The sequence below is a fragment of the Sutcliffiella horikoshii genome (genome assembly GCF_020524325.1).
Taxonomy (GTDB): Bacteria; Bacillota; Bacilli; order Bacillales; family Bacillaceae_I; genus Sutcliffiella_A; species Sutcliffiella_A horikoshii_D.
Map to the genome: position 1 here is coordinate 1 of NZ_JAIVKY010000007.1, position 115,343 is coordinate 115,343.

A 115,343-nucleotide genomic window follows, 5' to 3' on the forward strand; every position below is an offset into this window, starting at 1 on the left:
TTAAAAGAAAAAGAAGTAGAATCGGCTTCTCTTCTTAGAGTTGCACAAAAACAAAACAAAAACACCTAGAAGAGTGGGGGCCTTGACAGTTTCGTTCATATCAGGAGGCTCAAGCACCGTCCCGCGGAAAGCGAACACCTGGAGCGAAAGGCAACAGGGAGTTTAACATACGACATAACATTTGATTGTAATAGAATCTTAAGGATAAACTATACATATTGTGTAACTAAGCGTTCTTGGAGGTTTATACTTATGAAGGAAACAAAACATATTACAGAAGGTGCGGCATTGCTCGGTATCTATGTCCTGCTTCTTCTCATGACACTCTTCATTCCTTTTATAGGGCTCATCACCTTTCTCGCCCTTGTTGTCCCATTTGTCGTCTATACAGCAAGAAACGGGTGGAAATCAGGAATTTGGCTAGTGGTAGTTGCCGGAGTGCTTAGTGTTCTGATTGGATCACCGGTAGCCCTTGCCCTAAGCATACCAGCTAGTACCGCCGGAGTGGTCATCGGACATCTTGTCCAGAAGAATACTAGCCGTTACGCCATTTTAGGCGCTGCTACAGGAGTATTTTTACTTAACTATATATTGGCGTATGTGGTGGCAATTGTCCTATTTGATATTGATTTTATAGAAGTAATGCAAGAGATGATCAGGGAGTCCATACAGGCATCAGAAGCAATAGCTACCTCGCTTGGTCAAGAAAATGCAAAAGAAGCGGTGGCGATATTAGAAGAGTCGCTAGGCTATACAAGTTATCTACTACCGACCATGTTGGTATTAACCTCTTTTGTACATGCCTACTTCTCGCAGCTCATCACTTTCTTTATCATAAAAAGGTTAAAAATGAAGATCAGTCCTTTCCCTCCATTCAGGGAGTTGGTGCTACCAAAGAGCTTGTTGTGGTATTACTTAATTGTCCTTATCTTATCGCTTATGGCACCAGAAGAAGGGACAACTTTATTTATGGTAGTCCTTAACCTTTCCTTCATATTAATGCTATTAATGACGGTCCAAGGATTCTCATTTATCTTCTATTTCTGTCATATAAAAAAGATCTCCAAAGCCATTCCGATTACGCTTGTCATTTTATCCTTCCTAATCACTCCTTTGGTCTATATAATAAGAATGATAGGAATAATAGATATCGGTTTTCAACTTAGAGAGAGAATACAGGGAAAGAATCAAGGAAAATAATGAGCTAAACTATTAATTAGGAGCTGAACATACATGCCTAATTATTTTGAAAAACTGAATCTGCGTTATCCCGTTTATTTATTGTTTGTCATCGCACTGATTCAACTTGGGATAATTGTGTTTTTCCAATGGCAAATAGGGATTGTCAGCTTTCTGCTCCTAGGCTTGGTTGTATATCTTTACATCAAAGTGGAACAAAAGGCTAAAAAAGAAATGGAAACGTACATTTCCACGCTTTCCTACCGGTTAAAAAAGGTCGGAGAAGAAGCGTTAATGGAAATGCCAATCGGTATTATGCTATATAATGATGATTATCAAATCGAATGGACGAATCCTTTTCTCGCTTCCTGTTTTCATGAAGAAACACTGGTGGGCAGGTCGTTATATGACGTAGGAGAAAACTTGATTCCACTATTGAAACAGGATATTGAAACAGAAACGATTCCCCTGCACGATAGGAAATATAAAGTGGTCATTAAGAAAGCAGAGCGCCTTATCTACTTTTTTGACATTACCGAACAGACGCATATTGAGAAGTTATATGAAGACGAGCGCACGGTTCTCGGCATTATTTTCTTAGACAATTATGATGAAGTGACACAGGGGATGGATGATCAAACGAAAAGCGCCATTAACAGCCAGGTGACCTCCATTATTAATAAATGGTCCACAGAAAACGGCGTATTCTTGAAAAGAACATCGATGGAACGTTTTATTGTCGTGTTAAATGAACATATCCTTGTACAATTGGAAAAGAACAAGTTTTCCATACTGGATGAAGTTCGTGAACAGACATCCAAACAGAGCATGCCCCTTACATTAAGTGTTGGTATTGGTACAGGAGTTCCTTCTCTTCCTGAGCTAGGTCACCTTGCCCAATCAAGCCTGGACCTTGCATTGGGTCGTGGAGGCGACCAGGTAGCCATCAAGCAAACGAATGGAAAGGTACGCTTCTATGGAGGAAAAACTAATCCGATGGAGAAACGGACACGTGTACGTGCACGCGTTATCTCTCACGCATTGAAGGAACTGATTCACGAAAGTGACAAAGTGATCATCATGGGGCATCGATACCCGGACATGGACGCACTTGGAGCGGCCATCGGGATTGCAAAAGTAGCGGAACTCAACCATAAAGATGCATATATAGTTTTAAATAATCAGGAAATAGATGCAGGCATTCACCGCCTGTTGGAAGAATTAAAAGGCCATAATGAGCTGTGGGAAAAATTCATCTCACCGGAAGATGCCTTTGAGATAGCGACAGGCGATACGTTGCTGGTTGTGGTCGATACACATAAGCCTTCCCTAGTGATTGAGGAAAAGCTGTTAAATAAAATCGATAATGTGGTCGTGATCGATCATCACAGACGTGGAGAGGACTTTATTGAGGATCCGTTGCTTGTTTATATGGAACCTTATGCTTCCTCAACTGCAGAGCTTGTCACAGAGCTCCTGCAATACCAGCCAAAACGAATCAAAATCACAATGCTTGAAGCGACCGCCCTGTTAGCTGGTATAATAGTAGATACGAAAAGCTTCACGGTCCGTACTGGGTCCCGTACATTTGATGCAGCATCCTATCTGCGTTCACAAGGGGCTGATACCATTCTTGTGCAAAAGCTATTAAAAGAAAACTTAGACCGCTTTGTGAAACGCGCCAAATTGATAGAGAGTGCTTATCTGTTTCAAGAAGGCATCGTTATTGCCAAAGGAGTCCCGGAAGAATCCTTTGATCAGGTGATGATTGCACAGGCTGCAGACACGCTGCTTGCGATGAGCGACATCAATACTTCTTTTGTCATTGCGCACCGAAACGGCGAGCAGGTGAGCATCAGTGCAAGATCGCTCGGGGATGTCAACGTACAGGTTGTCATGGAGAAACTTGGCGGCGGCGGACACCTAACAAATGCAGCCACACAGATGAATACGACCATTGATGAAGCAGAAGAACAATTGAAACAAGCAATAACTGAGTACTTAGAAGGAGGTTCCAAGGAATGAGGGTAATATTTTTAAAAGATGTAAAAGGTAAAGGCAAAAAAGGCGAAGTGAAAAACGTGGCAGATGGTTATGCCCATAATTTTCTACTAAAACAAGGGTTGGCGATGGAAGCTTCAAATGGTAACCTTAAATCATTGGAAGCTCAAAAGAACAAAGAAGCTAAAGAAGCGGAACAAGAGGTAGAAAACGCGAAGAAGTTAAAAGAGACGTTGGAAAAGCTTACGCTTGAGTTCCAAACTAAAGCAGGTGAAGGCGGCCGTTTATTTGGCAGCATCACAACGAAACAAATAGCAGAAGAGCTTCAAAAGAAGCATAAAATAAAGATTGATAAGCGTAAAATGGAGCTAAATGATGCCATCCGCGCTTTAGGTTATACAAATGTACCTGTAAAGTTGCATACAGATGTTACAGCCACCTTGAAGGTTCATGTAACAGAACAAAAGTAAGAAAAATGCTCGGCAATTGCCGAGTTTTCTTTATGAGAGCTCTTTTCTAGTCGGCATTTGGACTTTTTACCGTCTTTCTACTCTAGATATTAGCCCGGCCTTTATATCGATTAACTAGAAAAGAGCACGACAGCAACAATTAATACGGTTATTACAAAAATACGTAAGAGCAATCAATTTTTAAGAAAATTCATTTTTGAGGAATCGCTTTCTGGGAGGAGGAACAGGGATGAGTGATATTTTTGAAGATAGAATACCACCGCAAAATATAGAAGCGGAACAGGCGGTCATCGGGGCTATTTTCTTAGAACCGTCCGCATTGACATTGGCGTCTGAGCTTGTCATGCCAGATGATTTTTACCGCGCTGCCCATCAAAAGATATATGACTGCATGCTGAATCTTTCCGACCGGGGCGAACCGGTCGATCTGGTTACAGTCACATCCGAGCTTGCAAACTTGAAGCTTTTAGAAGAAGTTGGAGGGGTATCTTACCTGAGTGATATAGCAGGGTCGGTGCCAACTGCAGCAAATATAGAGTACTATGCAAAGATTGTAGAAGAGAAGTCCATTCTTCGCCGCCTGATTCGTACCGCAACTAACATCGCCCAAGAAGGTTACAGCAGGGAAGATGAAGTAGCAGGATTATTGAACGAAGCGGAAAAGCAAATTCTTGAAGTTTCACAACGTAAAAATTCCGGTGTGTTCCAAAACATCAAAGACGTGCTGGTTAAAACCTATGATAACATCGAAACTCTGCACAACCGTAAAGGGGAAGTGACGGGGATTGAGACAGGCTTTACCGAATTGGACAAAATGACGGCAGGATTCCAGCGAAACGATTTAATTATTATCGCTGCACGTCCTTCTGTTGGTAAAACGGCATTCGCTTTAAATATCGCACAAAACGTTGCAACAAAGGCTCGTGAGAATGTCGCCATCTTCAGTCTGGAGATGGGAGCAGAGCAGCTTGTAATGAGGATGCTTTGTGCAGAAGGAAACATCAATGCACAAAATCTTAGGACAGGCCAATTGACCGCAGAGGATTGGAGCAAGCTGACGATGGCAATGGGAAGCTTGTCCAATGCGGGTATCTATATCGATGATACGCCAGGTATCCGTGTCAGCGAAATCCGTTCCAAATGCCGACGTCTAAGACAAGAGAGCGGCCTTGGAATGATTCTTATTGACTACCTGCAATTGATTCAAGGTAGTGGTCGCGGCGGCGGAGAGAACCGTCAGCAGGAAGTTTCCGAGATTTCCCGTTCCCTAAAAGCATTGGCAAGGGAATTGGAAGTCCCTGTTATCGCACTTTCTCAGCTGTCCCGTGGCGTAGAGCAACGTCAAGACAAGCGTCCGATGATGTCGGATATACGTGAATCCGGAAGTATCGAGCAGGATGCCGATATCGTAGGTTTCTTATATCGTGATGACTATTACGATAAAGAAAGTGAAAACAAGAACATCATCGAAATCATCCTGGCAAAACAGCGTAATGGTCCTGTTGGAACAGTTTCTTTGGCTTTCGTAAAAGAATATAATAAATTTGTTAACTTGGAGCGGCGATTTGATGATGAATCTGTCCCTCCAGGGGCATAATAAAAGGCATCTACGTCATGTAGGTGCCTTTTTAAACTTTATGGGCCATATATTTAAGCAATCCGCCTTATTTACGAACAAATATAATATTAAATTTATGCAACGTTCGTGTTTTGGTTGACTTTCTAGTGAGCAGCTGATAAACTTACTTTTGTTGAAAAATGATTTGAAAAAAGTTACATATTTAGTGGAGGTGTACGCTCTATGGCATCAGTAGTCGTAGTAGGAACACAATGGGGAGACGAAGGAAAAGGAAAAATTACCGATTTTCTTTCTGAGAATGCAGAGCTTATTGCACGTTACCAAGGCGGTAACAATGCAGGACACACAATTAAATTTAACGGTGAAACTTATAAATTACACTTAATACCTTCTGGAATTTTCTATAATGACAAGACTTGTGTTATCGGGAACGGAATGGTTGTAGATCCTAAAGCATTAATCCAAGAATTAAAATATCTACATGACCGCGGAGTTAGCACAGACAATCTGCGCATTTCAGACCGTGCACACGTGATTCTTCCTTACCACTTGAAGCTTGACGAAGTGGAAGAAGAGCGCAAAGGCGCAAACAAGATCGGTACAACGAAAAAAGGAATCGGACCAGCTTACATGGATAAAGCTGCTCGTGTTGGTATTCGTATTGCTGACTTGCTTGACCGCGAACTTTTTGAAGCAAAGCTTGCACACAACTTAGCGGAGAAAAACCGTTTATTAGAAAGAATGTATGAAACGGAAGGCTTCAAGCTAGAAGATATCCTTGATGAGTACTACGAGTACGGGCAGCAATTTGCAAAGTACGTAACGGATACTTCTGTTGTGTTAAACGATGCGCTTGATGATGGCCGTCGCGTTCTTTTTGAAGGCGCACAAGGGGTTATGCTTGATATCGACCAAGGAACATACCCATTCGTAACATCTTCCAATCCTGTTGCGGGTGGAGTTACAATCGGTTCTGGCGTTGGTCCTTCAAAAATTGACCATGTGGTAGGAGTTGCAAAAGCTTACACTACTCGTGTTGGGGACGGTCCTTTCCCTACAGAATTAGACAACGAAATTGGTCATCAAATCCGTGAAGTGGGAAGAGAGTATGGTACAACAACTGGACGCCCTCGCCGTGTAGGTTGGTTTGACAGTGTAGTTGTACGTCACGCTCGCCGCGTAAGTGGAATGACAGACCTTTCCTTGAACTCCATCGACGTTTTAACTGGTATTGAAACGCTGAAAATTTGCGTAGCTTACAAATACAAAGGCGAAGTGATGGAAGCATTCCCAGCGAGTTTGAAAGTACTTGCTGAATGTGAACCAGTATACGAAGAAATGCCCGGCTGGAAAGAAGACATTACAGGCGTAAGAAGCTTAAGTGAACTTCCAGAGAACGCTCGTCACTACATTGAGCGCGTATCTCAGTTAACAGGCATTCCATTGTCCATCTTCTCTGTTGGGCCAGATCGCTCTCAGACGAATGTGGTACGCAGTGTGTATGCGAAGTAATATTTAAAGTGTTAGGTTAGCCTCTTCTCCTTGGTTTAGGATGAAGGGGCTTTATTATGGTGAGGTGGTTGTAGGTGATGTTGAGCCTAATGACTTCTTTGCTCCATGGAGATTGCTTAATGAAGACACTTTTATTTGGGAAATTAGTGGCAAAGTGTCTTCAGTGAGTGCATGAAGACACTTATGATAAAAAAATTCCCACCAAAGTGTCATCATAACTCAGATGAAGACACTTTCAAGGTGATTTTCTGCTTCAAAGTGTCTTCATTACACTCAGTAAGTCCCCTTTCTGTTTTTTTACCGATTGGGTTTTAGTAAGTTTTAGAGAAGTTAATATTTTTTCAAAAAAAGTTATTGCAATATTTATTGATAGTATGATATTATTAAAAACGTCGTCAAAAGAGATTCAAAGTTACATAAGGCGAAGTTGTACTTAGGTGCCATTAGCTCAGTCGGTAGAGCATCTGACTTTTAATCAGAGGGTCGAAGGTTCGAGTCCTTCATGGCACACCATTTTCTTTCAAAAGTAAGGCCCATTGGTCAAGCGGTTAAGACACCGCCCTTTCACGGCGGTAACACGGGTTCGAATCCCGTATGGGTCACCATTTTTTTTCTTTTAACTTAGGTCCCGTGGTGTAGCGGTTAACATGCCTGCCTGTCACGCAGGAGATCGCCGGTTCGATCCCGGTCGGGACCGCCATTTACATATTCAAGTTTTGTTAGGCTCGGTAGCTCAGTTGGTAGAGCAATGGACTGAAAATCCATGTGTCGGCGGTTCGATTCCGTCCCGAGCCATCTCAAAGCAGCACGTTCATTCATTGATGAACGTGCTGTTTTTTTGTATATAAAGTTTTTGCTGGGTTTTTACTTTATAAAGTTTCTATAAGCCCGAAGCCCAGCTCAACCAGTCCGCTCGGTCAAATAGAAGCGTTCTATACGCCCGAAGCCCAGCTCAAATAGGTAGAATGATCAAATTAGCAGCACTATTAAGCTCGGAGCGGTACTGAACCTCCACCGATTGATTAACAAAAACAACAAAAAACCCCATCAAAACGCCTCTACCACCAAAACCCAACCGCACCCTGTTACCCCTCTGTAACAAAACAGGGTAATTTCCCCTCTACTTCCAACCAATACGTCAAAACTATGTAAAATTACCCATGTTTTATACCTAATTAAGGAAAAATCCCTATAAATCGCCTAAATATGACAACAATAATACAGTTTTATTACATCTTTTGTTCTAGTATTCTATTTGTTTGTAAACCTATGGTATGGTAAAAGAGTCGAAAAATTTAAATGGGTATCATTAGTCCTAAGTCGAGGAAGCTAGTTTACCTAAATAAAACTGTTTAAAGAACGGGAAGAAATCAGGGGGAAAGAAAGACCATGATGAACCGATTAAAGCGTATATATAGTACATACACCGAAAAACAAAATAGTAAACATAAATCTCCAAAAAATCGCCTTTCTACTTTTACAAAAAGAGTAATGGTGACGACTATTGCTGCTTCTACTATTACACTTGGCGCAGTTGCTGTTCATGCTAGTGAGAATTCACTGCTTGGTACGGTATACCACGTGTATTTGAATGGTGAGCGTGTTGGTGCAGTCGATAACAAGGAACAGTTAGACAAAGCGTTAGAGGCTAAAGTGGAATCTGTTCAGAAAGATCATAAAGAATTAGAACTTACAGTAGGAGAGCAAGTATCAGTTGTGCCTGAGAAAGTTTTCCGACCTTCTGCAAAGAACAAAGAGACGATTGACACGGTAATTAAGCAGGTTGAAGTGAAGGCCAGCGCTTCTGCATTATCAATCGAAGGAGAAGAAGTAGTACTCCTGAAAAACAAAGAAGAAGCGGAAAAGGTTATGGAGATTTTAAAGTTAGACTTTGTTTCTGAAGAAGACCTAAAAGCTTTTGAAGAAAGACAAAAGAACCAAGAGGCTAAACTTCCTGAGCTGAAAGTAAATGAGTCTCGAGTTTTAGACGTATCTGTTGCGGAAAAAGTTTCGTATAGTGATAAAGATGTAGACCCTAAAAATGTTCTTTCTGTAAAAGAAGCAGTGGAATTAATTAAAAAAGGCAAAAAGCAAGCAGATAAGTATGAAGTACAAGCGGGAGACTCCCTAGGAGATATCGCTGAGAAACATGACCTATCTTCAGAAGAACTTTTGGAAATGAATCCTGACATCGCGATGGACACTCTACTGAAGGTTGGTAAAGTGTTAAATGTTTCAGCGAAAAAACCTTACTTGAATATTGTTGTAAAACAAGAAGTTTCTAAAAATGAAGAAGTTCCTTATGAACAGGAAGTTGTGGAAGATAAAGAGCTTCCTAAGGGAGAAACAAAAGTAAAGCAACAGGGTGAGTATGGAGAGAAAAACGTTCGCACCATCACTACGAAAGAAAATGGTATGACCATCAAGACAGAAGTAACTCATGAAGAAACGTTGAAAGAACCTGTTAATCATATTGTTGTTAAAGGAACGAAAGTGATTCCTTCTCGTGGTAGCGGATCTCTTGCGTGGCCAGCAGTTGGCGGTTATATTTCCAGCAAAATGGGTCACCGTTGGGGTAAGATGCATAAAGGAATCGACATCGCTCGTCCAAGCGACCGTACAATTAAGGCAGCGGACAATGGAGTTGTTGAATCTGCTGGTTGGGACGGCGGTTATGGAAACAAAGTTGTCATCAATCACCAAAACGGGATGAAGACAACATATGCCCATCTTGATTCTATTAGCGTTTCCGTAGGACAAACTGTTTCTCGCGGCAGCAAGATTGGTGTCATGGGAACAACAGGACAATCAACAGGCGTTCATTTACATTTTGAAGTGTATCAAGATGGCAAGTTAAAAGATCCAATGCAGTATTTAAATAACTAAACACATACATGAAACCTCTAGCAAATGAAAAGTGAGCTAGAGGTTTTTATGTTTCGAAACACTTTTAGGAGCTTTCTCTTAATAGATGCGCTCCCCCGCTCTACATGGTAAAGTAAGTAGTAGAGTGTCTTGATTATAATTACGGTTAAACGCCGTTTTTTTCTAGCAAGATGGCAACAATCTTTGGAAAAGAGCCATACTAACGGATAAGAGTAGATAGATGCTGAGAAGGAGCGAAACCATATGGAAAAGAAAATACTTGTAGTAGACGATGAAAAACCGATTGCAGATATATTGAAATTTAACCTTCAAAAAGAAGGGTACGAAGTGTATTGCGCCTATGACGGCGAAGAGGCGGTCAATAAGGTGGAGGAGGTGCGCCCTGATCTCATCCTTTTAGATATTATGTTGCCTCAGCGAGACGGTATGGAAGTGTGCAGGGAAGTACGTAAGAAGTATGAAATGCCAATCATCATGCTGACTGCCAAGGATTCGGAGATAGATAAAGTGCTTGGTTTAGAACTAGGTGCAGATGACTATGTAACAAAGCCTTTCAGCACGCGTGAACTGATTGCGAGGGTAAAAGCCAATTTGCGACGTCATCAACAGAAAGCGGCAGATACGGAAGAGCCTTCTGAGATTACGATAGGTTCGCTTGTTATCCACCCAGATGCATACATGGTAACCAAAAGAGGAGATATGATCGAACTTACTCACCGTGAATTCGAATTGTTGCATTATCTTGCCAAGCATATCGGTCAGGTAATGACACGTGAGCACCTCCTGCAGACGGTATGGGGTTATGATTATTATGGGGATGTACGAACAGTTGATGTTACGGTTCGTCGCCTTCGTGAGAAAATTGAAGACAACCCAAGTCATCCGACATGGATTGTAACAAGAAGAGGAGTTGGCTATTACCTGCGACAAACTGAGCAGGAATAATTTACATGAAAAAGGTAGGTTTTTTTCGGTCCATTCATCTTAAATTTGTGTTGATTTATGTATTGCTTATCCTTATTGCGATTCAAATAATCGGAGTCTATTTTGTCAGTAAGCTCGAAACTCAGCTGACGAACAATTTTAACGAATCATTAGAAGAAAGAATTCATTTACTCGCTTATAGCATTGAGCAGGAAATAAAAAAACAACGTGATGATACTACACCAACCATTGAAGAAGATATCCGGACGGTGTTACAGGATGTCACGATGGAAGATATAGAAGAAATTCGCATAACCAATAACCAAAGCAAGGTCCTTGGAACGTCCAATCCTTACAAACAGTCAAGTGTAGGGAAAAGGACGACAGAATTGCTGGTTAAACGAGCGTTGGTAGTAGGACAGATGTCGAGGAAGACCGTCATCGAAAAGCAAACCCAGAATCGTCTCAGGCTAATTGCAGCACCTGTTAAATCGAACAATCAAGATATCATTGGCGCTATTTACTTGGAAGCATCCATGGAAAAGGTCTATGCCCAAATGCGTCAGATCAACAGCATCTTTGCAACTGGGACCACCATATCACTTGCGGTCACAGCGGTGCTTGGTGTGTTGCTTGCCCAAACCATTACAAGGCCGATGTCAGATATGAGAAAACAAGCGCTTGAAATGGCAAGAGGTAACTTTTCGAGGAAAGTAAATATTTATGGAAATGATGAAATAGGTCAGTTGGCCCTATCCTTTAATAACCTTACGAAAAAGCTTCAAGAAGCACAGGCGACTACGGAAGGCGAGAGAAGGAAATTGAGCTCTGTCTTATCCCATATGACGGATGGTGTTCTTGCGACAGATAGAAAAGGCAGGATAATTCTAATCAATGAGCCTGCCCTTGGAATGTTGAACGTTTCACGTGAAACAGTACTGAATAAACCTGTTGTAGAAGTGCTTGGGATTGAAGAAACACATTCCTTTGATCAACTTGTATCGGAACAAGAGTCCCTAATTTTGGACTTTAGTACCGAAAAAGAGCCATACATCTTGCGTGCAAGTAACTCGATCATTCAAAAGGAAACGGGATTCATCAATGGTCTAATTACTGTTTTACACGATATTACCGAGCAAGAGAAAATAGATCTTGAACGCAGAGAGTTTGTTGCAAATGTGTCGCATGAGCTCAGAACGCCATTAACCACGATGAGAAGCTATTTAGAAGCATTGGCAGACGGTGCATGGCAGGATGACGAGATTGCTCCAAGGTTTTTAGATGTTACACAAACCGAAACGGAGCGAATGATTCGTTTAGTAAATGATCTGTTGCAGCTATCCAAAATGGATTCAAGAGATTATAACTTTTATAAAAATGGCGTCGATTTTGTTGAGTTTTTCAGTAAAATCATTGACCGTTTTGAAATGTCAAAATCTCAAAAAGTGGACTTTGTCAGAAGTATGCCGGATCAAGAGATCTTTGTCTCCATTGACACAGATAAAATAACGCAGGTGTTAGATAACATTATCTCCAATGCGTTGAAGTATTCTCCTGAAGGTGGCACAGTCACGTTTACTGTGGATATTGAAGAAGCTGCTAATCAAATTTTGGTAAGTATCAGTGACCAAGGGGTAGGAATACCAAAATCGGATATTAATAAAATATTTGAACGGTTTTACCGAGTGGATAAAGCAAGAACAAGAATGCTTGGAGGGACCGGTCTGGGTCTTGCTATAGCAAAAGAAATGATTCAAGCACATGATGGAGACATTTGGGCTTCCAGTGTGGAAGGGAAAGGCACAACTATTTACTTTACACTTCCAATTTCCGAGGAAGAGCAAGAAGGTGACTGGGAATGAAATATGAAAATATTAAATCGCTTGTATTAACCATTCTTGTCCTGACAAGCTTGATTCTTACCTGGAATTTATGGACCTATCAGCCGGATTTTGATTATATAGATGAAGGCGATAGCACCATTAGTGAAGTGGAGATTAATGAAAAGCAAGAAATTGGCCAGCTCATTCAACCTAGCAAACTGTTATACCATTTTGATGGTGTCCATCATGGAACAGAGGAACTCGAAGATCTTAATTTATTTATGGAAGAGTTGGAAAGATGGAGCCTTTTTGATATTAAAATATCTAATTACTTAGAGGAAGATTTCTATTCTTTTATGCATGGTAGCGGAAAAATGGAGGTTGTTTTTCCGACTAACATCCCTTTACAGACCTTTAGATATATAACAGGTTTTAGCGATAGTGGGGAAATCCCTAATATTTCCTTCAATCGAATACTGATTGATTTTTCCAGAGAAACGTTTGGAAGTGAGCCAATCATTTATTTGGTTCAATATGAAGAAAAGAAAGTATACCAAGCAAAGGTTCGTAATCTTTCTACCAATGATTTATCTCGAACGTTTTATCAAACGGCAAAAATCTTACCAACATTTATTTATGAAGAAGTTGATGAAAATAGGTATGTGTTCTTTCCAGAACAGGCGCCAAAAGTTCGCACTGGGTACTATTATGCTAAGCAGTTGAATCCGGAAGAATTTAAGAATGCCTTATTCAGCAACCCTAGTATCGTGACTCGAGATCAAGTTACAGATGGGATAGTATTCCGGGATGATTCCAGTCTGATGAGTGTATCCCGTCCCTATAACAATTTACACTATGTTAATCCAGGGAATACAGGACCTGGTAACTCCATGGACTTTAATGTGATTGAACGGGGAATTGAGTTCGTGAATGAACATAGCGGTTGGACAGGACAACCGGAGCGATTTAAACTTGATAATTGGACGAGCAGCACAAATGAGCACAATGTTGTCTACAGGATGTTCATTGGAGATTACCCAATCTTTTATTTTGCTGAAAAAGGTGTGGCGGATATCTCCCAGTCATGGAAGAATAACGAGATTTATGAATACGTGAGGCCTGTTTTTGAATTTTTGTCTTGGAAATCAATCGGGACAAGCATTCCATCAGGAAGAGAAGTTCAGCAGGAACTCGCCAACTTCAGTGACCTTCGAAATATTCAGGACATACGAGTAGGATATGAATTGAAGAGAGAATCGGATGTATACATCATTGATCCAATCTGGGTGTACAAGGAAAACAATGCATGGAACAAATTAAATTTCACCGGTAGCGATGATTTAGAAGGAGGGATGTAGAATGGATTGGAGGAGAACCAAAACCATTTTCATCATTACCTTTCTGATCCTAAATGTATTCCTTGTTTTTCAAATCCTTGAAAAAAGGAAGAACAATCAGCTGGAAATCTTGGCAGAAGCTTCGATGGAAGAGCAGTTCAAAGTAGATGAAATATCGTATGGCCAACTGCCAAAGGCACCGGACAAAGCAAGTTATATAAGTGGAAACAGCTATGTATTTACAGAAGAGGATACAAAGAAGTTAACGGAAAAAGGGCAGAGGGTAGAAATTGCAGAAGATATCAACCTTATTGCAACATGGGAAGAGCCAATTCCTTTACCTGAAATGAATATGATCACTAGATTAGAAACCATCTTTAAAGAAGAATTATTATTTGGGGAGAAATATGAATTCTGGGGATTCAATCCACAAAACAGGAGCCTTGTTTTCTTTCAACAATATGATGGAAAAAATATTTATAGCAATGACAGTGCGATGGTGGTAGCGTATCTCAACGAGTTGAACGAGTTAATATCTTATGAACAAACCTATATTGTGGATACGGAAAAGATGGATGTAGAACAGGACGTCATTTCAGTTCTAGATGCTCTATATAATCTGTATAACACAGGGGATTTAAAGCCGGGGAGCGAAGTTGGAAACGTCCAGCTTGGATATTACACACTTGTAGACTATACAAATTCCCATGTGCTAATCCCGACTTGGCATATAGTCGTCAATGAAGAAGAGGATTTTTACGTTAACGCCTTTGAAGGATCTGTGATAAAAAAAGATAAACGAACAACATTGGAGTGAGTGACATGAGCCTGCATTTTAGCGTGCTTGCAAGCGGCAGCACAGGAAATGCAATTTATGTCGCAACAGAGGAGCATTCTTTACTAATAGATGCTGGTTTGAGCGGCAAAAAAATGCAAGAACTGTTTGACGGGATAGGCAAAAAAATAGAAGACCTATCGGGAATTTTGGTAACACATGAGCATAGCGATCACATTAAGGGGCTTGGTGTGCTTGCGAGAAAGTACAAGCTTCCGATCTATGCCAACGAAAAGACCTGGAAGGCGATGGATGGCCTAGTTGGAGTCATCCCGACCGAACAAAAGTTCAATTTTGAAATCGAACAGGTGAAAACATTCGGTGGACTGGATGTTCAGTCATTTGGCGTTTCTCACGATGCAGCAGAGCCGATGTTCTATTCCTTCCATGATGGCGATAAAAAAGTCGTGGTCATCACCGACACAGGATACGTCAGCGACAGAATGAAAGGCATCATTTCCAACGCCGACGCCTATGTCTTTGAAAGCAATCACGACGTACAGATGTTGCAGATGGGACACTATCCATGGAGCATCAAACGCCGTATTTTAAGTGATGTCGGCCACGTATCCAATGAGGATGCAGCCCTTGCCATGGCAGATGTCATGGGTGACAAAACGAAGCGTATTTATTTGGCGCATTTAAGTAAAGATAATAACATGAAAGATCTCGCGAGGATGTCTGTCCAGCAAACACTTGCCACAAGAGGAGTTATGGTGGGAGAACAAGTAGAGCTGTATGACACAGACCCTAACAAACCAACCGCGCTTGCTTTCGTGTAAAAATCTTAGGCTTATAGCGCCTTTCTTTTTGCCTTTTTTACACGATGCAGCGTGTGTATTGGTTGTGACGTGAAAAGAAAGGAAGGACAACATGGGATATTACGACAAACAAGATCCATTTGATCACTCAAAACAAAAAGGAAACAGGGGGAAATATTTTCTCCCTGGAATTGTAGCATTTTCGCTTGGTGTATTACTACTGGTTGTGGCGTTCCCTGGGCTAACTGGACGCGTGATGCCAGATGGAAGCGAGCGTCAGGCCGTAGAGCAACGCGAGCAGCTGCCAGAACAGCCTGAATCCGGCGGAACGGCAGCGGAAATCCGCAATGTCTCCGTCAACGTAACGTCAGGTGTTACTGAAGCGGTAGATAATGTTGCAGAAGCAGTTGTTGGTGTCATTAACCTGCAAAACGCCTCTTTCTGGAACGACACGGAAGCTGAAACAGACGAGGAAGGCGAAGCAGGAACAGGCTCTGGAGTCATCTATAAAAAAGAAAATGGTAAAGCTTATGTAGTAACGAACTACCATGTTATCGAAGGTGCAACCCAGGTGGAACTTAGCTTGATAGATGGGACAAGGGTGCCGGCAGAGGTGCTTGGAGAAGATCCGCTCACAGACCTTGCTGTGTTGTCCATGGAAGATGAAATGGTTACAAAGGTTGCGGACTTTGGCGACTCTGACAGCGTCCGAACAGGAGAGCCTGTCATTGCCATCGGAAACCCTCTAGGTTTGCAATTTTCCGGCTCCGTTACACAAGGAATCATCTCTGGAACTGACCGAAGCATTCCGGTGGATGTGAACAGGGACGGCACACCAGATTGGCATGCAGATGTTATGCAGACGGATGCGGCCATCAACCCTGGGAACAGCGGAGGAGCTCTAATTAATATTCAAGGAAAAGTTATCGGCATCAACTCGATGAAAATTGCCCAGTCTGCAGTAGAAGGAATCGGGTTGGCCATTCCGGTGAACTCAGCAATTCCAATTATTAAAGATTTGGAGCAATATGGTCAGGTGAAACGTCCATATTTCGGTGTCAGCATCGGCTCTTTATCGGATGTATCCAGTTATCATTGGCAACAGACGTTGAAGCTTCCGAAAGATGTTAGTGCAGGCGTATATATCACAGGTGTAGCACCAGGTTCACCTGCTGCTAGCGCAGGTTTGCAGGAATATGATGTGATCGTGGAGCTGGACGGGGAACAAGTTCGTGATGTTATCGAGTTGCGTAAACATCTCTACAATGAAAAGCAAGTCGGCGATAAGATGGAGGTAACATTTTATAGAGGCAAGGAACAGAAAACAGCGACAGTCGATTTGACTGAAGACACCACCGGCGAATAGCAGAAATGGGGAGGGATAAAAGAAATCTCTCCTCTTTTTGTTTCCACACATGTGGATAAATGGTATCCTAGTGAAGTTAATGAAGGAATGGAAAGGATTGTGGATAAAATGAAATGCTGTTTGGAGCATATTGAATTAGCAATGGAAATGTACATAGATGAGCACGAAGAAGCACCGATATTAGAGATGTTACCGGAAGAAGAGAAGTTATCAACAACCTGTGAATTTTGTAAAGAATCTGCAATATATATGGTGGGGAACTGATATTCGCCTACTAAATGTGGATAGAAATTGTTGATATGTGGATAACTTTTGTGGATAAACTGTTTGCAAGGTGGTATGACATGTGAATATCTCAATAATCACAATTGGAAAACTAAAAGAGAAGTATTTGAAACAAGGAATAAATGAGTACTTGAAACGTTTAAGTGCCTACGCAAAAATAGAAATTGTGGAGCTTCCGGACGAAAAAGCACCAGAGCAACTAAGCGACGCCGAAATGGAACAAGTGAAAAATAAAGAAGGCGAACGGATCCTCGGCAAGATTTCCGATGACACGCATGTAATTGCCTTGGCGATTGAAGGAAAGCAGCGTTCTTCTGAAGAATTGGCGAAAGAAATGGACAAGCTTGCGACATATGGGAAGAGTAAAGTGGCGTTTGTTATTGGCGGGTCGCTTGGATTGAGCGGGGACGTGATGAAGAGAGCAAATGATACCCTGTCTTTTTCGAAGATGACGTTTCCGCATCAATTGATGAAGTTGATATTGTTGGAACAGGTTTATCGGGGATTTAGGATAAATCGGGGTGAACCGTACCATAAGTAAATGAGTTTTTTCTAAGGAAAACAACCATTCTAGTTCCAATTGATATATAGGCAGTTATAATAAACACAATCATTAAGCCTTATAAACGCTTACACAATAATAAAGGTAAAATTTTTTACCTATTGATAAAATGAAAATTTCTAATTAGGAGGTATATAGTGATGAAAGCTGCAAAATTTTATAAAGCAAAAGACTTTAGAATGGAAGAGGTTTCTGCCCCTGCAGTAAAACCAGGACATGCCGTTGTGAACGTGGAATGGATCGGTATTTGTGGTAGTGATATCCATGAGTATGTTGCAGGACCATTAAACGCAGTACCTGGAACAATTATGGGACACGAATTCTCTGGTGTTGTAGCAGAAGTGGGAGAAGGCGTTACAAATGTTAAAATGGGCGACCGTGTAGCTTGTATTAACTTAGATGTTTGTGGAGAGTGCAAATATTGTAAAGCTGGGCAACGTAATTTATGTGCAAAAATGGGCATAGATGGTTATGGTTTACTAGGATTCACTGCTGACGGGGCATTCGCTGAACAAGTATTACTTGAAGCGGAAAACTGTATAAAAATTCCTGATACCTTATCTCTAGAGCATGCAGCTATGGTAGAACCTGGGGCCGTAACATTACATGCTGTTAACAAATCAAGATTAACGGAAGGAAAAACTGCGGCAGTATTCGGTGCAGGTCCTATTGGACTTTTACTGGTTATCATGGCAAAGGCGAAAAAAGCTAGCCAAATTATCGTTATAGATGTAGCAGAAGACCGTTTGGAAATGGCAAAAAAATTAGGTGCAACAACCGTGATTAACCCAATGAAGGAAAACACGGTTGAAAGCATCAAAGAATTAACAGACGGAGGAGTAGACGTTGCATTTGAAGCCGCTGGTGTACAACCTACATTCTCTGCTGCAACGAAATGTTTGGCTAAAAATGGAGAATTGATGATTGTCGCGTTATATGAGAAAGAAGTCAGCTTATTTCCATTAGACTTAACAATGGGCGAAGCAATTATTTCTAACTCATTTTGCTACTCAGAAGAATTTCCAGAAGTGATTGATATTTATGCAAGTAACATCGTAGATTTAGATTTATTAATCACGAAAAAAATTCTGTTAGATGATTTAGTGGAAGAAGGTTTTGAAACAAACCTTAATGATAAAACACACATTAAAATTTTGGTTACACCAAAACAAAGCAATCTATAAAAACGAAGGGCATATGCTCTTCGTTTTTTTGTGTGTCCTGTCAAGGTGTAGGCTCTAGAATACAAATCTCAATGGGGCAAAGTCCATACTGCCAGTGATTTTACAAGGTAAATAAGGCGGACAAATGGATCGAACGTCTGAGTGAACAACCGTATATAGTTGCATCACAGGAACAGTACCATTTAAAGAGGTTGATTATTAGAGAAAATATTTAACAAGTTTAGAGATTCAAATTGTAGATAAGTTCCTTGCTACCCCCATATTATATTTTTGTTTGCTCGTACTCTATTAGTATGAATACAAAGAATATGAGGGGATTAATATGAAAAAATTATCTAAAGGGGCATTCGCCATGGTGCTAGCGGGTGCTGTTACGTTTTCTGTCACTAATGCCCTATTAGCTGAATACATAGCAGGAGATCATGCTTTAAACATATTAGGGAACCAAGTAAAAGCGGATGTAACTAGTGAAAAAACAGAGAAAAAACAACCTCCGGCAACGAAAGGAAAAGAAGAGCAAAACAAGGAAAAGCCTGCCGATACTACTGCTGCTCCCCAACCGGCTTCAGATAATAATGTGGCCGTAGTAGCCACTCAAAAAGAAACAAAAAAAACCACGGTGGAAGTTGCGGAAAAACCCGCTAAAAAGGATGTAACTACTAGCACTTCCGATTCAGCTGGGACAAGTACGAAAGCTCCAACGACGCCTCCACCTGTACCAGCTAAACCCCCTGTACCAGCTAAACCAGCCGAACCAGCTAAACCGGTTGAAACGACGAAACCCAAGACGCCAGGCAATAGTCAAAACAATGCAACCAAACCGATAACCAACAATGGGCAAGACGTTTCACAAGCTGCAAAAGAAAAGGCTGAGAGACGTCAGGAGGATAAAGAAAGTAAAGGAAAGGGACAATAGTGCTGTCAACGAGGGTCACCAAAACAAAAGGTGATCTTTTTTTATAGATAAAAAAACAGGTTTTCCCAAAAAGAGAAAGACCTGTTCAAAGGTGCGATTATTTAGTTTCCTCTACCTTCACAATAGAGGTTTCTTTCGTTACATTTCCTTTTCGTTTTAGTTTATTCCAGCCCACTGTTCCACCTTTTATAGCAGAGAGAATGGATTTTATGACTACATAAGTCATAAGCTGTTTATACAAAATTCGTTGTATAAACAATGATGTAAGTGGTCTAGGACTTTCTTTCTCTAATCGGAACGCATATAGAGCAGCAAAGAAATCCATTAAATAGAAAAGAATAAATCCGATGGCTGCTTTTTCAGCGTGGGGGGTGAAAAGTGCCATGATAAGTAAAACATCTGCAATAGGTGATATGATTTGATAAAAATATTGGAATAGCCACATGTTAGGAAGAGCGACATATCCCAATGAGTTATTTTTTTTATCGAACAAAGCCCCACGGTGTTTCCATAAACATTGTAGGGTACCATAAACCCATCGGTACCGTTGTTTTGCCAAACTTTTAATATCTTCCGGTACTTCTGTAAAGGCATAAGCCTTTTCTTCAAATTCGACCTTCTTCCCATTACGTAGAAGAGAAAGCGTGATATCGGTATCTTCAGCAAGTGTATCTTCTTTAAAATATCCTGCTTCTTCGACTGCTTTCTTTCTCCATGCACCAATTGCACCAGGTACAACTGTAATGCAATTGAGAGTTGCAAAAGCCCTTCTCTCTAGGTTGAAGCCTGTCACATATTCAATATGCTGCCAGTTTGTAAGGAGGTTCCCCTTATTGCCGACTTTGACATTACCTGAAACTGCTGCAACATTTTCATTTTTAAAATGGTTAACCAATAAGGAAATAGCATTTTCAGCTATCAGTGTATCAGCATCAAGAGAAACGATAATTTCTCCTTTGGCTTCTTTAATACCGAGATTGACAGCGGAAGATTTCCCCCCATTCCTTTTCTTGATCAGCCGGACGAGCGGGTGATTTGAATATGAATCATGAACCACAACCGCAGTATTATCCTTAGACCCATCGTCGACAATGAGTATCTCAAAAGCAGGGTAATCACTTGATAAAATAGAGTTCACTGTTTTGCCTATTACTTTTTCCTCGTTATAGGCAGCAATAACAACACTCACAAAAGGTGTGAACTCCGGGTCTACCTGGGTCTCTTTGCCCTGTTTTACCTGTTTTCTGGAAAGGTAAACTAATACAATCAACCGCAAGACACCTAAAAGGATAGCTGAGTAAAAAAGAAAAGTTAATCCAAAGGTCCAGCCTTGAATAACCTTAAATACAGCTTGGACATAGACTAGGTAAGGGCTGTCCGGATCAGCAGGAGGCATAATTTCACTATCACTTTTTCCAATTAGACCACCGGTGGTTGTAAAGGTGTATCCTCTATTTTTTAGTTCTTCAATGAGAGTCGGCAGGGCTTCCACAGTGATGGACCGATCACCGCCTGCATCGTGAAGCAAAATGACATTTCCTTCTTTCAGCTGTTTCAATGTTTGATTCACAAGTTCTTCTTCCGATGTATTATACCAATCGCCAGAGTCAATTGTTTCACCTACCATGGTATAGCCCATATCCTGTGCCGTCATTATTGGCAACTGCTCGTTTCTTGAACTTAGTATCGTATCCGATATATATGGAGGCCGGAAGAGGGTCATCGAATGTCCTGTTATTCCTTGAACTAAACGCTGAGTTGCATTTAATTCCATTCTTAAACGAGAAGGTGTAATGGTTGTAACATCAGGGTGAGTAAAAGTATGATTACCGATTTCATGTCCCTCATCATACATTCTTTTTACTAGCTGAGGATGCATCATTGCATTCTTCCCTAATATAAAGAAGGTTCCTTTGACGTTATACTCTTCCAAAATGTCCAATATTTCAGTTGTATATGCTGGATCTGGACCGTCGTCAAAGGAAAGAACCACTTCTTTCTTTTTAGATTTTCCGTATCGGGTCACCTCAATGGATTGTGGTAATTGGACATAGATTTCAGCTTGTATCATCCCGTTGGAATCCAATTGAATCGTTCTTTTACCTTCTTCAGGTTTAGATGTAACTTTTAGAATATCGCCTTCTCCTGTATGGAGATCTGGATTAGAAATTTCAAAAGTGCTCAGGGCCTTTTGCGGATTAAGGATTTCCTTTGGTGCATTCAAATAATTCCAGATTGAGGGATCTTCTGAACCAAGGCGCCAAAGTGCTATTCCCTTTGCTCCGCTATCGCTCGCGAGATTCATTTGATTAAATAATGTAGCAGCGTCCAAAAACCAAACAGTATGATCTTTCCCTTTTCGTTTGTAACGTAAATAAGGATTGCCAGCTTCCTTACTCCAATTGATTGTAAGGTCCGTATCCCTGCCTAATTTCATGATATCCTCGAATGTCATCTCTGTTGCTGGCTTATTCGAGTTTTCTTCCCAGTCATAACCGTAAGTCCCTAAGCCGGCAATCATTTTTTCAGAAGGAATATCCGGTTGATTCAAGTTTTCCTTAACCCAATCTGTTTGGGCCACAGGGCCAGATTGGCTCATCGCGTAATGCTGGTCGTAGAGCATGACGATCACACGATCAGCGCTTTTTGCTAGAGAGGCGTAATCATAGCTACTGTCATTCGGCGGGACGTCCAATGTGACCATAAGACCATGAGGGTGGAATGCTTTATAGACCTTATCCATGAATTGAGTGAAACGGTCTTTGTCCTTTGAATTGATATTTTCAAAGTCAATATTAATTCCGTCGAAGCCGTTTTTTTTGACATATTCCAGCATTTCTTTAATGAAACGTTCCTCCGTACCAGGAGTAGTGAATAATCGGTGGAGCACCTTGTCATTCCAATTATTGTCTATAAAATTATTTACTAATGGCAGAATTTTAATATTATGTCTTTTTGCTTCTCTAACAATTATATGGTCCGTATCGGATTTCAGGGTAAGGTCAGGCGTAATTTGCAGCCACTCCGGGACCAGTGTTGTAATGGAATCTTTATTCTTTCTGAAAGAAGCTTTGCTGTTTTCGTCCCAATTGACATAAAACCCATACACTTCTTGTTCTTTCGAAATTTGTGCTTTGTTTAACCCAGTGTTTTTCGTAGAAAGATTTGTGTTTTGTATCAGTGAAGCAAGCTCTTTTTCACTGAAGGGCTTATTAATCGGCTCTATGTCGCTAGTTGCTTCGCTTTTATTCAATTGTAGCTCAGGAAACGTTGAATTCGTATTTAGGCTTTCTATAAAAAAGGTGGATACTACAACAATTAATATAGTGAAACCGACGCTCATTCTTATAAAAATTTTCCAGCGACTTTTGGCAGGATCAAGAAAAACAGAATCTGGGTTTAGCTCCTTTTCTTTCAATCCTAAGTTGTAAAACCAGTGAAAGAAGAAATAGCAGACAAGCCCAACAAATCCTCCAAAGACTCCTGCTACAAGGGATTGGGAAGTCAATATTTTATTTTTCAGCATGGAAACGAACCAATAATCTTCCAATGAACCAAAATCCGTTAAAGGTAAATCGGATACATTAGGAATAAAAACGGTAATCAACGTTCCGAGGAATAGGGCGATGATATTAAGACGGAACAAGAGTGAAAAAGCAAGCAATAATGGAATTCTTATACTATCTAAAGGTAGAAATGCCAGAAAAAAACCAAGTGTACTCGCTACCGCTCCGGCATTCCCACGGACAGGTGCGAACAATGATCTGACAATCCACCAAAAAACACGATTCACTAAGACTCCCCCTCTAGATGTAGTGTCAAAAATATTTATATATTATAGAAGAATTATTTTATAGTTATAAAAAATAAGCAGATTTTTTCTCTTAGAAAAAATGACTAACAAAATAAATTTAGGTAAGTCTACCAAGATTCTGGGGGTAAGTTTAAAAAGTTTTCCACCACATGATTTAGTACGTGTCCCTAAATGCTTGCTTCTTAAAAATGAACAGGGACGGTTATCTGCTGCAAAGAGTAGCAAAACCGTCCCTGTGTGTCTAAACTTTAGTGTAAATCATCGATCACAAGTAACAACAACGAATTCGCCTGTTCTCATTGAAATCATTTGAGCTGGCGGGCCGCTTACTCTTGTTTCACAGTAGACATCAAGTGTGGTTAGGCCGCAAAAAATTCTAACATACTGGTTTCCTCTTAAGTTGACGTCTGGTAATCTTCTCGTCGGCGCTCCAAAAATAGGCAAACAAAACACGACACCAATCTCTCCTGGTCTTAAAATTTCTTCACTTGCTAGGGATGTTCTACTTCTGCCTTCTGCATCGACGATGGTAATTAAATGTGTGCCGATGTGAGGGATATTGCAGATATTCCCCAAGCCATGTCTGATAGACTTTAGGATACTTTCCTCCATTTTTTAACACCCTTTATTTTCATAGATTCATAGATATCATATTCAGTTTGATAGAATCTGACAGGGCGTGTAGATCTTTTTTAAAAAATGGCCGGTGGTGTACTGCTACCAAACAGAGAACCCATGATATTGATACATATAAGATTAAAGCAGAGGAATGATTATCCTCTGCTCATCTAATGTATAAATTATAGTTTAGTTCTTCATGTGTAACTTACCCAACATCTTGCAAGGGAACTACTTTAATTAAGAAGGTTTATGTTTCATGAATTCGTTTTGCTTAAAAAGCTCGTTTAAAGTTTTCTGAGTAGCCATGCCATTAACGGACACCGTCCCATCAGGGTAAAGTCTAATTTCCATTTTGTTAGGAATGGAGGTGAGTTGGTCTTTTAGGTGCTGGTAAGCGTTTGTAAGAAAATGATATCGTTGGTTGGAAGAGCCAACCCAAGGCCTGCTTAAATCAAGGTTGTCTTTTTCAAAAGGTCCGTCAATTAATAGATCTGTAGCTTCTATAAGCTGTCTAGCATCCGTTCTCATTGCCAGGTCTTCAAGGTGGTAGCCGGAAAACGTCATTACCGTAAGATCGAGTTCCTTTACTCTTGCTGCCAGTGTTCCTAGGGCTTTGGCTTGGTCAAATGGCTCTCCACCTAGAAAAGTCACACCCTCTATGTTGTTGGCTTCTTTACTATTTGAGATTTCATGAAGCAGGGTATCAACGGAAACTATTTTTCCATTCTCCTTATTCCATGTCCACGGGATTCCGCAGCCTTCACAGCGAATCGAGCATCCCTGTACCCATAGGCAGAAACGCTTTCCTGGACCTTCAACGGTTGTATGTGGGAGGTAACGATGGATGTATAATTCCATTAATAATCGATGACCCTTCCTTGTGTCTTTGGCTGCTCAGGACTAGAAACAGATTGATTCTCCATATCGAAAGTAATCCTATTTTCAAGCTTCATCCGTACATGTGGTTTGATTTGGAGCTTATCGATAAAGTGGTCAAGAGATTGGAAACCGCCAGCTTCGTTGCGAGCAGCCACGACTTTTTGGGCAAAGATAGCTCCAATTCCTTGGATGCTTGCAATTTCTTTTTCTGTTGCAGTATTAATGTTTATACGCTCAGTAGAAGCCACATTATGTGAGATGGTTTTCGTAGGGAATGAAGGAGTTGTTTCTTGAATGCCGTACTCTTTTGAAACCTCGCTGCGAATTCTAGAAAACTCTTTTTCCCTTAGCCCTGAATCTAACCATGTCTCTAATCGAATTAGGTACTCCGATCTTGCTTTAATAGCGTGGAAGATTGAAATGACCCACAAGGTTAGTAGAGTAGAATAAATCACATCTTCCATCCAATGCCCGTCTGGTACACTATCAGGTGCAACCATTGCCCCAATGAATGGAATAGTGTAAATGAAAGCTGCTAGAATCCATTTCCATTGTTTCATGCGAATGCCAATATAATAGAATGCAATAAAGTTTGTAAATCCAAATGGCACTAAAGTCCAAAGTATCCAAATAGAATTACCTAACTCCCACTTTCTCCCTTTGTTTGTTATCGATGCCATTTTTACTTCTCCTTTAACTCTTGTTTACTTTTCATCTCTATGTGGATTTCTGTTTCAAGATATTCTACCGTATAGTTGGAGTCCACTGTTTGAGCTTCTAACAGTTCCTCTAGAAGACTTATGTATTCAAGGCATTCATTACCCTTTATACCTAGTGTTTCTGCGTGAATAATACCTTCTTCCGTAATTTTAATTTGGATCTTTTTCTGACTCACAGTTTTTCCTCCATCAGTTTGATGTGACTTGATAGGTTAGAAGGATAGATCGGTCTTCTTGGACTTGCTCAGACTCTAGTAAAAGCCCCTTTGACTCTGCCTGCTCCCTTAAACGTTGATATGTTTCCTGTTGAATCAAATATTTGTATTCAGTATGGAGGTTTTCAATGAATTCAAGTGCATCTTCCGTACTGACATCCTTATCAAAAACTGCCTCAAATTGACCTTGTTCATTTTTCTGAAATACAATTTTAATTTCACCTATAATTGCTTCGTAGTTTTCTTGAGTCAACTCTTGTGCATGGCACCCATATTGTTCAATTGCTTTTTGCAGGAGATGCTGCTTTTTCATAACTGTCTTTACGCTATATGTTTCTCCTTCTTTCCTATAGTCCGTTATCATCTCACCAATCGAGGTTGCGACTGTAATACCAATAGGAATTAGTAGTAATTCAATGCTCATTTGGTTCCGACTCCTTCTATACAAAAATTAAAAGTCAATTGTACGACCACCTCTTGATGAAAGAACACCTGCTTCGCACTCTTCCATATTAGACTTATATTCCCTTCTATCCTCGCGTGGAGTTGCAGCTACAGCACGGACATTCGCCCAGTCACGTATACGCTTAATTTGCTCCTGTTGTGTTACTGAAAGAGGAATTAACTGACTACAGACTTTTTCAAAATCTTTCATGGTGACACTGCGGTTTTCATAAAAGGCATCAAATAATCCATCGATAACTACCTGTTCAATTTCTGCTCCAACAAATCCTTCTGTTATTTGGGCCAGGGTATTCAGGTTATAATCAGATATTTGGAATGTTCCCTTTATCTCTTCATTTTGCAACCTTTTATGAAGATGCACTTTAAAAATTTCTACACGTTCTCTGTGGGTGGGGAGATCAACGAAGAATATCTCATCAAATCTACCTTTGCGAAGCATTTCAGGAGGAAGAGCTGATATGTTATTTGCAGTCGCAATAACAAAAACCGGCTTTTCTTTTTCCTGCATCCATGTGAGAAAGTGTCCAAATATGCGGGAGGTCGTTCCACTATCCCCATTAGTATTAAGACCACTAAAGCCCTTTTCAATTTCATCAATCCAAAGTATGGCCGGGGCAATTGCTTCAGCAGTTTGAAGGGCTTTACGCATATTTTCTTCACTACTTCCAACTAAACCGCTAAAAATTTTACCAATATCCAGCCTTAAAAGGGGAAGTTGCCACATTTCACTGATTGCTTTACTTATTAAGCTTTTTCCACAGCCAGGAACTCCTGTCAAAAGAACACCTTTTGGAGCGGGTAGTCCATACTCTCTTGCAGACTCAAGCCATGATTTATCTCTTTTTCTAAGCCATCGCTTCAAATTTTCAAGCCCCCCGACATCCTCCATCTTCAATTTACTAGGAATAAATTCCAGTATTCCAGTTTTCTTTATAATTTGTTCTTTTTCTTCCAAAATGACCTCCACATCTTTCACTGATAGTTTCCCATCCTCCACCATCGCTCTTGCGAAAGCATTTTCGGCTTCAGCCAGTGTCAGTCCGAGTGCGGCATTTACAAGTACTTCTCTTCCTTGTTCATCAAGATTCATTTCAATGCGTCCATGCTCTTGGTTTACTAGTATCATTTCATTCAAGCTTTGACGTATTTCTTTAGCAGAAGGCAACTGAAAGTCCACTATTGTAATGTCCTTTTCTAACTCTACTGGTAACCTTAAGACTGGAGAAATAAATACGACATTCTTGGGATTGGCACTTTGCTTCAGGCTAGAAATTACATCTCTTAGCTTCCTGATAATTTGAAAGTCTGGTAATCTTCCATCTTCTCCAAAGTAAACATGAAAATCATGGAGCACAAAGATTGCCGGTTTCTCGTATTTTTCTATATAATCCAAAGCTTGAATGGGTGCTTTTGTATCTTTTTTTGTAATGCCTTCTCCTGTCAAACCGTTTGTTACTGTCCAGGTAATCACCTCTCGTGGAGTTTTTATCCACTCGGCATTTGTGGCAATCGACCTTATCATTTCAAGGGCCCGATCCTCTTCCCAAGTTGAAATATATAAAAACGGAAATCTCGCTCTAAATAGATTCCCCATTAGTATTTTTTTTTCTATTAACGCGTCCACAAATTCATCCCCTTAATAGGTAGCATGTTTTTACTATCATTGTACAACAACTGTGACATAAAGCGACAAATATGAGAAAAAAATCCTCGAGATCGGAAATCTAAGCATAAAGATCAGAGTAGAAAAATTTTGTGCATAAAAATTTTTTCCTTAGGGTATTTCCCCATTAAAAAGGGGGGACAGCCATGGCTTTCGATTATGACTTAGATTTTGAGAAGATAGATTTTCGTAAGAATCCTGAACTGTATAGGGTTGGCAGGGGAGAACAGGGTGTCTTACTGGTGGAACCTTATAAAAGTGAAATCCTGCAGCATTGGCGCTTTAAGACTCCGGAAATTGCAAAGGAGTCATCAGAGAAAATCTATCAGATGTTTCTTGATTATAAGGAAAACGAGGATTTTGTCGGCATGGATATGGCAAGAAAATTTCTGCAGATGGGCTATACGCGAGCCCGCCGGTACACCAATTATAAAGGTGGGAAGAAATATGATGAGAAAGGAGAGGTAAATGAAAGGCAGATTGATCCTGTGAAAGCTGAATCAGCGGCTATCTTTAAGGAAAAATGGAAGCTTGCCAGGGAGGATAAGGATTATCTGAAGCGGAAGAAGAATCATCAGAAAGAATATGGGTAAAGGGATAGTAGCAATCCCGGACAGGGAAGAGTTTTTGCTCATATGCTTTTAAAAAAGAAAGCGAGTGAGTCTATTTAATAAGACTTTACTCGCTTTCAATATCCATTATTATTTATTTTGGTTGTAAAACTAGCATCTTAGCTTCCTCACGATACTCATCACTCATAGATGTCTGATGGTATTTGCCTTCCGTCCAATCAACCATTTGATCATGGTACCAAGGGCTCATTACATGTCCAGACTGACCTGGACCGACGACATTATAGCTCTCTAATGGGTTTTTCATGTCCACAATTGTTCTCCAGGCGGCGCCGTGGTTTACTTTTCCTGTTTCACTGTTCCAGCCGGCAGCTCCCACTGTCACCCTACTTCCTCTCATTGGAATAGACCCTTTTCTATTGAAAAGAAGGTGTAAAGGATTCACGGCTGACAATGGGTGAGAGAACTCGGCTGCATGCACTTCTCCCCACTTCCAATCAGCTGGATTTTCACCTTGGAAATCACTCGCTCGGTTAACGGCATTTGTGAGAGATTCCTGTAGAACGTTCTGTAAACCACCTTTTTCACTAATCCAGATACCTTCCTCTCCTTGATAAGCTTTCCGTATCAGTTGATCTACCACGTTGCCTTTTCCTGCAAAGAGCTTTAGTACGTCTTCATTAATCTGATCATGAAACAAAAAGTTAGAAATCTCTTCCATCCAAAAGTGGAAGAGTAAGGGGGCAGCTGAATCGGTACTGTCTGTAAAATCCCAACTTTCAAATGTCTCTAATGCTTCTCTATCAATCCCTCGAAGATTAGATACATCTGTATTTTTTAATAGGATTGGGACAAACTCTTCTGCTTGGAGATTGTAATGGTCGAATTGAAGCTTCATCATATCATCTACGTTTAATTTCTCTTTTGATTCTAAAACGTCTTGAATTCTTTGCTGTCGATAGGGTTGAGCCCAAATATTGGATATGTGGTATGGATACTCCTCTCCTGCCACTTTATAATTTGCTGTTGCGATATAACCTTCTGTGGGGTTTACAACGGTTGGAAGCTCATCCCATGGAATATATCCTTCCCATTCATATTCATCTGTCCAACCTGGTACCGGAAGTAAGCTATCTCCTTTCTTTCGAATAGGGATAAGTCCATTCGCGCGGTACGCAATCGTGCCATCTGTAGAAGCAAAGACGAAATTCTGAGCTGGTGTATGAAAGTATGTTAAGGCTTCTTTAAACTCCTCCCAGTTTGCTGCTTTGCTGAACTTCAATACAGCTTCGAGCTCCGTGGAAGGTTCTAGTGCCGTCCATTTCATGGCAAGTGCGGTATCCGCTTCTTCGTAATGTGCGAACTCAGACATGATTGGGCCGTGTCTAGTTTCTACCACCTCATAATCTAATGGTTTCTCGTCTTTAATAAAAATCTTTTCCTCTATTATTTCAGCAGTCTCCCATTTATCGTTATACAGGAACTCATGTTTGTTATCAGGGTTGCGCTTTTCTATGTAAAGATCCTGTACGTCAGGTCCAACGTTCGTCACACCCCAAGAAATGGTTTCATTTCGGCCAAGTATAATACCAGGAATCCCTGCAAAAATAACACCACTAACGTTAACCTCCGGGGATTTCAGGTGTGTTTCATACCATATTGCAGGAGTTGCCAACCCAAGATGCGGGTCATCCGCTAGTAACGGAAAACCAGATTCAGATTTTTCCCCGCTTACTACCCAATTATTACTTCCGTTAAATTCGTGGGGGATAACGGCTCCTGAAAAGCTTTTTCCAATATCAATCGTAGAGTCTTTTACAGCTTGAATAATGGCAAGATCATCTTCTGGATAGCTTGGAAAAAGTTCTAAGGCCTTTTCCTCCGGGAAGTTTTGAATTAGATGATGACGAAACGCCTGTCCTTCCCAATGCCCTCCAAGGTCAAAGGCCATGTATTTTCCAATCGTAATGGAATCCAAGTCAGTCCACTCTTCGGGTTCATACCCCATGATTGTAAATTCAATAGGAAGGGTATTGGCTGTTTTAGCCTGTTTCATATATTGATTTACTCCTTCAGCATAGGAAGTTAATGCGTTCCTTGCTTCTTCAGAATAAAGATCGAGCGACTTTTCTGCAGCCCTTCTTAATCCTAACGTTCTAAAAAACTTATCCCGGTCAAGCGCTTGTTTTCCTACAACCTCACTTAGCATACCGGATGCTTGTCTTCTACTTAAATCCATTTGGAAAATGCGATCTTGTGCTGTTACATAGCCTTGTGCGAAAAAAAGATCATGCTGATTTTTTGCTTCAATATGAGGAGTACCTGCCTCATCTCGGTAGACACTTACAACATCTGTTAGTCCAGTTACTTCAATCGTTCCTTCTGTTTGCGGTACGCTCTTATTTATTAGCCAGAACAAGTAACCAACTGCAACCATCGCAAGAAATAGAATAGCCAATGCTACCGATACAGTGACCTGCCATCGTCTTTTTCTAGGCCATAATCGAAACCCTTTCTTTATAACAACCTCCACACCATAACGCCCCCTTATAATGACAACGCTTACAACTACCCAAATATTATTTTTATATTTATGAATAGTCAGAATTATTATACCACGGTAAGCAGGATCCTAGGTACATTAGGAGGTGTATTCTGTTATTAGTCAGAAAATATGAATAATTTTTCTCATCTCTCTAGTCTATAAGATTCATCTTTCGAAACCCGAAAGGAATTTAGCGAGGAATATAGAAATCCTCTATTGCAACTACATAAAAGCATGGAGGGATGTAGAATGAATAAAGTTTGGAAAATTTTAAGTTCAACAGCTTTGGCAGCTTCTTTATTGGCTGTACCGACCATGGGTTCAGCTGATCCAGGGCCGAGTCCGCAGCAGGGAGAAACCCTGCCCATTAACGGCTATATTAATTACGAGGAGCTTGGACGTAAATTAGAGCAGATTCAACAAACAAGCCAGGGAAAAGTAAACGTGGAAACTGCCGGCTATACAAATCAAGGACGTGGCATTTATAAGGCTTCTGTAGGTCATGGCGATAAGGTAGTGCTTATTCAAAGTGAAATCCACGGGAATGAGAAAACAGGTACAGTGGCACTTCTGAACATTTTGCAAAACCTTGGTTCCAGCAACTCACCTGAAGTAAAAAGAATTTTGGAGGAGCTTACGATTGTAGTTATTCCTATGCTGAACGTGGATGGTTCCGAATTGAGCCGCCGTGGAAATGAGATGGAATGGGCAGAGGTTGTGGCAGCATTCCCTCAGCTTGCGGAAGTCTCGCCTGCTTGGAATTACTATACGTACTCTGGAGGGGGGTGGAACTACGATCAGAACCCAGGATTTGATGTGAACCGTGACTTCAACCCTGATCTAAACTATGTTCCACAGCCGGAAGATTTTCCTGGGGCATCCAATGCCTATGGGTGGTATATTACGCCTGAAGCACAAACGGTTAGAAACGTATATAAGGACTTAAAAGCGGAGTTTGGAAATGTGGATGTATTCGTGGACCTTCATCACCAAGGATTCCCGTATATCGAAGGGACAGATGACAGGGTGACCATGTCAATCTCCGGTAAGTTCGTCACTGATCCAAACAGTCCTGGTGGTGAAAAGTATGATGCTTATGCAGATAATTATGACTACGACTTCTCACGACAATTAAACCTGGCACTCTATGATGCTCTGCAGGCAAAAGGGGAATCGGGCTTCACGAATATTTCTTTATACAATCAAGATATTGACCTCCCTGGAACGGCCCTTGGTTCCTTTGCATTAAATGGTAGCGGGACTGTTCTATTTGAAGTAAGCGGACAAACACAGAATTTCGGGCAGAAGAAAAAAGGTCAGCTGGTGAAAACAGTAGAAACTGGCCTGATGGGTATCATTAACGGTGTAGCCGATGGCTCTGTAAACGAACTAGATCCTGAAAGATATGAGAATATTCCTTTAAGTTCAAGGACTCCGGGGTTTTAATCATTCGTTAGTAAAGGGGACACTGAATCCAAACTAGCTCCTCGGTGTCTATGAAGCATCTGTTAACATAACAGATGCTTTTATTTGGCTCCAAATAACATTTTTACAAAGCTAGAGCGTTTAATGAAAAGGTAATATAATATACCGATGGAGATGAACGTGAGTATGTTAATCAATATGAATTGAAACCACATAAATATAGAAGTCTGCTGCAAGTAATACCCAATTACCACGATTAATGTTTGGTGAAGTATATATATGGTGAATGCCATTTTATTTACAGCTGTAATCCATTCAATCTTTTTGTTCATATATGTTTTGAAGTAACCAATAATTGCAAAAATCCATGCAAAGGTGGTGATGGCATTTAGCAAGGTGAATAGTATCAGCGGAGTTGTAAAGCCATTTGTAATATGCAGCCAATATAAGCATAGCACAGCACCCATGCTCACAATAGCAAGTATTAATAAGCGTGTTCGTTCTACCGCTATCATCCGCTCTATTTCCGATTCCTTTACGATGTATGCTCCGTAAAGAAAAAAAGTGAAAAAATAAAATGGGTTAAATTCCATACCTAAAAAGGTAATGTCAGTAATAAAAATAGGGACAATTAACAAATACAGAAACCACGAATGGGTAGAAGGGGTCACCATTCTCTTCTTATGCTGAATAAATCGGAAAACAGCGATGCTTACTAACGAGAACACAACTAAAAATAGTATGAACCACATGTGGGCTGGAGTAAATGTGCCAGTAAATCCGTCAATTTGTGAAAGGTCAAAAGTGAAAAATGTAGGATAATACTCCCAATAACTTGTATTAGCTGGAATGATTCCTTTACTTAAGGATGCATAATATCCTTGCGGGGGTACAATCACTAAAACAGCAAAAATAAAGGGGATGAGCAATCGTTTAAGTCGATCGCGAATGAAGGCTCTATTGCTCCTGGACAGAAGGATAAAGTACGTACCTACACCAGAAACCAAGAAAAGAATTGGCATCCGCCATTGTGACAAAAAAATAGCAAACAGTTGTAATATCATGCTTTCATCATCTTTAATGTAGAATGGATAATAATCATAAATCCTTGCAGAATGAAACGGGATTAACAACATTATAGCTATAACTCTTATCACATCTATATAGTGTTTCCTCATTAAATTACCCTCGCTCGCAACTAATTTTCAAACAATTTGCACAAACGTATTATACATGAATTAATTGGAGAGGAATACACAAATATATATAATATTTAGTTCTTTTGTACTATTAGTTTCTCTTTCCTCTACTTTAGGATGGTATACTGATGCTAGAGGGATTTCAATTTAATATCTCTATAAAAAACATGGTATTGGTAGCTTGCTAAAGGCGTTTATTGTAAGAGTTAGAGAGAGAAAAGTATGGTGCAAATGTAAAATAATTCATAATGATATAGTATAGTAGAGTGTGAAAGACGTTTTTAATGAAATCCATCTGAAGCGATGTTTCAACGGATAAAAGGGATGTGTCGAGTTGTTATCTTTATTAAGTGATTTATTCATAAATCTTTGTGTACTAGTTGCTTTAATTTTTATCTATTTGCAATTAAGATGGAAAATAAAGTTAGAGGAAAAATCTAGCATTAGCTCGATTATTATTGATGGGTTTGCGGGAGGAATATTAGGTTATATTTTAATGAATTTTTCTATACAGGTAACATCTGAAACAATTGTAGATTTACGCTTCATCCCAGTCATGTTGATAATATTGTTTATTGGAATACCGCATGCGATAATAAGCGCATTTTTGATTATACTCAGCAGATTTATTTTTGGTGTAACTGTTTCCGCGGTGGCAGCAATGATCTTAATGGTAATTTTAATTATAGGTTTTATCTTCATTAATAGAATATATAAGAAATATAAGTTTGACCCGAATTCATATAAACATAGCCTATTTATGATCATTTTCTCAAATATCGTATTTTGTATTATTATTTCATTTCTTGTTGAAGATATGGAACTGTTGAAAAGTCTGATACCTTCTTATTGGATTATCTCTATAATAGGTGGCCTTACTTCTGTTTTCTTTGTTGAGTATATAAGGAAAACACAATACCTTTTAATGAAATATGAAAAAGAATCAACAACAGATTTTCTTACTGGTTTAAATAATGTACGTCAATTCGATGCTATTTGGAATTCGCTCACAAGTAATGCTACTTCTAAAAATGAAAGGTTATCGTTGTTAATCATTGACATTGACCATTTTAAACAGGTCAATGACACATTCGGGCATCCGATCGGTGATATGATTTTAATAGAGTTAGGAAAGATCTTAAAAAGTAGTACTCGTTCTTTTGATGTTGTGTCACGAAATGGGGGAGAAGAGTTTTCCGTTATTTTACCTGATTGTCCACATCATCTAGCGAAAGAAATAGCAGAGCGTATAAGGAAGGCAGTAGAAATACATAACTTTCACGTATCACCAAAGGAAACAGTTAAGTTAACTATTTCAATAGGAGTTGCCACCTATCCAGAAACAGTGAGTGATACTAATCAAATTGTGGATATGGCAGATGAGTGTTTATACAAGGCAAAACGTTCAGGTAGGAATAGAGTCTGTGCAAATTATGATGGAGAATAAGGTGGCCGGAGAACAGGGGGAGTGCTGGTGGAGCCTTATAAAAATTAAATCTTGCAGTATTGGCGATTCAAGACCCCTGAAATCGCAGAGGAGTCATCCAGCAACTATCTTTAAGGAAACATGGAAGCTTGCCAGAGAGGATAAGTATTATCTAAAGGGAAAAAAAGAACACCAGGAGAAGTATGGGTAAAAGATTGAGGGACAAATTCGTTTCCGTCTGCGCATAAAAGCGTAAGTCGGGTCGACGAATTTCTCCCTTTTTGTTACTAATAAATAAAAAAATCTTCGTAATCGACAGTTGAATACAAATTATGACAAAAAAACTATTGGATTATAAGTCTTATTTACTAGTATAATATACCTATTAATAAACTGATACTTACGTACTTCGGAATAAATCTAACCATTGTAAAAGCATCTTTGTCAACATTCCGTTCTCAAGGTTAATCTAATAACACTTTAGAGGAGGAAGAAAATTGAAAAAGATAATTGTATCGTTAGTAATGTTATGCTTGCTTTTTAGTGTGGTAGGATCGCCGGTTTTCGCATCAGAATCAAACACGAAGAAGGCTCTAGAGTTGATTGAAAAGACAAATCAAGAGATTGATATTAAGATTGAAAAGGCTGTAACAAAAGCAGACAAGCTTCATTCTGACTTTCTTCAGGAATTGAGAGTTATTGAAGAAGGAAAAGAATTGGTAAAGTTAAAGAATGAACAAAATAAAGTGATTCAGGAATTAAAAGAAGCTTCACAAGCTGAAAAAAATGATGAGAAAAAAATAGAGAAGCTTAATGAGAAAAACGCAAAATTAGAAGAGAATATGAAAAAAGAACTTGCAAAAATTGATGCTAAACTTCAAGCTATCGAAGCAGATATGAATGAAATTAGGGTATCCCTTTTAACTGCTGATGATAAAGATAAGAAAAAACTAAAAGAAAAAATGGATAAGTTAAAAGAAAAGCTAACTAAAAAAGATCAAATGTTTCAAGAAAATACGGAAAAGTACACAAAAGAGTTAGACAAGGTTATCACAGATGTTTTTGATGAAACATTGGAGATGTCTTCAAAGACAATCGGAAAAGCTGCTGAATTGGGAGTAGAAGCGGAATGTAGTTGGAAATTAGTTCGTTTTGCAGATCAGTGGGTATGGATTGATCCGATCAAAATAGTGGGATGGTAGGGCTTAGCTTTAATTAACAATATATAGTAAAGTTAATAAAAGCGAGTTCTAGTATAGGACTCGCTTTTTATTAGGCGTAAAGGTGGGATTTAGATGGAGTTCTTTAAGGTTGGTTTGAAGGGGTCTGCTATTGAAAAAGCTATGTTTAATTACACCGAGTTTAGCCTGTTATCCAGAGGTGATGGAGTAGAAATATTTCTTCAAACGATTGAAGAAGGGAAGTTTTTTTACTTATACCCCAGTGATAATCCGGAAGCTATAGAATTTTATTTTATTGTTTCAGGTCAAGTGTTGTGTGAGCAGGAGGATAAACAATTAAATTTAGGGCCAGAGGAATACTTTACCGCAAGAGGATTAAAAGAACCTATCTATTTTTCAACCCTTTCAAAAGTTACTTTACTCTGTGTAGTTACAGAACAAACTTTTTTTCAAATAAGTGAAGAAGTTTCATCTTTATTTAAAATAATTAAGCAAGTGGAAGAGAAGGATAGATATACATATAACCATAGTGATCGAGTAGCTAGATATTCAATAAAAGTAGCGAAGAAATTAAAATTAAGAAAAGAAAGGTTGGAGAATTTAAGGGTTGCTTCTAGCCTCCATGATATAGGAAAAATCCATGTACCCATAGAAGTATTAAATAAACCAAGTAGTTTAACAGATGAAGAATTTGCGATAATAAAAAAACACCCTATAGATGGCGCAAATATGATTAGAGATACCTATTATTCAGAACTTGCGCCCATCATAGAGCAACACCACGAACGACTTAATGGAACAGGGTATCCTTATGGGTTAAAAGGTGAAGAAATATCAATTGAAGCCCAAATCATTGCGGTTTGTGATACATATGATGCGATGACAGAGGACCGAGCCTACAGAAAAGCTTATACCGCAGAATACGCTTTGGATGAGTTGAAACGATTAGTAGACACGCATTATGATAGAAATATAGTAGAAGCATTTGAGAGAGTATTGTTGGAAGAAGGGGCATTATAGTGTCCCCTCCCCCCCGTTCAACCCCTTTAGGAGGAAATCATGGATATTTTCGACATTGCAAAGCTTGCGAGCGTCTCGAGAAAAACGGTTCAGCGAGTGTTAAATGATTCGCCCCAGGTAAAGAAAGAAACGCGTGAGCGTATTCTTACTATTATGGCGGAGCATAATTATCATCCTAACGTCTCTGCTAGGCGCTTAACAAAAAAGAAAACGAAGACCCTCGGTTTATTTATCATTCAGGACCCAGAGAAAAATAATATATACGCAGATGACCTCTTTTACAGTACGGTCATCAGCAGTATGATCAGCTCCTGTTCGTATCGTGGTTATAATGTACTTGTAACCACCTCAACGCTTGACGACAGTGCTCCTATTCTGAAGCTCTACAGGGAGAAAAGCATTGATGCTGGGATGATTATCAGTTGGTCATGCGTACAAAAAATTGTAGATGAAATCAGGGAAGCAGGATTCTTAGTAGGTGTATTTGATCAAAATAATATTGCCCCAAACCAGCAGCATGTGCCTATTCCTATGCTGTTAAATAAAGAATCTGCCCTTCTTGCGACGGAATACCTGATTGAGCTTGGTCACCAAGAAATCGGAATCATCACTGGAGAACTGGAAAATCGTGCTGCTATGGAACGGCTTCAAGGATATCAAGAGGCTCTTCAACAGGCCGGGCTTAAAGTTGGCCCTGTATTTGAAGGAAGCTTTGTTGAGAAGTCAGGCTATGAAGCGATTTCAGATTGGATTGAAAAAGGAACGCTTCCAAAAGCTGTCGTCTGCTCCAATGATTTGATTGCTATCGGTGCATTAAAGGCCTTAGGGGAACATGAAATTTCAGTTCCAAAGCAGATCTCTTTAATCGGTTTTGATAATGTTCGACTGACCGAATATACAAATCCCTCTCTGACTACCATGCATTTACCTAGAATGGAAATGGCGGAATATTTGGTGGAGCAATTGATTAGTCAGGTTGAGCTTGGATACCCTGCACCGGAACGATTTTTCAAAGCCTCACTGGTGGAACGTCATTCCTGCGCACCAACTGTATCAAAGTGAAAAGCACTTTTTAACTAAATCCAACACCATCAAAAGCATTCATTATTGTAAAAAAATGTTGTAATAAATAATGAATGCTTTTATAGTTATATACAAATGTCCCACGTAGGACAAAAAACAAAAGGGAGACAATTTTATTTTTCAGGTCAATGTTTATAAGTATTTTGAAAGCGCTAACACAACCAGTTGTGTCAGAAGTCATGAGATTAGTCTTGTCACGGGAAGATTTTCAAAGGGGAAGAAAAATAGACAGGAGATGTGTAACTATTGAGCAAATCAAATGCTAAGAGAATGAAAATGCTGAGTATTATTTTAGTGATGAATATGCTGTTAATCAATTTAGGGGTTCTAAATAGTCAAGCTGAAGGGGTAAATCCTACTTCCCAAGTCATTACTTCGATGGCTGCAGTTGGTGCTACAACCATTCAAGTAGGGATGGATGGGGGCGTCGGTTTTCAGTTCCCGAATTTTAATAATGGGGCATCATTTCATGAGGTGAAGAATGATATTGCTCTATTTGTTAAGGAAGGGAGTAATGACTGGGTTTCTATTGACAATAATGCTGATAGCGGATGGATTTATGATGTGAATTTTGGAAACTGGTGGGAAGGTCCGGGTGGCTATTGGTTTAATCCGGTAGAAGAAACGACCAAAGTAAAAGTAGCATCCAAAACAAATACGAATATTTTTGTTGAGTATACGTTAAATGTAACGCCAGCAAATTCTCAAGTTATCACGGCCATGGCTCCTGCGGGTCCGACATTATTTGATGTTTCTCCATCTGGTGGTACCGGATTTGAATTTCCACGATTTAATAACGGTGGTGCAACTTTTAAGGACGTAAAGGATGATGTTGCACTTTTCGTGCAGCAAGGTGATGAGTGGGTTTCTATTGACAATAATGCTGCGAGTGGCTGGATTTATGACAATAATTTTGGAAACTGGTGGGAAGGTCCGGGTGGCTACTGGTTTAATCCGGTAGAAGAAACGACGGTTGTCAAAGTAGCATCCAAAACAAACCCTGATGTATATGTGGAGTATACGTTAAAGGTTACTCTGCCGGTGAGAAATTCCCATGTCATTACAAATTATGACAGGAGAGCTACTTTCGAAGCGGATGATAATGGGGCAATTGGCATGCCTATCCCGAGGATTGATGGTGGTTACGCTACAAAAAGTGAGATTGATAACTTCGTTTATGAAGTGAAGGTAGATGGTGAGTGGATCAATATTTTAGATTCAAATTTTAGATATTCATCTAATGGCTACAACAGAAGCTCGTCTGCCAATCAATGGGGATACTGGACCGATTACATCTTTGGACTTTGGTTCCAACCTATTCAAGAGGACATGGACCTTCGGATAGGTTATCCTTTGAATGGTGAAAAGGGTGGGGACATTGGAAATAATTATGTGGAATATAAGTTTATTGGTAACCCTGATGCCTTCCGTCCGGATGAAGTAGTATTAGATGATATTCAAATTGGGACGTCTACAGATTCAGAAATTGCAGGCTGGGAATTAGTCTTTAATGATGAGTTTGAAGGGACGGAATTGGATACTAGCAAATGGAACTATGAAACTGGTTACTATCTGAATGATGACCCAGGCACATGGGGCTGGGGGAATAATGAACTTCAGCATTACACGGATAGTGAAGACAATGTTTTTGTAGAAGGTGGAAACTTAAATATTAAGGCACTTGATGATCCTGCTACATTCCCTCAAGATCCAGAGCGTGTAGCACCATATTCTTCAGGAAAAATTACGACACAAGACAAGTTTACTTTTAGATATGGAAGAATTGATTTCAGCGCGAAGCTTCCTGCAGTTTCTGGAGCTTGGCCTGCACTTTGGATGATGCCAAATGATGATGTGTACGGAAGTTGGGCATCTTCAGGTGAAATAGATGTAATGGAAGCAAGAGGGCGTGTTCCTGAATCCACAAGCGGCGCAATCCACTTTGGTGGAGAATGGCCTTCCAATCAGTATCTTTCTGGTGAACAAACCTTTGAGGATGGAGGAAGAATCGATACAGACTTCCATGTTTATAGTGTCATTTGGGAGGAAGATACCATCAGTTGGTATGTGGATGGTAAATTCTTTTACAAAGTCACTAAAGAGCAGTGGTTCTCTGCAGCGGTCAGAGACAATCCGCTTGCACCTTTTGATCAAGACTTTTACGTAATAATGAACCTTGCACTTGGTGGCTGGTTTGATGGTGGAAGAGAACCATCTATAGAAGATTTCCCAATTACGATGCAAGTAGATTATGTTCGTGTATATGAGGAAGAAGGGCGCGAGGAAGAAGAACCGGTTATTGTCCCTGTAACGGGAGTGAAAATGAACAAAAGCGAAGTGACACTAACAGCAGAAGGTCAAAAAACTACACTTACAGCTGCGGTTACTCCTTCCAATGCTACAAACAAGAAGGTAACATGGTCATCAAGTGATCCAAGTGTAGCGACTGTAAGTGCAACGGGTGTTGTAACGGCACTTAAAAATGGGACAACCACCATTACTGTAACGACAGATGATGGCAATATGGTGGATACCTCTACAGTTACGGTGGATATCATTCCACAATTAACTCTAGATCAAATCTTCCCATTAAAAAATGGGTCATTCAGTCAAGAGCTTACGAACTGGTCTGCTTGGAGCTGGAAAAATGAAAGCTTTATCGATGAGATCCAAGTCGTAGATGGAAAAGCAAAAATTACTGTTCCACAGTTTGATGCAAGTGGTACTGGCGCGGAAAAATGGGCGGTACAATTCAAACAAACAGAACTTCAGCTTTTAGAGAACAAGGAATATCTAGTTTCTTTTGATGCTAGTTCTAGTGTCGATCGTGAAATGGAATTGGTCGTTCAAAATAATGCTTATAATAGAGTTTTTGAAAAGACTATTTCGTTAACGGAAGAAAGGAAACGATATACCTATTCCTTTAAAGCAACCGCAGAAGAGCTAGTGGAACTGAATTTCTTATTAGGTAAATACGCAGATTATGACCAACATGAAGTGACAATTGATAATGTCGTCCTAGAAGTGAAAAACCCGCCTACTAGTAAAATTAAAAACTATACGTTTAATGAAGGCAGCACTTCATGGGAGTTGTGGTCGGATGTTGGAGCAACTTCAAAGATTACTAATGAAAAGAAAGAAATTACGATTCCATCATTGGGAAATGAATTCTGGAGCATCCAATTTAGTCAACTTGGTCTTCCATTAGAAAATTCCAAGTCATATAGACTAGTATTCGATATGTCATCTACCATTGATAGAAAGATAGATGCCATATTAGAAAGTGCAAGCTATGACAAATATTTATGGGAAACAGTGGAGATAAACGAAGAGTTAAATACCTATGCAATTGAATTTACCCACGATAAGAGCTCAGACTCTGCTGCAAAGCTTGTGCTTGCATTAGGTAAAGTGGCTGGGCAAGAAGCGATAGGAGAGCATGTCGTGACGATGGATAATGTCTATCTGTACGAGATTCCTGCTATATCAGCTGAAGACCCAGAGGATCCAGAAGTTCCAGATAGAGAAGGGTACGGGGTTGGAACGATAAAAGAAGATTCCGTGGAGTTCTATGTGGGGGATGTCCCTTGGGCGATTATTAGTTACATTAAAAATGGTACGACTCAACAAAATATCATGATGAATAAAAGTGGTGAAGATGTAACGTACACATTAAATGGCGTCAAAGAGGGCGATGAAATCAGATATTGGTTTACTTATGGGTTAGAAGCTGGAGGACAAGCAGAATATCCTGAGCAAGTTTATACGCATAAACTTGAGACTGATCCAGAGCCGGAACCAGAACCAGAACCAAATCCAAAGCCAACAGCACCAACAGTTGATACAATATCAAACCTTACCAAGAAAGTAACGGGTACTGCAGAAACAGGCAATGTGGTAACCGTTCAGATTGGAGAAAAGAAGTATACGGAAACTGCCGATAATAAAGGTGATTTCAAAATAAAAATCCCTGTGCAAAAAGAGGGAACCATCATTACTATTACGTCAACTGATGCAGATGGGAATGTCAGCGACGCGGTAACAGTTGAAGTCGTGGATGAAATACCCCCTTCGGCTCCAAAAGTAGACAAAGTAGACAGCAACACTACTTCTGTGACAGGAAAAGCAGAGGCACATACTACCATCACGATTACAGTAGGCAAAGAGGTCATCGGCACCTATGAAGCAGACAAGAACGGCAATTTTGAACTTACTATTGCCAAACAAAAGAAATCTACCGACCTTATCATCACAGCAACCGATGCAGCAGGGAATATCAGTAAAGCGAAGAAAGTGAAAGTGAAGAAGTAAGGGGAGTCAAGGGGACAGGTTCATCGACCCGTTTATCCTTTAAAGGATAGATGAGATGGGCCACGGAATCTGTCCCCACAACCCAAATGAAATGGTAATATAGGTGTAATGGAGATACTGTTTGATAACGGTATCTCTTTTTTATAAAGAAGGCGGGTCGTCGTGCCTGTCCCTTCAACCCTAAAGGAGTGAGAAGATGGAAGTAATTTATTTTGCAGGCGGTTGTCTCTGGGGTGTGCAGGCTTTTATCAAAACGTTGCCTGGTGTTACGTTTACGGGAGCGGGGAGAGCGAATGGCAAAAGTCATACACTTGAGGGAGAGTACGATGGTTATGCGGAATGTGTAAAAACTGAGTTTGATCCTGATGTTGTAACTGTAACGAGATTAATTGAATATTTCTTTGAAATAATCGACCCATATAGTTTGAATCAACAAGGTGAGGATATTGGGGAGAAATATAGAACGGGAGTGTATAGTGAATACGGTAAACATTTAGAAGAAGCGAAGGCTTTTATTAATAATAGAGCTGATTGTGACCGTATTGTTGTAGAAGTACTACCACTTACAAACTATGTGAGAAGTGCAGAAGAACATCAAGATAGATTAACTAGATGTCCAGATGATTATTGTCATATTCCAAAAGAGTTATTGAGTAAATATAAGAAGAGCTGAAGGGGGAGGTCTGTCAGCCCGTTTACATGTTTAAGCACAGACGGGTCGAGGAACCTGTCTATTCTACTCTAATATTGCATCTATTCTAAAGCAATATTCGGAAGGGAATTTATCAATCTCGCGGGAAATCTCTGCCCGTAAGCTATTTCTACCTTTAATAATGATTTCATTTTTCTTGATTTGTATTTTACCTAAACTATATGGAGCATAGTACGTAGTTAACTTATCTATGGAGACAATCCCCGTTCTTTTCGTACTGATTTCGGTGAGTCTAAGCTTGTATTCCGCTTTTGTGAGAGGACTTAGTGGAACCTGATAGATGACTTCCACAAGATAATTTTTATTTTGGGTTGTGGCATACGTAAGTTCCATATCCGTTCCATTAGCGGCAATCTCACCTATAACAACCTCAATTTTATCTGTTTCTAAATGGTCAAATTTAGTTATTAGCCTTAATCCTTCACACATAGAATGAAAAACCATATTCTCTCTATCTTTTTCGTTAGCATGAAGGTATTTATTTAAATCTATTGTGGAGTACGTGTACTTGAAAAATTCATCTAGAGCAATTTCTTGTTTTGCTTGATGCATGGTTGCGCCGATACTGAAGTAAATTTCTTCATAATCTGGTAACTTCACTTCGGCATTTCTCAATAGATTACTAAATATTTCGGAGTAGATATAATCATAAGGAGATAGGGTGTTTCGTTCAAAATGATTATATATCCGAACACCTATTATTCGTTTCACCAGCGGTTTCGGATTGATTTTGCAGGAGTATATCAAGCTGTCCACCCGTTTAACATTATTCAAGTAGCTAATCTCTTTTTGTTTCTTTTCGTAATCCTTTAGATCATCGTCCGTTTCAGGAGCAGCGTTTATTATACTTTTTAAGCTAGTTAATAGTCTATCTATGTCAAAATCCACTTCTTCTTTCATCTCTATCTCAGGAGCCAACTTTATTGCCTGTTCCACCTTCGACAACCCTTGTTGGAAATCAGCTATGTTTATTTTCTTGTTATCGGAAAAATGTCCTTCAATTTCAACTTCTGCAATTATTTTATAGAGTGATTTTAATTTATATTTCTTTTTTGGCGGGGCATGGTTGATAAAGCGAATTAAAATGCATTCAAAAGTTTTACCATGAAATTCGCCAATTAGATGCTCGTTTAGAAAAGTATCCAGTAGACTTAGAGACTTATTATGCTCTTCCTTGGAATGGAAATCTTTATATTCAATCATAAAACGCATAGGCCACTCCCCTGTATTCAAAATCCTTAATAAAATTATCTTATCAATTTAACTTGTGAAACTAAACAACATTTAATTATGTAAGCAGATAGGAATGTTATGTTAGACAGATAAAGATATAATAAATAGTAAAGATGTAAACGTGGAGAATGTGATAATAAAACCGTTTGCACATTAGAGCACAGACGGGTTATGGAACCTGTCTCTTCAATCCAAAAGGAGGCAGCAGCATGTTGAGGTTTTTCAGGCGTTTAAAGTTTATTTTCACTTTTTGGAGGTTCATTCCTTTCCTTATAGATTATTTTAGATCAGGTGAAGTATCGGTGGCGAAAAAATTAGTTGGTGTGGTGCTTCTGCTCGCTTATTTGATTTTCCCTTTTGACTTCATTCCGGATTATCTTCTGTTTTTTGGTGTGTTGGATGACGTGATGGTCGTGACGTTTGTGTTGGAGCGGATTGTGAAGTTGGCGCCTGCTTCATTGAAGGAGAAGTACAAGCTTTTGGATAAATAAAAAGTATTTTTGGGGTGAGAGCTTTGAACGAAAGATTAGCTCCTTTTCTTATTATATTTGCCGCTGTCCTTTGGGGGACCACTGGCACTGCGCAGACTTTTGCACCTGAAACAGCACACCCGGTTGCCATTGGAGCTGCCCGCTTAGCGGTTGGGGGCGTTTTTTTATTGCTTCTTGTTTTTCTGACTGGCGGGTTAAGTTTGAAGAACTGGCCGGTCCAGTCGACGTTTCTTGCTGCGTTAAGCATGGCGTTGTTTCAGCCGTTGTTTTTTACTGCTGTGAATGTAACGGGTGTGGCGATTGGTACAGTGGTTGCAATAGGGAGTGCCCCGGTGTTATCGGGGTTTCTCGAATGGCTCTTTCTTAAAAGGCGTCCAAGTAGAATTTGGTGGAGTTCGACTTTTTTATCTATTTTGGGCTGTCTGATGCTTTTCCTCAATAAGGATTCTGTTGTGGTAGATCCTGTAGGGGTGTTGATGGCGTTGGGGGCAGGGCTATCGTTTGCCGTTTATGCCATAGTTAGTCGGGACTTGGTAGGTAAATTTCCGTCTCTTTCAATTGTAGCGGTTGTGTTCACGTTAAGTGCCGTTTTTTTAGCGCCGTTTTTGTTTGTATTTGATATGTCCTGGATGGCCGAAGTGCGTGGCTGGAGCATTGTTCTTTATCTTGGGGTGATGACAACAGGGGTAGCTTATTTTCTTTTTGGAAAGGGCCTTACTTTTGTTTCCTCTTCCACAGCGGTTACACTTGCTTTGGCTGAGCCCTTGACCGCGGCTTTATTTGGGGTGTTTCTGTTAGGAGAAAACTTGAATGCTACTTCATTGATTGGTATGGTTCTTTTAATGGTTGGAATTGGGTTATTAATAGGGAGATCTGAAACAAAGGGGACAGATTCGTCAGCCCGTTTGTCCTTTAAAGGGTAAACGGGTCGGCGTGCCTGTCCTTTAAAGGGTAAACGGGTCGGCGTGCCTGTCCCCGCAACCCACCTTCCACCCAAAATCGTTCCCTTCAACCCGAATTTCCTTTATAATGAAAAGGTATAAGTTTTTTACAGGATGTGGACGTTATGAATGGTTTTTTAAAGAATGCTTACCAGTCGCATCATGCACTGGAGATTATTTTTTCTTCTTTGCGTTGGTTTTTTCTTGTCCTATCAATCGTGGTCTTTGCCATTCAAAACATGGGAAATCCAGTTGAATGGAAGATTACTTTATTTGTATTGTTAGTCATTTTTGGTTTTCTATATATGGGTATATCAGATTACTATTTACATAAAACACCTGAAGGGTCAAAAATGTACGTTATGATGACAAAGGGTGGCCCGTTTTTTGATTTTGTGGCGTTTTCAGCCTTGGTACCGTTAACTGGAGGCCTAGAGAGTCCGCTTTTTCCGTTAGCTTACTTAATTATTTTACATGTGACAGTTTACTGGCGTTTTCTTGGAGGTATGACAGCAGCCGGTTGTTTTACGCTTGTCTACTCTACTATTTTTTTCATACAGGCGCAAAACGCCACTTCTGTACAAAGCATGATTGACTATTTTAGTGCCGTTTTCTTTTTACTCATGATAGGTGGACTGGGAGGCATCATTGTTTCTAGAGAACGGAGACATCATTGGGAGAATAGTTTGCTGGTGGAGGCTGCAAATCGTGATTACCTTACGAATCTAGCAAATCACCGTTCCTTTCAAGAATGCCTGCGAAATGACTTGGAAAAAGAAAAAGAGTTTTATCTTGCTCTAACGGACATTGATAAATTTAAATGTGTTAATGATCAATATGGACATGTTACGGGAGACAAAGTCCTGCAACAGATTGGAGAAATTCTCACCTCTGTGCTATCTAACAAGAATGGAAAAGCTTTCCGTTATGGGGGAGAGGAATTTGCACTCATCCTCTATTACAAAAACAAATTCGAGGTAAAAGAAATTCTTGATGAGATTAAACAAGCAGTAGCAAGCCATGTTTTCTATGATAAAGATGGGACTTTTTCTGTCACCATGAGCTTTGGTTCTGGTAAACAAAACGGAGAACGTCCAGACCTATTAGTGGAAAAGGTAGACAAGCTGCTTTATACAGCAAAAAATGGCGGGAGAAACCAGATTGTTTTGGCAGAGGTAGGGTGAAAAAGAGGTGATTGGAAGTGTGGATATTACAAAGAATATTTAAGAGCGTCATAAAAACAAATAATTTTGCATTGGTGTTAATTTCTATTATTGTTATTGCAGGAAGTGCATTGGTCATGCATCTATTAGAGCCGGCTACGTTTCCAACTGTTTTTGAGGGACTATGGTGGACGATGACGACGGTGACTACAGTTGGTTACGGGGATGTCTCTCCTGAAACTGTTTCCGGTAAGATTTTCGCCATGTTTTTATTCATCTTTGGTATTGGCCTTATTGGTGTATTGATTGGAAAAGTTGTTAATCTATTATCACTGTATAGCAAATGGAAGGAGCATGGGAAATTGACTAGTAAAAAGACCAATCATTTTATCTTTGTTGGCTGGACAGAGAAGACGGAAAGAGCGATGTCAGAAATCCTGGAAGAAAACCCGAACGCGCAGATCGTATTAATAGATTCTAAAAAAACAAACCCATGTGAGTTGGAAATTGATTACGTCCAAGGGGATGCGAGTGAGGACGCGGTATTATTAAAGGCGAACGTTCTGGAAGCTAAATCTGTGACCATTTTTTCAGATGACTTGATTGAAGATGCCTCACTTTCTGATGGAAAAACCTTGCTTGTGGCATCATCTGTAGAACGACTTTCCAAGTTACATAACAAAAACATCTACACAATTGTAGAGCTCAGAAAAGAAAAAAGTATCCCTAATTTCTCTCATGCTAATGTAGACGAATTCGTTATATCAGGTGAAACTGCATCTCGTTTGATGGCAAAAGCAACCTTGTATAATGGATCGACGCATCTTTTTAGTCAGTTGACGAGCAGAATGCATGGCGATAATATTTATGAAATTGCTGCTGATCCCGCTTGGAGCACGTATAGGCAAGCATTCCATGAAATCCTAGATAAAGGAGCCACTCTTTTATCAAACGGAAAAGATCTCGATATCAATCGAAAGTTAGATCAGAAAATTCCAAGTGACGCGAAACTCTATATCATCTGTGATAAGAATACCTATGAGTCAACGTTTAAAGCAGGATAAATAGAAAAAGCACAAAGCGACGAATAAGTTGCTTTGTGCCTTTTTTTCTTAGTACGTTAACGAACTGGCAATGATCCAGCCAATGGACAAGGAAAACATCATCAATAAGATCCCTACAGATACGCGGTCTTCATTGATTGCGTCCTTAATGCTGTAATTGATTGTAACAACTTCAGCTAGGATGTAGAAGACAATTTGCGCCACAATCCCAATAACTCCCCAGATAACCATATCCAAGAAAGAAACAGAATGTGCGATGGCAGAGCCGATGACAAATGCCAAACCAAGTAGTTTTCCTCCCATCACAAGTGCTGCCGTTGTATTTCCTTGTGAAACGAGCTTTATTTTCTCATTCCTAGAAGTTAAATCAAACAAAAATAAACCAACAAACAAAAGAACAAACGCTGTTCCTGCATATAAACCAAAAGCTGCTAAATAACTTCCCATTCACAATCACTCCTTAATCTGTTTTAACCCTACAGGCATAAAATAAGATAAATTATCGATGATTTGTTTACCTAAACGATAACCAAATGCACTTGCTTGTTCATTCACCAGGAAAGCACCAATCATCATATGGCCATTTTTCCATCCAGTTTCTGTTTGAAACGAAATCTCCGGCAAATCCACATACTCTTGATAGACCTGAACATAGTCAACGTAACTGTTGTTTGGATCTTCCTCTACCTTTTCCCCAGAAGGTGCATATATTTTGACAGAATCGCCTTCTCGTCCAAATGTAGGCTTTTCTACATATTTTTTGCCTGCTGACAGGAAAGGGGTGGGTTCTAAGTAAGTTGCCAGAAAATACTCACTAATCCACTCATGCTCCTCTTCTGTAAAAAACGCACTTTCTTGTTCATGAAGCCCCCAAATGACCGCTTGCACGGCCTTTGATTGTAAAAGGAAAGCACTTAATGGATTGACGATAGCCAGCTTCTTCAAGCGGACCAATTCTAGTAACTGCAGACCTACACTCGCACCAGTCTCCTGATCCTTATCCATAATGAGCGATTCTATTGGAAATGTCTGACGATACAGAACATCAATTTTTCTTCCCTCTTCATCAAGCAACGCTTCCCCTTTAATAATTTGCAGCTTGTGCAGGGGAACATATTGGGATGGCAGTTTACAAATATTTTTTAAATATAATACGGTTTGTTTATCCTCAAAATTTTCATCATGGGAAGTAAAAACAATGTTCGGGAACTCCTTATTACCCAAAACCTGATAGCTCTCAAAAATTGCATTTTTTACCGCTCTTCCTAAGCGTTCTTCTTCATGGGCATTGGGGTCAACCCGACCAAACTCTTTACATACTTCTCCATTGATTTGAAATAATTCTTTAATAAAAGTTGGCGTATCACTATTAATCTCCAATACTTTATATGTATCTTTCGTTTTAACCAAATCCACTCGGGATATTATGGACTCAGCCAAAATCTCCTTCATTGATAGAAATGGAATGGTTTCTTTTGGATACCCAAGTTCGAGAAGCGTTTCTTCTTCCAGTCCTCTCAGTAGCTTCGCCATCTTCGAGAAAATATGTCCAACCCTATTGGCCACAACTCGGATTTTCACTGTCTCTTCTGGTTCAATTTCATATACGGAATAGAGGGCGTACTCTTGACCGTATAAATTGCTCCAGAAGGAAGGGAACTTTGCATAATACGCTTCACGTGTTGTTTGATACACTTGCTCATTCATCTAAATCATCCTCCACTATAGGAAGAACCACTACCAAACCCTTTATTAGGCGTTGTGTTGGACTGAAAAGCGGAGCTGTTTCGATAGTTTTTATAGGATGAATCCTTTTTTAAGGAAGATTTATTGCCAAAAAAGCTTCCTCCGTGATAATAGTGGCGGTAATAGCTGGATGAATCATCATCACATTGATAAACGCCTTCTTCATTATCCCATTCATACTCATTGCAACGATCATCGAATGGCTCTGGCGGAAGGGAGCTGGATTCATCATAATCGGAACCACAACCGGTCATGCCTAATGCGAATACGGTGGCAGAGACACTTGTTAAAACTTTCTTTGTTTTTGTCATGGGGACTACTCCTTTCTTACATAATCAACTAAACTAATAGTAACAAAAATAGGAAATAATGAGGAGATAAATTTTTGTTGATATGGAGAAAGTAGCACGGGAATTTTGCTATGATGAAAGTATATGAAAATAGAGACAGGTAGGTGTACCACAGATGGAACTAATCTATTACTTACACGACAGAGGAAGCTATGACCCAATATATGAATATAAAAAAGGAAAAATAAGCGAGGATGAAATATTTGCTAGGCAGCTTTGTACTTTTTTCATAAAAGAAGGAATTCAATATAAATTAATATGTAATGAAGGGACCTTGGATGACAGCGCCGAAACCATTACAGTAGAAAAGGATGAGATAGCAAGGAACTTCTACAAGGAAAAATCATACCCTTCCGGTATACACATCGAATTCCGCGAATATAAATACCTTCAGGACATGCCGGTCCTTCATACGCAACCATTAGAAAGTCACTGGGAAGCCATCAAATTTCTGTTAAAGGATATTGTTCACCTCCCGGGAATCGGGGAATGCCATGTTGACTCAACGGAAATTGATGAAGACAGGCAATGCTATGTTTTTTATATAGGTAAGATTGTAAAAGAAACTTAGAAAAATTTACAAATTCCCTACTCTTTTACTGTAAAAAATTGCTATAATAAACCTTATATGATGTGTCACCAAAGGGGAGAAACGAATGGCTGAAATGAATGATAACCCGCTATTAAAAAGTGATGATAAACCGAAAATCAAGGTAGAAAGAAAAGAAGGGGAACCAACCGCCGCCTTTAAAGGAGCAAGTTGGGCAGCGCTTGTGGTAGGGGTTTCCGCGTACTTGATTGGACTGTTCAATGCCACAATGGAATTGAATGAGAAAGGATATTATTTTGCAGTATTGGTATTCGGCCTTTATGCAGCCGTATCCTTGCAAAAAGCAGTTCGAGATAAGGAAGAAGATATTCCTGTTTCCGGCATCTACTATGGATTAAGTTGGTTTGCCCTTGTTGTATCCATTTCCTTAATGGCAATTGGCCTCTATAATGCCGGAAGTATCATTTTAAGTGAAAAAGGATTTTACGGCATGTCATTTGTGCTCAGCTTATTTGCAGCTATCACCATTCAGAAGAATATTCGAGACACGCAAAACGCAAGAGAAAGAGATTAATAGCGGAGGCGGTACTGTAGACTTGTTGTGGAGTCAGGCAGTACCGTTTTCTTTTTTGCTCCAGATAGTTTAAAATAATCAGATAATAGGGTGTAATCTGGTGAAAAGTTAACCTGAATTATGATATGATAGAAATTAAGATGGACATAGTATGTTTCTTGGTAGCGTTATGCCTTTAGGATGCTAGAAGCAATAGCGCCTGCTCTTTTTTATAAATTTAGGGGATGTGTAATGATGAGCAACATGCAGAATAAAACAGACGTTATCTTAATTGGTGCCGGTGTCATGAGCGCAACTTTGGGTTCGTTATTAAAGGAAGTTCAACCGGATTGGGAAATTAAAGTGTTCGAAAAGCTTGCAAGTGCAGGGGAAGAAAGCTCGAACGAGTGGAACAATGCCGGGACGGGACATGCAGCATTATGCGAGCTTAACTATACGTCATTAAAAGCGGACGGAACGATGGACATCAGCAAGGCGGTAAAAGTGAACGAACAGTTCCAACTTTCACGTCAATACTGGTCCTATTTAGTCAAACAAAATCTTATCAGCAATGCAAAGGACTTTATCATGCCAATTCCACATATTAGCTTTGTGGAAGGGAAAGAAAATGTTAGGTTTTTGAAAAAACGTATGGAAGCGCTATCAGCAAATCCGCTGTTTAAAGGAATGGAATACTCCGAAGATCCGAAGAAGCTGAAAGAATGGATGCCCCTTATGATGGAAGGCCGTACCTCAAAAGAGCCGATTGCAGCAACGAAGATCGACTCTGGTACAGATGTAAATTTCGGTGCGTTGACCCGCATGTTGTTTGACCACTTAGAGAAAAACAACGTAGAAGTTCATTATGAGCATAGTGTAGAGAATCTTAAGCGTGCAAGCGACGGTTCTTGGGAGCTGAAAATTCGCAATGCTAAAACTGGTCAAGTGGAATATCACCATGCCAAGTTCGTATTCATCGGCGGGGGTGGCGGAAGTCTGCCATTATTGCAGAAAACCGGTATACCGGAGTCGAAGAATATCGGCGGATTCCCGGTTAGCGGACTGTTCCTAGTCTGCAACAATCCGGAGGTCGTGGAAAAGCATCACGCAAAAGTATACGGAAAAGCAAAGGTCGGCGCGCCGCCAATGTCTGTGCCGCATCTAGATACTAGATATATCAACAACAAAAAGAGCCTACTGTTTGGACCGTTCGCAGGATTCTCACCAAAGTTCTTGAAAACCGGCTCCAACCTGGACTTGATCGGCTCCGTAAAGCCATACAATGTCATGACCATGCTTTCTGCAGGTTTCAAAGAAATGGGTCTGACAAAGTACTTGATTCAACAAGTGATGTTATCAAATGAAAAACGCATTGATGAGCTGCGCGAGTTCATCCCGAACGCCAAAAGCGAAGATTGGGAGATTGTCGTTGCAGGTCAACGCGTTCAAGTCATAAAAGATACAGAAGCCGGCGGCAAAGGGACCCTTCAATTTGGTACGGAAGTGGTTAGTGCATCCGACGGTTCCATAGCGGCGTTGCTTGGCGCATCTCCAGGTGCTTCCACAGCCGTTCACGTCATGCTCGAAGTATTTGAAAAATGCTTCCCTGAGCACATGTTTGAATGGAAAGAGAAAATCCAAGAAATGATCCCGAGCTACGGCATATGTTTAGTCGATAACCCTGAGCTATTTGATGAGCTTTTCGCCTCCACGGCGGAAACCCTCTTTCTTAGTGAAGGGAAGGAGCAAAAGGCGCTTTCCTTTCACTAAAATAAGAATAAATGGGAAAACCTTTGATCCTTTTGGGGATTGAGGTTTTTTTGTTTTGTGGAAGGATTCCTTTAATAGCATGCCAACGTTTTACGGAGCGGAAAACTTGAGTTAGAGATTCCAACTTCTGTATGCTAGAGATATTAATGTACGAGAGGATGTTCTTTTATGAAACTGATCAGAGACCACTGGAAGGTGCAATATAAAAATCCCGGCTACCCGCATGTTCAACAAGGTTGGGTTCTTCCTCCTGATAGAATGCGTGATTACGACCCATTCATCCTGATGGCGGACGATTGGTTTAAACGCGGTACCTTCTCTGACCACCCTCATCGCGGTTTCCAGACTATCACTTATGTGATAGATGGCAGGCTTGAGCATACTGATAACCAGGGCGGGCATTCTGTTTTGCACGCAGGAGATGTCCAGTACATGAATGCGGGGAGTGGCGCCCGCCATGCAGAGGAAGCGGTCGATGAGGACGTCATCCATACGTTGCAGCTCTGGCTCAATTTGCCGAAGAGCTTGAAAAATACGGAGTCCTCTTATCAAAATGTACTTTTGGAGGATGCTCCTTTGGTGGAGTTGGATGGTGGCTCTGTACGAGTTTACTCGGGAAGTGCAGAGGGAGTGACAGGTCCGATGAATTCATTGGTTCCCATTAATATGTTTGAGCTTTATTTACGCGCGGGTGAGAGCTACTCTCTTGAATTACCGGCGAACCATAACGGCCATGTGTTTATGCTGCAAGGTGAGATGACTTTTGGTGGTGAGGGGGCTGTAACCTTGGGGAAAACCGAGGTGGGGCTGCTGACTTATGATGAGGCCACTGAAGATGGTGCGGTGGAATTGCTTGAGATCACGGCGGCAGCTCAGGAGCGGTCCCGGGTGCTTATTCAGACGGGTAAACCTATTGGGGAGCCAATTGTAGCGAGAGGCCCTTTTGTGATGAATACAGAAGATGAGATTGTGAAGGCGTTTGAGGATTTTAGGGCAGGGAGGTTTGGTGGTAGGGTGTAATTATTTAAGTAATGGAAGGCCCTCTCAAGGCCCGAAAGCGGAGCAGGAGCAGCGAAACGGTAACAGAGAGATCCTCTCAATGCCCGAACGTGGGGCAGGAGTAGCGAAACGGTAACAGAGAGCGCTTCTCAAGGCCCGAAAGCGGAGGAGGAGTAGCGAAACGGTAACAGAGAGCGCTTCTCAAGGCCCGAAAGCGGAGCAGGAGCAGCGAAACGGTAACAGAGAGCGCCTCTCAATGCCCGAACGTGGGGCAGGAGTAGCGAAATGGTAACAGAGAGCGCTTCTCAAGGCCCGAACAGCGAGCAACGGCATAGAAACGGTAATAGAGACCGCTCTCCCACCCACCGAAGCATCACCCCAGAATAAAAATAGGTAACAAAATCAAATCACTCAAAATAACTCCATCTATTACTTCCTTTATTGTTCATATGTTTATCCAGTATACGTCTTATAGTTTTAAGAGATATTATTTGCCTGCACCATTCGTGAATATTCTTTGTAGAAACAGGCTTCTCCGGAAACAACAACCGAAACTCCCCCACATGCCTCAATACAACCTCCTCCAGCGTCTCCACCCTATCACACCGCACACACCTCACCGACCGCCCCTCAACCACCACAGACAAGGAAGAACACCTCGCACACACCAATCCTTTCCCAACCTGATCATAAGAATACTCTGGTAAATTCTTAAAAGGAGAATCCACGATATGAAGGGAAGTTAGTTTCTCGGCAAGCGAGGTATGCATGTTAGTCAATTTAAAAGAAGAATCTTTCTGCAAGCCTTTCAGGTATCTGTTTATTTGGGTAGGGTGAATAAAGGGTTTATCAGGAGGTGAATGGTACAGAGTGAATTCGGAGTTGATAAAAACCACAGAAGCGATAATTGGTAAGTTAAAGCCGTAACTACTCAGTAGTTGGCGGAGCAGAGAGTTGCATCGATTCAGCTGATTCAAGGGGTTGGTGACTTCGAAATTTTTGGAGTTTGCTTTTAAGTGCAGTTGATCGGTTCGTGAATCATAGATGTAATCTCCTTCAAAGTTCTTCACTTCAAAAAGATAAGCATTCCGAGGGGTAATAATTAGCGAGTCAATTTGAAAAGTAGTGTTATTATGTTTCAGCAAGAGGTCATTTAAAATCAGGTGATTAGAGCCTTCCAACTTCTCCGTTAAGGCATCAAACATGCACTCTCCTTCATAACCTTTCTCCATATTCCACAAGTATTGCTTTTCTTTCTCAAGAAGCGTCATCCGTGCGTTCAGAGCTAAATAGAGCTGCATTTCCATTGACACAGTACGCGATTTAACTAGCATATCCCACATCCTTTTCTAAGAGTCTACTTAACTATACCAGTTCAACACAACAAATTAAAAGAATTTTCTAAAAATAAATCAAAACCCTCTTTCCTTATTTTACCCTCACCCTTTTTACCTAAATTAGATAGTCTATTAAAGCCCTTTCAGTTATGATATATGAAGTATGTTTTATTGGAGGAACGGAATGATTAAGTTAATGGCAGATTCAACTTGTGATTTATCAAATGAAGTGTTAGAGATGTATGACATCAGTCTGGCGCCATTGAGCATTAATATTGAGGGAAAAACCTATAAAGATAGAGTAGACATTCAACCTGACGAATTTTACGGAATGATGGAGGCGCTTTCGGAGTTTCCGACAACCGGAATGCCTAGTCCTGTGGAGTATTTGGCGATTATGAACGAGGCCGTTGAAAGTGGTTATAAAGAGATCCTGTGTATTTGCATGTCTAGTGGAACAAGTGGCTCCCACCAGTCGGCTGAGTTGGCGAAAGGTTACTTCTTTGAGGAAAATCCGGATTCACCTGTGAAAATCCATGTGGTAGATTCCAAGTGTATGAGTCATGGTAGCGGTTGGCTTGTGTTAAAGAGTGCGATGATGAGAGAGAGCGGCGCAACTTTTCAAGAGTTAGTTGATTTTAACGAAAGCCACAAAACCAATGTGAAACATTTTCTCTCCGTAGATGACCTTGACCATTTAATCAAAAGCGGCAGGCTGACGAATGCGAGCGCATTTCTTGGAAAGCTATTAATGTTAAAGCCAATCATGACGATGAAAAATGGTAAAGGGGCCATTGTTGCGAAAGAGAGAGGTTTAAAGCGGGTCCTCAAGCATTATGTGGAAGAGTTTATTAAGCGAAACGACCCAAAAATGATCGACTTTATCATAATCGGGTATACGTCAGATATCAAGATTGCAGAAAACCTAAAAATAAAGATAGAAAATGAAACAGATTTCACCGGGACTACCCACATTATGCAGATGGGAGTATCTGTTGGTACCCATGTTGGACTTGGAGCGCTTTCCCTGTTCTTTATGGAAAAAAAATAATCTAGAAACTAAACCACCTACCATAAAGGTGGTTTTTTCGCGTGGATTTTTATCCTTAGAGATTTTATGGTAGTGTTAGTATATCGATATAATAGTTAGAATTTTATAAAAGGGGGTTTTTCCATTGTCGTCAAAACAGAAGAACACGTACACGGATTTACAAAAGCCTACGAAGAGTAATTGGAGTGTCTTGCTTGGTGCAGCTTTTTTGATGGGGGCATCTGCAATCGGACCAGGATTTTTGACGCAGACGGCTGTATTTACTGAGCAACTATTAGCTAGTTTCGGTTTTGTTATTTTAATGTCGATTATCTTAGACATCGGGGTACAGGTGAATGTGTGGAGAATCATTGCCGTTTCTAAGAAAAGAGGGCAGGATATAGCGAACATGGTCTTGCCTGGACTGGGGTATTTCCTAGCTTTTGCGGTCGCCTTGGGCGGTCTGGCATTCAATGTCGGTAATATTGGCGGAGCGGGCCTTGGAATGAACGTAATTTTCGGTATCGATGTGCGAGTTGGAGCTGCCATCACGGCTGCCATCGCTATAGGCATTTTCTTATCCAAAGAAGCAGGAGTGGCAATGGATAAGATTGCTCGTTACTTGGGATTGATGATGGTGTTGCTCACGCTTTACGTAGCATTCCAAAGTAACCCGCCTGTTGGAGAGGCTGTTTTCCGTACGTTTGCGCCGGAGAAAATTGATGTGTTTGCGATCATTACCCTTGTTGGGGGTACGGTCGGTGGTTATATCACGTTCGCTGGTGGACATAGACTGTTGGATGCAGGAATTAGCGGTAAGGAAAATTTGCACCAAGTGACGAAGAGTTCGGTATCGGGGATTGTTATTGCATCTATCATGCGGATTTTCTTATTCCTTGCTGTGCTTGGTGTTGTTGCAACGGGCTTCAAATTAGATCCAAACAACCCGCCGGCATCTGTCTTTATGGAAGCTGCGGGAATGGTCGGTTATAAAATGTTTGGCCTTGTGCTTTGGGCTGCGGGGATCACCTCAGTTGTCGGGGCAGCTTATACGTCTGTTTCATTTTTACGGACTTTGTCGACAAAAATTGATCAGAATAACTCAAAAGTCATCATCGGATTCATTGTTGTTTCGACTATCATTTTTGCTTTTATCGGCGAGCCGGTTCTATTGTTGATCTTGGCTGGTGCGTTTAACGGACTTATATTACCTGTCGCACTTGGCACGTTATTAATTGCGGCGTATAAAAAAGAGATTGTCGGGGATTACAAACATCCGCTATGGTTGACAATCTTTGGAGCGATTGTGTTTATCGCAACAGCTTACTTGGCAGCGGTCACGTTGATTAATCAGGTGCCGAAGCTATTTTCATAAAATAGATAGAACTTGAGGAGGGGAGCCGGATTGAAAATTCAATTTTATCCTTTAGGGGATACAGGAATACAGGTTCTATTTGGGTCCGACATATCAGAAGAAACGAATCAGCTGATACGGATGTTTGCGGATTACCTTAAGCAGCAAGCTATCGAAGGCATTATAGAGTGGGTGCCGGCTTATACGACGCTCACTATTTTCTATCAACCAGATAAAATCATATATAAGGATTTGTGCAAAAAACTCGAGGATATACAGGAGTCGCTGCAAAAGGCAGACTATCCATCCGACTCTACTGTTTATGAAATCCCCGTCTTGTATGGGGGAGAAGTTGGTCCTGACCTTAATGAAGTTGCAACCCACAATGGATTAAACGAAGACGAGGTCATCTCTATCCATTCTGCCAAGCCTTATCTCATTTACATGATGGGTTTTGTCCCTGGCTTTCCTTACCTGGGTGGAATGCCATCGCAAATAGCTACCCCAAGACGTGAGAATCCGCGTGCGAAAATTGAGGCAGGTTCTGTTGGGATAGCAGGGGAACAAACAGGGGTGTATCCATTGGAAACTCCAGGTGGTTGGCAAATTATCGGGAGGACGCCCGTAAAGCTTTATGATCCGGAAAGGGAGGAGCCAATCCTTTTATCTGCCGGTTCTTATATCCGCTTTGTTCCTGTTGATCAAAAAGGATATGAAGATATAGAAGAAGCCGTTACACGTGGAGAATACAACGTGAAAAGTTATGCAAAAGGGGGAGCAAACAATGAAGACCGTTGATTTAAACAGTGATTTAGGGGAAAGCTTTGGTGCCTATACGATTGGAAATGACGAAGAAGTACTTAAATATATTTCTTCAGCTAATATCGCATGCGGTTTTCACGCTGGGGATTACAACGTTTTAATGAGCACGGTAAAAAAAGCTGCGGAGCTTGGCGTCTCCATTGGAGCTCACCCAGGTTTTCCTGACCTTGCCGGATTTGGCCGCCGGGATATGCATATGAGCAAAAAGGAAATCTTCAACCTTGTAGTCTATCAAATCGGGGCAATCCAAGCGGCTGCGACGGTTGCTGGTACATATGTGAACCATGTTAAACCCCATGGCGCTCTGTATAATCTTGCGTCCAAAGATGAAATGGTAGCTACAGCAATAGCGGAAGCAGTTCACGCGGTCGATCCTGATTTAGTTTTATTCGGCTTGGCTGGAAGTGAACTTGTTCGGGCAGGGGAAAAAGTTGGATTAAAAGTGGCACAGGAAGTTTTCGCTGACAGGACCTATCAACCAGACGGCACGCTTACTCCAAGGTCGCAAGCTAACGCGATGATTCATGATGCAAACCTTGCTGTCGAGCGTGTATTAAGGATGGTCACAGATGGGAAAGTGCGGGCGGTTAATGGAGAAGATATTTTTATCCAAGCAGATACCATCTGTGTGCACGGAGATGAGCCGGAGGCGTTGGAATTTGTGAGAAAACTTAGAGTGAAACTTGAGGAAAACAAAGTGGCGATTCAAGCTTTTAAGGCGGTGGATCATTCATGAGCCTTCCTCTTTTTCAAGTTATGAAACCCGGCTTACTTACAACTCTCCAGGATTTAGGCCGGACAGGCTATCAGGAGTTCGGGATGGTAGTTGCCGGTGCGATGGATCATTATGCTCTTCAGATCGGGAATCTTTTAGTTGGTAACGAAAAGGGAGAAGCTGCGCTCGAAGTCACCATCATGGGTCCGGAATTAAAGGCGCTAGAGGACGGAGTGATAGCCATTTGCGGTGGCAATCTATCCCCGAAAGTTAATGGCAAGCAAGCTCCTATGTGGAAAAGTTTCAAGGTGAAAAAAGGGGAGCTTATAGAGTTTGGGAGGCCAGTGGAAGGAGCCCGTGCCTATATTTGTGTGGCAGGTGGCTTAGATGTACCAGTCGTGATGGGAAGTAAGTCGACATACTTGAAGGCACAAATAGGCGGATTTCAGGGCAGGGCATTGGAAAAAGATGATGTATTATACGGAGAACCTTCGCTTGAAGCATCAACCGGTCGTTCCATCCATCCTGACGCAATCCCATCTTATAAAAAAGAGATGGAAATTAGAGTATGCCTTGGACCGCATCTCGATGCCTTTCGTGAATCTTCTGTGGAAACGTTTTTGTCTGCGACCTACGAAGTTACTCCACAATCAGATCGTATGGGATACAGATTGAAAGGACCAAAAATCGAGCATAAAACCTCTGCTGATATCATTTCAGAAGCGATTCCTTTAGGTGGAATCCAAGTGCCTGCCGATGGAAGCCCGATCCTTTTAATGGCAGACCGCCAGACGACTGGAGGATATACAAGGATTGCAACGGTCATATCCTATGACATTCCTCTTTTAGCTCAGGCTCAGCCAGGCACTTCTATCCGATTCAAGGAAGTGTCTGTGGAAGAGGCACAAAACTTGTACCAAAAAAGAGCCAAGCTTTTCAGCGTTCTCGGAAAAGTGACCTGATAAATATAATTATAAAAAAATCCTGTCTCCATAATTGGAGACAGGATTTTTTCTATAAATTAGTTTGCTTCTCTTAGAGTGTTTCCTGCACCTTTGCCAGTATTCCCGCGCTTCCAGAAGATCTGTAACGCTAGCATAATACCAAATGCGATGAATCCGAAGATATCTGTATTGGCTTCAGGATAGATTAACAATAAACCTGTAGAAACAGTAAGGATACGCTCGATCCAATGAAGTTTTCTATACCAGAAACCGATAAGGCCTGCACCGATGGAGATCATACCAACAATAGAGGTCACAAGGATCCAAGCAACTTCAGGAATGGACGTATCAATCATAAGCAACTGCGGCTGGAACACAAACATATACGGAATGATGAACGCAGCAATCGCAAGTTTAGATGCATTAATACCTGTGCGTATCGGTTCCCCTTTGGATATCCCTGTAGCAGCAAATGCGGCTAAGGCAACCGGCGGGGTGATATCGGCTACAATTCCGAAGTAGAATACAAACATGTGAGCTGCGAGAACCGGGATAGCAACTTCCAATTGGTCGTTAAGCGCTAAAATTGCAGGAAGTGCAATCGTAGACGTAATGATATAGTTTGCAGTCGTCGGTGAACCCATTCCCAAGATGATAGACGCGATCATCGTAAAGAATAGAGTCAGTAATAATAGTAACGTTGGCGTGGATGTAATGGCAGCAGCCATACTTACAAGGCTGTTTCCAAGTTTAAGTCCAAGACCAGTTTTCGTTACAACCCCAACGATAATACCGGCACATGCCGTTGCGGCTGCAACACCAAGAGCTGTACGTGCTCCATTTGTCAGAGCAAGGATAAATTTAGCTGGCGTAATTCTTGTATCTTTTCTAAATAAACTCACAATAATTGTACTTAAAATACCTAATAAAGCCGTTCTCTCAATACTGAAACCTTGGAATAATAGAACAACAATCACGATGATTGGAAGTAAGAGATGAATCTTTTTTAGTACTTCCATTTTCTTTGGAATTTCTTCCTTAGGCAAACCGAGTAACCCTTGTTTCTTTGCTTCTAAGTGGGTCATGATCCAAATTCCGGAGAAGTAGAGAATCGCAGGAATTGTTGCAGCTTTAGCAATTTCCCAATAAGGAACACCTGCAAATTCGATCATCAAGAAGGCTGCGGCGCCCATTATTGGCGGCATGATTTGTCCACCAGTGGACGAGGCTGCTTCTACTGCTCCAGCGAAGTTACGGTGATACCCTAGTCGTTTCATCAGCGGGATCGTATAAGACCCAGTCGTCACAGTGTTAGCAACAGAACTACCAGAGATGGTTCCTTGCAAAGCACTGGAGAAAATAGCAACTTTTGCAGGTCCGCCTGTACGTCTTCCTGCTAGTGAAATCGCCAAATCATTAAAATAGTTCCCAACTCCAGTTTGAACCAAGAACGCACCAAATAATAAGAATAAGAAAATATAGGTAGATGATACCTGTAACGGCGTACCTAGGATTCCATCTGTTGTAAAGAACATAGATTGAATCAATTGTTCGAGACTAAGCCCTCTATGAATAAGCATTCCCGGCATGTATGGACCGAAAAGCGCGTAAACCATAAATACGACGGCGATAATGGTAATTGGTAAGCCAATTGCACGTCTTGTTGCTTCAATAACTAAGAGGATGGCCAAGCCACCAATAACAGCTTGGGCGGAAGTGATGCTTCCAATCTGTTGAACTAACGTATCATAGTAAACAGGCCAATACCCGCATACAACAACAGTCAATCCAACTAAAATATAATCATACCAAGCAATTTTTGTTTTATTTCCACCTTTTCTGGCTGGAAATAGCAAGAATATCAAGGTCAAAGCAAAACCTAAGTGAACAGTACGTTGTAGGTATGCGGTAAGCTGACCAAATATTCCTGTATATAGTTGAAAAAGGGAAAAGGCAATCAACATAAAGAAGACAACTTTTGCTGCGTAACCGGTAAGGTTTCTTGTTTGTGCATCCGGATCGTACTTCTCAAGCAACTTTTCTTGTTCTTCAGCCGTTAATTCCAGACGGTCGTTTTTTTCACTCATGAATTTTCATTCCTTTCATATACTGCCATAATGTCAACTGTTTTACTCTTACATTATACCAGTCTCCTGGAGTAAAGTATTCGTTGAACCATACCATCTTTTCTCCATTCTCGCCCCAGGCAAGGCGGTTCTTGGAAACGGTTTTTCCGTTTCGGACATTCATGGAGGAGAATACATTATTTAAATCTCTTATATGATATTTTCCATCTTCATATACAAATTCTTCTCCCTCTTCCGCATTTGATGGCATGCCTATCCCGAATTCTTCATAAATTATTTCTGTTTGCACGATGTCGTGATCATCTCGCACCTTATACTTTTCCACCACATCTGTTAAATGGATGGAGTGGGTAAAGATGATTTGAAATGTCTCTTCTTCATCTATGGGGAGGAATGCTTGTATTTGTTCGGTGTTTTGTACATGGAAAACTAGCGCGGTTCGAAATGGGACCAAAAAAAGGCCCAATAAGAGTAATACGGTTGTAGAGGATAAAATAATAGCAATAACTTTCTTTTTCATGGTAACCCACCTAAAAATGGCTAATAGCCGCTCATAAATAAAAAAGAAGGACCGACAGCATAATGAAAATTAAGTGTCGGCCAAATTGGTCCTGTTAACTATAATTAATCTAATAGACCTTCTTCTTTAAAGTACTTCTCAGCACCAGGGTGGAAGTCGATACCAATTCCATCTGTTGCTGTTTCAAGTGTGATGAATTCACCCTTAGCGTGGGAAATTGCATCTGTATTTTCATAGATTGCTTTTGTGATTTTGTAAACTAGATCTTCAGAAAGATCTTTGGATACTGCCAACATCGCAAGTACCGCTACTGTGTTTACTTCATTGTCCATGCCGTAAGTTCCAGCTGGAATTGTATTTGCAGCATAGTAAGGGTATTTTTCTACCAACTCATCTACTTTTTCTTGAGCAATTGGGACAATGCTTACAGGGTTAGTAGCGGACAAACCGTCAACTGCACCTGTTGGAGTACCAGAAGTGATGAAAGCTGCATCGATGTTACCATCTTGGATTCCACCAGTAGACTCACCAAAGTCTAGGTTTTGAGCATCGATATCATCCATTGTCATGCCGTGGATTTCAAGGATTTGCTCTGCATTGATGTAAGTACCTGAACCAGGAGCACCTACAGAAACTTTTTTCCCTTTCAAATCTTCTACACTAGTAATTCCAGAGTCAGCAAGTGTTACAATTTGAACGGTTTCTGGATATAGAGATCCAAGTGCCAAGACATTGTCAACTGCTTTCCCTTCAAATGCGTTCGTACCTTCTACAGCATTAGCCATAACGTCTGTTTGTACGAAAGCGATTTCTGCTTCACCCTCAGCTAGAGCTACTACATTATCAGCAGAAGCATTGGAAGAAACAGCGTCCGTTTGGATACCAGTTTCATCAGTAATTACCTTAGCCATTGCGCCACCAAGCGGATAGTATGTACCACTCGTTCCACCTGTCAGCATGCTCATCAATTTCGGATCTTCACTGCCGCCTTCTCCGCTAGAATCATTATCTCCGCCGCCACATGCAGCTAAGAATAATGATAAAACTAGAACCATAGATAAGGCTAAGAAACTATTCTTTTTCATCGAACTCCCCCTAAATAATAATTTAACATCTCTTATTTTACAGATGTTACGGCGATTTATCAAATATTAACCCAGTATTTAGGGGATTTACTGTTATAATCACGGGTTATTGTACATGTGTGTGCTACTACACTTTGACTCTATCGTGATAAAATAAAGCAAATAGTAAAGAGTGGAGCGTGCGCGATTTATGAGAATTACAAATATCCTTTTTACAGGTAGATTGGTTAAGGAGTTAGAGAGGTTATTGAATGCGGAGGATAAGTTAGTGGAACGTAATCTGCGCTTTATTGCTGAGGATGATGTTTCGGTGGAGGATTTAGATTGGGCGGATGCTTATGTGGGATTTCAGCCAGTCGAGAGTTTTCACTTTGGAAGTGTTAAGTGGGTACATTCGCTCGGGGCTGGGGTCGATCGTTACATGGCGCTGAACGGCGATTGGCCGGCGGTTGTTCTTTTAACCAGAACGATTACTTCATTTGGACGAAAAATTGGGGAGTATACGCTAAGTTATATGTTGAAAGAATTACAACATCACGATACGTTTCGTAATCAGCAGAAGCGTGGAGATTGGAAAATGGTTGCCCCTCGTGCCTTGGATGAAATGAAGGTAGTCATTTTCGGCACAGGAGAGATTGGCCTAGAGCTGGCTAGAATTCTAGCGTTTTTTGGCGTGCAGGTGATTGGTGTATCCCGCAGTGGGGCAGACAAGGATCACTTTTGTAAGGTGATGTCATTGAAAGAGGTTAGTTTAACGAAGGCGGACTTTATCATAAATACTTTGCCGTTGACCAAGGAGACGAAGGGTTTGTTTGATGAGCGTTTTTTTGGTCAGATGAATCAAGCGGTGTTTATCAATGTGGGAAGAGGGGCGACCGTCGATCATGGAGCCTTGTTGAATGCATTGGAAAGTGGTGGGCTTAAAGCCGCAGTTCTAGATGTATTTGAAGAGGAACCGTTACCTGCTTGGAGTCCCTTGTGGAGCCACCCAGGCGTGACGATTACCCCGCATATTTCTGCAATAACGACGCCTGAAGAAGCGGTGGTGTGTTTTTTGGAGACGTTGGAGGCTGTGGAGAGCGGAGTGAAGTTAAGGAATCGTGTGGATGTTGGGCGGGGGTATTGAGTGGGAGGAATGAGAGCTTCTATATGCCAGAAAGCTCGAGGAAACCAGGCGTTCGGTAAAATAGAAGGCCTCTATATGCCCGAAGGCCCGAGGAAACAGAGTGTTCGGTAAAATAGGAGGCTTCTATATGCCCGAAGGCTCGAGGAAACCAAGTATTCGGTAGAATAGAAAGCTAATAGATGCCCCAACACCCGCCAAATCCATTCATAAAGTCTAATAGCCCCCCTCTTCCGCCACATAAAACCAAAAATCCAGGTTTCATTTTCCAAATAATGTGCTATTTAATAAGTAGTGCTTTTCGTCCGGTAGGGTGTAAATCGACTTACATAGGACATTCAAACTCAAATATCACAAATTAGTATAAATTACCCATCTGTACCAATGTAAAAATAAATAGTTTTCACCATTTTGGTATTTTTCTTCCATGTTATAGTAAAAGGTGTTGAGAAATAAACAAAGCCCAATCAGCCTCCACTATAGAGGCTCACTATAAAATAAATACATTCTTTATGAGGTGATGAACTTGTCTATCGCATATTACAATGCCCTGCTCAGGGAAAAGCAGCAGCATCTTCAGCGTCTCCAAGACTGTGAAGGTAAACTGAGGGGAAAACAACAGGAGTTTGCTAGTTTTAGAGCTTCTGTCACACGGCCGGAACTTTCCTCGTTCACTTGGCAGGGGACACTTGCCAACCGATTTGAAGACATCCGGACAAATGGAATGCTTCATTATTATTCAGAAATGGAGCAAAGCCAATTCAGTCAAATCTTCTCAGGTATTGAAAATAAAATTCAACAACTTCTTCGTGACATCAATTCACTTAAACAGACCATCGCTTCATTAGAGTTGCAACTAGCAGAAGAACGAGCTGCCAATCGATACAATTAAACCAATGGAGGTCTCCAAATGAGTACAGAAATAAAAATAAAGAAAAGTGAGATAGAGCAGGCCTTAGCACAAATGAAATCCTCCTCAGAAGCTCTAACATCCCCTTTTCCCTCTTCAATAGGTAGCGGCAACCGGTTAGATGTCGTTAATAAGTTAAATGAAATAAACCGCACATTAGAACAACTGACAGAAAACTATAAGGCCCTCTTGCTTCATAATGAAGAGATGACGAGACAGTCTGTAGAACAGATGGTGGAAAAGGACCAAGAGCTGTCCTCCAAAATGCTGATTCGGTAGCTAGACAAACAAAATTTTTATACGAAACAAAAACAGAAAAAGCAAGGTCCCTCTTGGGCCTCGCTTTTTGAGACTCTATGAAACCCTCTCCCGCCTAACCAACCGCTTCCTTTTCCCTCTAAACCAGTTATAAAACTCCCCGGCTTCCTCTTTTGACACACCGTTCAGTTCACTAATATGAAGTGGGTTTGCACGGTTTTGAAAATGTAGAGTGGCAATCCCGAACTTGCGTTGCAGCCAGGAATGTTCGACAGATACTTCTTGAATCCGGTTATAGTTGGTGATGAATGTTTCGTTTGTGATCCCGCCTTTTCGAATCTGGACGGTGTTTCCTTGTCGAAGGTAGCTGGTGAAAAAGTAATCCAGCACACGTGTGATCAGTGAGATAGCAAAGACAATGCCAGCAGCCCAAAGCCATTCTTTTTTGAAAAAGAAAAGACCGACAGCTGTAATGATTGTAACGTAGTACGGCACTAAGAGTTTGTACCATAGCACTTTGATTGGAAAACGTTCCATTTCCTCTTGAATCGGATAGTGAGGTAATAGTGTTTCCAGCAGTAAGTAAGCTTCGTGTTTTGGCATGAAAGGATAGAGGGAGCTTGTTTCTTGCTCCTCTGTTTTCATTTCCCCAACACTGATGAGCTTGATGGATGCAAGCCCAAGCACACGTTTTAGCAGTGATTGTTCGACCACAATGGCTTGTACTTTCTCTTTGGAAATAGTAAAGCTACTTGTGCTGCCAACCCCTTTTTTTATATAAATACGCTCAGCGTCATCGCTGATTTCGTAGTTTCCATATTTGATGGTTGTCTGCAAATAGCCGATGCCGACTGAGAGTAACATGGCCAGCACAAAAAGGATGATCAACATCCACCAATGGAGAAGCAAGTAGTCAAATGCGCCTTCAGCGGTGTCCTCGATATCGAAAAAATCGGCTAGGTTGAAATAGATGGTGGTTAGCAACGGAAAGATCGCCAAAAAGCTTAACGATGTGAAGGAGGCTTTAAATAACTCCTTTTTATTCGAGCGGAAGTGGACCGTTTTCTCGTCACCATATTCTATCTCATTTTGGTCAACTTCACCCTCTGAAGGGGCTTTATCTAACAATCTTGATAGGATTCGTTCTTTTTCAGAGACGGTCAATACCGGAAAACTTACAGCGGAACCTTCTACTGTTGTCCCTGTTTCCAAGGTCAAAGAAGTCAGGCCAAACCATTTATGGATAAAGGTTGTCTTTGAATAATGGTTCTGAATTTTGCCAAAGGAAACAGTGCGCTGTTCTTTAACGAACACTCCTTCTTTTAGCACAAAAGAATCCCCGACAACTTCATAACGGTAAAGAAACCACTTCAGTACGATGACAATCAACGTCCACGCAATACCTATCAAGAATAGGTAACGTCCCCATACGATCCACTCGGAAGTAGAATTGATTTTCAACACAAAAAGAAAGAGGAAGATGGCGATGGAATTTTTCAGTAGAGCAAAAACTTCAACGGCTATCCAAGCAGGATGGAACCTTTTGACCTCTTGTGACATCATTCTTCCTCCCTTTCTGTCAGGTCACTCTCTTTAACTTTGGCTAGGTGGGCAATCTCTGCTTTTAACCGCTTTGCCTTTTCTTCAGGGATTGCAGGTATGGTGTGTTGGGTCGTAGTGGTGCCTATTATCAGGTTGAAAAGTCCAAATTTCCTCATGATGGGACCTTGCTCTGTTCGAACAAACTCCACTTTTTCCATTGGGACCAATGTATGACTTTCATTCCACTTGCCGTTTTTCATTTGGACAAAGTCTTCATCGATCTCATAACGCCAAGTTTTTTGAAGAAAAACCGGTTCTATAAAAATAGAATAAATTGCTGATAGGATGATAATGCCAAGGAATATATAAAGGGGAATTTGGATCCAGCCATACCACTGAAAGATCTCGCTGCAGTAAAGTAAGATGCCTAAAACGATAATGGCGATACCGTGGCCAATAGTATAGGAGATACGCCAGACTTGTACAGCTTGATTTGCTATTTTCTCGCTTGGTTCTTTAATGGTTATATACATTATTTTCACGCTCCTATCCTATATACGAAACAGGCATAAAGATAGTTTCAGGAAAATAAGTTACCTGGTTAGGGAGAACCTTTAAAGGGAATAAAAAGCAAAACGGCTAAATAGGAGGAGAAAGAATGTTACTGAAGTATTTTTATGACGAAGGTTTGGCGCAAGCTTCTTACATGATTGGATGCCAAGCGTCCAAGGAAGCATTCATCATTGATCCGGCGAGGAATATCCTGCCCTACATAGATGCCTCAACAAAAGAGGGGCTTCGTATTGTGGGAGCGTTGGAAACCCATATTCACGCTGATTTTGTGGCAGGGTCAAGGGAATTAGCCAAGCGCTTAGGTGCGAAAATGTATCTCTCAGATGAAGGAGATAAGGATTGGAAATATGAAAATATAAGTGACCTTCCTCATCAATTAGTGAAGGATGGGGATGAAATAAAGCTTGGGAATATTTTGTTTCAAGTGTTGCATACGCCAGGTCATACACCGGAAAGCCTTTCTTTTTTAGTAACAGATGGCGGAGCGAAAACAGAACATCCTATGGGTATCTTTACAGGTGATTTCGTATTTGTCGGCGATGTCGGCAGACCGGATCTTTTGGAAAAATCCGCCCAAAAGAAAGGTACAGCTGATAAGGGGGCAAAAGATATGTATGCCTCTTTAGCTAAATTTAAGGATCTCCCGGATTATGTACAAGTGTGGCCAGGTCATGGGGCTGGAAGTGCTTGTGGAAAAGCTTTAGGGGCCATTCCTTCTTCCACTGTTGGCTATGAAAAACAAGTGAATTGGGCATTTCAGCATGATGATTTTGAGAGCTTTGCGTCTGAGCTGTTGGAAGGCCAGCCGGAACCTCCCAAATATTTTGGCGTCATGAAGCAAGTAAATAAAGTTGGGCCAAACTTCACTTTAGATCTACGAAGGCCAGAACGATTGGATGACATAAATGTTTTAACGAAGAAAATAAAAGAAGGCGCACAGGTCATTGATACTCGGGAAGCGGCCCTCTTTTCAAAAGAACATATTGAGGGAACAATCAACATCCCATTTAACCAGGCTTTTACTAATTGGGCTGGCTGGATTATTAACTATGAAGAACCTCTCTACTTGTTGGCTGATCCTGACAAGTTTGATGAAATACAGAGAGCGCTTCAATCCATAGGAATCGATAATCTCCACTTTTACATGGAAGTGGACCTTGCCATTCGAATGACATCCCAACTTGAATCCTATCATGATATTACACCACTAGAGGCGAAAGAATTGCTTTCGGAAGGAGCGCAAGTTATTGATGTAAGGCATGATTCAGAGTGGAAGAGTGGGCATATTGAAGGCGCAAAACATATGATGCTGGGCACCTTGCTTGATAGGCTAGATGAGGTGCCGGAAAATCGTCCGCTTATTATTCAGTGTGGTTCTGGAGTAAGGTCCGCGATTGCAACTAGTCTGTTGCAGGCAAAAGGGGTGAAGGATGTCCGTAATATGCTTGGTGGCTATGCAAGATGGCAGAAGGATATCCAATGAAATGGATGAAGGTGTAGTCAGTAAAACTGGTTGCGCCTTTTTTTACGTTTCACGTGGAACACAAATAAATTTTGAGAAAATGTTCAAAATAGTATTGACTTGAAAATGATTATCATTACAATAGTTAATGAGATTGATTATCATTTCTAATGAATTACATACATAAGGAGTGTACATAGTGAAAAAGTTTACTGTCATTTTAAGCATGATGCTAGCTTTAATGTTAGCTTTAACAGGCTGTGTGAGCAGCACGAATAACAATGGAAATAGCTCTAGTCAGAACAATGATGGGGCTGAGAACAAGGAAGAAGTTAACTTATATACAAGCCGTCACTATGAAGCGGACCAAGAGCTTTACAAGAAGTTCGAAGAAGAAACTGGCATTAAAGTGAACGTGGTAGAAGGTAAAGGCGACGAGCTAATGGAGCGCTTAAACATTGAAGGGGAAGATACAAAAGCAGATGTATTTATTACTTCAGATGCGGGTAACCTTCATCAGGCAAAAGAAGCTGAATTACTTCAAGCGGTTGAAAGTGACGTACTAGTTGAAAATATTCCAGAAAAATTACGAGATGTTGACAATCAATGGTTTGGATTAACAAAGCGTGCACGTGTTATCGTATATCATAAAGAGCGTGTAAACCCAGAAGAACTTTCCACTTATGAGGCTTTGGCTGAACCGGAATGGAAAGACCGTGTAGTTATCAGAACTTCTGAAAACATGTACAATATGTCTCTTTTAGCATCTTTCATTGACATCATGGGTAAAGACGAAGCAAAAGCATGGGCACAAGGAATTGCAGATAACATGGCTCGTGACCCTGAAGGTGGAGACCGCGACCAAGCGAAGGCTGTTGCGGCAGGAGAAGCGGATGTTGCGATCATGAATACGTACTATCTTGGAGGTATGTTAAACGGTACCGATGAAGAAGAGAAGAAAGTAGCAGAAAGCGTTGGCGTATTCTTCCCCAACCAAGAAACAACTGGTGCACACATCAACATCAGTGGTGCCGGTGTGACAAAGCATGCTAAAAATAAAGAAAATGCCGTTAAATTCATTGAGTTCTTAAGTAGCGAAGAAGCACAAGGCCAATTTGCAGAAGCAAACTCTGAATATCCGGTAAATGAGAAAGTCGAGCCTTCTGAGTTATTAAAATCTTGGGGTGAGTTTAAAGAACAAGATATCAACCTTTCTAAGTTAGGCGAAAACCAACAAGAAGCGATTCGCATCTTTAACGAGGTTGGCTGGAAATAATTAAATATGAACAAACCATGAACCGAAGCACACCAGATAGTGCTTCGGTTCTATTTATTTGGAATCTTCTGTTCCATTTGAGAATGATTTTCGTTATAATTTAGAATGGAGAAACAAAGAGGCAACGAAGGATGTGTCATCTGTGAATCGGTTTCATTGGTCAAGGGTACATCATAAAGGATGGGCGCTTGCAAGTATTCTTTTTATAACGATTATCTTAATTCCTAATTTACTAATTGGCGTGGAATTCTTTACAGAAGGAAACGACAACTGGCTTCATATACAAAAATACTTACTGAAGGACTACCTTCAAAATTCGGCCGTCATCATTATTTTTACGGCATTAGCAACTATGTTGATTGGCACAAGTCTTGCGTGGTTGATCACCATTTATCAGTTTCCGATGCGAAACTTTTTAAAATGGGCGTTGATTCTTCCATTGGCCATACCTCCATACATTGCAGCTTATACGTTTCACGGTATTTTAAATTATACCGGTGTCATACAGTCCACTTTGCGTAACTCGTTTGATATGCAAGTGAACCAGGCTTACTTCGATATTATGAGTATTCAGGGGGCTATTTTTATTTTTACGGTCACCTTGTTTCCATACGTTTATGCAATTACGAGAAGCTTTTTTCAGAACCTATCAGCTTCTGTCTTGGAAAATGCGAGATTACTAGGCGGAAATGACGTGGATACGTTCTTCCGTGTAGCCTTGCCGATTTCAAGAGCTGCAATTGTAGGAAGCGTGACCCTCGTTATTTTAGAAGTGTTGAATGATTATGGAGTTACAAGTTATTTTGGCATTCAGACAGTTAGTACAGCCATATTTCGTACCTGGTATGGAATGATGGATTTAGATTCAGCTTTGAAGCTGGCAGGTACCCTGATGGTGCTGGTAATGGTTGTCCTCATGTTTGAGAGGATTGTGAGAGGGAGAAAAAAGTTCTTTGATCCTTCCTCCAAAGTTCGCCCTATTCAGCCGAAGAAACTTACAGGAATTAAGGGTTGGGGCGTGTTTGCATACTGTTTTGGGATTTTTACGATTGCATTCATCATACCTTTGCTTCAGCTGTTACGCTGGGCATTCATGACTTATGAAAAAGTATTTAATGCAGAATTTATTACGTTGGCAAAAAATTCAGTGTTGGTAGCGTCTATTGCGTCTCTTATCATTATTTTTGTGGCGCTGATTATCTCTAATTACACAAGACTGCAGTCAGGTCTTTTGACGAAGTTCATCTCCAGGGTGACAACACTTGGATATTCCATTCCTGGAGCAGCCATCGCCATTGCAGTCATCACTATATTTATTTCATTAGATCAGTATATTGTGACGTTCCTCGCGCAATTTAACTTAAAACCGGAATTTGTGCTGCGAACGACCTTAATCATGTTGATTTTTGCTTATGTAATACGTTTCCTTGCCATTGGTTTTAATAATATTGAGGCGGGCTTCGAAAAGATAGGTAACAGGTATTCAGAAACGTCAAGGATGCTTGGTGCGTCGACATTGAGGACGTTCTTTATGGTCGACCTTCCGCTGCTGCGCGGGGCAATCGCAAGTGGGTTCATCTTAGTGTTTGTGGATATTCTAAAAGAATTACCGTTAACTCTGTTCTTACAACCTTTTAACTTTTCAACGCTTGCGACTCAAGCTTTTAAATATGCAAATGATGAACGCGTGCAGGAGGCATCCATCGCTTCCCTAATGATTATCTTGATAAGTGCGTTGTGTATCTTTATTTTTCACCGAGTACTTGATAAGGAGGCAAACTAATGTTTATCCAGATCAGAGATTTACAGTTCCAATATAAAAATACGAAAAAGAATACACTCGATCATATTCAAGTGGATATCAATCGTGGAGAGATTATTTCCATTCTTGGTAAAAGCGGCAGCGGAAAGAGTACTTTACTTCGCATTATCGCGGGACTTGAAAATCCAACATCCGGTAGCATGAAGATAAATGGGGACGTGATGTTTGATCCAAGAACCTTCATTGTGCCTGAAAAACGCGGCATTGGGGTCGTGTTCCAGGATTATGCGTTGTTCCCACATATGACAGTTGCGCAAAACATCAAGTATGGGTTGCGGAGAATGAACCGTAAGCAGAAACAGGAGCGGCTGGAGGAAATGCTAAACTTAATCAACTTGGCTGAGTACGGACAACGTTATCCGTATGAACTCAGTGGAGGACAACAGCAACGTGTAGCCTTGGCTCGTGCGTTAGCACCTGCACCGTCTTTATTGTTGCTTGATGAGCCATTCAGTAACTTGGACGCTCACTTGCAGGAAAAAATTCGTGACGAGTTAAAAGAGATCCTGAAGAAAACAGGCATCACCTCCATCTTCGTCACCCATGACTTTGCAGACGCAAAAGCCATTGCCGACCGGATTCTTTACATAGATGAGGGGCAACTGGTGAATAGAGCTTGTGACTTGGTGATGAGTTAGAGGGGTAAAGAGTTAAAGAGGGGTCTGACCCTCAGCGCTTTAATGCGCTGAAGGTCAGACCCCTTTTTTACCGTCTTAAAGCCCGAATTGACTCCGATGGAAGCTCAAACAGTAATAGAGAGGGCGTCTCAGTGCCCGAAACGCTTTCGCAGAAGGTGAAACGGTAGCAGATAGGGCGTCTCAATGCCCGAAACGCCTCCACAGAAGGTGAAACGGTAACAGAGAGGGCGTCTCAGTGCCCGAAACGCTTCCACGGAAGCTGAAACGGTAACAGAGAAGGCGTCTCAGTGCCCGAAACGCCTCCACGGAAGGTGAAACGGTAACAGAGAGGGCGTCTCAGTGCCCGAAACGCCTCCGCAGAAGGTGAAACGGTAACAGATAGGGCGTCTCAAAGCCCGAAACGCCTCCACGGAAGCTCAAACGGTAACAGAGGAGCCTTCTCAAAGCCCGAAACGCCTCCACGGAAGCTCAAACGGTAACAGACACCGCCCTATTAATTCCTCCCCTCACTTCCTCAACAACAAAAACATAAAATAAGGTGCTCCAATCAACGCGACCATGATCCCTGCTGGAATCCCGGTATCAATCAAGTTACGTCCCACGGTGTCCGCAAACAATAACAGCCAGCCGCCAATCAAGATCGCGACAGGCAGGAACAATTGGTTTCTAGGTCCTACTAACGATTTCGCGATATGAGGGGCCATCAAGCCGACAAAAGCAATACCACCTGTCACCGAGACTGCAGAAGCCGCCAAAGCTACAGCCGTCAACAGCAAAACCATGCGCTCTTTTTCAAGAGAGACCCCAACCCCAATCGCCACAGGCTCACTCATGCCAAGCAGATTTAAACGGTTGGCTTTATACAGAGCAAATGGAACCAACACAAGCAACCAAGGCAATAAAGCCAGTATAAACGGCCAATCAGTGCCCCAATTGTTACCCGCTAGCCATTTGGCGATGAAATCTACTTTTACACGTTCTGCAGAGGAAATTAAGAGAATCATCATACCTGAAAGCGCCATTGAAAACCCGACTCCGACCAATACAAGTCGTACAGGCTGAAGCCCTCCATTCCGCTGATAAGAGAACAAATAAATCAACATGGCTGTGATAAGCGCCCCAAAAAATGCAACAGCCGGTAACATATATACAAACGAACCAACGTTTATAGGAACATATAAAAAGAAAACAGAGATAGCCACACCTGCGCCAGCATTGATCCCAATAATCCCGGGGTCCGCCAAATCATTACGTGTCACCCCTTGAAGAATCGCACCAGATAATGCAAGCGCCATGCCGGCAAGTATGGTGATGACAATGCGCGGAAGCCTGATGGAAAATAAAACAAATTCCTCTTTAAAGCTTCCTTGACCCAAGATAGTCGGGATTAACCGGTCAAACGACAAAGATGCCGGTCCAATGCCAATACCAACAACAATGGTAGTCAAAATTAGTGAAGCTAAAACCGCTACAATCATACGTTGTTTTCTTATAATAGATGGATGAATCATGAGAATGCTTTCCCTCCTTTACGGACAATTACAAGGAAGAAGGGGAGACCGACCATTGCTACGATTGCAGCGACAGGTGTTTCAAAAGGAGCGTTGATGGTACGTCCTAGCGTGTCAGCAAAAAGCATGAAGGTAGCTCCAACTATCGCGGACATCGGCAGGATGAAGCGGTAATCCGTCCCCACAATGGCACGTACAATATGAGGAACCATCAGTCCGATAAAGGCCATATTTCCGACGAGTGCGACAGAGGCACCCGTCAACAAAATAATGACAACAAACAATACGGCTTTTACAAAAGCAATCTTCTGCCCCAACCCAACCGCAACTTCCTCGCTGAGACTAAGAATGGTCAGTTGTCTAGAAAGATAAAGAGCCACAAGCAAGCCAACCGTGATTAACGGAATAATCAACTGCAACTGGCCCCATGTTGTGCCAATAATCCCACCGGCTGTCCACATAGAGACATCTCTTGAAAGTTTAAAGGTAAGTGCAACCCCTTCCGCAATCGCAAAAAGAAAAGCAGAAACAGCTGCACCAGCAAGGACAATCCGAAGAGGGGAAAATCCACCTTTCCGGACTGCCCCTAAACCAAACACCATCATTGCCCCTACAGCTGCACCTATAAAACAAGCAATGGTAATGCCGTAGTAGTTAATAGATGGCAAGAATGCCAGCGTGATTGCAAGTGCAGCGTTCGCTCCAGCCGTTAACCCGAGGAGTCCTGGATCTGCAAGAGGATTCCTTGTCATCCCTTGCATAATGGCGCCAGCAACCGATAACCCAGCTCCAACAAAAATGGCAGCAACCTCACGGGGCAGCCTTATTTCACGGATGATCAGGATTTTATTTCCGCTCGTTCCTGGAGAAGTTAAGGCCAACAATACATCCCTAATGGTAGTATCAGCTGCACCAAGCACCATTGCAGCAAAAAACACCGCCACAAAGACGATTATTGCCCCAATAAATTTAATTGTAAACGGAATGCTTCGTTCCAATGCAATCTTCATTTGCCTCATCTTTTCTTTATTAGAATGGAAGTTTAATATCATGTAAAACATTGTTGATCGCAGTGAAAGGCGCGCAGACTTCCACGGGAGGAAGGGACAGGGGAGATCCCGCAACGAAGTGAGGAGGCTCCCGGACCGCCCGCGAAAAGCGAAGCGCCTGGAACGGAGATCAACTTGCTCAAACAAGAACAACTGTGTTAACAATAGAATAAGAGGGACCTTCTTATAAAAGAAGTATCCCTCCAACAAAGTCTTAGTTTCCTAAAAAGCTATCTTTAAAGAACTCCAACTGGAAATCAAGGGAGATCGGATCGTTAAAATAGAATTCTTTTGCATCCGCTTCAAAAACCTGGCCATTCTTCACAGCAGGTATATTCTTGTACGTATCTGTTTCCTGGAAGGATGTATCACCTTCAGAATTCTTACTGAAAACCACATAATCACCTGCAAACTCAGGCAGTACTTCAAAGGAAAGCGTATAATATCCAGCTTTTAAAGCTTCTTCTTTTACTCTATCAGGCATCTTCAGCTTCATTTCCTGATATAGAATCTCAGTGCCGCGTCCCCAGTTGTCGCCGAAAACGTATAGCTCTTTATCAAAGTTTTCAATAACAGAGACAGTAGTATCTTCGCCAATTTTAGCGCGGATCTCTTCTCCAGCTTCTTGAGCACGTGTCTTGAAGTCATCCACCCATTTTTGAGCTTCTTCTTCTTTGTTCAATAGTTTTCCAACTTCCACATGCTGTGTAAGATAGTCCACTTTCCCGTACGTGTACGCCACAGTTGGTGCGATTTCGCCTAATTGCTCCAGATTATTCGTGTTGGAGGCAGCAATAATTAGGTCTGGGTTTAATTCGATAATTTTTTCTAGATCTTGATCGGTAACTTCCACTGCATCTGTCAAATATTCTTCATAACGCGGATTGGCCATTGCCCAAGAATCCGTTCCCACAATATTTGTTCCAAGAGCCATAACATTTCCAGCTACAAAAGAGTTCAATACTACGACTCTTTGTGGATCTGCTGGGACTTCAATTGGACCTGTTTCTGCTTCGTATGTGATGGTATCAGAAGAGGAAGCAGTTCCTTCATTAGAACTATCAGCATTGTTATTATTGGTATTTCCGCAAGCACTAACGACCAGCAATAGCAGGAATACGAATGGAATCATTAATTTTTTCATCTTGGTTGTCTCCTTTAAGTAGGTTGTAGGTTAAGCACATAGGCTTATTTGTTCTTGGGTCTCGGCCAATCTGGGCGTCGATTTGAAATACTTCTCTTAAAACTTCCGGAGTGATTACTTCTTCGCAATTCCCTGATTTGACGATGGTTCCTTCCTTTAAAGCAATAAGATAATCGGCAAATCTGGCAGCTTGGTTTAAATCGTGCAGAACCATAATAATGGTTCGGTCTTGTTCTCTATTAAGCTTTTGCAGAAGTTCTAGCACTTCCAACTGGTGGGCCATGTCCAAGTAGGTGGTAGGTTCATCTAGGAAAATAATTTCCGTTTCCTGTGCCAAGGCCATTGCAATCCAAACGCGTTGGCGTTGACCGCCGGATAGTGCGTCAACCGAGCGGTATTTAAATTCCGTTGTTCCTGTTACCTCAAGTGCCCAGTCTATGACCTCATAATCCTTTTTAGTCAAACTTCCAAAGCCCTTTTGATAAGGGAAACGACCATAGGATACGAGCTCGCCGACTGTTAATCCACTTACACTTTCAGGGGTTTGAGGCAGAATGGCCATTTTTTTTGCCAGTGATTTTGTGTTTTCTTTGGCAATTTCTTGCCCATCTAGCAGGATAGTTCCAGATTGGTGGGAGATTATTCTAGTGATGGCTTTTAATAGCGTGGATTTTCCGCAGCCGTTAGAGCCAATAATCGTCGTAATCTGTTTATCGGGTATTTCAATGGATAAGTCTTTTATGATTAAGCGTTCACCATAGCCAATATTCAGGTCTTTTGTGTATAGGCGAACCATTATGTAACCCCCAATTTAAATTATGTTTACAATAATGATAATGATTATCAGTGTCGCTACAACTATTACTATAAGACTATCAATAATGGAAGTCAATGAGTAATTGAGAAATAATATCAATGAAATTATTATTCTTCTCTACGCTAATGCAAGAAAGAGTTTTTAGTCGTCATTCGGGTGGAAAATCATTATAATGAATAAGTCAAAAGAACTAGTCATATTTTCAGAGAGATTCTTTTTTAATAAATAGCACGATGTAATAGGGAGTTGAGTAGGTTGTTGCCAATAATATCAGTTGTAATCCCCACTTATAACCGATTAACAATGCTTTCAGAGTTGATGGAAGCCCTCGTACAGCAAACAAGGAAAGAATTTGAAGTAATCGTTGTAAATGATGGAGGCGAAAGAGTGGATAGTCTAAAAGAATACTATCCAGAGTTAGATCTCATCATCATAGATTTGACGGAGAATGTAAAGCATGTTCAAGCAAGGAATATTGGCGTTTCTTTTGCAAAAGGGGAATTTATCATGCTCATTGATGATGACGACCTGATTGTCCCCACTCATATTGAAACGATGTTAGAAAAGATAAAGGACGTTGATTTAGTCTATTCAGATGTGGAAATTGTTCAGTATGTAAAAAAGAATGGGGTTCGGGAAGCAAAATCGAGGCATCTGTTTGCATATGAACTTGATTTAGCTGCAATGCGAAAGTTTTCTACGTTTGTTCCATCGGGCTGTCTCTATAGAAGTGATCTACATGATCGAATCGGAAAGTTCGATCATGATATGAAAAATTATTGGGATTGGGACTTTTTCTTGAGGGTATCTGAAAGATTTACAGTTGCTAGGTCAGAGGTGGCGGGGGTACTTTATGATTTTTCAGAAGAAAATAGCAACCAGTCAAAGGATTTAAATAGCATGAGATTTTACTTGGATCGCTTATCGGAAAAACATAAATTAGGTGTGCTGCCGACAAAAAATTTTTGGCTGCTACTAGAAGAACCGGAAGTGAAAAAGAGGGAGGCCCCAAGCAAGATCGTTTGGAACGGAATGCCGATAGTCTCAAGGCTGCAAACATTAGGAATGCTTGAAGAGGCATAAAAAAGAGGAAAGGGAGGAATCCCTTTCCTACAATGTTATTTACCATGCATCTTAAACTCTAAAAACAATTCATTATAATAAGCAAGGTTTCTTTTTCCAAGGTTTTCATAAACCTCAAGCTTTTCTGTCAGCTCTGGTGGCGGATAGAATCGCGCGTCACCTGTAAGCTCTTCATCTAAAAGCGGCATTGCGGCCTTGTTTGGCGTGGAGTAACTTACATATTCTGTGTTTTCCGCTGCAACTTCAGCCTCTAACATAAAGTTGATAAACTGATGTGCGGCTTCCACGTTCTTGGCCGTCTTCGGGATGACCATGTTGTCAAACCATAGGTTAGATCCTTCAACAGGTACTACATATTCAAGGTCTTCGTTTTCCCACATCAATTCAGCAGCAACCCCTGACCAAACGAGTCCAATTGCTGCTTCTTCATTTTCAATCAGCATTCGGTTCTCGTCCCCGACAATGGCTTTAATGTTAGGAGTAAGTGTATCCAGCTTTTTTTTCGCTTCAAGCAGGTGGTCTTTTTCCGTATCATTTAAAGAATAGCCTAAACTGTTTAGGGCCATCCCCATCACTTCACGGGCACCGTCTATCAAAAGAATTTCATTTTTTAAATCTTCGTCCCAAAGGTCATTCCAGCTTGTGATCTCTTTTCCATCTAACATGGAAGGGTTATAGACGATCCCCACTGTTCCCCAGAAGTAAGGAACAGAGTATTTATTCTCCGGATCAAACGGAAGGTCCATAAAACGTTCGTCAATGTTCCCAAGATTCGGCAGCTTCGAATGATCTAGAGGGATTAGTAGATCTTCTTGAATCATTTTATCAATCATATATTCAGAGGGAACCGCAATATCATAAGTGGTTCCACCTTGTTCTATCTTTGTTTTCATCGCTTCGTTCGAGTCAAAGGTTTCATAGATGACCTTCACACCAGTTTCCTCTTCAAACTGCTCGACCACATCCATATTGATATAGTCGCCCCAGTTGTAAATGGTCAATGTGTTTCCGCCGGAGTATCCTTGAGCGGAATTCAATTCGCTGATTGCATACCAAAGGAATGCAGACGCTAAAACGACTGCTACAGTAAATTGTACAAGCTTCTTCATCGTCTAACCCCCATTCCTGTAGGCTTGTTGCGAACCGTGATGAAGTAGTAAACAATCACAAGGACAATGGTGAACAGGAACAGTAACGTGGAAAGCGCATTGATGTTCAGTGAGATTCCACGGCGTGCAAGGGAGTAAATTTCCACAGAAAGGGTAGTGAATCCGTTTCCTGTCACAAAGAATGTAACCGCGAAATCATCCAAGGAATAAGTCAGCGCCATAAAGAAACCGGCAAATATTCCTGGTGTGATATATGGCAGAATCACCTTTCTCATCACATCCCAGCGGCTTGCCCCCAAATCATGGGCCGCATCAATCAAGGTTGGGCTCATTTCTAATAGCTTTGGCAGTACCATCAACACGACAATCGGTACGCAAAAGGCAATATGGGATAACAGAACAGAGAACATGCCAAGCTTGATTCCTGCCATCGTAAAGAGAATAAGGAAGGAAGCACCGATAATAACGTCAGGACTAACAATTAAAACATTATTTAAAGATAATAAAGTGTTCTTTGTTTTCCGGTTTTTAAAAGAATAGATGGCGATTGCCCCCATCACCCCGATAACGGTTGAGATTAAGGCAGAAAGTAAGGCAATCAAAAGTGTGTTCAAAACAATAATTAGCAGTCGCGTATCAGCAAACAGCTCTTTGTACCAATCCAATGTGAAGCTCTCAAAGTCATACATCGTTCCTCCGCTGTTAAATGAGTAAAACACGAGGAAGAAAATTGGTAAATATAGAATCGCAAAAATTAAGACGAGAAATAACGTTGATAACGGAGATGCTTTTCTATTACCCATGTTAAATTCCTCGCTTTCTACTGCTTGTCATTTTCATGAAAAGGAACATAATGATAATTAAAAATACGGCAATAGTCGAACCCATTCCCCAGTCTTGAGTGACAAGGAAATGTTGTTCGATTGCTGTTCCAAGGGTGATGACCCTGTTACCGGCAATCAGTCTTGTTAGCATGAACAGTGATAATGCCGGGATGAAAACAATCTGACATCCGACCTTTACTCCGTCCAAGGTAAGTGGCAATGTGACTCTCCAAAACGTTGTAAGGCGTGATGCCCCTAAATCATTTGCGGCATCAATTAGTGTCGCGTTCAGTTCATTCAATGCGTTAAAGATAGGCAGAATCATAAATGGAATGAAAATATAAACAGAAACAAACACAAAACTGAAGTCTGTAAATAATATCTGCTGGGAACCTATCCCAATTACTTCTAAAAAGCTGTTGGCCATTCCGTAAGTACCGAAAATACCTAAAAAGGCATAAGCTTTCAGAAGCAGGTTGATCCAGGAAGGAACAATAAGCAATAGCAACCATAAATATTTGTGACGGGTTTTCGTTAACAATAACGCCGTCGGATAAGCAATCAAAAGGGTGATGGCCGTTATGAGGAATGCATACCAAAACGAACTCAACGTCATTTTTAAATAAACGGTAGTAAAGAATTTTTGATAGTTTTCTAGTGATAACACGCCATCTATATTAAAAAAGGAATAATAGAGAACCAGTAATATCGGCGCTATGACAAACAGCGCAATCCAAAGAGCATAAGGGATAAGATAAAGATTTTTCGTTAATCTATTTTCCATGGCTCGCTCCGGCTGTATGGGAATAGCCTTCTAGACGTCTGTCAAAATCTTCTTCCGATTCTCCAAGACGCATGACATGAATAGCCTCTGGGTCAAAATATAGTCCAATTTGATCTCCGACAGAAGCCTTCTTTGTAGAATGAACAAGCCATTCGTTGCCTTCTTGGTCATAGCTGCTTATCTCATAATGAACGCCACGGAACAGCTGGGAGTCCACTCGTACCTGCAGCTTTCCTTCTGCTGGTGTGGTGATTGCCAAATCCTCAGGTCGGATAACAATGTCCACCTTTTCGTCGTCCTTTAACCCCTTATCCACACATTCAAATTGTTTGCCGGCAAATTCCACAAGGAAATCCTTGATCATACGACCTTCTACTATATTGGACTCCCCGATAAAGTCGGCCACAAAACGGTTGATCGGCTCGTCATAAATATCTGTTGGCGTTCCACTTTGGATAATTTGTCCTTCATTAAGGACGAAGATCTCATCTGACATTGCAAGAGCTTCTTCCTGATCATGGGTAACGAAAATAAAGGTAATGCCAAGGCGTTGTTGAAGCTCTCTTAATTCATACTGCATTTCTGTACGAAGTTTCAGGTCTAGTGCAGATAGTGGTTCATCTAGCAAAATAACTTCCGGTTCATTAACGATGGCACGAGCAATAGCTACACGCTGGCGCTGCCCTCCTGACATCTCCCTGATTTCACGAGATTCAAAGCCATTAAGGTTAACGAAACTAAGGGCTTCCGTTACCTTCTTTTCAATATCAGCCTTTTTCATCTTTTTAATTTTCAGCCCAAAAGCAACATTTTCGAATACATTTAAGTGAGGAAAAAGAGCGTAATCTTGAAAGACCGTGTTCACCTGGCGTTTGTTGGCAGGTACATCATTAATTTTTTTACCGTTAAAATAAATGTCCCCCGCAGTAGCCTCGGTAAAGCCGGCAATCAGGCGAAGGATCGTCGTTTTCCCGCAACCGGATGGGCCAAGCAGGGTATAAAACTTTCCGCGTTCTATCTCAAAACTAACATTGTTAAGCACAGCAGGATCATTATCAAACTGCTTGCGTACATCTTTAAACTGAATAATTGCGTTAGTCATAGCAACCTCCCTATATATAAGATTCTATCAATTGATTACTGTAATGTAGGACCTAGCTGGTGGTTGAAGCGAAAGGCTGGCGCTTCAACCACCAGTGGTGATTAACAGAATCCAAAATGTATTTTGTAAGTATAATAATTCATGATTCGGGACAATTATACAGGAATTACCTGAAAAAACAATATAAAAAAATGCTTGTCTCACAACCAATTTATGGTCGGTAAGACAAGCATTTTTATTACCATTCTTTTGGCTCATAATTCAACTCAGCAAACAACTGGCGTTTCTCCTTTTTGCTAAGGTCGCGCCACTGTCCCATCGGCAAGTTTCCAAGCTCGATATTCATGATCCGGGTGCGCTGGAGGCGAAGGACCTCATACCCAAGCTCTGCACACATGCGTCGAATCTGACGATTTAACCCTTGAGTCAAAATAATCTTGAAATCAAATTTAGATAGTTGTTCCACTTCGCAAGGTAGTGTCTTGGTTCCTAGTATCTTCACACCTTCAGACATCTGCTTCACAAAGTCCGGAGTAATAGGTTTATCAACAGAGACGATGTACTCTTTTTCATGTCTGTTTTCCGGGCGCAAAATTTCATTGATGATGTCTCCGTCGTTTGTTAATAGAATCAGACCTTCCGATTCCTTATCAAGACGCCCGATATGGGAAAGACGCAGAGGATGATTTACCAGGTCAATGATATTTCCCTTTACTTTCTTTTCCGTGGTGCTGGTGATGCCGATTGGCTTGTTCAAAGCGATATAAACATTGTCTCTGGCAATTCGGATAAGTTGACCGTTGACCAATACCTCGTCTCCAGGGTTTACCTGACCGCCTATCTTGGCAACCTTGCCATTGATTTTTACTCTGCCTTCTTCGATCAATTTATCGGCCCCACGCCTTGAAGCAACACCAGAGTCACTTATAAATTTATTGATTCTCATTCTAGTACACGTCCTTATATGAAAAATGAACTCACTCTTATATAGGAAGAGGAGAGGAATATTCCTGTATATGTACCCTATCATACAATAAACAAAGGACCGCTTACAAATGGCGGCGGAACAAATAGAAGCGTGGAAGATGGGAGTGTTGCTTTAACGCTTTAACGGGGAGCGGGTCAGACCCCTTAAAATATTTTCATGTAATTTCTACCATTGAAAATGCTAGAAACCTAGTATTTATCTGCAAATTTTCGACAATTTTCTTTTCTAGGTATATTTATTCATGAAAATATATTCATCTTTGGAAAACATATATTGAAAAAATGGAAGTTTACGAATATAGTTATGATAGTAAGGGTTTTCACTTTACTATAAATTTATAATTTTGGGGGAATTACAAAATGAAAAAGGGTTTAATTGCAACGATCATCACTGTTCTAACAACGATGATCTTTCTAGTAGGTTGCGGTACAGACAACAACAACAGTGGTTCTGACTCTGCTTCTGGCGATGGTAGCGGTTCTGACTTAATGGTCGGAATGGTAACGGACGCTGGAACAATTGATGACAAATCTTTTAACGAAGGAACTTGGAATGGAATCCTTCAAGCTAAAGAAGACTTCGGCATTAAAGAGAAATACTTAAAGCCTGCTGGTACTACAGAAGCTGATTACATGCAAGAAATTACTAACTTATATGATGCAGACTTTAAATTTATTGTTACTCCTGGATTTAAATTTGAAACAGCGGTATTCCAAGCACAAAGCCAATATGAAGATGCAAAGTTCGTCTTAATCGACGGATCTCCACATAATGGCGATTTCAACCCTGTAGTAGGTGAAAACACAGTATCTATCTTCTTCGCAGAGCACGAAGCTGGATTCTTGGCTGGTGTTGCTACAGCTCTTGAGTTAAAAGAAGGCGAAGCTGGATTCATTGGTGGTATGGAAATTCCTCCAGTTCAAAAGTTCAACTGGGGCTTCCAACAAGGTATTGCATACGCTAACGAAAACTTAGATACAAATGTAAGCATTAAAGAAGAAAACGTAGTGTACCAAGGTACATTCGATGATGTAGCTGCAGGTCAGCAAATTGCTGGAGCAATGTTTGACCGTGGCGTAAATGTAATCTTCGCAGCAGCGGGTGGAGTTGGCGTTGGGGCAATCAACGAAGCGAAAACTCGTGTTGAAGACGGAGACGATGTATGGATGGTTGGAGTAGACGTTGACCAGTATGAACAAGGGAAAATGGATAACGGTGAATCTGTAATCCTAACTTCTGCAATGAAGAAAATCGACACAGCTGCAGCTGATATGATCAAAGCAGAAATCGATGGAGAATTCCCAGGTGGCGAAACTCTTACATTTAATGCGAAAAACGATGGTGTAGGACTTCCTGAAGAAAATCCAAACTTAAGTGATGAAACATCTACTAAAGTTGATGAGATCTTTGAACTAATCAAATCCGGTGATGTAGAAGTATCTGCTGAGCAAGGCGATTTGATCAAGTAATACGTGCAGTGCCTAGCATAATCTTCTACAGCAAACTCGTTTGCTAGATTCAGATTGATAAAGAAAAGGCGGGGTGACCCGCCTTTTTTAATGCAAATGTAAGAGGTTAGTTGTCTGTCCTCTTGGGATAAATAAACAAAAAAGGGAGAATCACTCTATGGACTATGTAGTGGAGATGCTCAATATCCGGAAAGAATTTACTGGAATAGTTGCCAATGATGATATTACACTTCGTCTGAAGCAAGGGGAAATTCACGCCCTTCTTGGAGAAAATGGTGCCGGGAAATCAACACTGATGGCTATTTTGTTCGGTATGTATCAACCGGATAGAGGATCTATAAAAATAAATGGCAAGGAAACGAAAATTGCCAACCCTAATGTCGCGACAAAACTCGGTATCGGGATGGTCCACCAACACTTCAAGCTGGTCAGTAACTTTACGGTAACAGAAAACATCATGCTTGGTTCCGAATTGCATAAAATGTATGTGCTTGATAAAAAAACGGCCAGTAAAAGAATTGAAGAATTGTCGAAAAAGTATGGCTTAAATGTGGATCCACATGCGAAAATTGAAGACATTTCCGTCGGCATGCAACAGCGTGTTGAAATTCTGAAGATGCTTTATCGTCAAGCTGACGTACTTATTTTGGACGAGCCTACCGCGGTTCTTACCCCTCAGGAAATTGAGGAACTGGGTAAGATTATGAAGAACCTTATCGCAGAAGGTAAATCGATCATTATTATCACGCACAAACTGAAAGAAATTAAGGCAATGGCGGACAGGTGTACGGTTATCAGAAGAGGAAAGACAATTGGCACGGTAAATGTTGCGGAAACGTCCAAAGAACAAATGGCTGAAATGATGGTAGGACGTGAAGTTAACTTTAAAGTCGACAAAACTGAAGCGACTCCAAGTGACGTTGTGTTAAAGATGGACAATGTTTCAGTGAAAAAGGGCAAAGACGTAGTTGCCCTTAAGAATATGTCCCTAGAACTGAAAAAAGGGGAAATCCTTGGCATTGCAGGGGTAGACGGAAACGGACAGGCTGAAATTGTGGAAAGTATTACGGGCTTGAAGCAAGCCGACTCCGGAACCATCCTTTTTGAAGGAAAAGACATTACCAAAATGCCGGTCCGTTCTAGAATTGCAAGCGGTATCGCTCATATTCCTGAAGACCGCCATAAACATGGACTTGTCTTAGATTATACAATTGAAGAAAATATGGTTTTAGAATTGTACCATAAAGAACCTTACTCCAAGCGTGGCGTGCTCAATTTTGCTGCGATTAAAAAGCATGCAGATAACATCATTAAAAGCTTTGATGTCCGTTCTGGGGAAGGCGGAAAGTCTATTGCAAGGTCCCTCTCAGGTGGTAACCAGCAAAAGGCGGTAATCGGGCGGGAGATTGAACTGGACCCGACTTTGTTAATTGCGGTTCAGCCTACTCGTGGACTGGATGTTGGTTCTATCGAGTACATCCACAAAAGACTTGTGGAACAGCGCGACAAAGGGAAAGCGGTATTGCTTGTGTCCTTGGAATTAGATGAAGTATTAAATGTTTCAGATCGCATCGCTGTTGTCAATAATGGCCAACTTGTCGGAATCGTGAATGCAAAGGAAACAAACGAGAACGAACTTGGTCTGATGATGGCAGGCGTGATGAAGGGGGAAGAAGAATGAGAAATGGCATAATCTCGTTACTTGCTGTCCTTTTCGGTTTGATTGCAGGTGCGATATTGATGGCAGTCACAGGTAATAATCCTGTGGAAGGATATAAATATTTATTTGAAGGCGGTTTGAAAAACCTGTCTAGAATGGGAAATACACTTGCAACAGCGACACCGCTAATCTTTACGGGTCTATCGGTTGCATTTGCTTTCCGTACCGGTTTATTTAATATCGGAGCCGCAGGACAAATGCTCATTGGTGGTTTTTGTGCGGTAGCTGTCGGACTGACGTTTGATTTGTCCAGACCGTTACTTTTAGTAATGATGGTCGTGGCAGGATTTATCGGAGGAGCACTTTGGGCTTTTATCCCAGGACTATTAAAAGCAAAGTTTAACGTACATGAAGTAGTATCCACCATTATGATGAACTGGATTGCCTACTGGACGGTATACTATGCGGTTCCTGCCTACTTTAAGGGCGAGTTTTTGGAAACAGAATCTAAAAAACTACCAGAATCTGCATCTTTACGTACACCAATTTTAACGGAAATGTTTGATGGGTCTTATATTAACCTTGGTTTATTTATTGCTGCCATTGCAGTGATTATCTTCTCCTTCATCATCAATAAAACCACACTAGGTTATGAGTTGAAGGCGGTTGGATTTAACCGTGATTCAGCGGAATATGCAGGTATTGCAGTTAACCGAAGTATCGTTACTTCCATGGTTATTGCCGGTGGTCTGGCTGGTCTAGGCGGAGTTGCATTCTACGCTGGAAATGCGACAAGCATTCAAATAGGTATTTTACCTACTCAAGGCTTTGATGGAATTGCTGTGGCACTTTTAGGTGCAAACACAGGTATCGGGGTATTATTGGCTGCTATTTTCTTCGGTCTTCTTTATTCAGGTCGCGGATTTATGAACGCGATGACAGAGATCCCACCAGAAATTGCGGACTCTATCATTGCAATCATCATCTATTTTGCTGCTACAAGCATCTTGATAGATCGCATGATTCGATATTTTATTAACAAAAAGAAAAATAGAAAACAACCAGCGATTGTTCAAAACACAACTGAGAAAAAGGAGGAGGTATAAGGTATGTGGACAGTGATTCAACAAATAGCACCGTACGCAATCATCTTCACTATCCCTCTTTTGATCACAGCGCTAGGAGCTTTATTTAGTGAGCGAAGTGGAGTTGTAAACATTGGTCTAGAAGGATTAATGGTAATTGGGGCATTCACTGGAGCGCTTGTTATTTTGAACATGCAGAAAATGATGCCTGGGCAACAAACAGCAATCTGGATTGGTCTGGCACTTGCTACCTTGATGGGATTATTGTTCTCCCTTCTTCATGCATTTGCAAGTATTAACCTTCACGCCAATCAGATCATCAGTGGAACAGCCATCAATATGATTGCTGCAGCTATCACGGTGTTCTTGGCTCGTAACATTACAGGTAGCGGAAACATCCAAATCAGCACATTAAAACCTTTCAATGTTCCATTTTTATCAGATATTCCAGTGATTGGCAGCTTGCTATTCACTAGAACTTACGCAACGACTTGGCTCGTTCTAGCTATTTTGCTAGTAAGTGCATTTATGCTGTATAAAACTCCATTCGGGCTGCGTCTTCGTTCATGTGGGGAGCATCCACATGCAGCAGAAGCAGCAGGAATCAGCGTAAGTAAAATGCGTTATATTGGCGTTATGATCTCAGGAGCTTTCTCTGGACTGGGTGGAGCGGTTTTCATCGTTACAACTGGTGGAGAATTTAACGGAACGGTTGCGGGACTAGGTTTCTTGGCACTTGCTTCCTTGATCTTCGGACAGTGGAAACCACTTGGAATCCTTGCGGCAACTTTGTTCTTCGGATTCGCCACTACGGTTGCGAACGTTTCACAGGTAATTCCTTCTTTAGCTGTCATTCCGCCAGTATTCTTGAAGGTATTCCCATATGTTGTAACATTAATTGCGTTAATCGTGTTCTCTAAGTCTTCTCAAGCACCAAAAGCGGTGGGAGAACCGTTTGATTCTGGGAAACGATGAGACATCAAAAACACGCTCTCTTTATGGAGGGCGTGTTTTTTTAGGCATATTATTTGTCGATTTGCATATATTCTTATCGGTTTAAACAGTATTCCCTTTATTCCGGTCAGTAAGGTACCATGTAAAATAATTGTTCCGAGAGGCTCTAGAGTTGAATTTGCTGGGTTTTCATCCCAGCTTCTTTATTATTTTAGTTATAATAAAAGAAAGAACATCCAAATGAGGAGAAAAACAATGCATACTTCCGAACAAGAAAAACTGATAAATAAAGTCGAGGAATATATAGAAAATAACCTAGAGATCCCACTTAGCCTTGAAAAGCTAGCCTCCATTTCTACTTACTCTCCTTTTCATTTTCAACGCATTTTTAAAGCGCAGGTAGGTGAAACTCCAGCTAATTATGTGAAACGCCTTAGAATGGAAAAAGCTGCCCATCTATTAATATATGAACATAGCATACCCATTACGCAAATTGCGTTCATGTGTGGCTTTACTTCTCTTTCTTACTTCACCACTTCCTTTCATACCTTTTTCCAATGCAGTCCTTCTTATTGGAGAGAAGGTGCCTATCTAGAGAGGTTTCCACGAGAATATGCTGATAATAGCAAGAAATCTAAACATCATCGCAATATGAAGCAAGAACAGCAGTTCAACAACGGATATAATAAATACCAGTGGCTCAATCTTGAAAAAGTGAAGGTCATGGAATTTCCAGTGTATACAACTGTGAAAAAGCAAAATGTCGGTCCGTACACACAAGGGATACCGGATGTTTGGGAGACTGTGTACCATTGGGGAAAGGCTCGAGATATTATTGCGGAAAACACGTTCATGTTTGGGGTGCCTAAAAATAATCCATTTATAACTCCTGCGAAAATGAGCAGATATGATTGTCATCTAGCTGTAGAAGGGTTGATGGACGATAGTCTAGTGACCTATAGTTTCAAAGGAGGAAAGCATGTAGTCTATGAGTTCGATGAGCCTGTAGATTATATTGAAAGGAATAAACTAATAGAGTGCTACTCGGAGCTATACAGCTTTTGGCTTCCTAAAAGCGGATTTAAATACTTGGATAACCCAATGGAACTTATAACCATAAAACCAAAAAAAGGTAGCTTGGAAGTAGATGTTAGAGTGAAGGCCATTGCATTAGCCATTGAGCCTAAATAAAAGTCGAATTAAAAGTAAAAGCCAAAAAGAGGAGAAAAGATAAAATGATGAATTGGTCTGAAATGGATGTTGTTGCAATACTTATAGGTGCCTTTTTGTATGCAGTTTATGGAGGAATCTATTACACGATTATGCTCGGAAAAAAGAAAGACACGCAATTCAAACAGACGGAAGGCCCGCTTAAATATGTGATGTCTATCATGATTGCATTTGTCAGCTCTTTTATTGTAGCATCTTTCGTGCAGGTAGCAGGAGCAGAAGGCATCCTGAGCGGTCTAATAGTAGGATCGTTAATAGGGATAATAATTACTCTAGTCTATTTAAAAAATACATTGTTTGGACTGGTAACAAAAAAAGCATTCTATATTGCTGTGGGTGACCATCTCATCATATTCACAATGCTAGGTATGGTTCATGGAGTCATAAATGGAATATAAGGTTAAATAAGCACTATGGCGGATTCATTTCCGGTGTAGTGCTTTTTTATTTTGTGTTGCCAATCTTTCCCTAGTACTTAACATTTATAGACCAAAAGTCCTGTGAAACAAAACTACAAAATAGTAATTGATTTATGAAACTTTATTTAATAAAATAAAAAGTAAGAAATATCTGAAAATAGAGGAAGCCTATATGAATAGAGAATTAATTTTTATCCAGGAAAGTTTGCATACTTTCAAGCCATCAGAACGAAAAGTAGCAGAATTCATTTTGGAAAAACCTGCAGACGTGATAAACATATCCATTCAAAAGCTTGCTGAAAATACTCAAGTCAGCGAAGCGACCATCATCCGACTATCCCGATCGCTTCAATGCAAGGGGTTTAAAGAGCTAAAATTAAAAATTGCCTATGACTTGGCAAAGGCGAAAGCTGAAAAAAATCTAGAAGGTTATGAGGATATACCCAGAGATGACTCGGTGTCATCGATGATTCACTCTGTTTCTCAAAACAATATTCAGGCAATCCATAACACGGTGGGAGTGTTGGATGAAGCAGAGTTAGAGAGAGCCATTGAGCTGATTTCCAAAGCAAGAATTGTTGCCGTATATGGGATTGGAGCATCCGGCCTTATTGCCATGGATTTTAAACAGAAGCTCACCCGGATTAACAGATGGTGTGAAGCGGCTTATGACAAAGACACCCAAGTAACCATTGCTGCCAATCTATCGGAAGCCGATGTTGCTTTTGGCATTTCCTATAGCGGCCATACGGAGGATATCATTGAATCGCTCAAAGTAGCAAAAGAAAACGGGGCTTGTGTCATTACACTGACAAGGTCAGGAGAAAATCCGACTTCTGCTATTGCAGATGTGAAATTAAACACCACAAGCTTAGAGAGGAATGTACGAAGTGGTGCAACGAGCTCGAGGATTGCACAGTTGAATGTCATCGATATATTGTTTTTCGGTGTAATGAAACTGAATCAAGAACGGAATATCAAAGCGTTGGATAAAACGCGTAAAGCAGTGGAGGCGTCCAAGCGGCATGTATGAAAATTATATCGATAGCTTAATTGAAAACAAGGAGCTGCCGGGAGCAGTTCTTTATGTGAAGAAGAAAAGGCAAATGCAGTGTTACAAAGCTGTCGGTAGCTTCATTGCGGCGGATGAGCAGAACTATCCCATAACGAAAAATACTTTATTTGATGTTGCCTCCTTGACCAAAGTGGTGGCGACGCTTCCTGCAAGTCTACTGTTATTGAGCACAGGAGACTTGCACCTTGAAAAGCAAGTGCAGCATTATTTGCCGGATTTCAGATATAAAAAAGTGAAGGTGGAGGACCTGCTCACTCACCGCTCCGGGTTGCCGCCAGACCTTCCGTATGTGGCAAGGGATGGGCAAAGGGATGTGATGGGGGACATTTATAAGACGGAGCTTCGGCATGATCCTGGGATATCCGTTGCTTATAGTGATCTTGGCATGATTCTATTAGGGAAAATCATTGAAAAAATTGCTGGTCAGCCACTGGATACCTTTACGAAGGAACATATTTTTACACCTTGGGGATTACATAATACAGGCTATAAACTTCCCTCAAATATGAAAGCGTTTACTGCCTCGACAGAGAAATTTGGCGCTCACTACATACAAGGAGAAGTGCATGATGAAAAAGCTTTACACCTGGGAGGAGTGAGTGGCAGTGCCGGGTTGTTTTCCACTGCCAAAGATATTGCCAAGTTCGCTGAGCACTTTTTATATCCAGATGAACAAAATGTTATTCCACCAGAGATGATGCGACTGGCAACGCTCCATAAGCAATCCAACCGTGGACTTGGATTTGAAGTATGGAACAGGGAAGGGGACCCGTTGTCATGCGGGCCAAACTGGCCTAAAGGTTCATTTGGCCATACAGGTTTCACCGGCACCAGTGTTTGGGTCGATTCACATAATGAGCTGATTGTTGCATTCCTTACCAATGCCGTTCATTACGGCAGATCTACCAAGATACGAACTATCAGGAAAACATTGCACTCGATGATTTACTCCTCCATCCAAGGGGAGACTTCATAAATATTCTTTTAAAACAAGGGGGATTCACGGTGAAAGGTAAAGGGAGAATTTGGTTATTAAGTATAATGGCGCTAATGCTAGTCGTTTCCGCAGCTTGCTCCAACCAATCTGGAGGATCAAACAGCGACAACAATGACGATGACAGCGTCACACTGACTATCGGAAGCTGGAGAACAGAGGATTCAGAGAACTACCAAAAAGTAATTGAGGCATTCAACGAAAAACACCCAGACATCAAAGTGGAATTCAAACCGTCCAAAAATACGGAGTATAACACAATCTTAAACACTTCCCTGCAAGCAGGAGAAGGCCCAGACATCATTCACCTGCGTCCATATGCCCCAGGTCGTGAATTAGCAAAAGCAGGCTATGTAGAGCCAATTGATGGCTTAAACGGATTAGATACTTTTCCTGATGAAACACTACAGGCATCAAGAGGGGAAGATGGCAAACAATACGGTGTTCCATTGAACTTAAGTACCACACAAGTATTTTACAATAAAGCTATTTTCAAAGAGCACGGGCTTGAAGAGCCAAAAACGTGGGATGAGTTTATTGCCATTAATGAAAAGTTAAAGACTGAAGGTGTTACACCACTTGCGTTCGGAACAAAAGAAGGCTGGTTGTTATCCCTTGCACACGGAATTTTTGGCCCTGCACACTGGGGTGGAAATGAATTTGTAGAAAAAATTTCAAAAGGGGAAACAGACTTTACAAGCCCTGAGTTCGTAAAATCTATTCAAGTGATGGAGGATCTTAAAGAATATTTCCCTAACAACTCAGAAGGACTTGGTATGGAAGATATTCGTACACTTTTCTTCACAGGTCAAGCAGCTATGTTTCCTCTAGGAAGCTGGGAAATCGAAGTATTGCGTGAAATGAATCCAGACTTAGAACTTGGTTTCTTCCCAATGCCATCAGCAGTTGGTGGAGAGCCAACCCTTACAACATGGGTGGATGGTTCATTCGGAATTAACGCAAACTCCGAGCATAAGGAAGAAGCAAAAAAATTCCTGGAATTCTTAACAACAGAAGAGTTTGGTAAACTTTTCACAACAAACTTTAAGATGATCAGTGCTATTCCAGGCGTTCAATCCGACAATGAATTGGTGAACGACCTTAGCAAGGCAGTAAGCGACTATTCTACTCCATACATGATGCTTGTTTACTTCGCAGGTGGGAATCCATCTTCCAAAGTAACCATTGAAACCGAACTTCAAGGAATGTATATCGGTGAACAAGACGTAGACGGAGTCGTAAAAACATTGCAAGAAAACACAGAGGCTTGGTTTGAGCCGTTTCAATAAGTAGTGATTGTTTTAAAGCTGTTGATTGGAGCAAAAGGCGTAGACTCCTGCGGGGGAGTAGCGACAATGTTGAGACCCCTGAAGCGTTGTGAGGAGGCTCAAGGTCGCCCCGCGGAAAGCGTAGCCGTTTGCGGAAATCAAAAGCGGTGTTCAAGCAATACAGCACATTAATAAGTAAGGTGGCGGAGAATATGCAAATCGAAACCAATACACCCATTGTGAAACAAAAGAAAACGAGAAACTGGAAAAGATGGGCCATCCATCTTTTCCCTATTCCCGCCCTGCTTATTTTCAGCATCTTCATCGTCTATCCACTAGTAGCGGCCTTATCATACAGCTTTTACGACTGGAATGGCATAACAAGAGGGGCATTTGTAGGCTTATCAAACTTCATCGACCTCTTTACCCTGCAACCATTCAGTAACATGTTCTGGAATGCAGCCAAAAATAATGTAGTTTATTTCGCCGTGCAGATGGTTGTTCAAAATGGAATAGCTTTCGTATTGGCATTTATTATTTACAAAAGGATCAAAGGGTCGGAATTCTTAAAGGTTGCTTATTTCCTACCTCGATTATTGTCTGTCATCGTAGTAGGTTTCCTTTGGAAGCTCATATTAAATCCAAACTTTGGTGCCCTTAACGTTATCTTAGGGGAGTTTGGTATGGAATCCCTGCAGAAAGCATGGCTTGGTGACCCTAAAACAGCACTTATAGCCATCATTTTGGTGAACTGCTGGTTTGGTATTGGATTTGCGATGTTAATATTTCTGGCAGGACTACAATCCATCCCTAAGGAGCTAGTGGAAGCTGCAAAATTGGACGGAGCAAACGGAGCGAATGTTATTACTAAAATCATTCTGCCGTTGATGGTACCTTCCATCATGATCATGACCGTTTTAACATTTATTCAATCTTTCGAGGCATTTGAACTTGTCTATGCTATGCAAGGGTCACAAGGAGAGCCTTATTACTCCACAGACTTATTGGCAGTATTCTTTTATCGTTTAGCATTTGGCGGTTCAGCAGCTGGAGACTCAACAGCAGTCGGACTTGGTTCAGCACTGGCTGTCGTACTGTTTTTGTTTATCGCAACATGCACAGCACTATTACTTAAATACATGCAGAAAAAACAAGTGGAAATGTAGGTGGGAAAAGGTGAAACAGACATTATGGACGAGACCAATATACTATATCATTGCCTTTGCATTCGCCACAATCAGCCTGTATCCCATTGTGTTAATGGTATTGTCATCCTTTAAGCCGAGTGCCGAGATATTTATGAATCCTCTTTCTTTTCCAAAGAGCTTCAGCTTGGATACTTATAGAAAGTTGTTAGAAGAAGTGCCATTTGGTACCTACTTTTTCAATAGTGTGTTTGTCAGTGTCGTATCTGTGCTTCTCATATTGGTTACCACATCATTGGCAGCATTCTATATTGCTAGATATACGTTTTGGTGGAATAATATCTTATTCTTCTTTTTCCTGATGGGGATGATGATTCCTATCAAACTTGGGATTGTGCCATTATTTATTTTAATGAAAGACCTAGGTTTATTGAATTCGCTTTGGTCCCTTATTTTCATGTATACAGCAGGAGGAATTCCATTATCCATCCTCATATTGACCGGATTCTTCCGGACGATGCCGGTGGAGTTGGAGGAAGCAGCCAGAATGGACGGCGCGAGTGATCTTAGAATCCTTTGGAGCGTCTTGATTCCATTAATAAGACCGGCATTGGGGACCGTTATGATCATCAATTTCATTTCCTCATGGAATGATTTCTTTTTCCCTCTGATTTTCATTACCGATGAAATGAAAAAAACGATTCCCGTCGGCATGCTTTCCCTGTTTGGGGAATATTCAGCGGACTGGGGGACACTTTTCGCCGGGTTGACCTTATCCTCCCTTCCAATGATCATCTTATTTTTTATCGCATCTAAGCAATTTATGGATGGGCTGACAGCTGGTGCTGTTAAATAGCCTGGAATGATATATTAAAATGTATTAAAAATATGGAAATAGTTGGTTGGCATGCAATCCTAGCCGGGGGTGTATGCCTTTTTAGGTGAGTTTTGCAGAGATGGCCTTGTTTGTAAGGGCTAACCATTGGTTTTATAGCCAAGTTTTGAATTTATACTTTTTGATTTATAATCCATTTTGCTTCATATAAACTCCATTCGACACACGAACTAACAAAAACCGACACCCTCATTCCCAGCGGGTACCCTCCTACTCCCTGTTAAGGGAAGAAGGTCCTGGTAAAATTTATCCATTTCCCCTAACTTTTACTTTCATACAGTTTGCACCACTTTTTAACGGGGTACGTAAAAAAGGTATGTCCTTTTTTACATAATCTAATTTAAGGAGTGGAGCAGCGAATTGAGTAAAAAGGTGGACCAGCAAAGCAAACATGACCAATTAGATAAGTACCGTGTTGAGGATGAAGGGAAGACCATGACGACCAACCAAGGAGTCAAGGTCTCAGAGGATGAATTCTCCTTAAAAGCAGGCGAACGCGGACCTACCTTGATGGAGGACTTTCATTTTAGAGAAAAGATGACACACTTTGACCATGAGCGCATCCCGGAGAGGATTGTCCATGCAAGGGGATTTGCAGCCCATGGCGAGTTTGAATTATATCAATCAATGGTGAAATATACAAAAGCGAAATTCTTGCAGGATACTTCTGTAAAAACGCCTGTGTTTGTGCGCTTCTCAACGGTTGCGGGGTCTCGTGGTTCAGCTGAAACGGTTCGTGATGCGCGAGGTTTTGCAACGAAATTTTATACAGAAGAGGGGAACTACGATCTTGTCGGAAACAATATCCCAGTGTTTTTCATTCAGGATGCGATAAAGTTCCCTGATCTTGTACATGCACTGAAACCTGAACCGCATAATGAAATGCCGCAAGCAGCCTCTGCCCACGACACTTTTTGGGATTTTATCGCAAATAACCAGGAGTCTGCACATATGGTCATGTGGGCGATGTCTGACCGCGCCATTCCGAGAAGTCTTCGAATGATGGAGGGCTTTGGCGTCCATACTTTCCGCTTTGTAAATGCAGAAGGAAAAGCTCATTTTGTTAAATTCCACTGGAAGCCGGTACTTGGGACGCATTCACTTGTTTGGGACGAAGCACAAAAAATTAACGGAAAAGATCCTGATTTTCATCGTCGTGATCTTTGGGAGTCGATTGAAAACGGGGACTATCCTGAATACGAATTTGGCGTACAGCTTCTTGCAGAAGAAGATGAGTTTAAGTTCGATTTTGATATTCTAGATCCAACGAAGCTTTGGCCGGAAGAAGATGTACCTGTGAAGATTATTGGAAAATTAACACTCAATCGCAATGTTGACAATGTGTTTGCCGAAACGGAACAGGCGGCATTCCACCCGGGGCATGTCATACCCGGCATTGATTTTTCCAACGACCCGTTATTACAAGGTCGTCTGTTTTCCTATACAGATACCCAGCTTATCCGATTAGGTGGGCCCAATTTCCACGAGCTTCCTATCAACAGGCCAGTATGTCCGTTCCATAATAATCAGCGTGATGGTTACGGCCGTCATACAATCAATAAGGGCCCGGTAAGCTATCATAAGAATTCATTAGCTTCTAATACCCCGAGGCCGGCAAGTGAAGCAGAAGGCGGTTATGTCCATTATCAAGAAAAGGTTGAAGGCAGAAAAGTGAGAACGAGAAGTAACAGCTTCAAGGACCATTTTTCCCAAGCAACTTTATTTTGGAACAGCATGTCAAAGCCGGAAAAAGACCATATCAAGCAGGCATTCAGCTTTGAGCTTGGAAAAGTAAAGAGCAAAGACGTGAGGCAACAGGTTGTGGACATGTTTGCCAATGTGAACATGGAACTTGCTGTGGCCGTGGCGGAAGCTGTTGGTGCTACTAAGCCGAGTGGGTCAGGGTCTTCTGTTACAAAATCATCGCCTGCACTCAGTCAGGAAAATACGGTCAAAAAGCCTGCCACACGTAAAGTGGGAGTTATTATTTCTAATGACTTCCAAGGTAAGGAAGTAGCATCTGTTCTAGAATCACTGAAAGGGCAAGGCATGCAGCCGGAACTTATCAGTGCCAAGCTTGGAATGGTGAAGGGTAGTGGCGGTGTCGAGTTAGAGGTGGACCATACGTTCCTGACATGTGATTCGGTCTTGTTTGATGCGCTTTATGTGGTGGGCGGCAAAAATGTCGACAAGAAATTTGACCGTGAAACCACCTATTTTGTGGAGGAAGCCTATGATCATTTTAAACCGATTGGCGCTACCCATGATGGTAAGCAGTGGCTGGAGAAACTAGAGATTTCTGGCGCTCCGGGTGTGGTGCTCGCTGATGAAGCAAGTCAGTTTGTGTCTAGGTTTGTCGATGCAGTTTCGGCGCATCGACATTGGAATAGGGAAGAAATTTAAAATTTATTAAAAGTAAAAAAGCAGCCTGAATTGTAAAGTTTGGGCTGCTTTTATTTTTCTTCCCCACATTCCCCAGTCCCCCATTTACACAGTGACTTCATAGTTGGTTGGAGGGTTAGCGCTTCTTCTGTAAGCTCATATTCCACATGCAACACTTTCCCTGGAAATTCTGTTCTTTTAACCATGCCCAATTGTTCAAGCTCACGAAGCTGATCGGTCAGTACTTTTCGATTAATTTCTGGAATTTCTCTTTCCAGCTCAGAAAAGCGTTTAGGACCATTTTCAAGGGCACAATATACTTGCGGTCGCCATTTACCACCGATTACAGTTAGCGCACGGTTGACGGGGAATTCTGTCGGTTCCACATTAAGCAGTCCTTTCTATTTCAAGGTCAGTTACCTTAAAGTGCGTACTTTTTTATTTATGCATTATATTTTACCCTATCATTATTAGCAAATTATTTTATTTGAGGAGGAGAAGTTTTGAGATATCCAAGAACTTTTTCACATATAGGATTATCCGTTCCAAACTTGGAACAAGCAGTTAAATTTTATACAGATGTGATGGGTTGGTACGTCATCATGGAACCAGCTGAAGTAGTGGAGGACGACTCTGCGATTGGTGTAATGTGCACAGATGTCTTTGGAAAAGGATGGGGCAAATTCCGCATTGCGCATCTGGCGACTGGAGACAAAATTGGAATTGAACTATTTGAATTTCCGCAAAATGAAAAGCCGGAAAACAACTTTGAATACTGGAAGACAGGTATTTTCCATTACTGCGTTCAAGATCCTGATGTAGAAGGACTTGTAGAGAAAATTGTTGAGCATGGTGGCAAACAACGTATGCCGATCCGTGAGTACTATCCTGGAGAAAAGCCATATCGCATGGTTTACTGTGAAGATCCATTCGGAAATTTGGTAGAAATCTACTCACATTCATACGAGCTTACTTACTCAGAAGGTGCTTACTAATATTAAACGAATTTTCTAGCTGTTAATTGGAGCATAGGACGAAGACTCCTTTGGGAGGTAGCGCTTAGAGGAGACCCCGCAGGCTTGCTGAGGAGGCTCCGCAAGCGCCCCGAGGAAAGCGAAGTCCGGTGCGCAAATTAACAGCGGTGTTTATAGAATATATATCCAATCTAGGAGGGGAAACGAAATGAAAGCATGGTTATTAAAAGAAGCAGGCAGTCTTGATCATATGGAGTGGGGAGAGATTGCAGACCCTAAAGAAGGAAACGGCGAGCTGCTAGTAAGAGTTAAAGCAGTGGCTTTGAATCCTGTTGACTACAAAGTAGCTACGAACGGCAACCCGGCTTGGAGCTATCCGCACATTGTCGGTGTGGACCTTGCAGGTGAGGTGGTATCAGTAGGCGATGGAGTGACAGGCTTTGTAGCTGGCGACCGCGTTGCTATTCACACAAACCTTGGAAAAAAAGGTGCGTTTGCTGAATTGGCAGTGGTGGATGCACGCGCAGCTGGACGTATTCCTGATGAAGTTTCTTTTGAAGATGCAGCAGCTATTTTGTGTGCTGGAATGACAGCATATGAAGCAGTGGTTCAAAAATTGAATGCTACCCATAAAAAGAACATTCTTATTCATGCAGGTGCCGGTGGAGTTGGTGGTTTTGCCATTCAACTGGCGAAAATGCAGGGGCTGAAAGTGTTCACGACTGCTTCTAAATCCAATCATGACTGGGTGAAGAATCTTGGTGCGGATGTGGCTATTGATTACAAAGAAGAAAATGTGACTGATCGCATTATGGAAGAAACAAACGGACGAGGAGCAGACTTAATTCTAAATACAGTTGGCCGCGATGTAGCAACAGAAGATTTAGAACGTCTCGCATTCTCAGGCCATCTGGCGTACATTGCAGGCGGTCCAGACCTTTCTGGTGTAAAACCATTCTCCTTGTCTCCATCGATCCATGAGGTGGCTCTGGGAGCTGCACACGCAAGCGGAGAAGATCGAGCGGTCAGCAACCTAGGCTTCATGGCAGAAGAGCTCATGAGCATGGTGAAAGATGGACGGTTGGAGTCACTTGTAACAAAGGTTCTTACGAGGGAAGAATTGGTGGAAGGATTAAAGGAGCTGCAAGGGCGTCATGTAAGAGGGAAGATTATTGTGAAGATGTAGGTTGCTTTAATTAGAACGAAAAGTCGGGATGCTGATCTCGGCTTTTTCTTTTTGCGGAATTTGTCGGATTTATGGAATCGCCCGATTACTCCTGAAAATCGCCCGTATTTTGAAATTATCGCCAGATTGCTGTCCAGAATCGCCCGTAAGTTTTTATTTTCGCCCGTAATTCCAACTTATCGCCCGATAACCGCTAAAAATCGCCCGATAAGTTTTTTCTCGCATTCAGACCGCGCTCCTCTTTAATAAGATAAAATAAAATATATTTGCCTAAATGACATATATATGTTGCATAAAGTAATATAAAATGTATAATAATAAGTATAATCCAAATTTTACAAAGAGGTGAAGGGGAATGAGTTTTTTTGGCGGATCAACAAAGGTGGAAGATGAGCGGATTGTAACTGCTCAGAACAAGATTTATCGGGAAATCTATTTTCTCGTAATGGCAATCTGTCTTATTTCCATGGGGTTTAAGTTTTACCAATACGGCTTTGGTGTCAGCTCCATTTACACAGAGCTAGCGATACTTTTTCTGCAAGGTGTCTATTACACGTCAAGGGGTGCAAGTATGGGGGTATTATCAGATGAGGTAGAAATGCATGATCGAAAGAGTAAGGTGCCAATGAAGTGGAAGACTCTTCTATGGGGTGGTGTCTTTGGTGTCATCATAGCAATATTCTTCGGATTAAACAGCGCCCTTAATTATGCCGACACGACTGCACAGGCATACTCCTATTTTTTCATGGTGTTCTTTGTTTCTTTGATAATCTATATACCGTTTTTAGTATTGTTATCAGGAAGTACGTTCCTGGCTGCGATGAATCGTAGCAAAAAGGCGGCAGAAAAAGAACTAGATGAAGACGAAATAGAGCGGTGATCAACATGAAAAACTTAAAAATGAAAATGGCGAGAGTCGAGAAAGATTTGTCTCAAGACGAACTGGCCAAAATTGTAGGGGTGTCTAGGCAAACAATTGGCCTAATCGAACTCGGAAAATACAATCCAAGCCTCAGCCTTTGTCTTTCTATATGTAAAGCCTTATCGAAAACCTTAGATCAGTTATTTTGGGAAGAGTAAAAACAAATTTCAATTGGAGATAATTCCCCCACTATGAAAATATACTTTAGTATAACTTTTTATAGGGGGGGATTTTTTTGCCTAAAATTGAAATAGATTCTGGTGTGGAGCTGTATTATGACGACCAAGGAGAGGGCACGCCTGTCATCTTTATTCATGGAGTGTGGATGAGCAGAAAATTCTTCAAGGGTCAGCTGCCCTACTTTAGCCAAGAACACCGTGCCATCACTATCGATTTAAGGGGGCATGGCGACTCTGCCCAAGTTACGGAAGGCCACACCATTTCCACCTATGCAAAAGACTTAAAAGAGTTCATTACAAGGCTAGACCTCAAGGATGTCGTGCTGGTTGGCTGGTCGATGGGAGCATTCGTAATTTGGGAATATCTTCAACAATTCGGGCAGGAGAACGTTAAAGGAACGGTCATAGTGGATGAACTTGCCTCGGACTTCAAGTGGCCTGATTTCCCTATTGGCGCCTTTGACCTGGCAACCTTGACCCACTTTATGAGAGAGGTACAGGATAACAGGGAAGAGTTCTTGAAGGGCTTTATTCCTCTCATGTTTAAAGAGGACGTTTCCCTAGAAGAGATGGGCTGGATGCTTGAGGAGACGATGAAACCAACGTCAGGAGTGGCAAGCGCCATATTATTTGATCAATCTGTGGTGGACTATCGTTCTACTTTCCCGTCGTTAACCAAACCAACTTTGCTCTGTTTTGGAAAAGCCGAGAAACTGATTCCGGTTGCTGCAGGAGAGCATCTGAAGGAAACGATAGCTAACAGTGAGCTTGTTCTCTTTGAGGAGAGCTGTCATTGTCCATTCCTTGAAGAGACGGACCTGTTTAATAGAGTAGTATCCAACTTTATAAAATCACTCTAAGAAGGGCCTGGCCAAAGTTGAAATTTTGGCTAGGCCCTACGTCTTGATGAACCAGTTTTTTTTCCTTAGAATAAAAGTATAGAAATATTCTGAAAAAAGGAGTGGGAGATATGAAGCTAACCGAAGAATTAAAGAGTTTTCCCTATCCGTTTAAAGGTGACACCTACCGTTACTCCAATAACTCAACCCTTCTGACACCTCCCAGAAGCATCGACATTACAGAGGGCTATCTAAAGGAAATCCAACTAAAAAGATCCTTACTATCAGACCACCATTCTCGTTGTTTTCAATCCTTTCCTCATACAAACAAGGCCCAGTGGGAAGCGATGGAGTTTGTCATGACAGACCTGGCTAACTATTTTCCAGAAAGTTTTTCCCTCAAAAAAGAAGGGCGAAAACACATTTTCATCAACCACATTCTTCAAGAAGAGTGTGAATTTACGATGGGGGATAGCTCCACTCTACAATATGAGCCTTTAGACTTCATTGGCAGGCATGTGCAGGAAGACTTAATCTTAATGATGCAGCGAGATGGCGATCTTTACCTCGATGCAGGCCAGCTCTGTTTTCCTGCCAATTGGTCACTGGCCTTTAACCATGGTATGAGCTTCAAAAACATTCACTTTCCGATTCCGGGATTTAAGGAAGAAGGCTTGGACGAGCGAATTTTGCAATTTCTTTTAAGACTGGAAGCAGGTAACCCATGGGGAAGGAAAAATTGGTCTCTTATGGCTGGCAATAGGCTGGATACTTCCTTAGAAACTTTTGATGTATGGGGAAAGGACAGAAAGAATGTAACGGTTGAAAATGCAGGTGAGTTCGTACATTTACGGGTAGAGGTTCAAAAGCTCTTTCGTTTGCCACGTTCAAATGCCATCCTGTTTACCATACATACACACCTGTTACCGCTTGAAAAGCTGATCGAAGTTCCTGAATGGATGCAGCAATTCTATCAAATTTTAGTAGAGCTTCCGTCTCATATTGCAGAGTATAAAGGGATTTCATTATATAAGGATAAGGTTTTGGCATATATCGAAAAGAGAAGGGAGGGCGTTCTGTGAACGATATAAAGAACGAACCGATCTTCCAACCGGGAAAACGGCACTACGTTCTTTGTGGGGATGAGGAAGGCTTAGATAGCTTGAATTCCATTAAGCAAACCTTAATAAACGAGCAGATGTCTTTTGAAGAAATACACCTGATTTCAGAGTGTTCTTCTGAGGTGGACAAAAAGCTTGGAATGCAGAAGATAGGGGCTTTTCTTTATGTTGCAGCAGAAGTTAAAATGCTGAGAAAAGTCATATATACAGCTAAAAAACTAGGATATTCCTCAGAAGAGGCTCAATACATTATTGTAGGAGAGGAAAATAAGAGGATTTTTTGTTGTAGATGCTATTTCATTTCAATAGTTAACAACACAGTGAATATAGGTGAACTCGTGAACTGTACTGCATGCAGCTTGCAGCTGGAATTATCCGATCATTATTCGCCTGTTAAAGAGGCTTATTTAGGCTATGTTGCTCAAATTTAGAAAGAAGAGGGGGATTACATTGATCTCAGAAAATAGAATAAAGGTAAGGATAGAGGCAATAGCAAGCGAGACGAAGACTATTAAGCGATTTACTTTCGTGGACGTTGATAATAATGCGTTACCTGCATTTAGCCCAGGTTCGCACATAATTTTATATTTGAACGGAAGGGGAGGGGAGCTGGAACGAAGATATTCGTTAATTGGCAGTCCGGATAGCACATATACTTACCAAATTGCAGTAAAACTTCATGAAAAATCCTCTGGAGGATCATCTTATTTACATAATAAAGCCCAAATAGGAGATGTTTTCCAAATTAGCTTCCCGAAAAACTATTTTCCTCTTAGTTTTCAAGCCCGACACCATGTTTTCATTGCTGCTGGCATCGGTATTACTCCCTTTTTATCTATGATGAGTGATTTAAAAGAACAGGGTGCTTCCTTTGAACTTCACTATTCTACAAAAACTAAAGAAGACTGTGCCTTCTATTCCTATTTAACGAAAACATACCCAGAGCAAACACATTTTTATTTCACCAAACACGAAAATCGAATAGAAACTAACATTCTAGTAGATCAGTACATTGGCACCCATATATATTTATGTGGTCCAGAAGGGTTTACTTCCTCTTTTTCACGTGCTGCTACATCTCTTGGCTATTCTCCTGCAAGCATTCATTACGAATATTTTTCTCCACCTAACATACATAAGCCTCGGCCATTCATTTTAGAGCTCACAAATGGCAGCTTTTTGTCTGTTCCTGACGAAAAGTCCACTTTGGATGTTTTATTGGAAGCAGGATACCCTGTTTCGCATTCTTGTAAGGTTGGCCGTTGTGGAACGTGTGAGCTTCCCATCCTGGAAGGGGAGGCGGAACACTATGATTCCTTCTTATCAACGAAGCAAAAAGAATCTCAAGCTTGTTTTTTACCATGTGTATCCCGAAGTAAAACGGATACTTTAAAGGTTGAATACAGTAAAAAATAGAAATAAAAATGGGATATTGTAGAAGTTTACAAATATCGTGTACAAGTATACAAAATGTATACAAACGTAGACAAATAAGTAAACTTGTATACAAACACGTAAACACGTTGATATAAAAGGATGTGTACAATAAAAGAATACAAGTAAACAATAAGTGTATACACGTATACATTTGTACACATAATCGTATACAATTTTTACACTTTCATTACTTTTCTTGAGAATGATTGAATAGTAGAGTAACTTTCTGTACGCTTAACATATACTTACTAGTTTTATTTTCTTCTACAGGAAACAAATATTGTATTGAGGAAAAGAAAGGAAGATGAAGAATGAGTTATTCAAGAATTGCAGCAGTCGACGTAGGTAATGATTCTATTAAAGCTATTTTTGGAAAATTGGATTCAGAATTAAACATTCCAAATGTTATCGCTAGAGATATTGAAGATCGCCCAGTTATCGGGATTGAAGAGTTAGACAGCAAGGATCCACTAGATGGTATCCATGTACGCGTTCACTCCCCTGCCTTAATGGACAATAACGCAATCTATCGAATTGGAAATCTGGCAACAAAGAGCAATAATGCAACAGAACTAGATCCAGGTAGCAGCAAATCCGAAGAAGACCAAACATTAGTTATGTTATTTGCTACTTTAGCTTTGGATGCAGTTAGTGCGCAAAATGAAAAAACATTCCCTCGCAATAAAAATGTAGTGGATGCAAACTACACATTAGGAACAGGTCTTCCACTAAGAGAAGTGAAAGAAGGCAAGGATGCGGGCTACCGTTCCAAACTTCTAGGTTCTGTTCATCAGGTAGAATTTTTGATTACACCTAAATACCAAGGCATCAAAGTTAATATTAAATTTGATGAAATCAAGGTTTATCCAGAGGGCTTCGCGGCTTACATTAACCTTGTATTAGATAACAACGGCAACATCATTAATAAGGACCTAATCGATAAGCGCATCCTTATTCAAGATATCGGCGGCCTTTCAACGGATATCGCAGTCATCAAAAATCGTAATGTCGATGACGACAAAGCACAAGGCTTCAATCTTGGAGTGTCTGAAGCACTTGAGCAAATTCGTGAAGAAATCCGTTCCAAGCATGGCATCGAGCTTGATAGCAGAAGAGATGTGGTAGAAATCATTACGAAAAAGAATGACCGCAACCACATCATGGTACGCGGGAGCAGAACGAGCGTTCATGATATCACGGACCGCATTCTTTTAGACTTAGCTAAAAAACAATACCGTCTGTTGAGAAATATTTGGCAGAAGAATTCCCAAACAGAGATTTGCTATTTCGTTGGCGGTGGTTCTACTGTCCTTAAAGAATATCTAAAAACACTAAATAACAATTTGGACGGCTACAACATTGACTTCTTTGAAGATGAAAAGGAAAGCATCTGGATGATGGCAAATGCCTATTACAAATTGATTGCTGACTATGTAAAGAAAACAGGCAAGGATAAAGAGCCCAAAGAACAACAAAAACCTGTGAAAGCGTAAATAAGGTGATTGGATGAAGAATTCCAGTTCAAGTCAGGGAATTCAGAGGGGACAAGCTATTTCGTTCCGTATCCCTTCTGATACGCCTGACCATCTAATTAAGCATTTACAGCGTCTAAAAGAGACCGAAAGAAGGAATTTCTCTAGTAAAATAGCGGAGTTTGTTCTCCAAGGTGTGACAAGTTCACATGCACGGGAAAAAGAGACAATCTCTATCCCACTTCCAAAATCTTTATCTAAAACCCAAAGAGATTGGCTGAAGCATCAGCATTCGGAAGCATTGCTCGGCAATATCGTCTTTCAATTGCTTTCAGATCCTGTTCGTGCAACAAGTATTCTCGCGGCCATGAACAGCAATTCCACGGATATTGACCAAGCTCTGTACCTTCAGGAGGATAAGCCATACAAATCTGATGAAGAGACAGATAAAAAAGTCAATGCTAACGTATTAAACGATGACGATTTAGACTCTTTTGACTGGGATACAGCTCTACAAGAGCAGGCGTCCACAGAAGAAGAGGAAGAATTGGATGTGGAAGATGTCGATAAGATATTGGGAGATTTTCTTTCGCATATGAATAAGTGATTAACCTAAAGGGTCGCTATGAAATTAGCGGCCTTTTTGTCTATGTTTTTTCCTCTAATAAGAATAGATTCCCTCTTAAGTGACCATAACTGATAAAAAGAAAAAAGACGGGAGCAGGAGTCTATGTACTTATTATTGGTTATTGTGGTTTGGATTTTATTTGCGTATCGGTTCATTGATTGGGCCAACTGGAGGAAACACTATCCCACAGTACTTTTTTTTATCGTTGTAAATATGACACATAATATGGTCTATTTCAACCATACATTATGGGCTTTCAGGGGTGTGACATTGGATTGGTTAAACCATACGTTTATCAATCTTGCTTTTACATTTATCATCGTACCGGCGGGGCTTTTCATCTTTTTACAGCGTTTCCCAAAGCAAAAACGCAATCAGTTCATCTATTTAGCTGTTTGGGTAGCCTTCTACACTGCATTAGAGTGGTTGTTTTCTTTAAAAGGGATGTATGTGTACGATAATGGGTGGAATAACTGGTACAACATCCTTTTAAACTTGGTTTTATTTATCATCTTAAGAATGCATGACAAAAATCCTGTGAGAGCCTTATTAGTTTCCATTGTATTGGGAATACTATTCGTATTCATGTTCCCTGTGCCATGGGAAAGTCTCAAATAATAAGAGGTGTTTAATAAGTGGTTATACGTGATGTATTGTCTGTACCAGTATTTCTACTCTTACTGTTTTCCACCTATATTATCATGTGGGTTTATATTGAAAATGAAATAAGAAAAGAGCGTCAAAAGTAGGAAGGGCCTAACCATTTAGGCTCTCAGATTGTCTACAAACTATAAACTAGTTAGGTTATCTGTTGGAAGAGTTGATCTTCGTTGCAGGAGCTTCGCTTTCCGCGGGCAGTCCGGAAGCCTCCTCGGGCTACGCCCTGCGGGGTCTTCCATGTCCTTTCCTCCCGCAGGAGTCTTCGCTCCTTCCACTCCGATCAACTGGAGAATTTTATTATTTTAAGCTTTGTCTATAGACTGAGAGCCTAACCATTTAGGCTCTTTTTCTATTCCCGGGAAATATGGTAGTATGAGGTCAATATTTGTTAGCAAATTAGTTATAGCTTGGGTAAAAAGGGTATAGAATAGAATGGTCCTAAAATCCAAAAGACATTCGAACTATATAGCAGAATAACTATTTTTGTAGCAAGAGACGATGTTACTAGATCATTTTAATTACGAAAATAATGTGAAATGATTGGTGGAGGGTAAAATGACACAGGAAAACAAATTCATTAGCAAGACGTATTTTGAAACATTTATGCTGGATGTAGAGACGAAGCATCCCGTGCAAGTGCTTGGAGAAGCATTCATGGCAGAGCAGAACAACGAGGTGTCAGATCTCTCGTTTATTCGGTATGCCCAAGGAGAAGTCTATTTTCATAGCAAAGATTACGAGAGTGCCATTTACAAATGGGAAAATGTTCACAATGAACTAGAACCATGGGCGAAGAAAAATATTGCAGATGCTTACTACGACCTTGGCATGCTAGTAGAGGCGGAAGATATTTACGCTAAAATTAATACAGATAATAAAACACTTAAGATAGAAGTGGCCCTTCAGCTATTCACGTTATACATTCAGCGCGAAAAACTGGAGAATGCCTATAAAAATATTAAAAAAGCAATTGCAATCGATCCAGATTATCCGCATGTTACACAAACGGCCCGAACTTTCTATGAAGAGCAAGAAGACAGTCAGCATGCAGTGGAGTTGGCTGTAAATGAGGCAATGAGAACCGGTTCAGAAGCTTGGTACGATTGCTTGAAAAATTATATAGAAGCTGGTTATACAAGAGATTTCACTCCAGATTATTTTCAAGAGGTCCTGTTAAGATTGCTTGAGATTAATCAACGAAAATTTGAAGAAATCACTGCAGCGTTATGGAACAGTTATGAAAATCATCCAATGTATTTAGAGTGGGTGAAGACGGCAAACCATTTATTCATGGCTTTAGACAGAGATTCGGAGGCCTCTTGGACAAAAGTAGAGGAACTGCATCAACGAACCTATTTATCTCTTATCGAGGGAGAATACTTAATTAAAGAACTGCAAGGAATTGTACCGGATCTACTTGGAAACTGGTTGAAGGTATCCAACCGATCTAAATCCCTGTTTGCTTCTGCAGCAGTAATGTCCTGGAATGAAGTGTTCCCAACAGCATTACCTGCACATGTATTAGCGGATGCCGAAAACAGAATTTTCCATTACGAGCATGATAGCATCCAGTTGAATTATACGGTCGAGTTGTTCAAGACACTAATCAATTGGGCGAAGGATAACCACCTTGAACTGGCACATCAAAAGAAATGGCTATTCTCTCACCTTAGCAATTTAAACAGAAAGAATTTAGTTGTGACAGGTACCGTTCAAAATGGGAAGACTTCCTTCATCAATTCGCTTATTGGCGAGAAGCTACTTGGAGATGAAACGGTCCCGGTATTTGTTTCATCCAACGGAGATATTGCGGAAATGAATGAGATTTCCACTGCGGGCACTTCTGCTCTAGGAGACATCAGTGAGCACCGAGCAGGGTCCTTGATCGATCTTAAATGGCCATCTCAGTTCCTAGAAGATGAGGAGTACTCCTTGATTAGCACACCGGAATTCAGTGTGGATGAGATTGAAAACAACGAAACGATGAAATATATCCCGTTATCAGACGGACTATTATATATTCTAGACGCGCAAACACCTTTTACAGAAGATGAACTGAAAGTATTGGTGAAAATTAAAGAACGTGCGCCGGAAGTTCCGGTACACTTTGTCATCAACAAAATGGATACTGCCTTCCACGAAGCAGAAGCAGCGCAGATTGTGGAAGAAGCAAAACACCGCATCAACGAGTTTTTCCCGGATGCGAGAGTATTCCCATACTCTTCCCTTCGTTCTGCAAACAAGCAGCACCAAGGGTTGGCAACATTCATGGAAGCCAATTTCAAACTGCGTGCAAAAGCAGTGGAAGAACGCCGCGCAACCAAGCTGTTACAACTGATTCGTTCTACCTTAACAGAATTGCTGGACAGCCGCATTGCGATGGAAGATAACCTGACCAACACAGTGGAGTTCAATGAAGATATTCTAAGCAGACTAAGTGGATTCATCAACCACTTGCATGATGCGGAATCAGAAAAGATTCGCAGTATCACGGAAAATTACCGTGCAGTGACGATTGAAATGAAACGAGAAGCAACGAAAACCATCCCTCGTTTGTTGAGAGAATGCTCTAGCTATGTAAAGGAAGACAGCAACTTTAAAACATTGCATCTCGAGTTGAATGAGCGCATGAATGAGACAATCCGTACCTATATGCATTCCGACCTGCTGCCTCGTTTGCGTCAAGAGCTTCAATTGTGGCTTGATACATCTAACCGTGAACTGATTGACAGCCAAGAGTACTTGCATGAAATGAGTGGCACCTTTAATGGTCTCTATAAAGAAGAGAAGATGCACTTGAACTGCGATTTCAAGGTCATGGAAGACTGGCGTCGTGACATCAACAGAATTCTAAGCAGAGTGGAAGTGGAAAAGGAAAACATCCTAAACCGCCCGAACACCACTCAATACTTGCTAAAAGGTGCAGGCCGCCTGTTTGGATCCTTGCAGCAAAGCAATCAACTGCTGTTCACTCAATATAAAAAGTATATTGAAAACGAACGCTTCACAGACGTGGCACAGTCGGTCGTGGATAAGTTCTTCCTAGAATTCGACCTGTTTGAAAAGGCGCTTAAAGCCGACATCAACATGTTCTACGAAGCACCATTCACAGAACTCAACAAAACCGTGGAAGACACAGAACATGCCATCCACAACGCCAACAAAAAACTAGAACAAATGAAAGCAAGCCCAGAACGCTACTACGACCCACTGAAACTATTCGAAGCACGCCTGCTCCAATACGAATTCATGGTCAAAGCATGCGAAGAAAACGAAATGATCTCCACGCACTAAAACAACAAAGATTAATGGAGATCAACTTTAAAGCTTGGTTACAGCAACTAAAATTCGTTAGTAAATAAAAAAAGGTAACGCAAGGGGTCTGGCACCTAAAACAATAAACTAAAGCACCACAGCCAAACAATGCAGGTGCCTGACCCCACCCGCTCTTACCAAAATTGCAAGCTAACCCATTCAACTAACCAAGCCCCGACGTGAGTGGAACTATATAAAAAACATGAAAAAGCAGGTCTAATTCGCATAATTAGACCTGCTTTTTGTCGTTAATGGCTTGAGGTCCTAATAGTCGCGCGTATGAAGACCCCAGTGACGAAGACTCACCCCCGCTGATATGAAAATCTCACTGACAAGGGTTATAATTTGAAACATTTCTTCTTGATAATATTGCACAAAAAAACTTCCCTATTGGCATTAATCAACCAATAGGGAAGTATCCAATCTCGATTATTTTTTAGATGTACTAGTTTTATCCGTAAACTTTAACAAATCAATCAGTACAGTAGAAAAAGTAGATAATCTCTCTTCTAACCTACCAGGATATTCCTGTTGAATGAACTCCAGAGTGTCATTATCAGTATGCCAAATACCGCCATGCTCCTCAGTCTGCTCATATCCATCCAGTTCCCCAATCTCCCAGTTTGTTGATTCAAAATAAGCATATGGAATTCCTACTTCTTTAAAAGGTGCATGGTCACTCCAATCACCAGTTGTACCAGTAGGGTAATCAGGGTTTAATCCTTGGTTGATGCGAAGATCTAACTTTTTCTTATCAGCAATCGCAAGGGCTTGATTACGCAAAAACCCTTCCTCCCCAAGACTACCATGAACATACATATAATCCCCGACTGCCAAGCTGTCCAAATTTATCATTCCGACTGTATTTTCAATATCTTCTGTACTCATTTGACTCACAAAGTACTTGGACCCTTGCAGCCCAACTTCCTCTGCTCCAAATGCCACAAACACGATACTATATGGCGTTGGAATATTCTTCAGTACTTCAGCCGCCTCAAGCATTACCGCGACACCAGAAGCGTTATCATCTGAACCTTTTCCTGCCGCCACTGAGTCATAGTGAGCACCAACCACTAAAACTTTCTCGCTTTTTCCCGGTTTAAATGCCACCACATTGGCAGAATCGTACGAATACCCTCTGCGTGCATAAGAAAAATCCTGAACATTCGTTTCATACCCTATCTTTTCGAATTGACCTTTAATATACTCCTTTGCCTCAGCTTCTTCCTCTGAAGCAGCTACACGTGCTCCGATCTCTTCAGACAAGTATTGTGTATGCTTGTAGGAAAGTGATCCAGTCTTATGTACCAAAGAAGCTCCATTGGCAGCTGAAACCGCAGACACTGCCACCATCCATATCATTGTTGTTATTAAAAATATCTTCTTCATATTAATGCCTCCGTACTTATAATTATTAATTACAATGAATAATTATAAGTTTAAAGATTCATAGTTTCAACAATTAATTAATCTAAATGAGCAAAATAGTCCTTAGTATCTATTTCGCCTCTATTTTACCCAAATTCGGCTTTTCTCCTCATTTGCGTTATAATACAACCACACTAAAAACCCAAAAAGATTGGATGAAAGCATGCGACAGCAACTAACACTTAAAGTGAAAAATAAATTCGCCAAACCATATAAAAATGGCTACCCGCTTATTTCGAAGCAATCCCTCATCAACGGTAATGACCTAAAAGAAGAGGGCACACTCGTAAAACTGGTAGACGAACAGAACAACTTTCTCGGCAAAGGCTACTACGGTAACCAAAACAAAGGATACGGTTGGATTGTCAGTAAAGATCTTAACGAAGAAATGGACATCCCTTTCTTCAAGCGTGCCCTTCAAAAAGCAATGAACAAACGTTCCGCCCTTATGAAATCTGAAGACACCACTGCTTTCCGCCTTTTTAATGGAGAAGGCGACGGAATTGGCGGCTTTACAATTGAGTACTTTGACGGCTACCTAGTGATCAACTGGTACAGCAAAGGTATCTACTCCTTCAGCGAGGAAATTTTGGAAGCCATTGAAGGCGTCATCGAGTACAAAGGAATTTACGAAAAGAAACGCTTCAACACAGACGGACAATATGTAGAAGACGATGATTTTGTAAAAGGGGAACGCGCACCTGCACCCCTTATTATTAAAGAAAACGGCGTCAATTTTGCCGTGCATTTAAACGATGGCGCGATGGTCGGTGTATTCCTAGACCAGCGTGAAGTAAGAAAAACCATCCGCGATAAATACGCCAGTGGGAAAACTGTTCTTAACACATTTTCCTATACAGGAGCATTTTCTGTATATGCGGCGTTAGGCGGTGCGATCAAAACGACAAGCGTAGACTTGGCCAAACGCAGCCTGCCAAAAACAACCGAACAATTTAACGTAAATAATATAGACGAAAAAACCCAATCCATTCTTGTAGAAGAGGTATTCCACTACTTCAAATATGCAAAAAAGAAAAACCTGAAATTCGATGTCGTCATCATGGATCCACCAAGCTTTGCGCGGTCTAAAAAGGTGACATTTCGAGCAGAGAAAGACTATACAAGCTTAGTATCTGATGCCATTGCCATTACCGAAAAGAACGGCCTGATTGTCGCTTCCACCAACGCCGCTACATTCGGCATGGACAAGTTCAAAGGCTTTATCGACCAAGCTTTTAAAGAAAACAAAGTGAAATACAAAATAGTAGAAGAGTTCTCCTTGCCAAGCGACTTTGCGACCATCAAGGAGTTTAAGGAAGGAAACTATTTGAAGGTATTGTTTATAAAAAGAATAGGGTAAAGAAAAGGAGTCAGCACCTTAGCTGGCTCCTTTCATCTTTGTACTGGATTCCTCTAGGAAAATCTCTTCAAGTGAAGGTTCTTCCACATTTATTCTATAAACATCGACATGTTCTTTCGTAAATGCCCTAACAATAGCCGCAATCTTCTCTTCTGAATCTACCGTAAACGACGTATATTGCTCTGCTGCAGAAATTTGTGTGGCAAAGCGCTTCAAGGTCTGGCCAACACTATTCGGGTTCTTTAAAGCAGAATGTTTTATTCTCACCTCGATGGAAGAAGTATAATGTGCACGCAACTCTTCCAATGTACCTTCATTAATGATTGCACCATCCTTCATAATCGCAATCCGCGTACAAATCTTCTCCACTTCATTCAAGTTATGAGAGGTCATGAAAATCGTTTTTCCTTCTGCTTGTAGATCCCGTATCAGCTGCTGAATGCTCAACCCTGACTCTGCATCAATACCGGATGTCGGTTCATCCAAGAAAATTAGTTCCGGATTATGAGCGATTGCCTGCGCAATCCCCAATTTCTTTTTCATCCCAAACGAAAATTTCCCAACCTTCTTTTTGGCATGCTCCAACAAACCAACCCGATCCAAGACAGCATTTGCCTCCGTGGTAGATAATTTACAATCATTTATTTTCCCGAAAAACTTAATATGGTCAATAGCAGACATGCTATCGTAAAACTGAGAATAATCAGGAAGGACTCCAATTCGGTTCTGAACCTTCTGAAGGTCAGACTCCCCCAACAACTTAAACGTACCGGAAGAGGGAAGGATGATCCCGGTAATCATATTGATAAAAGTCGATTTCCCGGCCCCGTTCCGACCGAGAAACCCATATATTTCTCCTTTTGCAACGGTAAGGTCCACCTTGTTTACAACCGTTTTTCCTCCAAAAGCCTTCGTTAAACCACCAGCCTCGATCACACTCATCAAAAGTCCCTCCTTTTAAACAACCAATAAGCAAGTAATAGCAATAAGAACGCATAGAGTCCATT

Annotated in this window: 103 protein-coding genes and 4 tRNA genes (1 of these 107 running past the window's edge); 75 read left to right on the forward strand and 32 right to left on the reverse strand. The window is 41.0% G+C overall.

The features are described from left to right. Positions 1-252: 252 nt before the first annotated feature. The 20 genes from LC091_RS09000 to LC091_RS09095 all read left to right on the forward strand — a co-directional run bounded on the left by LC091_RS09000 (position 253) and on the right by LC091_RS09095 (position 19,620). Positions 253-1,200, forward strand: a complete 948-nt coding sequence (locus LC091_RS09000) for a YybS family protein (protein WP_226681700.1) — start codon at positions 253-255, stop codon at positions 1,198-1,200. Positions 1,201-1,233: 33 nt separating this feature from the next. Next, positions 1,234-3,204, forward strand: a complete 1,971-nt coding sequence (locus LC091_RS09005) for a DHH family phosphoesterase (RefSeq protein ID WP_226681701.1) — start codon at positions 1,234-1,236, stop codon at positions 3,202-3,204. Next, on the forward strand, positions 3,201-3,650 hold the full coding sequence (gene rplI, locus LC091_RS09010) for a 50S ribosomal protein L9 (protein WP_226681702.1): 450 nt from the start codon (positions 3,201-3,203) through the stop codon (positions 3,648-3,650). The genes LC091_RS09005 and rplI overlap by 4 nt, the downstream gene beginning before the upstream one ends. A 229-nt stretch (positions 3,651-3,879) precedes the next feature. Beyond that, a complete protein-coding gene (gene dnaB / locus LC091_RS09015) occupies positions 3,880-5,247 on the forward strand; it encodes a replicative DNA helicase (RefSeq protein ID WP_010197842.1) in 1,368 nt (455 codons plus the stop codon). Positions 5,248-5,451: 204 nt separating this feature from the next. Next, a complete protein-coding gene (locus tag LC091_RS09020; RefSeq protein WP_226681703.1) occupies positions 5,452-6,741 on the forward strand; it encodes an adenylosuccinate synthase in 1,290 nt (429 codons plus the stop codon). A 437-nt stretch (positions 6,742-7,178) separates the two neighbouring features. Continuing rightward, positions 7,179-7,254, forward strand: a tRNA-Lys gene (locus LC091_RS09025). Positions 7,255-7,271: 17 nt separating this feature from the next. Continuing rightward, positions 7,272-7,346 (forward strand) — tRNA-Glu (locus LC091_RS09030). Between the two features lie 19 nt (positions 7,347-7,365). Then, positions 7,366-7,441: transfer RNA gene (locus tag LC091_RS09035), tRNA-Asp, on the forward strand. A gap of 22 nt (positions 7,442-7,463) precedes the next feature. Further along, a tRNA-Phe gene (locus LC091_RS09040) sits at positions 7,464-7,536 on the forward strand. 594 nt (positions 7,537-8,130) lie between these two features. Continuing rightward, positions 8,131-9,627, forward strand: a complete 1,497-nt coding sequence (locus LC091_RS09045; RefSeq protein WP_226681704.1) for a M23 family metallopeptidase — start codon at positions 8,131-8,133, stop codon at positions 9,625-9,627. A gap of 243 nt (positions 9,628-9,870) precedes the next feature. After that, complete coding sequence (gene yycF / locus LC091_RS09050) at positions 9,871-10,572, forward strand: response regulator YycF (RefSeq protein WP_223491683.1); 702 nt, start codon at positions 9,871-9,873, stop codon at positions 10,570-10,572. Positions 10,573-10,577: 5 nt separating this feature from the next. Further along, the gene (gene walK, locus LC091_RS09055; RefSeq protein ID WP_226681705.1) at positions 10,578-12,413 is read left to right on the forward strand and encodes a cell wall metabolism sensor histidine kinase WalK; all 1,836 of its coding nucleotides are present in this window, start codon (positions 10,578-10,580) and stop codon (positions 12,411-12,413) included. Further along, positions 12,410-13,732 (forward strand): YycH family regulatory protein, encoded by a 1,323-nt coding sequence (locus LC091_RS09060; RefSeq protein ID WP_226681706.1) that lies wholly within the window; start codon positions 12,410-12,412, stop codon positions 13,730-13,732. Before walK ends, LC091_RS09060 begins: the two co-directional genes overlap by 4 nt. A 1-nt stretch (position 13,733) precedes the next feature. After that, positions 13,734-14,528, forward strand: a complete 795-nt coding sequence (locus tag LC091_RS09065; RefSeq protein WP_226681707.1) for a two-component system regulatory protein YycI — start codon at positions 13,734-13,736, stop codon at positions 14,526-14,528. Between the two features lie 5 nt (positions 14,529-14,533). Next, entirely contained in the window at positions 14,534-15,328 is a 795-nt protein-coding gene (locus LC091_RS09070; protein WP_226681708.1) for an MBL fold metallo-hydrolase, read from the forward strand. A 91-nt stretch (positions 15,329-15,419) separates the two neighbouring features. After that, a complete protein-coding gene (locus tag LC091_RS09075) occupies positions 15,420-16,673 on the forward strand; it encodes a S1C family serine protease (RefSeq protein WP_226681709.1) in 1,254 nt (417 codons plus the stop codon). A 51-nt stretch (positions 16,674-16,724) separates the two neighbouring features. Further along, complete coding sequence (locus LC091_RS09080; RefSeq protein ID WP_319003651.1) at positions 16,725-16,937, forward strand: CxxH/CxxC protein; 213 nt, start codon at positions 16,725-16,727, stop codon at positions 16,935-16,937. A gap of 82 nt (positions 16,938-17,019) precedes the next feature. Further along, positions 17,020-17,499, forward strand: coding sequence for a 23S rRNA (pseudouridine(1915)-N(3))-methyltransferase RlmH (gene rlmH / locus LC091_RS09085; RefSeq protein WP_226681710.1), 480 nt, complete (start codon positions 17,020-17,022; stop codon positions 17,497-17,499). Between the two features lie 161 nt (positions 17,500-17,660). Further along, the gene (locus LC091_RS09090) at positions 17,661-18,704 is read left to right on the forward strand and encodes a 2,3-butanediol dehydrogenase (RefSeq protein ID WP_226681711.1); all 1,044 of its coding nucleotides are present in this window, start codon (positions 17,661-17,663) and stop codon (positions 18,702-18,704) included. 322 nt (positions 18,705-19,026) lie between these two features. Further along, entirely contained in the window at positions 19,027-19,620 is a 594-nt protein-coding gene (locus LC091_RS09095; protein WP_226681712.1) for a hypothetical protein, read from the forward strand. Positions 19,621-19,717: 97 nt separating this feature from the next. Here the strand turns inward: LC091_RS09095 and LC091_RS09100 are convergent, their stop codons facing one another. The 7 genes from LC091_RS09100 to LC091_RS09130 form a co-directional block, all read right to left on the reverse strand. Beyond that, complete coding sequence (locus LC091_RS09100) at positions 19,718-23,413, reverse strand: polysaccharide deacetylase family protein (protein WP_226681713.1); 3,696 nt, start codon at positions 23,411-23,413, stop codon at positions 19,718-19,720. Positions 23,414-23,692: 279 nt separating this feature from the next. Further along, on the reverse strand, positions 23,693-24,046 hold the full coding sequence (locus LC091_RS09105) for a hypothetical protein (RefSeq protein WP_226681714.1): 354 nt from the start codon (positions 24,044-24,046) through the stop codon (positions 23,693-23,695). A gap of 246 nt (positions 24,047-24,292) precedes the next feature. Then, positions 24,293-24,913: a 4Fe-4S single cluster domain-containing protein gene (locus LC091_RS09110; RefSeq protein WP_226681715.1), complete on the reverse strand. Its 621-nt coding sequence runs from the start codon at positions 24,911-24,913 to the stop codon at positions 24,293-24,295. Continuing rightward, positions 24,913-25,614: a ComEA family DNA-binding protein gene (locus LC091_RS09115; RefSeq protein ID WP_226681716.1), complete on the reverse strand. Its 702-nt coding sequence runs from the start codon at positions 25,612-25,614 to the stop codon at positions 24,913-24,915. Before LC091_RS09115 ends, LC091_RS09110 begins: the two co-directional genes overlap by 1 nt. Before the next feature lie 2 nt (positions 25,615-25,616). Further along, the gene (locus LC091_RS09120; protein ID WP_226681717.1) at positions 25,617-25,829 is read right to left on the reverse strand and encodes a DUF2997 domain-containing protein; all 213 of its coding nucleotides are present in this window, start codon (positions 25,827-25,829) and stop codon (positions 25,617-25,619) included. 13 nt (positions 25,830-25,842) lie between these two features. Beyond that, positions 25,843-26,292 carry a hypothetical protein gene (locus LC091_RS09125; protein ID WP_226681718.1) on the reverse strand — a complete coding sequence of 150 codons (450 nt, stop codon included), beginning with the start codon at positions 26,290-26,292 and terminating at the stop codon, positions 25,843-25,845. A 27-nt stretch (positions 26,293-26,319) separates the two neighbouring features. Further along, a complete protein-coding gene (locus LC091_RS09130) occupies positions 26,320-27,927 on the reverse strand; it encodes an AAA family ATPase (RefSeq protein WP_226681719.1) in 1,608 nt (535 codons plus the stop codon). A 215-nt stretch (positions 27,928-28,142) separates the two neighbouring features. On the opposite strand from LC091_RS09130, the gene LC091_RS09135 reads away from it, so the two are divergent. Further along, the gene (locus LC091_RS09135; RefSeq protein WP_226681720.1) at positions 28,143-28,589 is read left to right on the forward strand and encodes a DUF4385 domain-containing protein; all 447 of its coding nucleotides are present in this window, start codon (positions 28,143-28,145) and stop codon (positions 28,587-28,589) included. Between the two features lie 112 nt (positions 28,590-28,701). On the opposite strand, the gene LC091_RS09140 is transcribed toward LC091_RS09135, so the two are convergent. Further along, entirely contained in the window at positions 28,702-31,101 is a 2,400-nt protein-coding gene (locus LC091_RS09140) for a penicillin acylase family protein (RefSeq protein WP_226681721.1), read from the reverse strand. 261 nt (positions 31,102-31,362) lie between these two features. Between LC091_RS09140 and LC091_RS09145 the strand changes: the two genes are divergently transcribed. Next, a complete protein-coding gene (locus tag LC091_RS09145) occupies positions 31,363-32,559 on the forward strand; it encodes a M14 family zinc carboxypeptidase (RefSeq protein ID WP_226681722.1) in 1,197 nt (398 codons plus the stop codon). Positions 32,560-32,639: 80 nt separating this feature from the next. Here LC091_RS09145 and LC091_RS09150 read toward each other — a convergent pair whose 3' ends face one another. After that, entirely contained in the window at positions 32,640-33,716 is a 1,077-nt protein-coding gene (locus LC091_RS09150) for an acyltransferase family protein (protein WP_226681723.1), read from the reverse strand. Between the two features lie 355 nt (positions 33,717-34,071). On the opposite strand from LC091_RS09150, the gene LC091_RS09155 reads away from it, so the two are divergent. From LC091_RS09155 to LC091_RS09185, 7 genes are all read left to right on the forward strand, one after another. Continuing rightward, on the forward strand, positions 34,072-35,184 hold the full coding sequence (locus tag LC091_RS09155; RefSeq protein WP_226681724.1) for a GGDEF domain-containing protein: 1,113 nt from the start codon (positions 34,072-34,074) through the stop codon (positions 35,182-35,184). Next, positions 35,171-35,374: a hypothetical protein gene (locus LC091_RS09160; RefSeq protein ID WP_404819675.1), complete on the forward strand. Its 204-nt coding sequence runs from the start codon at positions 35,171-35,173 to the stop codon at positions 35,372-35,374. Before LC091_RS09155 ends, LC091_RS09160 begins: the two co-directional genes overlap by 14 nt. Before the next feature lie 286 nt (positions 35,375-35,660). Next, positions 35,661-36,365, forward strand: a complete 705-nt coding sequence (locus LC091_RS09165; protein WP_226681725.1) for a hypothetical protein — start codon at positions 35,661-35,663, stop codon at positions 36,363-36,365. 93 nt (positions 36,366-36,458) lie between these two features. After that, positions 36,459-37,364 carry an HD-GYP domain-containing protein gene (locus tag LC091_RS09170; protein ID WP_226681726.1) on the forward strand — a complete coding sequence of 302 codons (906 nt, stop codon included), beginning with the start codon at positions 36,459-36,461 and terminating at the stop codon, positions 37,362-37,364. 39 nt (positions 37,365-37,403) lie between these two features. Then, positions 37,404-38,426, forward strand: a complete 1,023-nt coding sequence (locus LC091_RS09175) for a LacI family DNA-binding transcriptional regulator (RefSeq protein WP_226681727.1) — start codon at positions 37,404-37,406, stop codon at positions 38,424-38,426. Between the two features lie 267 nt (positions 38,427-38,693). Beyond that, positions 38,694-42,758 (forward strand): Ig-like domain-containing protein, encoded by a 4,065-nt coding sequence (locus tag LC091_RS09180; protein ID WP_226681728.1) that lies wholly within the window; start codon positions 38,694-38,696, stop codon positions 42,756-42,758. A 196-nt stretch (positions 42,759-42,954) separates the two neighbouring features. Beyond that, a complete protein-coding gene (locus LC091_RS09185; RefSeq protein ID WP_226681729.1) occupies positions 42,955-43,431 on the forward strand; it encodes a peptide-methionine (S)-S-oxide reductase in 477 nt (158 codons plus the stop codon). A 63-nt stretch (positions 43,432-43,494) separates the two neighbouring features. Here LC091_RS09185 and LC091_RS09190 read toward each other — a convergent pair whose 3' ends face one another. Beyond that, the gene (locus LC091_RS09190; protein WP_226681730.1) at positions 43,495-44,682 is read right to left on the reverse strand and encodes a hypothetical protein; all 1,188 of its coding nucleotides are present in this window, start codon (positions 44,680-44,682) and stop codon (positions 43,495-43,497) included. A 230-nt stretch (positions 44,683-44,912) separates the two neighbouring features. On the opposite strand from LC091_RS09190, the gene LC091_RS09195 reads away from it, so the two are divergent. The 4 genes from LC091_RS09195 (at position 44,913) to LC091_RS09210 (ending at position 48,362) form a co-directional block, all read left to right on the forward strand. Next, a complete protein-coding gene (locus LC091_RS09195) occupies positions 44,913-45,194 on the forward strand; it encodes a YkvA family protein (RefSeq protein ID WP_226681731.1) in 282 nt (93 codons plus the stop codon). Between the two features lie 23 nt (positions 45,195-45,217). After that, positions 45,218-46,117 (forward strand): EamA family transporter, encoded by a 900-nt coding sequence (locus LC091_RS09200; protein ID WP_226681732.1) that lies wholly within the window; start codon positions 45,218-45,220, stop codon positions 46,115-46,117. Between the two features lie 143 nt (positions 46,118-46,260). Beyond that, on the forward strand, positions 46,261-47,319 hold the full coding sequence (locus tag LC091_RS09205) for a GGDEF domain-containing protein (RefSeq protein WP_226681733.1): 1,059 nt from the start codon (positions 46,261-46,263) through the stop codon (positions 47,317-47,319). A 17-nt stretch (positions 47,320-47,336) separates the two neighbouring features. Beyond that, positions 47,337-48,362, forward strand: coding sequence for an ion channel (locus tag LC091_RS09210; RefSeq protein WP_226681734.1), 1,026 nt, complete (start codon positions 47,337-47,339; stop codon positions 48,360-48,362). Between the two features lie 48 nt (positions 48,363-48,410). Here LC091_RS09210 and LC091_RS09215 read toward each other — a convergent pair whose 3' ends face one another. The 3 genes from LC091_RS09215 to LC091_RS09225 are packed head-to-tail and all read right to left on the reverse strand — an operon-like array spanning position 48,411 to position 50,419. After that, positions 48,411-48,809, reverse strand: a complete 399-nt coding sequence (locus LC091_RS09215) for a DUF350 domain-containing protein (protein WP_226681735.1) — start codon at positions 48,807-48,809, stop codon at positions 48,411-48,413. A gap of 6 nt (positions 48,810-48,815) precedes the next feature. After that, positions 48,816-50,069 carry a glutathionylspermidine synthase family protein gene (locus LC091_RS09220; protein ID WP_226681736.1) on the reverse strand — a complete coding sequence of 418 codons (1,254 nt, stop codon included), beginning with the start codon at positions 50,067-50,069 and terminating at the stop codon, positions 48,816-48,818. A gap of 5 nt (positions 50,070-50,074) precedes the next feature. Continuing rightward, the gene (locus LC091_RS09225) at positions 50,075-50,419 is read right to left on the reverse strand and encodes an aminotransferase yhxA (RefSeq protein WP_226681737.1); all 345 of its coding nucleotides are present in this window, start codon (positions 50,417-50,419) and stop codon (positions 50,075-50,077) included. A 154-nt stretch (positions 50,420-50,573) separates the two neighbouring features. Between LC091_RS09225 and LC091_RS09230 the strand changes: the two genes are divergently transcribed. The 4 genes from LC091_RS09230 (at position 50,574) to LC091_RS09245 (ending at position 54,351) form a co-directional block, all read left to right on the forward strand. Continuing rightward, on the forward strand, positions 50,574-51,029 hold the full coding sequence (locus LC091_RS09230; protein WP_226681738.1) for an RNA helicase: 456 nt from the start codon (positions 50,574-50,576) through the stop codon (positions 51,027-51,029). Positions 51,030-51,114: 85 nt separating this feature from the next. Further along, on the forward strand, positions 51,115-51,582 hold the full coding sequence (gene yiaA / locus LC091_RS09235; RefSeq protein WP_226681739.1) for an inner membrane protein YiaA: 468 nt from the start codon (positions 51,115-51,117) through the stop codon (positions 51,580-51,582). A 234-nt stretch (positions 51,583-51,816) separates the two neighbouring features. Beyond that, positions 51,817-53,331 (forward strand): malate:quinone oxidoreductase, encoded by a 1,515-nt coding sequence (locus LC091_RS09240; protein ID WP_226682384.1) that lies wholly within the window; start codon positions 51,817-51,819, stop codon positions 53,329-53,331. A gap of 168 nt (positions 53,332-53,499) precedes the next feature. Continuing rightward, the gene (locus LC091_RS09245; protein ID WP_226681740.1) at positions 53,500-54,351 is read left to right on the forward strand and encodes a pirin family protein; all 852 of its coding nucleotides are present in this window, start codon (positions 53,500-53,502) and stop codon (positions 54,349-54,351) included. A 386-nt stretch (positions 54,352-54,737) separates the two neighbouring features. On the opposite strand, the gene LC091_RS09250 is transcribed toward LC091_RS09245, so the two are convergent. Next, positions 54,738-55,637 carry a nuclease-related domain-containing protein gene (locus tag LC091_RS09250; RefSeq protein WP_319003662.1) on the reverse strand — a complete coding sequence of 300 codons (900 nt, stop codon included), beginning with the start codon at positions 55,635-55,637 and terminating at the stop codon, positions 54,738-54,740. Between the two features lie 214 nt (positions 55,638-55,851). On the opposite strand from LC091_RS09250, the gene LC091_RS09255 reads away from it, so the two are divergent. The 5 genes from LC091_RS09255 to LC091_RS09275 all read left to right on the forward strand — a co-directional run bounded on the left by LC091_RS09255 (position 55,852) and on the right by LC091_RS09275 (position 60,550). Continuing rightward, positions 55,852-56,718 carry a DegV family protein gene (locus LC091_RS09255; protein ID WP_226681742.1) on the forward strand — a complete coding sequence of 289 codons (867 nt, stop codon included), beginning with the start codon at positions 55,852-55,854 and terminating at the stop codon, positions 56,716-56,718. 211 nt (positions 56,719-56,929) lie between these two features. Further along, the gene (locus tag LC091_RS09260; protein WP_226682385.1) at positions 56,930-58,072 is read left to right on the forward strand and encodes an NRAMP family divalent metal transporter; all 1,143 of its coding nucleotides are present in this window, start codon (positions 56,930-56,932) and stop codon (positions 58,070-58,072) included. A 30-nt stretch (positions 58,073-58,102) separates the two neighbouring features. Continuing rightward, complete coding sequence (pxpB, locus tag LC091_RS09265) at positions 58,103-58,849, forward strand: 5-oxoprolinase subunit PxpB (RefSeq protein WP_226681743.1); 747 nt, start codon at positions 58,103-58,105, stop codon at positions 58,847-58,849. Beyond that, positions 58,836-59,609 carry a LamB/YcsF family protein gene (locus tag LC091_RS09270; RefSeq protein WP_226681744.1) on the forward strand — a complete coding sequence of 258 codons (774 nt, stop codon included), beginning with the start codon at positions 58,836-58,838 and terminating at the stop codon, positions 59,607-59,609. Before pxpB ends, LC091_RS09270 begins: the two co-directional genes overlap by 14 nt. A 20-nt stretch (positions 59,610-59,629) precedes the next feature. Beyond that, positions 59,630-60,550, forward strand: a complete 921-nt coding sequence (locus LC091_RS09275; RefSeq protein ID WP_264179277.1) for a 5-oxoprolinase subunit C family protein — start codon at positions 59,630-59,632, stop codon at positions 60,548-60,550. A 59-nt stretch (positions 60,551-60,609) separates the two neighbouring features. Here the strand turns inward: LC091_RS09275 and LC091_RS09280 are convergent, their stop codons facing one another. From LC091_RS09280 to LC091_RS09290, 3 genes are all read right to left on the reverse strand, one after another. Then, entirely contained in the window at positions 60,610-62,619 is a 2,010-nt protein-coding gene (locus LC091_RS09280) for a TRAP transporter permease (RefSeq protein ID WP_226681746.1), read from the reverse strand. Beyond that, positions 62,612-63,139 carry a DUF1850 domain-containing protein gene (locus LC091_RS09285; RefSeq protein WP_226681747.1) on the reverse strand — a complete coding sequence of 176 codons (528 nt, stop codon included), beginning with the start codon at positions 63,137-63,139 and terminating at the stop codon, positions 62,612-62,614. Before LC091_RS09285 ends, LC091_RS09280 begins: the two co-directional genes overlap by 8 nt. Before the next feature lie 104 nt (positions 63,140-63,243). Then, positions 63,244-64,224: a TAXI family TRAP transporter solute-binding subunit gene (locus tag LC091_RS09290; RefSeq protein ID WP_226681748.1), complete on the reverse strand. Its 981-nt coding sequence runs from the start codon at positions 64,222-64,224 to the stop codon at positions 63,244-63,246. A 190-nt stretch (positions 64,225-64,414) separates the two neighbouring features. Between LC091_RS09290 and LC091_RS09295 the strand changes: the two genes are divergently transcribed. The 3 genes from LC091_RS09295 (at position 64,415) to LC091_RS09305 (ending at position 66,536) form a co-directional block, all read left to right on the forward strand. Then, positions 64,415-65,350 (forward strand): D-2-hydroxyacid dehydrogenase, encoded by a 936-nt coding sequence (locus tag LC091_RS09295; protein WP_226681749.1) that lies wholly within the window; start codon positions 64,415-64,417, stop codon positions 65,348-65,350. Positions 65,351-65,867: 517 nt separating this feature from the next. Further along, entirely contained in the window at positions 65,868-66,239 is a 372-nt protein-coding gene (locus tag LC091_RS09300; protein ID WP_226681750.1) for a YwqH-like family protein, read from the forward strand. Between the two features lie 18 nt (positions 66,240-66,257). Beyond that, positions 66,258-66,536 (forward strand): YwqI/YxiC family protein, encoded by a 279-nt coding sequence (locus LC091_RS09305; protein ID WP_226681751.1) that lies wholly within the window; start codon positions 66,258-66,260, stop codon positions 66,534-66,536. A gap of 75 nt (positions 66,537-66,611) precedes the next feature. Here the strand turns inward: LC091_RS09305 and LC091_RS09310 are convergent, their stop codons facing one another. Together LC091_RS09310 and LC091_RS09315 are read right to left on the reverse strand one after the other, a co-directional pair. After that, positions 66,612-68,078 (reverse strand): PH domain-containing protein, encoded by a 1,467-nt coding sequence (locus LC091_RS09310; protein ID WP_226681752.1) that lies wholly within the window; start codon positions 68,076-68,078, stop codon positions 66,612-66,614. Next, positions 68,075-68,590, reverse strand: coding sequence for a PH domain-containing protein (locus LC091_RS09315; RefSeq protein ID WP_226681753.1), 516 nt, complete (start codon positions 68,588-68,590; stop codon positions 68,075-68,077). Before LC091_RS09315 ends, LC091_RS09310 begins: the two co-directional genes overlap by 4 nt. Before the next feature lie 125 nt (positions 68,591-68,715). Between LC091_RS09315 and LC091_RS09320 the strand changes: the two genes are divergently transcribed. From LC091_RS09320 to LC091_RS09335, 4 genes are all read left to right on the forward strand, one after another. Beyond that, positions 68,716-70,113 (forward strand): MBL fold metallo-hydrolase, encoded by a 1,398-nt coding sequence (locus LC091_RS09320; protein WP_226681754.1) that lies wholly within the window; start codon positions 68,716-68,718, stop codon positions 70,111-70,113. Between the two features lie 178 nt (positions 70,114-70,291). Continuing rightward, entirely contained in the window at positions 70,292-71,368 is a 1,077-nt protein-coding gene (locus LC091_RS09325) for a Fe(3+) ABC transporter substrate-binding protein (protein WP_226681755.1), read from the forward strand. Between the two features lie 142 nt (positions 71,369-71,510). Then, a complete protein-coding gene (locus LC091_RS09330; protein ID WP_226681756.1) occupies positions 71,511-73,151 on the forward strand; it encodes an ABC transporter permease in 1,641 nt (546 codons plus the stop codon). Further along, positions 73,151-73,828: an ABC transporter ATP-binding protein gene (locus LC091_RS09335; RefSeq protein WP_226681757.1), complete on the forward strand. Its 678-nt coding sequence runs from the start codon at positions 73,151-73,153 to the stop codon at positions 73,826-73,828. Before LC091_RS09330 ends, LC091_RS09335 begins: the two co-directional genes overlap by 1 nt. Before the next feature lie 506 nt (positions 73,829-74,334). Here LC091_RS09335 and LC091_RS09340 read toward each other — a convergent pair. The 4 genes from LC091_RS09340 to LC091_RS09355 form a co-directional block, all read right to left on the reverse strand. Beyond that, positions 74,335-75,339 (reverse strand): FecCD family ABC transporter permease, encoded by a 1,005-nt coding sequence (locus LC091_RS09340; protein ID WP_226681758.1) that lies wholly within the window; start codon positions 75,337-75,339, stop codon positions 74,335-74,337. After that, positions 75,336-76,349: a FecCD family ABC transporter permease gene (locus tag LC091_RS09345; protein ID WP_226681759.1), complete on the reverse strand. Its 1,014-nt coding sequence runs from the start codon at positions 76,347-76,349 to the stop codon at positions 75,336-75,338. The genes LC091_RS09340 and LC091_RS09345 overlap by 4 nt, the downstream gene beginning before the upstream one ends. A 253-nt stretch (positions 76,350-76,602) precedes the next feature. Further along, positions 76,603-77,532: an iron-hydroxamate ABC transporter substrate-binding protein gene (locus tag LC091_RS09350; RefSeq protein ID WP_226681760.1), complete on the reverse strand. Its 930-nt coding sequence runs from the start codon at positions 77,530-77,532 to the stop codon at positions 76,603-76,605. Continuing rightward, positions 77,483-78,328: an ABC transporter ATP-binding protein gene (locus LC091_RS09355; RefSeq protein WP_226681761.1), complete on the reverse strand. Its 846-nt coding sequence runs from the start codon at positions 78,326-78,328 to the stop codon at positions 77,483-77,485. Before LC091_RS09355 ends, LC091_RS09350 begins: the two co-directional genes overlap by 50 nt. A gap of 276 nt (positions 78,329-78,604) precedes the next feature. On the opposite strand from LC091_RS09355, the gene LC091_RS09360 reads away from it, so the two are divergent. Continuing rightward, positions 78,605-79,432, forward strand: coding sequence for a glycosyltransferase family 2 protein (locus LC091_RS09360; protein ID WP_226681762.1), 828 nt, complete (start codon positions 78,605-78,607; stop codon positions 79,430-79,432). A 35-nt stretch (positions 79,433-79,467) separates the two neighbouring features. Here LC091_RS09360 and LC091_RS09365 read toward each other — a convergent pair whose 3' ends face one another. From LC091_RS09365 to rluF, 5 genes are all read right to left on the reverse strand, one after another. Continuing rightward, entirely contained in the window at positions 79,468-80,541 is a 1,074-nt protein-coding gene (locus LC091_RS09365) for an ABC transporter substrate-binding protein (RefSeq protein ID WP_226681763.1), read from the reverse strand. Then, on the reverse strand, positions 80,538-81,344 hold the full coding sequence (locus LC091_RS09370) for an ABC transporter permease (protein ID WP_226681764.1): 807 nt from the start codon (positions 81,342-81,344) through the stop codon (positions 80,538-80,540). The genes LC091_RS09365 and LC091_RS09370 overlap by 4 nt, the downstream gene beginning before the upstream one ends. 1 nt (position 81,345) lies before the next feature. Further along, complete coding sequence (locus LC091_RS09375) at positions 81,346-82,149, reverse strand: ABC transporter permease (RefSeq protein ID WP_226681765.1); 804 nt, start codon at positions 82,147-82,149, stop codon at positions 81,346-81,348. Continuing rightward, the gene (locus LC091_RS09380) at positions 82,139-83,251 is read right to left on the reverse strand and encodes an ABC transporter ATP-binding protein (RefSeq protein ID WP_226681766.1); all 1,113 of its coding nucleotides are present in this window, start codon (positions 83,249-83,251) and stop codon (positions 82,139-82,141) included. The genes LC091_RS09375 and LC091_RS09380 overlap by 11 nt, the downstream gene beginning before the upstream one ends. Before the next feature lie 238 nt (positions 83,252-83,489). Continuing rightward, positions 83,490-84,197 carry a 23S rRNA pseudouridine(2604) synthase RluF gene (gene rluF / locus LC091_RS09385; protein ID WP_226681767.1) on the reverse strand — a complete coding sequence of 236 codons (708 nt, stop codon included), beginning with the start codon at positions 84,195-84,197 and terminating at the stop codon, positions 83,490-83,492. Positions 84,198-84,598: 401 nt separating this feature from the next. Between rluF and LC091_RS09390 the strand changes: the two genes are divergently transcribed. The 12 genes from LC091_RS09390 to LC091_RS09445 all read left to right on the forward strand — a co-directional run bounded on the left by LC091_RS09390 (position 84,599) and on the right by LC091_RS09445 (position 98,836). Beyond that, positions 84,599-85,708 carry a BMP family lipoprotein gene (locus LC091_RS09390; RefSeq protein WP_226681768.1) on the forward strand — a complete coding sequence of 370 codons (1,110 nt, stop codon included), beginning with the start codon at positions 84,599-84,601 and terminating at the stop codon, positions 85,706-85,708. 157 nt (positions 85,709-85,865) lie between these two features. Then, positions 85,866-87,389, forward strand: coding sequence for an ABC transporter ATP-binding protein (locus LC091_RS09395; RefSeq protein ID WP_226681769.1), 1,524 nt, complete (start codon positions 85,866-85,868; stop codon positions 87,387-87,389). After that, positions 87,386-88,474, forward strand: coding sequence for an ABC transporter permease (locus tag LC091_RS09400; RefSeq protein WP_226681770.1), 1,089 nt, complete (start codon positions 87,386-87,388; stop codon positions 88,472-88,474). Before LC091_RS09395 ends, LC091_RS09400 begins: the two co-directional genes overlap by 4 nt. A gap of 3 nt (positions 88,475-88,477) precedes the next feature. Further along, positions 88,478-89,428, forward strand: coding sequence for an ABC transporter permease (locus LC091_RS09405; protein ID WP_226681771.1), 951 nt, complete (start codon positions 88,478-88,480; stop codon positions 89,426-89,428). A gap of 234 nt (positions 89,429-89,662) precedes the next feature. Continuing rightward, a complete protein-coding gene (locus LC091_RS09410) occupies positions 89,663-90,598 on the forward strand; it encodes an AraC family transcriptional regulator (protein ID WP_226681772.1) in 936 nt (311 codons plus the stop codon). 44 nt (positions 90,599-90,642) lie between these two features. Beyond that, entirely contained in the window at positions 90,643-91,035 is a 393-nt protein-coding gene (locus LC091_RS09415; protein ID WP_226681773.1) for a DUF1761 domain-containing protein, read from the forward strand. A 193-nt stretch (positions 91,036-91,228) separates the two neighbouring features. Beyond that, positions 91,229-92,089, forward strand: coding sequence for a MurR/RpiR family transcriptional regulator (locus LC091_RS09420; RefSeq protein WP_226681774.1), 861 nt, complete (start codon positions 91,229-91,231; stop codon positions 92,087-92,089). Continuing rightward, the gene (locus LC091_RS09425; protein WP_226681775.1) at positions 92,082-93,107 is read left to right on the forward strand and encodes a serine hydrolase domain-containing protein; all 1,026 of its coding nucleotides are present in this window, start codon (positions 92,082-92,084) and stop codon (positions 93,105-93,107) included. Before LC091_RS09420 ends, LC091_RS09425 begins: the two co-directional genes overlap by 8 nt. A 29-nt stretch (positions 93,108-93,136) precedes the next feature. Next, the gene (locus tag LC091_RS09430) at positions 93,137-94,414 is read left to right on the forward strand and encodes an ABC transporter substrate-binding protein (protein ID WP_226681776.1); all 1,278 of its coding nucleotides are present in this window, start codon (positions 93,137-93,139) and stop codon (positions 94,412-94,414) included. 191 nt (positions 94,415-94,605) lie between these two features. Continuing rightward, positions 94,606-95,559, forward strand: coding sequence for a carbohydrate ABC transporter permease (locus LC091_RS09435; RefSeq protein WP_226681777.1), 954 nt, complete (start codon positions 94,606-94,608; stop codon positions 95,557-95,559). Between the two features lie 10 nt (positions 95,560-95,569). After that, a complete protein-coding gene (locus LC091_RS09440) occupies positions 95,570-96,394 on the forward strand; it encodes a carbohydrate ABC transporter permease (protein ID WP_226681778.1) in 825 nt (274 codons plus the stop codon). Between the two features lie 399 nt (positions 96,395-96,793). After that, positions 96,794-98,836, forward strand: coding sequence for a catalase (locus tag LC091_RS09445; RefSeq protein ID WP_226681779.1), 2,043 nt, complete (start codon positions 96,794-96,796; stop codon positions 98,834-98,836). A gap of 50 nt (positions 98,837-98,886) precedes the next feature. Here LC091_RS09445 and LC091_RS09450 read toward each other — a convergent pair whose 3' ends face one another. Further along, entirely contained in the window at positions 98,887-99,201 is a 315-nt protein-coding gene (locus LC091_RS09450) for a winged helix-turn-helix transcriptional regulator (RefSeq protein WP_226681780.1), read from the reverse strand. A gap of 117 nt (positions 99,202-99,318) precedes the next feature. Between LC091_RS09450 and LC091_RS09455 the strand changes: the two genes are divergently transcribed. From LC091_RS09455 to LC091_RS09510, 12 genes are all read left to right on the forward strand, one after another. After that, positions 99,319-99,810, forward strand: a complete 492-nt coding sequence (locus LC091_RS09455) for a lactoylglutathione lyase family protein (protein ID WP_226681781.1) — start codon at positions 99,319-99,321, stop codon at positions 99,808-99,810. 187 nt (positions 99,811-99,997) lie between these two features. Then, positions 99,998-100,975: a zinc-binding dehydrogenase gene (locus tag LC091_RS09460; protein WP_226681782.1), complete on the forward strand. Its 978-nt coding sequence runs from the start codon at positions 99,998-100,000 to the stop codon at positions 100,973-100,975. 355 nt (positions 100,976-101,330) lie between these two features. Further along, positions 101,331-101,855: a DUF6773 family protein gene (locus LC091_RS09465; protein ID WP_226681783.1), complete on the forward strand. Its 525-nt coding sequence runs from the start codon at positions 101,331-101,333 to the stop codon at positions 101,853-101,855. Positions 101,856-101,860: 5 nt separating this feature from the next. Next, positions 101,861-102,055: a helix-turn-helix transcriptional regulator gene (locus LC091_RS09470; protein ID WP_168864771.1), complete on the forward strand. Its 195-nt coding sequence runs from the start codon at positions 101,861-101,863 to the stop codon at positions 102,053-102,055. 77 nt (positions 102,056-102,132) lie between these two features. Continuing rightward, on the forward strand, positions 102,133-102,936 hold the full coding sequence (locus LC091_RS09475) for an alpha/beta fold hydrolase (RefSeq protein WP_226681784.1): 804 nt from the start codon (positions 102,133-102,135) through the stop codon (positions 102,934-102,936). A gap of 110 nt (positions 102,937-103,046) precedes the next feature. Next, positions 103,047-103,997, forward strand: a complete 951-nt coding sequence (locus tag LC091_RS09480; protein ID WP_226681785.1) for a heme-dependent oxidative N-demethylase family protein — start codon at positions 103,047-103,049, stop codon at positions 103,995-103,997. After that, positions 103,994-104,467 carry a hypothetical protein gene (locus tag LC091_RS09485; protein ID WP_226681786.1) on the forward strand — a complete coding sequence of 158 codons (474 nt, stop codon included), beginning with the start codon at positions 103,994-103,996 and terminating at the stop codon, positions 104,465-104,467. Before LC091_RS09480 ends, LC091_RS09485 begins: the two co-directional genes overlap by 4 nt. Before the next feature lie 19 nt (positions 104,468-104,486). Further along, on the forward strand, positions 104,487-105,452 hold the full coding sequence (locus LC091_RS09490) for a PDR/VanB family oxidoreductase (protein ID WP_226681787.1): 966 nt from the start codon (positions 104,487-104,489) through the stop codon (positions 105,450-105,452). A gap of 332 nt (positions 105,453-105,784) precedes the next feature. After that, positions 105,785-106,966 (forward strand): ParM/StbA family protein, encoded by a 1,182-nt coding sequence (locus LC091_RS09495; protein ID WP_226681788.1) that lies wholly within the window; start codon positions 105,785-105,787, stop codon positions 106,964-106,966. A 13-nt stretch (positions 106,967-106,979) separates the two neighbouring features. Continuing rightward, positions 106,980-107,552 carry a hypothetical protein gene (locus LC091_RS09500; protein WP_226681789.1) on the forward strand — a complete coding sequence of 191 codons (573 nt, stop codon included), beginning with the start codon at positions 106,980-106,982 and terminating at the stop codon, positions 107,550-107,552. A gap of 123 nt (positions 107,553-107,675) precedes the next feature. After that, on the forward strand, positions 107,676-108,191 hold the full coding sequence (locus LC091_RS09505; RefSeq protein ID WP_226681790.1) for a CBO0543 family protein: 516 nt from the start codon (positions 107,676-107,678) through the stop codon (positions 108,189-108,191). A 597-nt stretch (positions 108,192-108,788) separates the two neighbouring features. After that, positions 108,789-111,527 carry a GTP-binding protein gene (locus LC091_RS09510; RefSeq protein WP_226681791.1) on the forward strand — a complete coding sequence of 913 codons (2,739 nt, stop codon included), beginning with the start codon at positions 108,789-108,791 and terminating at the stop codon, positions 111,525-111,527. 450 nt (positions 111,528-111,977) lie between these two features. On the opposite strand, the gene LC091_RS09515 is transcribed toward LC091_RS09510, so the two are convergent. After that, complete coding sequence (locus tag LC091_RS09515) at positions 111,978-112,937, reverse strand: M20/M25/M40 family metallo-hydrolase (RefSeq protein WP_226681792.1); 960 nt, start codon at positions 112,935-112,937, stop codon at positions 111,978-111,980. Positions 112,938-113,139: 202 nt separating this feature from the next. On the opposite strand from LC091_RS09515, the gene LC091_RS09520 reads away from it, so the two are divergent. Next, positions 113,140-114,336 (forward strand): class I SAM-dependent rRNA methyltransferase, encoded by a 1,197-nt coding sequence (locus LC091_RS09520; protein WP_226681793.1) that lies wholly within the window; start codon positions 113,140-113,142, stop codon positions 114,334-114,336. An 18-nt stretch (positions 114,337-114,354) separates the two neighbouring features. Here LC091_RS09520 and LC091_RS09525 read toward each other — a convergent pair whose 3' ends face one another. Continuing rightward, entirely contained in the window at positions 114,355-115,278 is a 924-nt protein-coding gene (locus LC091_RS09525) for an ABC transporter ATP-binding protein (RefSeq protein ID WP_226681794.1), read from the reverse strand. Then, positions 115,278-115,343: the end of an ABC transporter permease subunit gene (locus tag LC091_RS09530; protein WP_226681795.1), read on the reverse strand. 627 nt of this gene lie beyond the right edge of the window; 66 of the gene's 693 nt are visible here — the last part of the coding sequence; its start codon lies off the right edge, out of view; it ends in the stop codon at positions 115,278-115,280. Before LC091_RS09530 ends, LC091_RS09525 begins: the two co-directional genes overlap by 1 nt.

What these genes read in the sequence shown, in the direction of transcription:
- LC091_RS09000 (WP_226681700.1), top strand. Translation starts at nt 253, where the DNA reads ATGAAGGAAACAAAACATATTACAGAAGGTGCGGCATTGCTCGGTATC.
- LC091_RS09005 (WP_226681701.1), top strand. Translation starts at nt 1,234, where the DNA reads ATGCCTAATTATTTTGAAAAACTGAATCTGCGTTATCCCGTTTATTTA.
- rplI (WP_226681702.1), top strand. Translation starts at nt 3,201, where the DNA reads ATGAGGGTAATATTTTTAAAAGATGTAAAAGGTAAAGGCAAAAAAGGC.
- dnaB (WP_010197842.1), top strand. Translation starts at nt 3,880, where the DNA reads ATGAGTGATATTTTTGAAGATAGAATACCACCGCAAAATATAGAAGCG.
- LC091_RS09020 (WP_226681703.1), top strand. Translation starts at nt 5,452, where the DNA reads ATGGCATCAGTAGTCGTAGTAGGAACACAATGGGGAGACGAAGGAAAA.
- LC091_RS09045 (WP_226681704.1), top strand. Translation starts at nt 8,131, where the DNA reads ATGATGAACCGATTAAAGCGTATATATAGTACATACACCGAAAAACAA.
- yycF (WP_223491683.1), top strand. Translation starts at nt 9,871, where the DNA reads ATGGAAAAGAAAATACTTGTAGTAGACGATGAAAAACCGATTGCAGAT.
- walK (WP_226681705.1), top strand. Translation starts at nt 10,578, where the DNA reads ATGAAAAAGGTAGGTTTTTTTCGGTCCATTCATCTTAAATTTGTGTTG.
- LC091_RS09060 (WP_226681706.1), top strand. Translation starts at nt 12,410, where the DNA reads ATGAAATATGAAAATATTAAATCGCTTGTATTAACCATTCTTGTCCTG.
- LC091_RS09065 (WP_226681707.1), top strand. Translation starts at nt 13,734, where the DNA reads ATGGATTGGAGGAGAACCAAAACCATTTTCATCATTACCTTTCTGATC.
- LC091_RS09070 (WP_226681708.1), top strand. Translation starts at nt 14,534, where the DNA reads ATGAGCCTGCATTTTAGCGTGCTTGCAAGCGGCAGCACAGGAAATGCA.
- LC091_RS09075 (WP_226681709.1), top strand. Translation starts at nt 15,420, where the DNA reads ATGGGATATTACGACAAACAAGATCCATTTGATCACTCAAAACAAAAA.
- LC091_RS09090 (WP_226681711.1), top strand. Translation starts at nt 17,661, where the DNA reads ATGAAAGCTGCAAAATTTTATAAAGCAAAAGACTTTAGAATGGAAGAG.
- LC091_RS09095 (WP_226681712.1), top strand. Translation starts at nt 19,027, where the DNA reads ATGAAAAAATTATCTAAAGGGGCATTCGCCATGGTGCTAGCGGGTGCT.
- LC091_RS09105 (WP_226681714.1), bottom strand. Translation starts at nt 24,046, where the DNA reads ATGGAGGAAAGTATCCTAAAGTCTATCAGACATGGCTTGGGGAATATC.
- LC091_RS09110 (WP_226681715.1), bottom strand. Translation starts at nt 24,913, where the DNA reads ATGGAATTATACATCCATCGTTACCTCCCACATACAACCGTTGAAGGT.
- LC091_RS09115 (WP_226681716.1), bottom strand. Translation starts at nt 25,614, where the DNA reads ATGGCATCGATAACAAACAAAGGGAGAAAGTGGGAGTTAGGTAATTCT.
- LC091_RS09125 (WP_226681718.1), bottom strand. Translation starts at nt 26,292, where the DNA reads ATGAGCATTGAATTACTACTAATTCCTATTGGTATTACAGTCGCAACC.
- LC091_RS09130 (WP_226681719.1), bottom strand. Translation starts at nt 27,927, where the DNA reads ATGGGGAATCTATTTAGAGCGAGATTTCCGTTTTTATATATTTCAACT.
- LC091_RS09135 (WP_226681720.1), top strand. Translation starts at nt 28,143, where the DNA reads ATGGCTTTCGATTATGACTTAGATTTTGAGAAGATAGATTTTCGTAAG.
- LC091_RS09145 (WP_226681722.1), top strand. Translation starts at nt 31,363, where the DNA reads ATGAATAAAGTTTGGAAAATTTTAAGTTCAACAGCTTTGGCAGCTTCT.
- LC091_RS09150 (WP_226681723.1), bottom strand. Translation starts at nt 33,716, where the DNA reads ATGAGGAAACACTATATAGATGTGATAAGAGTTATAGCTATAATGTTG.
- LC091_RS09160 (WP_404819675.1), top strand. Translation starts at nt 35,171, where the DNA reads ATGATGGAGAATAAGGTGGCCGGAGAACAGGGGGAGTGCTGGTGGAGC.
- LC091_RS09170 (WP_226681726.1), top strand. Translation starts at nt 36,459, where the DNA reads ATGGAGTTCTTTAAGGTTGGTTTGAAGGGGTCTGCTATTGAAAAAGCT.
- LC091_RS09175 (WP_226681727.1), top strand. Translation starts at nt 37,404, where the DNA reads ATGGATATTTTCGACATTGCAAAGCTTGCGAGCGTCTCGAGAAAAACG.
- LC091_RS09185 (WP_226681729.1), top strand. Translation starts at nt 42,955, where the DNA reads ATGGAAGTAATTTATTTTGCAGGCGGTTGTCTCTGGGGTGTGCAGGCT.
- LC091_RS09190 (WP_226681730.1), bottom strand. Translation starts at nt 44,682, where the DNA reads ATGCGTTTTATGATTGAATATAAAGATTTCCATTCCAAGGAAGAGCAT.
- LC091_RS09195 (WP_226681731.1), top strand. Translation starts at nt 44,913, where the DNA reads ATGTTGAGGTTTTTCAGGCGTTTAAAGTTTATTTTCACTTTTTGGAGG.
- LC091_RS09205 (WP_226681733.1), top strand. Translation starts at nt 46,261, where the DNA reads ATGAATGGTTTTTTAAAGAATGCTTACCAGTCGCATCATGCACTGGAG.
- LC091_RS09215 (WP_226681735.1), bottom strand. Translation starts at nt 48,809, where the DNA reads ATGGGAAGTTATTTAGCAGCTTTTGGTTTATATGCAGGAACAGCGTTT.
- LC091_RS09220 (WP_226681736.1), bottom strand. Translation starts at nt 50,069, where the DNA reads ATGAATGAGCAAGTGTATCAAACAACACGTGAAGCGTATTATGCAAAG.
- LC091_RS09225 (WP_226681737.1), bottom strand. Translation starts at nt 50,419, where the DNA reads ATGACAAAAACAAAGAAAGTTTTAACAAGTGTCTCTGCCACCGTATTC.
- LC091_RS09230 (WP_226681738.1), top strand. Translation starts at nt 50,574, where the DNA reads ATGGAACTAATCTATTACTTACACGACAGAGGAAGCTATGACCCAATA.
- yiaA (WP_226681739.1), top strand. Translation starts at nt 51,115, where the DNA reads ATGGCTGAAATGAATGATAACCCGCTATTAAAAAGTGATGATAAACCG.
- LC091_RS09240 (WP_226682384.1), top strand. Translation starts at nt 51,817, where the DNA reads ATGAGCAACATGCAGAATAAAACAGACGTTATCTTAATTGGTGCCGGT.
- LC091_RS09245 (WP_226681740.1), top strand. Translation starts at nt 53,500, where the DNA reads ATGAAACTGATCAGAGACCACTGGAAGGTGCAATATAAAAATCCCGGC.
- LC091_RS09250 (WP_319003662.1), bottom strand. Translation starts at nt 55,637, where the DNA reads ATGGAAATGCAGCTCTATTTAGCTCTGAACGCACGGATGACGCTTCTT.
- LC091_RS09255 (WP_226681742.1), top strand. Translation starts at nt 55,852, where the DNA reads ATGATTAAGTTAATGGCAGATTCAACTTGTGATTTATCAAATGAAGTG.
- LC091_RS09260 (WP_226682385.1), top strand. Translation starts at nt 56,930, where the DNA reads ATGGGGGCATCTGCAATCGGACCAGGATTTTTGACGCAGACGGCTGTA.
- LC091_RS09270 (WP_226681744.1), top strand. Translation starts at nt 58,836, where the DNA reads ATGAAGACCGTTGATTTAAACAGTGATTTAGGGGAAAGCTTTGGTGCC.
- LC091_RS09275 (WP_264179277.1), top strand. Translation starts at nt 59,630, where the DNA reads ATGAAACCCGGCTTACTTACAACTCTCCAGGATTTAGGCCGGACAGGC.
- LC091_RS09280 (WP_226681746.1), bottom strand. Translation starts at nt 62,619, where the DNA reads ATGAGTGAAAAAAACGACCGTCTGGAATTAACGGCTGAAGAACAAGAA.
- LC091_RS09285 (WP_226681747.1), bottom strand. Translation starts at nt 63,139, where the DNA reads ATGAAAAAGAAAGTTATTGCTATTATTTTATCCTCTACAACCGTATTA.
- LC091_RS09290 (WP_226681748.1), bottom strand. Translation starts at nt 64,224, where the DNA reads ATGAAAAAGAATAGTTTCTTAGCCTTATCTATGGTTCTAGTTTTATCA.
- LC091_RS09295 (WP_226681749.1), top strand. Translation starts at nt 64,415, where the DNA reads ATGAGAATTACAAATATCCTTTTTACAGGTAGATTGGTTAAGGAGTTA.
- LC091_RS09300 (WP_226681750.1), top strand. Translation starts at nt 65,868, where the DNA reads ATGAACTTGTCTATCGCATATTACAATGCCCTGCTCAGGGAAAAGCAG.
- LC091_RS09305 (WP_226681751.1), top strand. Translation starts at nt 66,258, where the DNA reads ATGAGTACAGAAATAAAAATAAAGAAAAGTGAGATAGAGCAGGCCTTA.
- LC091_RS09310 (WP_226681752.1), bottom strand. Translation starts at nt 68,078, where the DNA reads ATGATGTCACAAGAGGTCAAAAGGTTCCATCCTGCTTGGATAGCCGTT.
- LC091_RS09315 (WP_226681753.1), bottom strand. Translation starts at nt 68,590, where the DNA reads ATGTATATAACCATTAAAGAACCAAGCGAGAAAATAGCAAATCAAGCT.
- LC091_RS09320 (WP_226681754.1), top strand. Translation starts at nt 68,716, where the DNA reads ATGTTACTGAAGTATTTTTATGACGAAGGTTTGGCGCAAGCTTCTTAC.
- LC091_RS09335 (WP_226681757.1), top strand. Translation starts at nt 73,151, where the DNA reads ATGTTTATCCAGATCAGAGATTTACAGTTCCAATATAAAAATACGAAA.
- LC091_RS09340 (WP_226681758.1), bottom strand. Translation starts at nt 75,339, where the DNA reads ATGATTCATCCATCTATTATAAGAAAACAACGTATGATTGTAGCGGTT.
- LC091_RS09345 (WP_226681759.1), bottom strand. Translation starts at nt 76,349, where the DNA reads ATGAAGATTGCATTGGAACGAAGCATTCCGTTTACAATTAAATTTATT.
- LC091_RS09350 (WP_226681760.1), bottom strand. Translation starts at nt 77,532, where the DNA reads ATGAAAAAATTAATGATTCCATTCGTATTCCTGCTATTGCTGGTCGTT.
- LC091_RS09355 (WP_226681761.1), bottom strand. Translation starts at nt 78,328, where the DNA reads ATGGTTCGCCTATACACAAAAGACCTGAATATTGGCTATGGTGAACGC.
- LC091_RS09365 (WP_226681763.1), bottom strand. Translation starts at nt 80,541, where the DNA reads ATGAAGAAGCTTGTACAATTTACTGTAGCAGTCGTTTTAGCGTCTGCA.
- LC091_RS09370 (WP_226681764.1), bottom strand. Translation starts at nt 81,344, where the DNA reads ATGGGTAATAGAAAAGCATCTCCGTTATCAACGTTATTTCTCGTCTTA.
- LC091_RS09375 (WP_226681765.1), bottom strand. Translation starts at nt 82,149, where the DNA reads ATGGAAAATAGATTAACGAAAAATCTTTATCTTATCCCTTATGCTCTT.
- LC091_RS09380 (WP_226681766.1), bottom strand. Translation starts at nt 83,251, where the DNA reads ATGACTAACGCAATTATTCAGTTTAAAGATGTACGCAAGCAGTTTGAT.
- rluF (WP_226681767.1), bottom strand. Translation starts at nt 84,197, where the DNA reads ATGAGAATCAATAAATTTATAAGTGACTCTGGTGTTGCTTCAAGGCGT.
- LC091_RS09390 (WP_226681768.1), top strand. Translation starts at nt 84,599, where the DNA reads ATGAAAAAGGGTTTAATTGCAACGATCATCACTGTTCTAACAACGATG.
- LC091_RS09395 (WP_226681769.1), top strand. Translation starts at nt 85,866, where the DNA reads ATGGACTATGTAGTGGAGATGCTCAATATCCGGAAAGAATTTACTGGA.
- LC091_RS09400 (WP_226681770.1), top strand. Translation starts at nt 87,386, where the DNA reads ATGAGAAATGGCATAATCTCGTTACTTGCTGTCCTTTTCGGTTTGATT.
- LC091_RS09405 (WP_226681771.1), top strand. Translation starts at nt 88,478, where the DNA reads ATGTGGACAGTGATTCAACAAATAGCACCGTACGCAATCATCTTCACT.
- LC091_RS09410 (WP_226681772.1), top strand. Translation starts at nt 89,663, where the DNA reads ATGCATACTTCCGAACAAGAAAAACTGATAAATAAAGTCGAGGAATAT.
- LC091_RS09415 (WP_226681773.1), top strand. Translation starts at nt 90,643, where the DNA reads ATGATGAATTGGTCTGAAATGGATGTTGTTGCAATACTTATAGGTGCC.
- LC091_RS09420 (WP_226681774.1), top strand. Translation starts at nt 91,229, where the DNA reads ATGAATAGAGAATTAATTTTTATCCAGGAAAGTTTGCATACTTTCAAG.
- LC091_RS09425 (WP_226681775.1), top strand. Translation starts at nt 92,082, where the DNA reads ATGTATGAAAATTATATCGATAGCTTAATTGAAAACAAGGAGCTGCCG.
- LC091_RS09435 (WP_226681777.1), top strand. Translation starts at nt 94,606, where the DNA reads ATGCAAATCGAAACCAATACACCCATTGTGAAACAAAAGAAAACGAGA.
- LC091_RS09460 (WP_226681782.1), top strand. Translation starts at nt 99,998, where the DNA reads ATGAAAGCATGGTTATTAAAAGAAGCAGGCAGTCTTGATCATATGGAG.
- LC091_RS09465 (WP_226681783.1), top strand. Translation starts at nt 101,331, where the DNA reads ATGAGTTTTTTTGGCGGATCAACAAAGGTGGAAGATGAGCGGATTGTA.
- LC091_RS09470 (WP_168864771.1), top strand. Translation starts at nt 101,861, where the DNA reads ATGAAAAACTTAAAAATGAAAATGGCGAGAGTCGAGAAAGATTTGTCT.
- LC091_RS09480 (WP_226681785.1), top strand. Translation starts at nt 103,047, where the DNA reads ATGAAGCTAACCGAAGAATTAAAGAGTTTTCCCTATCCGTTTAAAGGT.
- LC091_RS09495 (WP_226681788.1), top strand. Translation starts at nt 105,785, where the DNA reads ATGAGTTATTCAAGAATTGCAGCAGTCGACGTAGGTAATGATTCTATT.
- LC091_RS09500 (WP_226681789.1), top strand. Translation starts at nt 106,980, where the DNA reads ATGAAGAATTCCAGTTCAAGTCAGGGAATTCAGAGGGGACAAGCTATT.
- LC091_RS09505 (WP_226681790.1), top strand. Translation starts at nt 107,676, where the DNA reads ATGTACTTATTATTGGTTATTGTGGTTTGGATTTTATTTGCGTATCGG.
- LC091_RS09510 (WP_226681791.1), top strand. Translation starts at nt 108,789, where the DNA reads ATGACACAGGAAAACAAATTCATTAGCAAGACGTATTTTGAAACATTT.
- LC091_RS09515 (WP_226681792.1), bottom strand. Translation starts at nt 112,937, where the DNA reads ATGAAGAAGATATTTTTAATAACAACAATGATATGGATGGTGGCAGTG.
- LC091_RS09520 (WP_226681793.1), top strand. Translation starts at nt 113,140, where the DNA reads ATGCGACAGCAACTAACACTTAAAGTGAAAAATAAATTCGCCAAACCA.
- LC091_RS09525 (WP_226681794.1), bottom strand. Translation starts at nt 115,278, where the DNA reads ATGAGTGTGATCGAGGCTGGTGGTTTAACGAAGGCTTTTGGAGGAAAA.